Here is a 111,623-nt window from a genome sequence, read left to right as displayed (position 1 = left end):
ACCGAGTCGTCGCCGGCCGCCTCGCCGAGCGACTCGGCCGACCCGAGCGACGCGGCGACCACGCCGAGCGCCCCGGCGAGCACGCCGAGCGACGCGGCGACGACGCCGAGCATCCCGGTGAGCACGCCGAGCGCCACGGCCACCATCCCGAGCACCCCGAGCGAGCCGGGCGAGGGCGACGAGGACCCGGACTTCGAGTGCAAGGCCTCCGCGGTCGACGTGAAGCTCTCAGGCTTCCCGAACAAGATCGTCGCGGGCGATGGCTGGAAGAAGTTCAGCCTCGACGTCAAGAACAACAGCAAGGAGAAGATCGAGAACTTCGGTCTCTTCACCTTCGCCTCGTACGAGGACGACCTGATCGAGGGCGACCAGGACCGTCTGATCGAGAAGTACGCGCACTTCGAGTACTTCGACAAGTCGTCCGGTGAGTGGCAGGCGGGCGGCAACCTCTCCGGCATGAACAACGGCTTCTTCTTCGACGTGATCGACCTCAAGAAGGCCGAGAACCGCTCGATCAAGCTGCGCGTTCGCATCGACAAGGCGGCCCCTGCGGGCAAGGGCATCGCTCTTGCCGCCGGCGGTTACGACAAGGGCGACGAGTGCTTCGAGGACAGCGACTACTACGAGTTCGACGTTCTCAAGGCCGGCAGCAACGCGGGTGACGTCGACGACGCCGAGCCGAGCGGTGAGAAGCCGAAGGACGTCAAGCCGCAGGGTGGCGCCAAGGAGATCCCGGTCACCGGCAACCTGGCCGAGACCGGTTCCAGCTCCGTGCTGCCGACCTTCGGCATCGCCGGTGGCATCGCCATCGTCGCCGGTGCCGGTGTCGTCTTCGCGATGAAGCGCCGCCGCAGCGGCGACGCCACCGCGTAACACCAGGCCCACAAGCCAGAAAGCCGCTGCACTCGGAGGGGGGTGCAGCGGCTTTCGTGTGTCCGGCGAACGCGAGTCCGGCCTGGGCAGGTCCGGCCCTCGCAGATCCGGCGCCTCGCAGGTCCGGCGAACGTGAGTCCGGTGTCGGTACCTGCCGGCCCCGGTACGGACGGAGCCCGGATCACTTCTTCGGCGGGACCGCCGGAATGCCCAGGAACGGCAGCTTCAGCGCGCCGAATGCCTCCTCAGGGACCGCCGGTGACTTCGGCGCGACCGCCGCCAGCCGTTCGTACGCCGCGCCCTGTCCCGGACGCGGGTCCTCCTCGCCCTTGTTGGGCCAGAACGACATCGCCCGCTCGGCCTGCGCCGTAATGGTCAGCGACGGGTTCACACCGAGGTTCGCCGACACCGCCGCGCCGTCGACAACCGAGATGCCCGGGTGGCCGTAGAGCCGGTGGTACGGATCGATGACGCCTTCCTCGGCGGAGGCGCCGATCGGGCAGCCGCCCAGGAAGTGGGCCGTCAGCGGGGTCCCCATCAGCTCGCCGATGTTCGATCCCGCGAAGCCGTTGATCTCCTCGGCGAGCAGCGAGGCCGCGCGCGTCGCCTCGGGAATCTGGTTCGGGTTCGGTGCGCCGTGGCCCTGGCGGGCGGTGAGCAGGCCCTTCCCGATGCCGCCCGGCTTGCGGTACGTGGTCAGCGAGTTGTCCAGCGACTGCATGACGAGTCCGATGATGGTCCGCTCCGACCAGCGGCGGTTGGAGAGCGAGCGGGCCGCGAGCCAGGGGTGCCTGGCCAGATTGCCGAACCAGCCGGCGACCCGCGACCGCGCACTGTACGGAACCTGGAGGATCGTCATACTACCCATGGCGTTCGAGCCCTTGCCGTAGCGGACCGGCTCGATATGGGTGTTCTCGTCGGGGTGGACCGAGGACGTGATCGCCACTCCGCGCGTGAAGTCGACCTTGTCCACGCCGTGCCGCTTGCGGTAGCGGCGGTTGTCGGTCTGGGCGCCGACGATCGCCTCGGAGTTGGTACGGGTCAGCTCGCCGAGCCGGGCCGAGATATGTGGCAGCAGACCCTGGTCCTTCATGGTGTGCAGCAGGGTCTGGGTGCCGTACGTGCCCGCCGCCACGACCACGCGTCCGGCTCGCAGCAGCTTCGGCTCGGCCTTCTTGCGTGCGTCCGTCGGGACGGTCGTGACGTGGAAGCCGCCCTCCGGGTCCTCGCTGATCGAGGCGACCGTCGTCATCGGGTGGATGACGGCCCCGGCCTTCTCTGCCAGGTAGAGGTAGTTCTCGTTGAGGGTGTTCTTCGCGCCGTGCCGGCAGCCCGTCATGCACTCGCCGCACTCGGTGCACGCCTTGCGGGACGGACCCGCGCCGCCGAAGTACGGGTCCTCGACCGTCGAGCCGGGAGCGGCCTTCGACGTACCGTCGGCGTCCTCGCCGTCGCCGAAGAAAACACCGACCGGGGCCATGTGGAAGCTGTCGCCGACACCCATCGCCTGTGCAGTCGCCTTGAGATGCACGTCGGAGGGGGTCATCGTCGGGTTGAGCCGTACGCCCAGCATCCGCTTGGCCTGGTCGTAATAGGGCGACAGCTCCTGCTGCCAGTCCGTGATGTCCTTCCACTGCGGGTCTTCGAAGAAGGGCGTGGGCGGCACGTACAGCGTGTTGGCGTAGTTGAGCGACCCGCCGCCGACGCCCGCGCCCGCCAGCACCATCACCTTGCCGAGCAGATGCACACGCTGGATCCCGTACAGGCCGAGCGCAGGGGCCCACAGATAGTTCTTGATGTCCCAGGAGTTCTTGGGCAGGGTCTCGGGGGTGAAGCGGCGGCCCGCCTCCAGGACCCCCACCCGGTAACCCTTCTCGGTCAGCCGCAGCGCGGTGACCGAGCCGCCGAAGCCCGAGCCGACGACGATGACGTCGTAGTCGTACGCCGGGTCGGAGGCCGAGTCTGCGGCCGGCTCGGAGACCGGTTCAGGGACCAGTTCAGGGACCAGTTCGGAGACCGGTGCGGAGACCAGTTGTTCGCCACTCTCGGCGGCCTGATTCTGGGCAGGGGGTACCTGGGACATGGCTCTCCTCGTACGAAAACAGCGGAAACTAGCGCAGGCGCAAGGCCTTCATCGCCTTCAGGCTGGCGCTCATGAACGCGGCGTACTTCTCGTCGTCCATGCCGAAGGACGGCCCCAGCGGCATCAGTCGCTGCTGGGCGACGGTCTGTGCCTCGGTGTACTTGAGGATGCCCTCGGAGCCGTGCCGCCGACTGAGGCCGGAGTCCTTCATTCCGCCCATCGGGGACTGGACGCTGCCGTACGCCGGGGCGTAGCCCTCATTGATGTTGACCGTGCCGGTGCGCAGCTTCGCCGCGACCGCGTGGCCGCGCTTGCCGTCCTTGGTCCAGACGCTCGAGTTCAGCCCGTACGGAGTGGCGTTGGCCTGCTCGACGACCTTGTCCTCGTCCGTGAAGCGATAGATGGAGACGACCGGGCCGAAGGTCTCCTCGGTGCATACGGCCATCGGCGCCTCGACGCCGTCGAGGATGGTCGGCTCGTAGAACAGCGGGCCGATGTCGGGGCGCGCGACGCCGCCCGCGACGAGCGTCGCGCCCTTGGCGACGGCCTCCTCGACATGGCGGGTGACGGTCTCCAGCTGGCGCTCGCCGACGAGCGAGCCCATGTCGGCGCCGTACGCGAGGGACTTGCCGAGGCGCATCGCCTTCGTGCGCGCGGCGAAGCGCTCCACGAACGCGTCGGCGATCGACTCGTGAACGTACAGCCGCTCGATGGAGATGCACAGCTGGCCGGCGGAGGAGAAGCAGGCGCGTACCGCTCCGGCCGCGGCCTTCTCGATGTCCGCGTCCTTCAGCACCAGCATGGCGTTCTTGCCGCCGAGTTCGAGGGAGACGCCGACCAGCCGGGCCGCGGCTCCCTGGGCCACCTCGCGGCCGGTGCGGGTGGATCCGGTGAACGAGACATAGTCGGCGTGCTTGACGACCTCGGGGCCGACGACCGGTCCTTCGCCGAGGACGATCTGGAAGACGCCGGCGGGCAGGCCCGCCTCGATGAGCAGATCGCGGGCCCACAGCGCGGTGAGCGCGGTCTCGGTGTCGGGCTTCATCACGACGGCGTTGCCGGAGACGAACGCGGGCAGCGCATCGCCGACGGAGAGCTCCAACGGGTAGTTCCAGGGCGCGATCTGGCCGATGACGCCGCGCGGCTGACGCAGTTCGGTGGTCTTGGTGAGGACGGGAACGACACCGGTGTGGCGCTTGGGCTTGAGGTAGGCGGGCGCCTTGCGGCCGTAGTGGCGGGCGGCGACGGCGACGGCCTGGACCTCTTCGTGCGCGTGCAGCCGGGCCTTGCCGGTCTCCAGCTGGATGAGATCGAGGACTTCGGCCTGGCGCTCCAGGACGAGATCGTGGAAGCGCAGCAGGACGGCCGCGCGAGCACGGGCCGGCGTCGCGGCCCAGACGGGCTGGGCGGCGCGGGCGCGTTCGAAGGCCTCCGTCACGTCCTGAGGGGTGGACTCGGGCAGGTCGGCCAGCTTCTCCCCGGTGAACGGGGTGTGGTTGGCGGTACGGCCGGAGCCGACCACACCACGAGTGAGCTGGGCGACCACCTCGGGGGTGACCACATCGGCTGCGGTGCGCGCACCGGCCGGCGCGGCGGCTGTCGGGTTGGTGCCGGGGGCGGCGGCGGTGGCCTGCGAGTCCGTCATGGGGGCGAGAGTATGCCGCATCCGGAACTTTGGGTACCCGTCGGTAACGGCTTTTCACCAGCCCCTCACCATCACGCCAGCGATCGCTGGCAGATAAGGCCTGATCAGGGGCTTGTCTCGGCTTTTCCGAGCTTCAGCCGCTTCCGTACGCCCCGGAACAGATCCTGTCCAGCGGCCTCTTCCTTGCCGCCGCCGGGCATCTCGACGAGCACCGTGTAGTGCTCGCCGGCCTCGGTGACGACGTAGAACGCCAGACGGTGGACGGGGCGCGCGGTGTCGCCCTCCTGCGCGAAGTACGTCACGTCGAGCAGGGCCGCGTCGACGCCGTGGTGGTTGGCCGGCACGACGGTGCCCTTCGCCTCCGACGCCGTGAACTGGCCCGCGCGCGGGCCGCCGCCCTTCAGCCACTTCAACTCGTTCCGCGCCCACCGGACGGCCGTGCCCGTCGTCTTGTCGGCGCGCTTGAGCTCGACCCGGACGGGGTTGCCGCGCTCCTCGTAGGTGATCTCCTTGTCCTTCGCGAGTCCGGCCCCCGAGGTGACGGGTTCACGTCTGTACGTGGAAGGGACGGAGATCTCCGCGTCGAGCCGGGACTCGAGGTGGGGCCGCCAGGTCTGCCAGGCCTCCGGGGTCTCCATGGGCGGCGGTGCGGTACGGGTGGATGTGCCGGCACGCTTGCCGCTGCCGCTGCCGGTGCCGGTGTCCGGCGGGGCGGCTGCGTACGCCCAGACCCCGATACCGACGGCGACGGCTCCGGCTGTTGCGGCGAGCCCGATACGGGCGCGGGCCGGGAGCCTCGGTGGCGTCGAGGGGCCTTGTGCGGCGGGCGGGGCGGGTGCGCGGCCCCCGAGCCGTAAGGTCCCGGATTCGGCGTCGGCCTCGGCGTCGGTGTCGACCCGACCCGAGTCGTCCGTATCCGCCTGCTGCGCCGTCCGCGTCCCGGGCAGCCGGCCGGCCCCGGTCGACCCGGCCACGGGCCGGTCCACCTCGGATCCCGGCCACTCCGCCTCCGGACTGCTCTCGGTCTCAGGCGCGGCAGCCGTGGCTGCCGGCCGCAGCGTCGACGCGCTGCCAGCCGCGACCGCCGCCAGTTCCCTCTCCACCTCGTCGACGGGCGGCCGGTGTTCCGGGGCCTTCGAGAGCAGGCGGACGATCAACTCCGCCAGTGGGCCCGCCCGGACCGGCTTCGGGGCATCTGCCTGGAGGATCGCTGCGAGCGTCGACTCCAGAGTCGTACGGCGGAACGGCGACCAGCCCTCCACCGCCGCGTACAGCAGCACACCCAGCGACCACAGGTCCGCCTCCGGGCCGGCCGTGACGCCCGACATCCGCTCCGGCGCGATGAACTCGAGCGAGCCGACGAACTCACCGCTCACCGTCAGCGGCTCCTCGCCCTGGATCCGCGCGATACCGAAGTCGGTGAGCACCACCCGGCCGTGCGGACCGAGCAGCACATTCGCGGGCTTCACATCCCGGTGGACGATCCCCTTCATGTGCGCCGCGCCCAGCGCGCCCGCCACGGCCAGCCCGATCCGTGCCGCCTCGGCCGGAGGCAGCGAACCGCGCTTGAGTCGCTCGTTCAGGGATTCGCCGCGGATCAACTCCATGACGATCCACGGGAGTCCACCGTCCATCACCACATCGTGGACGGCCACGGCCGCCGGGTGCTCGACCTGGGCCGCGGCCCTGGCCTCCCGCCGCAGCCGTTCGTAGAGCCGCTGCTGGGACGGCTCGCGGGGGTCGCCGGGCAGCCGTGGCTCCTTCACCGCGCAGTCACGGCCGACGAGTTCGTCGCGCGCCTGCCAGACCGTGCCCATGCCGCCGGACCCGACACGTACGGTCAGCCGGTATCGGCCGCCGATCAGCCGGCCCTCACCGCTGCCGCTGTCACTCCCGTTGCCGTCGCCCCCGCCTGCCGGCTCCGGCTGCCCCGCCGGGCTCACAGATCCTGGATCTTCAGATGCTTGACGACCCCGTCGAAGAGCTTGGTGCCCTCCCTCGCCGCCCAGCCCTCCGCGGGCCCGGCCACCCGCAGCCGCCAGTAGACCTCGTCCGCGCCCTTGCCCGTGCCGACGACGCGTTCATGCCAGCGGTAGCGGATCGGGTCGTCGTTCGAGTCGCTGAACTGCACATAGTCGACAAGCGTGTCGAACGCCTTCCTACCCTGCTGCGTCGTGGACGAGGACCTCACCTCCTGGTCCTTGATCTCGGTGCCGTCCTTGCCGCCCTTCTCGTAGTACTGCCGCCAGACGTCGGCCTCCGGCTTGACCTCGCCCTCTACGGTCTTGGTCTCGATGCGCTCCATGTAGACCTGGAAGACACCGCTCGGATCCCAGTACGTGACGCTGTTGCCGCCGTCGCCCTCGACCCGCTCGTACTCCGCCGGAACGGCGATGTTCGCCGAGACGACCTCACGGTCCGGGCGGACCTCCCAGCCCTCCGGGATCCTGTCGCCGCCGAAGGGATCGGCGAAGATCAGGACCAGGGCGACAGCCACCGCGAGCACCCCGCCGCCGAGACCGAACTGCGCCGGCCGGTTGCCCTGCAGCACCGGCGGCACCCACCGGCTCCCACGCCGGGCCGGGCTGTCGGCGCCCTGGCCGGGGGCGCGCGCCAGAAGCCTCGTCGCATCGAGCGGGACCTGCGGCGGCCGCACCACCGACTCCAGCGTCTGCCGGATCTCCGCGGCGTCCGGCCGCATCGCCGGGTCCTTGCGCAGCAGTCGCATCACCAGCGTGCCGAAGGCCCCGGAACCGCGAGCGGGCGTCTGCGGCTCGGCGGAGAGCACCGCCTGCAGCGTCGCGGGGCTGTTGGAGCGGCGGTACGGGGACATGCCCTCGACCGCCGCGTACAGCACCACACCCAGCGACCACAGATCCGACTCGGGACCCGGGTGCTGACCCAGCACCCGCTCCGGCGCGATGAACTCCGGCGACCCGACGAAGGCCCCGGTCTCCGTCAGCCCCTGCTCGCCCTCGACCTGCGCGATGCCGAAGTCGGTCAGTACAACCCGGTCGCCGCGCCCCAGCAGGACGTTGTCCGGTTTGACATCGCGATGCAGCACGCCGGCCTCGTGGGCCGCGGAGAGCGCGCCGAGTACGGCGAGACCGATCCTGGCCGCCTCACGAACGTCGAGCGTCCCGTCCTGCAGCCGGTCGGCGAGCGACTGGCCGTGCACCAGCTCCATGACGATCCACGGTTTGGCGTCCTCGATCACCACGTCGTGCATGGTGACGACGGAAGGGTGGTCGATCCGGGCCGCGGCGCGCGCCTCACGCTGCATCCGCAGATAGACCTTGTCCCGCTCGCGCTCGTTCAAGTGGTCCGGCAGGCGTGGCTCCTTGACCGCGACGTCGCGGTCCACAACCTCGTCGCGGGCCCGCCAGACCGTGCCCATTCCGCCGTGTCCAAGGCGCGAGACGAGTCGGTAGCGACCGCCGATCAGCCGGCTCACCTCGGGATCGGTCCCGGCGCCCGAACCGACGCCGGCGCCTGAACCGGAACCCGCGCCGGAGGCATCTCCAGAGCCGGAACCGGGCAGCTCGGACGCCTGCGTGGGCTGGTACGCGCTGCTCTGCGATGGCACCTGCGCGGCGTTCGGCGGCCGGAGTCCATAGCTGGTGGGCTCGTTCACCCGTCCCCCATCGTTGGTCATGAACACATCCTGACCATAAGTGAATGTGGATACCACCGGCCCAGCGGAGCGGATGCAGACACGTAACCGTGTCCGCGCGTCATCTGTGCGGCGTGAAGGAGTCGAGCGCGGTGTCGAAGTGCCGTCGCGCCTCGTCGAGCCGGCCGACCGGCGCCGAGACCCAGACGTCGTACATCCTGCCGTTCTCGTCCCAGCAGATGTCGAATGTGTGCCGGGGCCCCTCCGCCTGGGAGAAGCCGTTCCAGCTGAACTCCCAGAGCGCCGCGGGCAGTCCGTTGTGCGTGGTCGGGGTGACCTTGCCGTCGCGGTAGCCGGGATTGGTGTTCGGCCCGTCGGCGTCCGAGCGTTGCATCGAGCCGAGCGGCCCGTCGGAAGCGGGGTTCTGCAGCCGGACGCCGATTCTGATGCCCTTGTCCGGCGCCATGAAGTAGACCCGTTTGTCGTCCTCGGAGCGGACGAAGCCCTCGGGGACGGCGAGCGCGAACCCGTCCGGGTCGGCCACCGTGACGTAACCCTTCGGCGCCACCGGCCTGTTGGCGGGAGGGGGAGCGGAGGTGGTGACGGTCACCGTGGGATCCGGCTTCGCGGCAGGGGCGGGTGACTGTGCGGTACGTACCGGAGGCGCACTGCTCGCGACCGTACGGCCCGGCGTTCCCGCCGCCTGTGCTCCGCCGCCCTGCCCGTCGTCCTGCAGCAGCACCGCGGCCGCTCCTCCCGCTCCGGCCAGCGCGGCGACCAGGACGGCGGCGAGCAGGAGCGGCGCGCGGCGGCGGGGCGCGGACGGGGACGCCGGCGCGGTGACCGGCTGCCGGGGCGCGGACGGGGGCGGCACGTCACGGCGCGTGGGTGTGTACTGCGCCGCGACGACCGGCAGCGAGCCCGTCGTGATGTACGTGCGCAGCAGCTCCTCCGCCTCCGTCGCACGGAGCCGGCGCTCCGGGTCCCGCTCGAGAAGCCCCAGGACGACGGGCAGCAGCGGGGCTGCCTGCGCGGGCGGGCGGATCTCGTCCTCGACGACGGCGTGCAGGATGCCACCCAACGAATCACGACGGAACGGCGATTCACCGCTGAGGGCCGCGCACAGCAGCACACCGAGCGACCACAGATCGGACTCGGGGCCGGCCGTGTCGCCCGACATCCGCTCCGGTGCGGTGTACTCCGGCGATCCGACGAACGACCCCGACTCGGTGATCGTCGTGGACCCGGCGAACTGCGCGATACCGAAGTCGGTGAGGACGACCCGCCCGGTGGACTCCTCCAGCAGCACGTTGGCGGGCTTGAGATCCCGGTGCAGCACCCCGAGCCCGTGCGCGGCACGCAGCGCGCCGAGCAGCGCGAGCCCCATCCGCGCCGCCTCCGCCGCATCGAGGGGACCCCGGCGCGAGATCCGTTCGGCGAGCGAGCCGCCGTCGACCAATTCCATCACGATGTACGCGAGTCCGTCGTCCACCACCACGTCATGGACGACGATGACATGCGGGTGCTTGACCCGGGCGACAGCGCGGGCCTCGCGCAGGGGTGCGGCCGCCGACGTGTACGGAGACGCCGGACGACCGGAGTTCCCGTCGTCCGGATGGAGCTCCTTGACGGCGACACGACGGCCCAGCAGCTCGTCGTCCGCACGCCACACGGTGCCCATGCCCCCGCGCCCAAGCCGGTCCAGGAGCCGGTAGCGGCCCGCGATCAGCCGCGATTCCTCGGACACGCAACTCCCTCTCGATCAGCCTGCGTCCATCATGCCGGAGGCCGCCAGCCGCGGAGCATGGTGTCGAACTGTTCGCGAGTCGTCGCCCAGTCCTCGGCCGGGCCCGACATGTAGAGCGCGTACTCCGTGCCGTCGTCCTCGTAGTACATCTGGTCGATGGCCCGCCGCTTGCCCGGAAAGTCCTTCTTCTCGGTCCAGGTGAACTCCCAGAGCGCGGAGTTCGTCTGGTCACGGAAGGTGTTGGGGCGCAGCTTCAATTTCTGGTACTTGGGCAGGCGCTTGAGGGTCTTCTCGATGTCCAGCATATGCATATACGGATTCTCGAAGTCCGGCGAAGTGTCACTGCTGATCCGGATGCGATGACGGCCGTTGTCAGGCGTGTAGTCGATCTGATCGCCGTCCGTCTGGCGTGTCCAGCCCTCCGGTACCAGCAGGCTGAAGCCCTCCGGGTCCTCGACACGGTCCCAGCCGGACGGTGCGGACGCGGGCGCTGAGGCGTCCGGGGTCGACTGGGTGCCCGTACGCTTCGAGCTGTCCTTGACGGCCCCGTACTTCATGGCGGCCAGTCCCGCACCGCCGCCGACGACGGCGGCGAGCACGACGACGATCGCCGCCATGCGCAGCCGGCCGCCGCGCCGTGGCGCCGACGCGGAAGCGGTGCTGTTGATGTCGGTGTCGGCGGGGACCGGGGCAGAGGCGCGCCGCGTCGGCGCGGCCATCCTGGCGGTCTCGGGCCGTACGTGCCGCTGGGTCGCCCGCTGAGCGGGCACCTGCGGCTGCTTCGCGGCCGGCGCCCGCCCGTCCATCGCCTGCAGCAGCATCCGTTCGGCCTCGGCGGCCGAAGGACGGGTGGCGGGGTCCTTGCGCAACAGCTCCATGATCACGGGCGTGAGCAGGCCTGCCGACTCGGGGCGGCGCGGTTCCTCTGCCACCACCGCCTGCATGGTGGCGAGCGGCGAGGAGCGGCGGAACGGCGATTCGCCCTCCACCGCCGCGTAGAGCGTCGCGCCCAGTGACCAGAGGTCGGAAGCGGGCCCCGGATCGGCGCCGCGCACCCGCTCGGGAGCCAAGTAGTCGATGGATCCGACGATTTCCCCGGTGCGGGTAATCGTCGAGTCACCCTCGATCGAGGCGATCCCGAAGTCGGTGATCAGGACCCGGCCATCGCGGCTGAGCAGTACGTTGGCGGGCTTGACGTCCCGGTGGAGCACACCGGCGGCGTGCGCGGCGCCCAGCGCGCGCAGTACGTGCAGCCCGACGCGGGCGGCCTCGAGCGCGTGGATCCGTCCGGACTCCTTGGCGGCGTCGGCCAGCGAAGGCCCGTCGACGTACTGCATGACGATCCAGGGCCGCGAGTCGTGCTCGAGCACGTCATGGACGGTGACGACTCCGGGGTGGCTGATCCGGGCGGCGGCCCGGGCCTCTTTCTGGGTGCGGGCATGCAGGACAATCCGGTCGGCCTCGGAGGCGTAGCGACCGGCCGTCAACTCCTTGACCGCGACAACCCGGTGCAGCACCTCGTCATGTGCGCGCCAGACCTTGCCCATGCCGCCGCTGCCGATCGTCTCGCTCAGCCGGTAACGCCCGGCGAGCAAGAGACCCTCGCCCGTGCTCTGACTGTGTTCCACGTCCCCCGCCCCGTTCCTTGGGATCACAGGTTACGGAGGTGAAGTACGGGCGCGGAACCTCGGATGGCTCAAGTGACCTCACTGTGATGCTTGTGACTCTGCGCAACGAGAGGCAAAACAGCCGCTAACGGGTGTACAGCAGGAGGACAGGTGTCTAACGGGTCGCGCGGTAGGCGTTCGTGGCCTCCTGGTAGGCCTCCGTCACCTTGTCCCGCTGGTTCTCCGGGCCGATCACCTGGACGACGTGGTAGCTGCCGTCGACGATCAGAGCGAGGTTGCGTACGTAGACCTCACGGCCGCTGCTGTCCTGCCAGGTGAACTGGCCCTCGGCCATGGCCTGCTGCCCCACGTCGATACGGCGCAGCCCGGTCGCCCCCGCCCAGGAGGAGTCCCGGAACGGTTGGAGCTCTCGCTCCTTGTCGCGCTGGTAGACCAGCGGATCGGTGCCGTTGGCCTTCACGGTGTCCCGGCCGGGGACGACTATCAGGGTGAAATCTCCGTCGGCGTAGCGGACTTGACCGCTGTCGTTGATGGGACGGCGCTGCCAGGTCTTGTCGACGGCGATCTGGAAGCCTTCCGGGTCCTTGCGCAGCGCGTAGCCGTACGGGAGCTTCCCGGCCGGGGCCGATGTCTGGGGCTGCTGGGCACCTCCGGGGCTGCCGTTGGAGGTCGCGGGCGGGGTGTCCGGGGCGGTACGGTCCGGGCTCGCGCCGGTGGCCGAAGGGCGGCCGCCGTTCTTCTGCTGCGGCTGGTCCTGTTGCTCCGAGCCGGACTTCGGCATGAACAGCACCGCGTACGCGACGGCGGCCACCAGGACGACCAGGACAAGCAGCAGGAGGGTGCGGCCGAGCGCCCGCGGCCCGCGCTCACCGCGTCCGCGCCGCTCGCGCCTGGACTTCGTGTGACGGTGGCGGCCGTGGACCACCTCGGCCGAGCCCGCGCGGCGCTTGCGCACCAGCTCGCCCCGGCGGCGTACGACGGGCAACCGCGTGCCGTCGACCACGCTCGACGGCAGCGGCACGACGTCCATGCCGGCCTCGGGCTCGGGCGCGGACCGGACGAGCGAACGCAGCCAGCCGCGCAGCTCCTCGAAGTCCGGGCGTTCGGTGGGGTCCTGGCGCAGCAGCGACTCGACCACGGGGCGCAGCGGACCGCACTCCTCGGCGAACGCGGGCGGCTCGGCGCAGACGAGCTGGACCAGCTCGACGGCGCTCTCCTCGGGGTACGGGGCGTGGCCCTGCACGGCGCGGTAGAGCAGCGCACCGAGCGCCCAGAGATCGGTCGAAGGGCCGACCGGGGCCGCCAACTGCCAGTTCTCGTGGACGGGTCCGGCCTGCTCGGGCGCCCACCGCTCGGTGACGGCACCGACAACCGCGATGCGCGCCTGCCGGGCGCGTTCGGCGGCCAGTGGCGTGGCGGGGCCGCGGTACGCGGGGGTGCTGCCGCTCGCGACGATCTCGTCCCAACGCCCGGTGGGGGCACCGCTGCCGGCCGCGACGGGCTGCCGCTGGGCGTCCGCGCGCAGTGCGTCCCCGCCACCGCCGTGCTCCCAACTCCCGCCGCTGCCTACGGCCGGCGCGGCGGGCCGATGGCCGGACCGGGCGCCGGGCAGCGCGGGCCCGGCCCCGTAGGGGTCGCCGCTGCCTTGCGGGGCGTGGCCACTGCCGGGCCGTGGGGCGGGCCGGGCGCCGTAAGGGCTGCCACCGGCGCGGTCGCGGTCCGAGCGGTCACGGTCGGAGCGAGGGCCGTTGTCCGGCACCGCCCGGCGGACCCCGTACGGCAGTTCGCCGTCGGCGGGCCTGCCGCCTGTGGGCATGCCGCTGCCGCCCGCGGGTACGGAGCCGGGTCCTTCACCGCCCGCGAACGGCCTGTCGTGCCACGTCCCCGCCAGCCGGGCATGGCCGGGATGACCGCGACCGTCACCCGGATACCAGCCGCCCTCGTCCTCCCCGTCGTCCTCGTCGTCGTCGATGTCGTCCACATCGATGGCCGGGCGCAGATCGCCCGGCCGCTGGGCCCACCAGTCCGGGTCGAAGCCGGTCTGCACCGGGCGGTCCAGCGGGTCGCCCGGCGCGCTGTCCTGGCGCTGGTCGCCGCCGGCGCGTGCCGCGGCCCTGGCGCCCGCGCGGTACGCGGCGATCGCGCCCGCCCTGGCGGCGCGGACATCCGGCACACCACCACCGGCCCCGCTGCCGGGCAGCGCGACCGGAGCTGCGGGCGAAGCCTCGTACGGACCGTCCTCCTCGGCGTCAGCCTCGTCGTCCGCATCCACCGAGCGGGCGGTCTCCAGCGCGGCCCGCCCCGGGGATACGGGAACTCCTGCCGCCGGCAGCGGCTCCAGCTCCGCGTCAAGCACCTCGTCCTGCTGGTCGCTCTCGTCCGGCGGCGCCGGCACCGGGGCATACCCGCAGAGCGCCTCCTCAGCCGCGCCGGACGCGAGTCCGGTCAGAACCACGCGCCCGTCGTCGCAGACGAGCACTGTGCGGACGGTGATGTTCCGGTGGGTCCAGCCGTGCGCATGCAGCACACGGAGCGCGGTGAGCACATCGGAGGCGACCTCGGCCGCCCGGTACGGGCTGAGCGGCTTCTCCGCGAGGAGCGCCGCCAGCGGCCGGGCCGCGACACGTTCGCTCACTATCCAGAGCGAGCCGCCCTCGGCGAAGACGTCGAAGACCTGGTCCAGGCGCGGGTGGTCGGGGATCTGCGCGGCCGCCTGCGCCGCGTCGATGGCCCGCCGCACCGCGGGGTCCGTGGGCCGCCGCGTCGTACGCCCCTGCGCCCTTCTCGGTACCGCGGCCCCGGCCATGCCGTCCGCGTCGAGCACCTCCGCGTCCACGACCTCCGGTAACGGCACCTGCCGCACCAGGACTTCCTGTCCGCTGTACGTGTCGAACGCGCGGGTCTCGACCAGTTCGTACGCGTCGGAGGGCAGCAGCGGCAGGCGGTAGCGGTCGGCGAGCACCCGTCCCGCATAGTCGTCCACGACGCCTCCCCACGAGCGCGCTGTCCCCCCGGCTGGTCCCGGAGGCCCGCATCAAACCGTCAATTCCGGTCTTTTGACGGCCCCTTACGACCCCTTGCGGCTGCGTACCGTCCGCGAGCTCTCACGATACGTGGCCTTGCTCAGTCCTTGGGCTTGAATGTGGCGAACGCCGTCCTGCGCAGCGTCTCGCACTCCGCGCTCTCCCACTCGCCGGCCTTGCACGTGATCATGATCGAGTAGCCGTGCGTGGCATCCACCCTGAAGCCCCTGTTGAGGACCCGTACCCGCTGACCGCCCTGATTGCGCTCGAACTGCCAGTCGGCGACGGTCGGATAGCCGTTGTACTCGACCTTGCCGATCCCGAGGTGCTTGTAACCACTGCTGCTGCCTGCGGTCCCCGGCATCGCCGCATTCCAGGCAGCGGCGGCGTCGTCCTTGGGGCTGGGGTTGAAGTCGACCTGGACGCGCGGGAATCCACTGCGGACGCTGAAAATCCCGCCGGAGTTCTGGCCCGCGATGTCGGTGAGCCTGAAGCCCTTGGGCATCGCCATCGTGAAGTGGAACTGGTCGTTGGACACCATTACGTATCCGGCCGGCAGCCCGTTCCCGCCTGTGGGGCGGTCGGTCTTGGGCTTCCCCGACGGCTGCCCGGCGCCGCCGCCGGTGTTGTCCTTGCCGGCACCCGTGCCCGTGTCCTTGCCCTTACCGGTGCCCTTGCCGGTGTCCTTGCCCTTGCCGGTGCCGCCGTTCGTGGCCCCGGCCGAAGCGGACTTGTCGCCCTTGGACTTGGGCTTGCCCTTGCCGCTCTTGTCGTCGCCCAGCGTCAGATAGAGCACGGTGGACAGCACGGCGAGCGCGGCGACGACCGCGATGATCAACAGCGTGCGGCGCGGCACCACATCGGTGAGGGGCGCCCGCATCGGGGCGGTCCGCGCGGCGGGTGCCTGCGGCGTGGGCCGCGGCTTCGGTTCCGGCTTCGCGGCCGCCGCCGCGTTCCGTACCGAGCGCAGCGCACCGCGCACCCGGTCGGCGGCGGGGTCCTTCGGCTTCGACTGCGGCGGCGCCGGGGGGACCGGCGGCAGCGCGATGGCCCGGGTGGCCTCCGGCGACGGCTCCGGCTCGGCGAACCGTTCCGGCGCCTCGGGCGCGTGCAGTACATCGATGAGCAACGCCCGTGCGCCCGCGTCGTCGAGACGCTGATCGGGGTCCTTGGCGAGCAGGCCGTAAATGACCTCCTCCAGCGGGCCCGCGTTCTTCGGCGGGTCGAGCGGCTCGGTCATCACGGCGGTCAGCGTCGCGATCGCGGAACCCTTGTCGTACGGCGGGCAGCCCTCGACGCTCGCGTACAGCAGACCTCCCAGCGACCAGAGGTCGGCGGCCGGCCCGGGCTTGTGGCCGCGGGCGCGCTCGGGAGAGATGTACGAAGGGGCGCCGACGAGCATGCCGGTCGAGGTGATCGAGGGGTCGCCCTCGACCTGTGCGATGCCGAAGTCGGTGAGCACCACGCGTCCGTCCGAGCCGATCAGCACATTGGACGGCTTCACATCGCGATGCAGGATGCCCTCGCGGTGCGCGGAACGCAGTACGTCCAGGATCGCCAGCCCGACCTCGGCGGCCCGTCGCGGCGTCAGCGTGCCGTCCTCACGCACGGCTTCGGCGAGGGACTTGCCTTCGACGAGCTCCATGACGATCCACGGGCGGTCGTCCTCGTCGACGACGTCGTAGACGGTCACCGCGCTGTTGTTGCGGATCCGGGCGATCGCCTTGGCCTCGCGCAGCGTGCGCGTGATGAGCCGGCGCTTCTCTTCCTCGTCGATGCTGTTGGGGAAGCGCAGTTCCTTCACGGCGACGGTACGGCCGAGCGTTTCGTCGACTGCCCGCCAGACCGTGCCCATGCCACCGCGCCCGAGCACGCCTCCGAGCCGGTAACGCCCGGCGAGAAGCCGCCCTTCGACCTCGCGCCCGGACTCCTTCCCGCCCGCGGCTGCCTTGGCAGCACCCTGCGCGGTGCCGGACGCTGCGGCCCCCGACCGGGCCCCGGATGCGACGGCCCCGGCTCCGGACTCGACCCCGGACCGGGCAGACCCGGCTTTGGGCCCCGCCCCGGACCCGGCCTCGGACCCGGACGCGGCCTCGGCGGACCCGGCCTCGGCACCGTGACCGGAAACCTTCTCCGCGCCCCGTCCTGAGACCTGGTCAGACCCCGGCTCCGAGCTCTGCCCGGAGCCTCCGGAACCCTTTGCGGGCTCCGCCTCCGATCCCGCGCCGGCCCCCTTCACGGGCTCCGGCTCGAGCCCGGGCCCGAGCTCTTTGCCGAGCTCCTTCTTGGAGTCCCTGGACTCCGCCTCCAGCTGCGTTCCGGAATTCTGCCCGGCGTCCCGCTGGGGCTCCTCGGCCGTGTCCCGCTGGGGCTCCCGCGACTGCTCCGCCTCCGACATGCGTCCCCTCTGCGATCCCTGATCTTCGCCCGCGCCTGCCGCTTCCCGCGCGATGCGGTAACCCGCCCTGGCAGAGCCCCCATTGTCCCCTACTCCAGGACCGGCGTATCTCCCGGGTCCGACGTCCGTCGGGACGGGTCCGGAAGCATGGGACCACCCACAATGCCACTACTCGGTGTGAAGCTCACCGCTTGGCTGGTCGTAGCCCTGCCCAGCCAAGCGGATTGCACTCCTCCGCTCCACTCGCCGCCCCGGACCGGCCTCCCCCGAGGCCGGTTTCCGCCGGTTCAGAGCCGGAAATGTGGAGCCGGTGCCGGACAGGGCCCAGAGGTCAGATCGGCACGATGTCCGGCGCCCCCAGCCGCGCCGCGTCCGCCGTCAGGTCGTCCGGCTGCCGCTGCGATTCACGCTCGGCCTCCACCCGCTTCTCGTAGTGCTCCACCTCTTTCTGGATCTGCTCGTTGTCCCAACCGAGCACCGGTGCCATCAGCTCCGCGCACTCGCGTGCACTCCGTGTCCCCCGGTCGAAGGTCTCGATCGATATCCGGGTCCGCCGCGTCAGCACGTCGTCGAGGTGCCGCGCCCCTTCGTGCGATGCGGCATAGACGATCTCGGCCCGCAGATAGTCATCCGCACTGCCCAGCGGCTCACCGAGGGCCGGATCGTCGGCGATCAGCGCCAGCAGCTCCTCGATCATCGAGCCGTACCGGTTCAACAGATGCTCCACGCGCACCACATGGAGTCCGCTCCGCGCCGCGATCCTCGCCCGCGCGTTCCACAGCGCGCCGTACCCTTCGGCGCCGACCAGTGGCACGTCCTCCGTGACGCATGCGGCCACTCGCTGGTCGAGCGCGTGCACGGCCTCGTCCACCGCGTCCTTCGCCATCACACGGTACGTCGTGTATTTGCCGCCCGCGACGACCACAAGACCCGGCACCGGATGAGCGACCGTGTGCTCGCGCGACAGTTTGCTGGTCGCGTCCGACTCCCCGGCGAGCAGCGGCCGCAGACCGGCGTACACGCCCTCGACGTCGTCCCGGGTCAGCGGCACTGCCAGCACCGAGTTGACGTGCTCCAGCAGATAGTCGATGTCCGCGCTGGATGCCGCGGGATGGGCCTTGTCGAGGTCCCAGTCGGTGTCCGTCGTCCCCACGATCCAGTGCCGGCCCCACGGGATGACGAACAGCACCGATTTCTCGGTCCGCAGGATCAGCCCGGTCGTCGAGTGGATCCGGTCCTTGGGTACCACCAGATGGATGCCCTTGGACGCGCGCACATGGAACTGCCCGCGCTCCCCGATCAGCGCCTGGGTGTCGTCCGTCCACACACCCGTGGCGTTGACAACCTGTTTGGCCCGGACCTCGTACTCCCCGCCGGCCTCCACGTCCTGCACCCGCGCCCCGACGACCCGCTCGCCCTCCCGCAGGAAGCCGATCACGCGGGCCCGGCTGGCGACTTGGGCGCCATAGCTCGCCGCCGTACGCACCAGCGTCGCCACATAGCGTGCGTCGTCCATCTGGGCGTCGTAGTACTGCAAGGCCCCGACCAGGGCGTCCTTCTTGAGACAGGGCGCGACCTGCAGTGCGTGCCGCCGGGAGAGATGACGGTGGACAGGCAGTCCGCGCCCGTGCCCCGACGACACGGACATCGCGTCGTACAGCGCGACGCCCGATCCGGCGTACAGCCGCTCCCAGCCCTTGTGCTGCAGCGGATACAGGAACGGCACCGGCTTCACCAGATGCGGCGCCAGCCGCTCCAGCAGCAGCCCGCGCTCCTTCAGTGCCTCCCGTACGAGCGCGAAGTCCAGCATCTCCAGATAGCGCAGCCCGCCGTGGATCAGTTTGCTCGATCGGCTCGACGTGCCCGATGCCCAGTCACGCGCCTCGACCAGACCGGTCGAGAGCCCGCGCGTCGCGGCGTCCAGCGCGGTCCCGGCTCCGACCACGCCCGCGCCCACTACCAGCACGTCCAGTTCACGCTCGGCCATCCCGGCGAGCGCCTCCGCGCGCTCCGCGGGTCCCAGTGTCGCTGTCCTCACTGTTGCCTCCCGTCGCCCCCGTGAGTCCCCTGCGGTCGGGCTAACAAGGTCGATTCTGTCCGCCCTGGTCGACTTCAGCCACCGGCTGTGGATAACACTCGGACAGTCACAAGCTCGCAATGCGACATATCAGTCATATTTATGCCTAGTCTGACATTGCGCACGCTCGTTCTGCCCACAGGGCTTGCGCTCTCTGTCCCCTCCGGCTACGGGAAGGACGCCAACGCCATGCCCGCAGATCTCGCCGTCATCGGACTCGGCCACCTCGGCCTGCCCCTCGCCCAGGCCGCCGTGGCCGTCGGCATCGAGACCATCGGCTACGACACCGACCCACGCCACCTCACAGAACCGGCCGCGGGACGCACCCCTGCCGACATCCGCCGGATGCTCTCGGGGGGTTTCCGGACCGTCACCGACCCGGGCGAGCTCGGCCGCGTACGCACCGCCGTCATCTGCGCCCCCACGCCTCTCGGCGCGGACGGCACCCTCGACCTCACAGCGGTCGCCGAAGCCGCCCGGGCGCTGTCGTCCCGGCTGCGCCCGCACACCACCGTGCTGCTGGAATCGGCCGTCCAGCCCGGCACCACGGAGAACTTCCTCCGCCCCATCCTCGAGGAAGGCTCCGGGCTGCGGGCCGGCCGCGACTTCCACCTCGCCTACTCCCCCAGCCGCGTCGACCCGGGCAGTCGCACGCACGGCTACGCCAACACCCCCAAGGTCATCGGCGGTCTCACCCCGGCCTGCACCGAATCGGCCGCCGCCTTCTACGGCCGGCTCACCGACAAGGTGGTCCGCGCCCGCGGACCGCGGGAGGCCGAGACCGTCAAGGTCCTCGAGACGAACTTCCGGCATGTCAACATCGCCCTGGTCAACGAGATGGCGGTGCTCTGCCACGATCTCGGCGTCGACCTGTGGGATGTCATCCGCTGCGCCGAGACCAAGCCGTTCGGCTTCCAGGCCTTCCGTCCCGGCCCCGGCGTCGGCGGCCACGGCGTCCCCCTCGACCCCAACTGCCTCCCGCAAACCGGCCGTACCCCCGGCCACCCCCTGCGGATGGTCGGCCTCGCCCAGGAGATCAACACCCGGATGCCGCAGTACGTCATCCAGCGCTGCGCCACCCTCCTCAACGAACACGGCAAATCGGCCCGCGGCGCGCGCGTGCTGCTCATGGGCATCACCTATAAGCCGGACCTCCCCGACCTCGAGAGCTCCCCGGCGGCCGAGGTCGCCCGCCGTCTGCTGGACCTCGGCGCGGCCGTCAGCTACCACGATCCGTACATCCCCGACTGGCGCGTCAGCGATCAGCCGGTGCCCCGCGCCGACTCGCTCTACGAGGCCGCCGCCAGCGCGGATCTGACGGTGCTTCTCCAGCACCACCGCACGTACGACCTCCAGGGCCTCGCGGTCAAGGCACAGCTCCTGCTGGACACAAGGGGAGCCACCCCGGTCGGCGCAGCGCACCGCCTCTGAGTCTCACAACGGCTCCATAACTGAATGCCGCGGTGTCGGACCGGACTGCTAGTCTCCGGGACCTCCGCTCGCACGGTCGTGCGACGCATTCGTCCCTGGGGGGATTTCCACATGAGCCAGCCTGTTCCACCGCCGTCCGGCAACCCGTTCGCCGGTGAAGGCGCTCCGTACGCCCCGGCTCCGCCGCCGGCCCCGGTCCGCGACAACATCGGCCTCGGCCTGGTGGCCGCCGTCGTCGCCGCCCTGGTCGCCGCGGGCGCGTACGGCGCGATCGGCGGCGCCATCGAACGCGAGATCGGCTACGCGGCCATCGGTGTCGGCTTCCTCGTCGGCTTCGCCGCCGCCAAGGTCGGCGGCCGCAACCCGGCCCTGCCCGTCATCGGCGCGGTGCTCGCGCTCGGTGCCGTGTACCTGGGCCAGCTGGTCGCCATCGCGGTCATCTTCACGAAGCTGGGCGACCTCTCCTTCACGGAGTACTTCTTCGGCCACTTCGGCGACCTGACGAAGGTGTGGAAGGAAGCGGCGGACTTCATGTCGTACGTCTTCCTCGCCGTCGGCGCGGCCGCCGCGTTCGCCGGTGCCAAGAAGGCCCACGGCTGATCCACGCAAGCGAAGGGGCCCCGCACCACCAGGTGCGGGGCCCTCCTGCGTACAGACCCGTACGAGCCGCTCAGACCCGTACGAGCCGCTCAGACCCGTACGAGCCGCTCAGACCCGTACGAGCCGCTCGGACTGTACGACCCGTGCGTGCGGCCCGGGCAGACCGTGCAATCGTCAGCGTCAGCGGCGGTGCTGCGAGTCCGCCACCGTCACCTCGACGCGCTGGAACTCCTTGAGTTCGCTGTAGCCCGTCGTCGCCATCGCCCGGCGCAGCGCGCCGAAGAAGTTCATCGAGCCGTCGGGGCTGTGCGAGGGACCGGTGAGGACCTCCTCGGTGGTGCCCACGATGCCCAGGTCCACGAGCTTGCCGCGCGGCACGTCCTCGTGGGCTGCCTCCATGCCCCAGTGGTGGCCCTTGCCCGGCGCGTCCGTCGCACGGGCCAGCGGGGAGCCGATCATCACCGAGTCCGCGCCACAGGCGATCGCCTTCGGCAGATCCCCGGACCAGCCCACGCCGCCGTCCGCGATGACATGGACGTACCGGCCGCCGGACTCGTCCATGTAGTCGCGGCGCGCCGCGGCCACATCGGCGACAGCGGTCGCCATCGGAACCTGGATGCCCAGAACGTTGCGCGTGGTGTGCGCGGCGCCGCCGCCGAAGCCGACCAGGACGCCCGCGGCGCCCGTACGCATCAGGTGCAGCGCGGCCGTGTAGGTGGCGCAGCCGCCCACGATGACCGGCACATCGAGCTCGTAGATGAACTGCTTCAGGTTCAGCGGCTCGGCGGCGCCCGAGACATGCTCGGCGGAGACCGTCGTACCGCGGATGACGAAGATGTCGACGCCCGCGTCCACCACGGCCTTCGAGAACTGCGCGGTGCGCTGCGGCGAGAGCGCGGCGGCGGTCACCACACCCGAGTCGCGCACCTCCTTGATCCGCTGCCCGATCAGCTCCTCCTTGATCGGAGCCGCGTAGATCTCCTGCAGGCGACGGGTCGCGGCGCCCTCGTCGAGCTGCGCGATCTCGTCGAGCAGCGGCTGCGGGTCCTCGTACCGGGTCCACAGGCCCTCGAGGTTGAGCACACCCAGACCGCCCAGCTCACCGATGCGGATCGCGGTCTGCGGGGAGACCACCGAGTCCATCGGAGCGGCCAGGAACGGCAGCTCGAAGCGGTAGGCGTCGATCTGCCAGGCGATCGAGACCTCCTTCGGGTCCCGCGTACGCCGGCTCGGTACGACGGCGATGTCATCGAACGCGTACGCCCGGCGGCCGCGCTTTCCGCGCCCGATCTCGATCTCAGTCACGATGTGTGGCCTCTCCTTCTACGTCTGCGCTTCCAGTATCCCCGACCACACGGGAGGGGCGGCCCCGGAACCCCGGGGCCGCCCCTCACCGCATGCGTTCAGCACACGGCTGTCATCGCCTGGTGTAGTTCGGCGCCTCGACCGTCATCTGGATGTCGTGCGGGTGGCTCTCCTTGAGCCCCGCCGACGTGATCCGTACGAACCGGCCGCGGTCCTGCAGCTCCGGCACCGTGCGCCCGCCGACGTAGAACATCGACTGCCGCAGACCGCCTGTCAGCTGGTGCACGACCGCCGAGAGCGGACCGCGGTAGGGCACCTGGCCTTCGATGCCCTCGGGCACCAGCTTCTCGTCGGAGGCCACGCCCTCCTGGAAGTAACGGTCCTTCGAGAAGGAACGCTGCTCGCCACGGGTCTGCATCGCGCCCAGCGAACCCATGCCTCGGTACGACTTGAACTGCTTGCCATTGATGAAGAGCAGCTCACCCGGCGACTCCTCGCAGCCGGCGAGCAGCGAGCCGAGCATCACCGTGTCCGCGCCCGCGACCAGCGCCTTGGCGATGTCGCCGGAGTACTGCAGACCGCCGTCGCCGATGACCGGGACGCCGGCCGCCCTGGCGGCGAGGGAGGCTTCGTAGATCGCGGTGACCTGCGGTACGCCGATACCGGCGACCACACGTGTCGTACAGATGGAGCCCGGTCCGACACCGACCTTGATGCCGTCCACACCGGCGTCGATCAGCGCCTGCGCGCCGTCGCGGGTGGCGATGTTGCCGCCGATGACATCGACACCGGCCGCATTCGACTTGATCTTGGCGACCATGTCTCCGACCAGCCGGGAGTGGCCGTGCGCGGTGTCGACGACGATGAAGTCGACGCCCGCCTCGATCAGGGCCTGGGCCCGCTCGTACGCGTCACCCGCGACACCGACGGCCGCACCGACGAGCAGCCGACCGTCCTTGTCCTTCGCGGCATTCGGGTACTTCTCGGCCTTGACGAAGTCCTTGACCGTGATCAGGCCCTTGAGCACACCGGACTCGTCGACCAGCGGAAGCTTCTCGATCTTGTGCCGGCGCAGCAGCTCCATGGCGTCCACACCGGAGATCCCGACCTTGCCCGTGACCAGCGGCATCGGAGTCATGACCTCGCGCACCTGGCGCGTACGGTCCGACTCGAATGCCATGTCGCGGTTGGTGACGATGCCGAGCAGCTTGCCCGCGCGGTCGGTCACCGGGACACCGCTGATACGGAACTTGGCGCACAGCTGGTCGGCCTCGCCGAGCGTCGCGTCCGGATTCACCGTGATCGGGTCGCTGACCATGCCGGACTCGGAGCGCTTGACCAGGTCGACCTGGTTGGCCTGGTCAGCGATGGAGAGATTGCGGTGCAGCACACCGGCGCCGCCCTGCCGGGCCATGGCGATGGCCATCCGGGCCTCGGTGACCTTGTCCATCGCCGCGGACAGCAGCGGGATCTTCACCCGTACGTTCTTCGAGATGTACGAGGAGGTGTCGATCTGGTCGGGCGCCATGTCAGAGGAGCCCGGCAGCAGCAGCACATCGTCGTAGGTCAGCCCGAGTGTCGCGAATTTATCGGGCACTCCGTCGACGTTGGTCATGACACCTTCCCCAAATGGCCTTGATCGGTGCGGATGTCCATGCTAACGGGCTCAGCAGCGGTCTCATTCCACCATCAAGATCAGCGAGCAGCTTTGTATATTCATACGTACGAGACGTGCTGCTCGGTTCAGTGCCCGGCCAACCGGTCGGTCCAGCACTCGGCCTACTGCTCGGCCAGGGCGCGCAGCCGGCTGAGCGCGCGGTGCTGTGCGACGCGCACTGCGCCGGGTGACATTCCCAGCATCTGCCCGGTCTCCTCGGCGGTCAGCCCCACAGCGACCCGCAGAACCAGCAGCTCCCGCTGGTTCTCCGGCAGATTGGCGAGCAGCCTCTTGGCCCACTCGGCATCGTCACTGAGCAGCGCGCGCTCCTCGGGACCGAGCGAGTCGTCCGGACGCTCCGGCATCTCATTGGACGGCACGGCCGTCGATCCCGGATGCCGCATGGCCGCCCGTTGCAGATCGGCGACTTTGTGGGACGCGATGGCGAAGACGAAAGCCTCGAAGGGCCGCCCGGTGTCCTTGTACCGCGGCAGCGCCATCAGCACCGCGACACAGACCTCCTGCGCAAGGTCCTCCACGAAGTGACGCGCGTCGCCCGGCAGTCGGCTCAGCCGCGCGCGGCAGAAGCGCAGCGCCAGCGGATGGACATGCGCGAGGAGGTCGTGCGTAGCCTGCTCGTCGCCATCGACGGCACGGTGAACGAGTGCACCGATCACCGTGGTCTCGTCGTCGCGCATCGGTCCATGGTGCCTTGACGGCTGAGATTCCGTGGCACTGTGTCCAATGTTGTGCACCGAAGCGTTATGAGCAGGTGCGCCGGAACTCATCTCCTGCGCCCTCCCCTCCCGCTCGACCGACTTGTCCCCGAGGAACTCCACACCTCAAGGATGCGGCATCGCGCGGGAAACGGATGCCGACGCCCGTCCGCCGTCCCGCCCACCGAGTGGCGGGCGGGATCCGTCGTACCCCCGTGGCGACCACTCGCGTGGGCCTAGCGGACCAGGCCCCAGCGGAATCCGAGCGCGACGGCGTGCGCCCGGTCCGAGGCTCCCAGCTTCTTGAAAAGCCGCCTGGCATGCGTCTTCACCGTGTCCTCGGAGAGGAAGAGCTCGCGGCCGATCTCGGCGTTCGACCGCCCGTGGCTCATTCCTTCGAGCACCTGGATCTCACGCGCGGTGAGCGTCGGCGCCGCGCCCATTTCCGCCGAACGCAACCGGCGCGGCGCCAGCCGCCAGGTCGGGTCGGCGAGCGCCTGGGTGACCGTCGCGCGCAACTCGGCGCGCGAGGCGTCCTTGTGCAGATAGCCGCGAGCACCGGCGGCGACCGCGAGCGCGACGCCGTCCAGGTCCTCGGCGACGGTCAGCATGATGATCCGGGCGCCGGGATCGGCGGAGAGCAACCGTCGGACCGTCTCGACGCCGCCCAGTCCGGGCATGCGTACGTCCATCAGAATCAGGTCCGAGCGGTCGGCGCCCCAGCGGCGGAGGACTTCCTCGCCGTTGGCCGCGGTCGTCACGCGCTCGACGCCGGGCACGGTCGCAACCGCGCGGCGGAGCGCCTCTCGGGCAAGCGGGGAGTCGTCGCAGACGAGGACGGATGTCATGGCCGCCCTCCGCAGCTGATGCGCGTCACCTTGAGCCTCCAGGCTGAGTACGTTTCGTCACCTGTGCGGTTGAACGCTCTCGGACATGTGCCCGAGCGCTTGTTGTTTCAACCGCCTCCGCACTCTCAACGACGGTCACTCGAAAGAGTTACGGGTCGGACAGCCGCCTTCGGCACTCTACGTGAGGGGCCGTGCGCAGAGGAGAGCACTGCAGGTCATCCGTCCTTTCATCGGCAAGCTATGCCCCATTTAGCGCCTTTTCTTCCCTTTTCCTGGTGTCTGTGGCTAGATTCGCAATGAGTCATATTTACATCTACTAACACCGTAGATGTACGGTCGTGGTCACGGTACGAGTGCCGGATCCGACTCGTATCGCGTTCTGATCCGACCTGTCCTGTATCCACTCAGCACGGTTTCAAGGGGACAAGCGCTATGGCAGATTTCTCCCGCCTTCCCGGACCCAACGCCGATTTGTGGGACTGGCAGCTCCTCGCAGCCTGCCGTGGGGTGGACAGCTCTCTCTTCTTCCACCCCGAGGGTGAGCGTGGTGCTGCACGGAGTGCGCGCGAGAACTCGGCGAAAGAGGTCTGCATGAGATGCCCGGTCCGCGCGGAGTGCGCGGCGCACGCGCTGGCGGTGCGGGAGCCGTACGGCGTGTGGGGCGGACTGACCGAGGACGAGCGCGAGGAGCTGATGGGGCGCGCACGGCATCGACTGATCCCGGCGACCAGCGTGGGAGGCGTACCGCGAGGCTGACCCCGTCGGTACGAAAAGTTCGAAGAAACGTTCCCGCAGCGACCCCCCGCCCTTCGTGAGCAGGGGTCGGTCAGGGCCGTCGTGACGCGGCCAGAGTCAGCTGGTCGAGCATGGCGGCGACCGCCGGGACCTGCGCCAGGTCCGGGAGCGTGAGCGCGACGATCTCTCGCTGGACCGCGGGCTCCACAGTCACGGTGCGCGCGGCCTTGGGCCGAACCGACTCCATCGCCAGCTCGGGCAGGACCGCGACACCCAGACCGGCGGCGACCAGGCCGATCACCGCCGGGTAGTCGTCGGTGGCGAAGTCGATACGCGGGGTGAAGCCCGCCTCCTCGCAGACCTCGACGAGCTGGCGGCGGCAGCGCGGGCAGCCCGCGATCCAGGGCTCGCCGGCCAGATCGCCGATGGCGACGGAGTCCGATCCGGCGAGGCGGTGCCCCTCGGGGACGAGGCCCACGAGGCGGTCGGTGAGCAGCGGCCGGGCGGTCAGGTCGTCCCACTCCGTGTCCGTCCCGCCATAACGGAAGGCGAGCGCCACATCGCAGTCGCCCTCCCGCAGCATCTCCACCGAGCGGGGCGGCTCGGCTTCGACGAGAGAGACGCGGGTGCCCGGGTGGGCCGCGCGCAGGGCGGCGAGCGCGGTCGGCACAAGCGTGGAGCTGCCACTGGAGAACGAGACCAGCCGGACACGGCCCGCCCGCAGACCGGCGATGGCGGCGATCTCCTCCTCGGCGGCGGTGAGGCCGGCGAGGATTCCCGAGGCGTGCCGCACGAGCGCCTCACCCGCCTGGGTGAGCCGCATCTCGCGACCTGTACGGATCAGCAGCGGGGTTCCCGCGGACGTCTCGAGCGCCTTCATCTGCTGGCTGACGGCGGGCTGTGTGCAGCCCAGCGTGCGCGCGGCCGCCGAGAATGAGCCGGTGGCGGCAACGGCGCGCAGGACACGGAGATGACGGGCTTCGATCACTCTTCGAATATAAGGGACCCTTGGAGGGAAGGCTATAAATTGGATGGTTCGTTTGAGGCAGGGGGTTTAGCGTGGCGTCCATGAAGCTTCTGACCGTGAATGTGGGACGGCCGAAGACCGTCGAGTACACCGACTCCGCGGGCGGCACGACCGGCATCGACAAGCGGCCGGCCGAGGGGGCCGTCCGGGTGATGGAGCCGGGCCCCAAGGGACAAGGGGCCGGCGGCGTCGTCGGGGACACGGTCTGCGATCTTCGGCACCACGGCGGGACCCACCAGGCCGTGTACGCGTTCGCGCGCGAAGATCTGGACTTCTGGGAGCGGGAGTTGGGGCGGTCGATAGCCAACGGCTCCTTCGGGGAGAACCTCACGACGAGCGGGCTCGATGTGACCGGGGCGAAGATCGGTGAGCGCTGGCGGATAGGCGACGAGGTGGTGCTGGAGGTGACAAGCGGCCGCACTCCGTGTCGTACGTTCGCGAGCTGGCTGGGTGAGAAGGGCTGGGTCAAGCGCTTCATGCGGCACGGCGCGCCCGGCGCGTATCTGCGGGTCGTCGAGCCCGGCGAGATCCGCGCGGGCGACGCGATCGAGATCGTGCACAGGCCGGATCACGAGGTGACGGTCGAGCTCTCGTTCCGGGCCGACACCACCGAGCGGGAGCTGCTGCCCCGGGTGCTCGCGGCCGGCGAGGCGCTCCACCCCGAGCTGCTGAAGGACGCCCGCGCATACGTCGCCAAGCACGGCGGGTAGGGAAAACCTCGGACAAGGCCCCTGGGCAGGCACGGAATTCCGGCTGGCAAGGGGCCTCCCCCGCGTTCCCACACGGGGGCACTAACGTGCCGCCTATGACGACTGCACTGATTACGGGAGCGACCGCGGGGATCGGGGCCGCGTTCGCCCGACGGCTCGCGGCCGAGGGACACAACCTGGTGCTGGTGGCCCGCGACACCAAGCGGCTGCACGAGCAGGCCACCGAGTTGCACGACCGGCACGGCATCGAGGCGGAGGTGCTGACCGCCGACCTGTCGCAGGATGCCGGGATCGCCGCGGTCGAGAAGCGGCTCGCCGACCGGAAGAACCCGGTGGACCTGCTGGTCAACAATGCCGGGTTCGGCAACAAGGGACGCTTCCTCGAGGTGTCCATGGCCGACGAACTGACGATGCTGAAGGTGCACTGCGAGGCAGTGCTGCGGCTGACGGCTGCGGCGGCGGAGTCGATGCGGGAGCGCGGCCGGGGCGGGGTGGTGAATGTGGCGTCGGTGGCCGCGTTCGTGCCGCGCGGGACGTACGGCGCTTCGAAGGCATGGGTCGTGCAGTTCACGCAGGGCGCCGCGCGGGATCTGGCGGGTTCGGGCGTACGCCTGATGGCGTTGTGTCCCGGATTCGTGCGGACGGAGTTCCACGAGCGGGCCGGGATGGGGACGGACAACATCCCTGGGTGGATGTGGCTGGACGCGGACAAGGTGGTCTCCACAGCCCTGGCGGACCTGGCCCGCGGGAAGTCGCTCTCGATCCCGGACCCGCGCTACAAGGCACTGATGGGTGCGGTGAAGCTGGCGCCGCGCGGGTTGCTCGGCGGGATCACGTCCAGGACAGGCCGGAAGTACGGCCCGCAGTAGGCGCGTTGCGGGAACGATCCGGCCGGCGGACAAGCACGGCCGGGGGCGCGGCAGAGATCTCGGCCAGGGTGTGGACGGGGGCAGGGTCCCTCCTGGATGCCGCGTTCAGCGTCAACATCTACGGGGCCGTACTCCCCCGCACTCGTGAAACCCTTCGGGGTGCGACCTCAAGAGATCTATGAGGAGCTCGAGTTCCACCATGGACGACGCCACTGACCATCGCTCCGGCGGAAACCACGGAGAGAACCGCGGCAAGAACCCGGGCGGGCGCCCGGCGGAGAACCCTGGTGAGAACCCGGAGGAAGGCTCCGGCAGCCGCCCGTCCCTCCTCCTGGCCATGGGCCCCGGCATCGCCGAGCGCCTGCTCGACGACCGCCACCGCGACCGTCTCACCGCGCTCGCCCGCACCGACCCGCACCTGGTCGCCCACGATCTGACCGCGCCTTCGCCACCCGTCGCGGACGCGCTCGCCACGGCCGACGTACTGCTGACGTGCTGGGGCACGACCCCGCTCACCGCCGAGGTCCTCGACGCGGCCCCGCGGCTGCGCGCAGTCGTCCACGCCGCAGGCTCCGTCAAGCACCACATCACCGAGGCCTGCTGGGAGCGCGGCATCGCGGTGACCTCGGTCGCCGCGGTCAACGCCCTGCCCGTCGCCGAGTACACGCTCGCCGCGATCCTCTTCGCCAACAAGCGCGTTCTGCGCACCCGGCGCCGCTACCGCGCGCTGCGCACCCACCACGACTGGCACCAGGAGCTCGACGGCGCGGGCAACTACGGCCGTACGGTCGGGATCGTCGGCGCGTCACGGATCGGCCGCCGGGTGATCGAGCTCCTGCGCCCGATCGACCTGCGGGTTCTGCTGTACGACCCGCACGTGGAGTCGGCCGAGGCCGCCCGCCTCGGCGTCGAGACCGTGCCGCTGGACGTGCTCTGCGCCGACAGCGACGTCGTCACGGTCCATGCTCCGCAGATCCCGGCCACTCGCCATATGATCGGCGCCCGGCAGCTGGCACTGATGCCCGACGGCGCCACTCTGGTCAACACCGCGCGCGGTTCGCTGGTCGACGAGCGGGCCCTGCTCGGCGAGCTCATCTCCGGACGCCTCGATGCCGTACTGGATGTGACGGACCCTGAAGTCCCGTCTGCCGACTCGCCCTTGTACGACCTGCCGAACGTCCTGCTCACCCCGCACATCGCAGGCTCGCTCGGCCGCGAGCTGCACCGGATGGCCGACCGGGCGCTGGACGAGGTGGAGCGGTTCGCGGCCGGGCTGCCTTTCGCGGACCCGGTCCATCCAGGAGCACTGAAACATTCCGCTTAACTCATCATTAGGCGCAATTCTCACTAAACTGGACGCATCCCACCCATTTCCGGGAGGCGCCATGAAATTCGTACAGATAGTCGACTACAAGACCGAGCAGTACGACACCATGAACCAGCTCATGGACAAGTGGGTCGACCAGACCCAGGGCAAGCGGACCGCCACTCACACCCTCACAGGCAAAGACCGCGCCGACGACTCCCACTACGTCGAGATCGTCGAATTCCAGTCGTACGAAGACGCGATGAAGAACTCCCATCTGCCGGAGACCGACCGGATCTTCCAGGAGATGGTGGCGCTGTGTGACGGGATGCCGTCGTTCACCGACCTCGATGTGGTCCGTGACGAACAGCTGAACGCGGCGGCCGCCCGCCGCTTCTTCCACGAGATCGCCGTCGGAGGCAATCTCGACGCCATCGACGAGCTGTTCGCGTCCGACTACCGGGACCACGACATCCTCAAGGAAGAGGAAACCCTCATCGGGTCGCAGATCCTCCGCAGCGATGTCAGCGGCTGGCGCGACGCCTTCGACTTCACCTTCAACCTGGACAGGCAGGTGACCGAGGGGGACGACGTCGTAACGCTGTGGACCTGGACCGGCACCCACAAGGGCGACTTCATGGGCATCGCCCCCACGGGCAAGCAGTGCACCATGACCGGCACCACGATCTTCCACTTCGAGGACGGGAAGATCCACGAAGGCTGGTGGCACTTCGACATCATGCGCCTGATGCGGCAGCTCGGCGCGCTGGGCTAGCCGGCACCGGTGTTGCCGGGGCCCCGGCAACACCCGGCCCAACGCCGAAGGCCCTCGTTCCCACCGCCGAGCGGCGGGGACGAGGGCCTTCACATGTGTCGTACGGCGTCAGTGGCTGTGACCGTGGCCGTGACCCGCCTCGGCCTCCTCCTCCGCCGGCTTCTCGACGACCAGGGTCTCGGTCGTGAGCAGCAGGGAGGCGATGGACGCGGCGTTCTCCAGCGCGGAGCGGGTGACCTTGACCGGGTCGATGACGCCGGCCTTCACCAGGTCTCCGTACTCACCGGTCGCGGCGTTGAAGCCCTGGCCGGCCTCGAGCTCGGCGACCTTGGAGGTGATGACGTAGCCCTCAAGACCGGCGTTCTCGGCGATCCAGCGCAGCGGCTCGACGACGGCGCGGCGGACGACCGCGACACCGGTGGCCTCGTCGCCCTCCTTGCCGAGGTTGCCATCGAGCACCTTGGCGGCGTGGACGAGAGCGGAGCCACCACCGGAGACGATGCCCTCCTCGACCGCGGCGCGGGTCGCGGAGATGGCGTCCTCCAGACGGTGCTTCTTCTCCTTCAGCTCCACCTCGGTGGCGGCGCCGACCTTGATCACACACACGCCGCCGGCCAGCTTCGCGAGGCGCTCCTGGAGCTTCTCGCGGTCCCAGTCGGAGTCCGTGGACTCGATCTCGGCCTTGATCTGGTTGATGCGGCCGACGACGTCCTCGTGCTTGCCGCCACCGTCGACGATGGTGGTGTCGTCCTTGGTGACGGTCACGCGGCGGGCGGTGCCCAGCACGTCCAGATCGGCCTGGTCGAGCTTGAGGCCGACCTCCTCGGCGATGACCGTTCCGCCGGTGAGGGCGGCGATGTCGCCGAGCATCGCCTTGCGACGGTCGCCGAAACCGGGGGCCTTGACGGCCACCGCGTTGAAGGTGCCGCGGATCTTGTTCACGACCAGGGTGGAGAGCGCCTCGCCCTCGACGTCCTCGGCGATGATCAGCAGCGGCTTGGAGGCACCCGCCTGGATGATCTTCTCCAGCAGCGGCAGCATGTCCTGGATCGAGGAGATCTTGCCCTGGTGGATCAGGATGTACGGGTCGTCAAGGACGGCCTCCATACGCTCCTGGTCGGTCACCATGTACGGGGACAGGTAGCCCTTGTCGAAGGCCATGCCCTCGGTGAAGTCCAGCTCCAGACCGAAGGTGTTGGACTCCTCGACGGTGATGACACCGTCCTTGCCGACCTTGTCCATCGCCTCGGCGATGAGCCCGCCGACCTGCTGGTCCTGCGCGGAGAGCGCGGCCACGGCGGCGATGTCGGCCTTGTCCTCGATCGGGCGGGCGGTCGCGAGGAGCTCGTCGCACACGGCCTTGACCGCGGCGTCGATGCCCTTCTTCAGGGCGGCCGGGGAAGCACCCGCGGCGACGTTGCGCAGGCCCTCGCGGACCAGCGCCTGGGCCAGCACGGTGGCGGTGGTGGTGCCGTCGCCCGCGATGTCGTTGGTCTTGGTCGCCACCTCCTTCACCAGCTGGGCACCGAGGTTCTCGTACGGGTCGTCGAGCTCGACCTCTCGGGCGATCGTGACACCGTCGTTGGTGATGGTGGGGGCGCCGAACTTCTTGTCGATGACGACGTTGCGGCCGCGGGGGCCGATCGTCACCTTGACCGTGTCGGCAAGCTTGTTGACGCCGCGCTCGAGGGCGCGACGGGCGTCCTCGTCGAACTTCAGGATCTTCGCCATGGGAGCTTCACTGTCCTCTCAAACGAACTGCGCCCCGGGCTCCCGGCTACAAATGTCGCGGGGGCCAGGGGCGCAGATTAAAAACTTCGGGTGAATTACTTCTCGACGATCGCGAGCACGTCGCGAGCCGAGAGGACGAGGTACTCCTCGCCGTTGTACTTCACCTCGGTGCCGCCGTACTTGCTGTACAGCACGACGTCGCCGGTCTTGACGTCGAGCGGAAGTCGCTCGCCGTTCTCGAAGCGACCCGGGCCCACGGCGAGGACGACGCCCTCCTGGGGCTTCTCCTTCGCGGTGTCCGGGATGACCAGGCCAGAGGCCGTGGTCTGCTCGGCGTCGAGCGGCTGGACCACAATGCGGTCCTCGAGCGGCTTGATGGCAACCTTGGAGCTGGCGGTCGTCACGATCCGACCTCCCCCTTCGGAGATCTCACGGGGTTAACTGTCTGGGGTGGCGACCAGGTGGATCCGTCGTCGCGGGTGCCGGACCTGCCCGTCGCTGTGTTGGCACTCTCCAGTGGGGAGTGCCAGACCTGAGACTATGACTGCGGTTAGCACTCGGTCAAGCGGAGTGCCAATCCGGCGGGGCGGTGTCGGAAAGCCGGTGCCGGAAAGCCGGTGCCGGTCCGATACGGAGAACGCGGTACGGGCGCTCTCGGTTCCGCACCCACGGCAGCAGCGCGGACCCGGCCCTCACACGTAGTCCTCCAGACGCGCCACCGCGTACCCCTGCGCCTGGATATGGCGCAGCATCCGCCCCGTCGTCCCGGTGCGCGCGAGCACGATGGCGCCGGGCCGCAGTCGTTCACCCTCCACGTACGCCCGTCCCAGCACCACGGCACGGACCCCGCAGTGGGCGGCCGCGCGAAGTGTGTCGGCGTTGTACGCGCCGCGCGGCGGACGGAGCAGCCGCTCCCGCCGGCGGCAGATCTCGTCGCGCTGACCCTCGTACGAGAGCGTGCGCAGATCGGTCCCGTCCCCCGTACGGAACGTGCTGATGGGCAACTTCAGGTCGCCGACCATCCGCGCGAACTCCGGATCTCGCTCCGCGCCGTGGTCGAAGGTGAGGAAGACGACCTTCTCGCGGGTGGGCACCCGGTCCACCACGTACGGCATCTTCGGCCTGCGCGCGGGCGGCTTCGGCGCGGCCACGAGCGGCGCGGGCAGCCCCCACCGCTTGTGCGCGGAGCCCGGCACGCCCGGGCCGGAGGGGACCTGCTGCGCGGCCTTGCGCCCGAGGCGCTCGATCGGGTCCACCGACTGCGCGCACCCCGAGGCGAGAAGCGCACCGGCCGCCAGCACTCCGGCCAGCAGCCGGTGCGCGCGTCTCATACGTAGTCCTCCAGCTTTGCCACGGCGTAACCCCTGTCGGTGATCGTCTTCATGACCGACCGAATCAATTCGGGCATGGTGCTGTCCCACTCCTCCAGGCCACGGAAGTGCGTGAGAATGATGTCGCCGGGGTGCAGATCCTGGTCCGCCTCGCGCCACTCCATGTGGTCGGGGAACGCCTCGGCGGCCCACAGCGGCACGGCCTTGACGCCGCACGACTTGGCCACGCGCAGCGTGTCCCGGTTGTAACTGCCGTACGGCGGCCGGAAGAGCGGGGGCCGCTTCCCGAACCGGTCCTCGATCTTGCTCTGCTGGTTGCAGATCTCCCGCTTCTGCTCGGCGTACGAAAGGCCGGGCAGATAGAGGTGGTTGAGGGTGTGGTTCTGCAGCGAGACCCCGCGTTCCTGCATCTGCTTGAAATAGCCGTAGTTGTTGCTGATCAGGTAGTCGCTGAGGAACGCGCTGTACGGGATGCGGAGCTCGGTCATCATCCGCAGCAGTGCGGGGTCCTTCTCCCAGCCGTCGTCGATCGTCAGGAAGACGACCTTCTCCTTGACGGGCACGGTGGTGAACACGGGCGGCAGAGACTCGCCGTCCTCGACCTCGAAGCCCTCGCGGGTGGTGATCTCCGGCTTGACGGCGGGGGGCTGGGGCGCGGCGAGCGGGACCTTCGCCAGGCCCCACTTCTTGGCGGCAACGGCTCGGGCGGCCTGGGCGCGCTTCACCTTCTCCGCGTACGCGGAGAGCGCCCCGGCCGGGCCGTGCCGCTGCCGCTGAGCCGCTTTGGCGCCGCCGGAACCACGCGGAGCGCCGGAACCGCCGGAGGACTCAGCCGCACAGGCGGAGCCGAGGGCGGCGACCAGGAGCACGGCCAGGACCGCGCGGCCCTGAATTGATGTCATTTTTCCTTTTTGTCTTACAGGCTGCATGGCGCCGCATCCTGTCAGCGCGAAGCCCTGGCAACGGCCCGACACCGCCCACCGCGGGCGCACCATCCCCCACCTGGCCCACAATGGGCCGGGTGACCGATCTCGTTCCCTTCTCGACCCTGCTCACCGACGAGGGCCAGGCGCTGCTCGCCGCTCTGCGGGACTACGACCCGGCCCAGGAACTGGCGGTCGCCTCCCGGCTGCGCCGCGAGCACCCGGTCGGGCTGGTCACGGCGGCGCTCACGCAGGCGCGGCTGCGGCAGCGTGCGGTGGCGAAGTTCGGCGCGGCGGACGCACAGCGGATGTTCTTCACCCCGAACGGCGTCGAGCAGGCGACCCGCTCCTCGGTCGCGGCGTACCGTGCCGGGCGCTTCGCGGCGCTGGGCGTACGGAGCGTGGCGGACCTCTGCAGCGGGATCGGCGGCGACGCGATCGCCCTGGCCCGGGCCGGTATCTCGGTCCTGGCGGTGGACCGCGACCCGCAGACGGCAGAGGTCGCGCGTGCGAACGCGGAGGCGCTGGGCCTGGCCGAGCTGATCGAGGTCCGCTGCGCGGACGTCACGGAGATCGACACGGGTGCCTACGACGCGGTGTTCGTGGACCCCGCCCGGCGGGGCGGCCGGGGCAGGATCTTCGACCCGGAGGCGTACTCCCCGCCCCTCTCCTGGGCCATCGGCGCGGCCCGCACCCGTCCGCACGCCGCCCTCAAGACCGCACCCGGCATCCCGCACGAGGCGGTCCCGGACGACGCCGAGGCGGAGTGGATCTCGGACGGCGGCGATGTGAAGGAGGCGGTGCTCTGGTTCGGCACACGGCCGGGCACGGTCGGTGCGACGCTGCTGCCGGGCCCGCGCTCGCTGACCGGCAGGGGCCTGCCGGACCCCGGGGTCCGCGAGGTCGGCCGTTTCCTGTACGAGCCCGACGGCGCGGTCATCCGCGCGCATCTGGTCGCCGAGGTCGCGGAGGAACTGGACGGCGGACTGCTCGATGAAACGATCGCGTACATCACGGCGGACGAGCTGCGCCAGACGCCCTACGCGACGGCGTACGAGATCACCGATGAACTTCCCTTCGGCCTGAAGAAGTTGAAGGCGCTGCTGCGGGAGCGCGAGGTCGGCAACCTGACGGTGAAGAAGCGCGGCTCGGCGATCGAGCCGGAGGAACTGCGCCGCAAGGTGAAGCCCAAGGGGCCGAACGCGGCGACCGTGTTTCTGACGAGGGTGGCGGGGGCGCCGACGATGCTGATCGGGCGGCCCGCGTAACAGGGGTCACATCCGGTGCCAGGCTTTGCAACCGCCATGCTGTCAGCGCTCGTTGTTAGGATTTCACGGGGCGCGCGACAGGGGGACAAGGGGGAAGCATGGTGGATCACGCCGATCTCGACGTATCGGACGACGACCTGACCCGGCTCGCCGGGGACCTGGACGATATGCAGCGCCACCTGGACAGCCAGGTGCGCCGGATGGACGCGATCGTCGACCGCATCGAGGCGGGCTGGAAGGGCGAGGCGGCCAAGGGCTATCGCGCCCTGCACAGGGGCGCGGCCGAGGACGCCGTACGGATCCGGGAGATCCTCGTCGTTCTTGAAGAGGCGATGCGGGCCGGCCGGGACGGCTTCAGCCAGCAGGAGCTGGAAAACCTCCGGCGGATGCGCAAGGCCCAGAGCCAGGTGGACGTGGAGCGCGAGGCGCGCGAGCTCTCCGAGGGCACCGCACCGCCCACGCCGCGCAGCAGCATTCTCGACATCTGACTGACACACACAACGGGGAACAACACATGGCTGACGACCACATAGGCGTCAACTTCGCGACCCTGCGCGAGCTCGCCGGGGACCTGGAGGACATCCTCAAGAAGCTCAACGACAAGCTCGAGACTCTCTACGACCGCACCGAGAAGGTGGTCCTGAGCTGGGAGGGCGAAGCGCGCGACGCCTTCGTCGACGAACTCGACCGGTGGGACCGGGACATGCGGGACCTCCAGGCCGCCCAGGCCTGGCTCCACGAAGTCGTCACGACCGGGCAGGCCAATTACGGCTCCGCACACCGCGCCGTCCTCCGCGGCTGGGGAGCCGCCTGATGGGCACTCCGGCCGCGCCGTCCCAGAACGGCACCATCGACGTCACACCGACCCAGCTGTACGGAGTGTCGGGCAACGTGGCCTTCCAGCAGGAGACCCTGCACAAGGGCGCCAACAGCTTCCTCGACGAGTTGGAGCGATACCCGGACGGCGGCGGCTACGGCACCGCCGCCTGGGCCTTCTCGACCGCCTACCGGAAGGTCGGCAACCGCTTCCTGGAGGTATGGGCCCGGTCCGTCCTCAGCGTGGGCGGCGCCGCGGTGGGTTTCACGACGACGGCCAACAACTATGCGGCAGCCGATGCCGCAACTCATCCGTCCGGCACCGCAACGCCCACCCACCAAGCCCCTCCCACAGTCATCGACAAACTTCCCGCATACCGGTCGGTGACCGACCTCAAGTGGGCCGATATGGATGAGGGCCAGGACGTCTGGGAAAAGGCCCTTGAAGGGCTGGAGGCGGGCGTGCTGGCGATCATGCGGCCGCTGCTGGAGCACGCCTGCCGATTCGGCAAGGCGGCCGAGATCCTGCCGCTGCCCAATCACCACCGACTGGACTCCATTTCAAAGGCATGGCTGCTTCCCGGCATCTCCGCCGGCTCGGTGGACGGAAACCTCACCTCGGCGCTCACGGGCATCACGAACCAGTCCAACACCGAGTGGTACACCGCGATGCGTACCTTCTGCAGCTCCATATGGGGTACGACCGACTGGGGAAAGTCCCGCGAGGGCCACGTCTGGTCGCACGACAAGGCCGGCAACACCGGGATGAGCCACCCGATCTTCAGCGTGCTCATCGACACATGCGACGGCGTCAGCGATGCCGTCATGGCCTACGCCAGGGCGGCCGAGGATGTCCGCAGCGACCTGCACGACATCTACTGGCGCGCCGTGCGCGACGCGCTGCCGCACGTCGACACCAAGGACGGCATCGGCATCAAGGACGTGAAGAGCGTCCTCAAGGGCATCGGCAAAATGGGCAGGAGCCTCGCCGGCGGCATTGTCCTGGAGATCGACGAAGAGGCACTGAACGCTGCGGTCGAGGCGTACAACAACCGGGTCCAGCGGCAGGTGCCCGAGCTCAACAAGTTGCTGCCCGCACTGGACGAGGCATTCCTGAGCGCGCCCACTTTCCGGGCCGAGTCCGCGCGGGCCGAGGCATTCGGGGCCCGCGCCCTGAACGATTTCAAGAAGAGCCAGCTCTACACCGTGCCCGGCGATGACGAGAGCAACCACAAGTACCCCATCGACCTGGCCAATCAAGAGGGCATCGGCAACAGTCACGTCATCGACAAGCACGTCGGGAAGACGGACGAGCAGCTCGAACAGCGACTGCGCGACCAGCAAATGATCAGGAATGGCGACATTCGGCCGAAGGCGGCATCGTCCTTCGACGACCTCGAGTCCGCACAGAAACTGACTCAGGCTGTTATGGACGACCCGGACAATGAGCGCAGGATCCAGAATTGGCTCAACGGCAACCCCGGGGAGTCCTCCAAGCGGAACGTCGGACTCACCTTCAACGACCCGACGGGTCGCACCTGGGACCGCGGCGACTCGTCGGCACACGATGCCTACAATGTCATCGTGACCTTGAAGCCGGTGCCGGGCGGGCATCCCCCGTACGTCGTGCTGACATCCATGCCGACCGACCAGGCACCTCCCCAGTAAGGACACGGAATGGCATTCGACTTCGGCGATCTCTTCGAAGATGGCCCCATTCTGCGGCTTCTCGATTTCACCGACGGGTCCACACTGGAAGACGACGTCGTACGGTTCTGCCGTACGGTACGGAACTCCGCCCAGGCCGACTGGGTGATGCCGCTCAACGCGGTGGCCGCGCTGCTTGAGCTCACGGCTGAAAAGGTGAGCACCGCCGCCCCGGAGACAATCCCGGAACGTTTCCGTCAGAAGCTGAACCAAGCCGCCGGAGACACGGCAGGCTCCGAGTATCTGCGCGTGCTGGCCGAGCTGATCCGGCCCTTCGACCGGCAGGCCATTCCGTCGGTCCGCGAACTCCCGCTGGGGTCCCTGGAAATCCGGGTCAGGTTTCCCAGGACCATTGATTTTGGACTGAGCTGGATCGCGCCCGGAGAGTACACGACCGACGAAGAGGCGATCACTGCGGGCGTGGAGAGCGAACACCCTTCCCACTGCCTCGACGTAATCCCGTTGCTGGCAGGGGAAGTTCAAGAGCTTTTGATGCTCTTCCCGAGCGACGAGGAACTCACGCACGCGGTGCGCGGTGAGATCTCCTGGGCATCTCGTCCGGTCCTTGAGGACATCATCCGGCTGGCTGCGGCGCATATGGCCCAGCCGCACTGACGATTGACGCATCGCCCCTCTCGATAGGCAGTTGACCATGCGAACCCGCAGCTCCTCCTACCCCGACCGGGAGACCTCCCAGTGGTGCACTCAGCAGGTGGTGACCCGCAATGAGCAGGTCATCCACCGCTGGCTCGCCCAGTCGACCCGGCAGCGCCTGACCATCGAGGCCTCCTGGCCGTCCCGGTCCGAGCCGACCGGGCGTGTCCTGCTGCAGGCGATGATGCTCGCCGGACGCGACGCCATCGACGTATGTGCCGCACGCGTGATCCTCAAGCGCGACTCCGCGAGCCCGCACGGCTTCACCGTGCACGCCACCTTCCCGATCTACCTCTAGAGGCATCCGTGTCCCTGAAGCCGCTCGAACACGACCGCAAGTATGGCGAGTTGGACCAGGTCATCCGCGCGTATCTGGGCCAGCCGGCTGACGACGATCCCGAGAAGCGCTCCGCCGCGCTCGACGCATATCTACGGCACACCTGGCGCACGCGCCCCTGGGCGATCGCCGTCGCCGAGCACCAGCTGCGCGAGTACGCCAACAATCCGCCGGGCCGACTGCGGCTCCGTCTGGGCGAGTTCTATCCCGTACCCGATGTCGGGCTGCCCGACTCCGCGACGCAGGCATGGCTGAAGCAGCTCGCCGACCACCTCAAGCACAGCGTCGAGACCGGCGAGGCCCCGCCGCCCGCCACCCCGCAGACCCACTGGGAGTGGCACGCCCGTTTCCCCGAGCTCGGACAGCTGCTCGGTGGCTGGTTCTCCCAGGACATGCCGGACGAGTTCGAGAGCCACGACGCCGCGCTCCAGGACTACCTCGACACCACCGACTCCGGCCTGATCGCCCAGCTCACGGGCGAACTGCACGAGCTTCTGGCGCTCCCCCTGAACGAATCCGACTACGTCCTCGCCGTGGCCGAGCTGGGCATGGAGGTAGATCCTCCCTACGCCCCCAGGGTCTGGCTGACCGAGGTCGCCGGGCGGCTCGGCTGACGACGGCCCGCTCTTCCGGCTGGTAGGCCCGGCTGCCCGCCAGGTTCAGCGGTGCGCGCCCTCGCCACGCGCTGCCGACGGCACGCCCGCCAGCAGCCGTACCGCCCAGCGGTAGTGGCTCACCGCCTTCGCGACGCCGAGCAGCCCTGTCAACCAGAGAATGAAGCCAAAGCCCACCAACATGGTGACTTCGGCGTATGTCTCCCGGCCGCGCTCCGCCGTTGCCGGGACCGCGAACGAGAGCCACAGCCCCAGCGCGCACAGCAGGAACGACGGCACCAGCCAGAACAGGCTCTCGCCGGGTGAGCGGAAGCGGACGTCTCGGGCCGGGTCGCATGCCAACGACGACCACTGGGCCAGGCGTTCGCGTACGACCTTGTCGCGCCGGATCCCGAACCCGATCACCAGCCCCGTCGGCAGCATGCCCGCCAGGCCGAGCCCGACGAAAACCGCGACGGTCATGTACGAAAGAAGGTCGATGCTCTCCTGGAATGTCTTCAGCGCCGCGCCGATCAGGCCCCACCCCGCCGCGAAGCCTGCCGCCGTCAGCCATAGCAGCAGCAGTCGGGGCACACCGATACTCAGCCGGCTCAACTCGCCCATTGCCCTGGCCCGGTCGGCGAGCAATGACTCGCGGTCGGGCCACGCCCGTATGTCTTCTGGCGGCGGCGGGGGCGGCAACGTACGTCGGGACATGCGTGCGAGCCTATCGCCTGGTCAGTCGACGAATTCCTGCGTTCGTGGTACGGCCTGCCACGCGATTGTGGACCCGGTCGGCGGGAAGGCCCGCGGGCGAGACCGAACGGGCATCCGAACTGGCATCCGAATGGGCGACGCAACAGCGGAACCTCAACCGGGCTCCCGACGCTCAGGCTTCTGAGGACGCCTCCGCCGTTCGCTTCAGCAGCAGATCCCTCTCCCGTGCGTTGCGCGTCAGCGACGCCGCCCGCTCGAACTCGGCCCGCGCCTCCGCCGGCCGGCCGAGGCGCGCCAGCAGGTCGCCGCGCACGCTCGGCAGCAAGTGGTACTCCTTCAGCGCGGGCTCCGCGGCGAGCGCGTCCACCAACTCCAGCCCCGCCTCCGGGCCGTCCGCCATCGAGACGGCGACCGCACGGTTCAGCTCCACCACGGGGGACGGGGTGAGCGCGGCGAGTCGGCCGTACAGGACGGCGATCGTGGACCAGTCCGTCTCCTCGTAACGCACCGCCTGTGCGTGGCAGGCAGCGATCGCGGCCTGCAGCGCGTACGGACCGGGGGCACCGCCCGCCGCCACGTTCGCCCGTGCCAGCGCCGCGAAACCGCGCCGGATCAGCAGCTGGTTCCAGCGGGACCGGTTCTGGTCGGCGAGCAGCACCGGCGCGCCGTCCAGGCCCGTCCTGGCGGCCGTGCGCGAGGCCTGGATCTCCAACAGTGCGACCAGGCCCTGGACTTCGGGCTCCTTGGGCACAAGGCCGGCCAGCACCCGGGCGAGCCGCAGCGCGTCCTCGCAGAGCGCCGGGCGCTGCCAGTCGTCGCCCGCGGTCGCCGAGTAGCCCTCGTTGAAGACGAGGTAGATGACTTCCAGGACCGACGAAAGGCGTTCGGCGCGCTCGGGGCCGTACGGGACCTCGAAGGGGACACCCGTCTTGGCCAGAGTGCGTTTGGCCCGGACGATGCGCTGCGCGACCGTCGGCTCCGTGGCCAGGAAGGCGCGGGCGATCTCCTCGGTGGTCAGCCCGCCGAGGAGTTTCAGAGTGAGGGCGATCCGTGCGTCCGTCGACAGCACGGGATGGCAGGCGGTAAAGATCAGCCGCAGCAGGTCGTCGTCGATGTCGTCGGGTCCCGACGGCTCGGTCGGCGGCTCCACGTCCTCCAGGGCCCGTCCGACCTCCGCCAGCTTGCGGGCGTACGTCTCCTTGCGGCGTACGAGATCGATCGCCCGGTGCTTGGCCGTGGCCATGAGCCAGGCGCCCGGTCTGTCCGGCACACCTGACTCCGGCCACTGCTCCAGCGCGGCGACCAGAGCGTCCTGCGCGAGTTCCTCGGCGAGGCCCACGTCCCTCACGATGCGAGTGACACCGGCGATGATCCGCGCCGACTCGATCCTGAATACCGCTTCCACCGCACTTGCTGCCGTCACGGCCACCCATCAGAGCAGCAGGGAGGTGGGCGGGCAAGCGGAGGGCGGCGGTCAGCCCCCGGCGATCTCGCGGAGGGCGGCGGTCAGCCCCCGGCGATCTCGCGGAGGGCGGCGGTCAGCCCCCGGCGATCTCGCGGAGGGCGGCGGTCAGCCCTCGGCGATCTCGCGGACCTCGGAGGTGACGTTCCAGTGCTCCTCGTGGATCTCCAGGAAGCGCTTGGTCCACTCGATGGCCTCGGCCTTGTCCTTGGCCTGCAGGATGGCGTAACCGCCGACGACTTCCTTGCTCTCGGTGAAGGGCCCGTCGGTGACGGTCAGCTTCCCGCCGGACCAGGTGACGCGGGTGCCCTGCGAGGTCGGGGTGAGCCCGTTGGTGTCGAGCAGGACACCCGCCTTGGTCATCTCCTCGATCAGCTTCCCCATCCGCTCCATCAGCTCGGCGCTGGGGCCCTCGGCGGGCATCTCGTTCTCGTTGACGCGGACCATGGTCAGATAGCGCGGCATGGTGACTCCTCGGGTCGGGGGAGCGGGGCCGTTCCCCGCCTCTCACCCCTGCGTCGAACGGGAGGCCGCGGGATCGACACACTCCCCGGAATTCTTCCGGGAGATTTCCGGCGCGGCCATCGGTACGCAGTGCCCGTCGGCACGGCAGCGGGACCGGACATCCCTCCCGGTCAACCGAGGCCCAGCGATTCGAAGCGCCACCGGTGCACCGGCCGCGTGATCAAATCGGCTTCGGGCTCCGGCAGTTCGGGCAGTGCCGCGCCCGTGTCGGCCACGTCCCACCAGGTGAGGACGAGGACCCTGTCCTGCGCGGCGCGGAAGGTCTCCCGGCGCAGCGGCTCGTGCGCCAGCTCCTGGGCCCGTGCCCATTCGAGCAGCTCCGCGCCCCGGCCCTGAACCGCCCGGGCCTCCCACATCAGCGCGACTGTCATGAGTGCCCGACCGTCATGAGTAGAGGTTGTCCTTGCTGATCTCGTGCACATGGTCATGCGTGTGCGTCTGTCCCGGCACATGCGGCTCCGTCACCGGCAGCGAAGAGTCCGCCGACAGCTCCCAGTCCGAGGCGGGCCGGTTGCGCGCCACCATCTCCGCCCCCAGCGCGGCCACCATCGCGCCGTTGTCCGTGCACAGCCCCGGCCGCGGCACCCGCAGCCGGATCCCCGCCCGCTCGCACCGCTCCAGGGCCAGCGCCCGCAGCCGGGAGTTGGCGGCCACACCTCCGCCGATCATCAGGTGGTCCACACCCTGGTCCTTGCAGGCGCGCACCGCCTTGCGGGTCAGCACATCGACGACCGCCTCCTGGAACGAGGCCGCCACATCCCGTACCGGCACCTCCTCGCCGGCCGCCCGCCTGGCCTCGATCCAGCGTGCCACCGAGGTCTTGAGCCCCGAGAAGGAGAAGTCGTACGCCGGGTCGCGCGAGCCGGACAGTCCGCGCGGGAAAGCGATCGCGGCCGGGTCGCCCTCCTTCGCCAGACGGTCGATCACCGGACCGCCGGGGAAGCCGAGGTTCAGCACCCGCGCGATCTTGTCGAAGGCCTCGCCCGCCGCGTCGTCGATCGTCGCGCCCATGGGCCGTACATCGCTGGTGATGTCCGGCGCGAGCAGCAGCGAGGAGTGCCCGCCGGATACCAGCAGCGCCATCGTCGGCTCGGGCAGCGGGCCGTGCTCCAGCTGGTCGACGCAGATGTGTGAGGCAAGGTGGTTCACCCCGTACAGCGGCTTGTTCAGCGCGTACGCGTACGCCTTCGCCGCCGAGACTCCGACCAGCAGCGCGCCCGCCAGGCCGGGGCCGGCCGTCACCGCGATGCCGTCGAGGTCGCGCGCCGAGACGCCCGCCTCCTTCAGCGCGCGCTCCACGGTGGGCACCATCGCCTCGAGGTGCGCGCGCGAGGCGATCTCCGGGACCACACCGCCGAAGCGGGCGTGCGCGTCCACACTCGATGCGACGGCGTCCGCGAGCAGGGTCGTACCGCGGACGATGCCGACCCCGGTCTCGTCGCAGGAGGTCTCGATGCCGAGTACGAGAGGTTCGTCAGCCATCAGTCAGTCCAGCCATCAGTGAGTCTCTGTTCCTTGTACGTGGAGTCGCATGACGAGGGCGTCGACATTGCCGGGCTGGTAGTAGCCGCGGCGGAATCCGATGGGCTCGAAGCCGAAGCGCTCGTACAGCTTCTGGGCCCTGGTGTTGTCCACACGGACTTCGAGGAGCACCTCGTCGCACTCGAAGGCGGTGGCGTGCTGCAGCAGGTCGGTGAGGAGCCGGGAGCCGAGGCCCGTGCCCCACTGGCCGCGGGCGACGGCGATGGTCTGTACGTCCGCGAGACCGCCGGCCGCGGCCAGCCCGGCGTACCCGACGATCTCCCCGTCCTCCTCGGCGACCACGTAGCGGCGGGTGGCCTGCGGGCCGCGCGCATGCGCGAGCTCGGACCAGAACATCCCCGGCGACCAGGCGTCCTCGGGAAAGAGCGCATGCTCGAGCGCGAGCACCGGCTCCAGGTCCCACCAGCGCATTTCGCGCAGCGCAGCGGTCGCTCGTGCGGTCACTTCGGCGTGACCACCTTGTAGTTCTTGGGCACCTGTGCGTCGGGCCGGCGCAGATACAGCGGCAGCGGCGGCAGGAACTCCTCGGCGGCGGCCAGCTTCTCGGCGGCCAGCGCGGCGAGCGCTCCGGCCGAGACAAGTTCGGGCCCGCGCGCGTCCGGAAAGGTGTCGGGGTAGAGCAGCGCACCGGCGCCGACGGCGGGCAGGCCAGCGACCCGCTCCGCGATATCGGCGGGCCGGTCGACGGCGGGGTCGCCCACTCGCTCGCGGGAGGAGTCGTACCGCGCCCAGTAGACCTCCTTGCGCCGCGCGTCCGTCGCAACGACAAAGGGCTCGTCGAGGCCCGACGCGTACGCCAGCCCGTCCAGCGTGCACAGCCCGTGCACCGGCACGCCGAGCGCCGAGGCGAAGGTCGTGGCGGTGACCAGGCCGACGCGCAGCCCGGTGTACGGGCCGGGTCCGACCCCGACCACCAGACCGGTGACGGCGTCGAGTTTCACCCCGGCCTCGGCGAGGACGCGGTCGACGGCGGGCAGCAGCAGCTCCCCGTGCCGGCGCGCGTCGACGCGACTGGACTCGGCGACGACGGAACTGCCGTCGTGGAGGGCGGCGGTGACGGCGGGCGTGGCGGTATCAACGGCGAGCAGGAGCACGCAAACAGCCTACGGCTCCGGAGACCGGGCACGGTGCCCCGTCGGACAGGGCGCCTGCTGCTACCGTCACCACGGATACGTACGTACGAAAGGTGGGCGGCAGGGTGGCACGGAGCAGCTCGGGACTGGTGGCCGGGCTCACAGCGGCCGCTCTGGCCGTCGTCGGCTTCCTCGCCTACCAGGCGTCGGCGACCGCCCCCGCCCGTCCGGGCACGTCGAGCAGCGCGAGCGTGGCCCCGTCCGCGCAGGCCTCCGGCGGCCCCAAGCACAAGCCCGGGAACCCGCTGACGGTGCCCGCGAAGTCGGGCATCGGTGAGCGCGTCGTGTACTCGCTGGGCGACCGGCGGGTGTGGCTGGTGGGCGAGAGGGCACAGCTGAGGCGGACCTTCCAGGTCATGCCGTCGACGGTGAGCCCGCGGCCCGGGAAGTACACGGTGAAGTCGCGGTCCGGGACCGTGCCGGGCTCGGACGGGGTCCCGATCGAACATGTGGTGCGGTTCGCGAGCGTCGGCAAGGTGCCGATCGGTTTCAGCGCGGCGCGGGACGGGTCGATGGCCAGCCCGGACCCGGAGAAGAAGACCGGTGGGGTACGGATGAAGCGGGCGGACGGCGACGCGCTGTGGGCGTTCGCGGCGATCGGCACGAAGGTCGTCGTCGTTCTGTAGCTCCCGCGGCTCGCACGGCTGCCGCGACTCGCACAGCATCCGAAGTCGCGCGGCCGGTCGTCCCGCGGCTCTCGCGGCCCTGCCGAAATATCGCCCGTATGAATTACGCGGCGTCTGAATTACGCGGCGTCGCGTCGCGTTACAGGCTCCTCGGCGAGGTGTTCCTCGCGGGGCGGTGTGGAGACCGCGCTGGCTGCCGCGCACGACGCCAGCAGATCACTCATCGACAGGGCCGACGGCTTCAGCGTCGTCGGCCGTGCCGACTGCTGCCGTGGCTGCGATCCGTGCTCGGATGCCGTCATGGACGCCTCCTGGGGCTCCGGGAGCAAGCGTGGTTAGGTAGACCTAACCAGGTCTCCGTACCATGTGACCACGCCCGGCACGGCCCGCGCAACACTTTGCCGACGTCTTGTCGGAATAACCAACCTTTCGGGCTCAGCCCGGAGGCGCGTCAGCCGGCCAGGAGTGCCAGATCCACCCGGGCCCAGCGCGCGCCGAACCCGGTCAGGGTGACCTCGCGGCGGTCGTCGTCCGTGTCGCCCACCACCCGGTGGATCAGCACACGCAGCCGGTCCTCCGTGAGCTCCTCGACCTTGCCGTCGCCCCACTCCACGACCACCACCGACTCCGGCAGCGAGACATCGAGATCGAGGTCCTCCATCTCGTCGAGGCCGCCACCCAGCCGGTACGCGTCCACATGGACCAGGGCCGGGCCGCCGGTCAGCGAGGGGTGGACGCGCGAGATGACGAAGGTCGGGGACGTGACGGCGCCGCGGACCCCGAGACCCTCCCCCAGGCCGCGGGTCAGCGTCGTCTTGCCCGCGCCGAGCTCACCGGTGAGCATCACCAGATCGCCGGGGCGCAGCAGTTTCGCGAGTCTGCGCCCCAGCTCCTGCATCTGCTCGGGAGATTCGACGGCGAGGCGGGCGGTGGTGGGGGTGGGGTTGGCGGTGGTGGTGGCGGCGGTGGTTTCAGCCGCCGGGCCGTGCGGTGCTTCCATACGGGCCAACGTTAGCCGCTGCCGGAACCGCCCCGACCCGGACCAACAGGTCCGCAAGCCGGTCCGTGACGACCTCCGGGTGCTCGAGCATCACCAGATGCCCACCGTCCGGCACGATCACCAGTTCCGAGTCCGGCAGCAGGTCCGCGATCGCCTCGCTGTGCGAGCTCGGCGTGACCAGGTCCTTGTCACCGGCCAGGACGAGTACCGGCACCTCCAGGAAGATGAGGAGCGACTCGGCCTTGTCGTGCTCCACGAACGCCGGATAGAACTCCGCGACCACATCGATCGGGGTCGACTCGATGAGCCGCTCCGCGAACCGCGCCACGGCCGGGTCCACGTCCTTGGACGAGAAGGAGTACCGCTTGATGAGGCCGGCGAAGAGATCGGCGGTGGCCCGGCGGCCCCGCTCGACCAGTTCGGCCTGCGAGCCGAGTGCCTTGAGCACCCCGGGGAGCACCCGTCGTACCGCGTTCACGCCGGCGACCGGCAGCCCGTAGTTGACCTCGCCGAGGTTTCCGCACGAGGTGCCGACGAAGGCGACGCCGACAACCCGCTCCCGTACCAGCTCAGGGAACTGTTCGGCCAGCGCCATGATCGTCATGCCGCCCATGGAGTGGCCCACCAGTACCAGCGGACCCTCGGGCGCGGCCGCGTCGATGACCGCCTTGAGGTCGCGGCCCAGCTGGTCGATGGAGACCGGCATACCGTCGGGGCCGGCCTGCGCCGCGCCGCGGGCCGAACGCCCGTGGCTGCGCTGGTCCCAGTGCACCGTACGCACCAGACCGCGCAGCGCGGCCCGCTGGAAGTGCCAGGAGTCCTGGCTCAGACAGTAGCCGTGGCTGAAGATCACGGTGACCGGCGCCGGCGCCTTGCGGCCGAAGAGCCGGCGGCGGCGCTGGCCGCCCGCCTCCGGGTCCACCTCGTCGGCCTCGTAGTAGAGCTCGGTGCCGTCGTCGGCGGGCGCCTTTCCCGGCAGGCCGCGCAGTGAGCCGTACGGCCCGGACGCGTCGAGCGCCAGCCGTGCCTTCTGGCGCATCCCGCGGCCGACCGTCATCCGCTCGATCGCCACGCCCGCCGCCGCACCGGCCGCGATCACACCTATCGCGGCGCCGGCGATGCCCGCCCGGCGCCAGTTGCCCGTCGTGGCAGCCGTCGCCGCGGCCGCCACGGCGTCCCCCGTACTGGTCTCGCTCACCGTGCCGCTCCTACTCGTCGGAGTCCTCGTTCAGATAGACGCGCGGAACCCTCGTTCCGATGCGAGTGACGATCTCGTATGCGATGGTGTCCGCCGCCTGGGCCCAGTCCTCGGCAGTCGGCTCGCCCCGCTCACCCGGTCCGAACAGCAGCGCTTCCGCGCCTTCCGCGACCGCACCGCCGTCCCGGCCGAGGTCGACCACGAACTGGTCCATCGCCACCCGGCCCGCCACCCGGCGCCACTCGCCGCCGACCAGCACCGGGCCGCGGCCCGAGGCATGGCGCGGAATGCCGTCCGCGTAGCCGAGGGGAATCAGGCCGAGGATCGTCTCGCCCCCCGTGACGTAGTGATGCCCGTAGCTGACGCCGTGCCCCGCCGGGACCTGCTTGACCAGCGCCACGGACGCGGCGAGCGTCATCACGGGCCGCAGCCCGAAGTCGGCGGGCGTGCCCAGCTCGGGGCTGGGCGAGACGCCGTACATCGCGATGCCGGTCCGTACGAGATCGAAGTGCGCTTCCGGGAGGGTCAGAGTCGCCGGGGAGTTGGCCATGTGCCGGACCTCGGGCTCGATGCCCGCCTTCTCGGCGTACTCGACCACCTCGCGGAAGACATCCAGCTGCGCGGCGATCGAGGGGTGCCCCGGCTCGTCGGCGCAGGCGAAGTGCGACCACAGGCCGGTGACCTTGACGGTGCCCTCGGCCTCGGCGGCGAGGGCCGCCGCGACCAGCTCGGGCCAGTCGGCGGGCTGACAGCCGTTGCGGCCGAGGCCGGTGTCGGCCTTGAGCTGGATACGGGCCGTGCGCCCGGCCTCCCGGGCCGCGGCGGTGACTTCGCGCAACGCCCACAGGCCGCTCACCGACATGTCGAGATCGGCCTCGATGCCTTCGCGCCAGGGGTCGCCCGGCGTCCACAGCCAGCACATCACCCGCCCTCGGATGCCGGCGGCGCGCAACGCGAGGGCCTCATGGGGCGTGGCGGTGCCGAGCCAGGTGGCACCGGCCTCCTGCGCCGCCCTGGCGCAGGGCACCATGCCGTGTCCGTACGCGTCCGACTTCACCACGGCCATCAGGGCAGCACGGGGCGCGCGGGCGCGCAGCGCGCGCACATTGGCGCGCAGGGCCGCGAGGTCGATCTCGGCGCGGGCTCGGAAAGGCGGTGTCGTGCTCATCGCGCCCAGTGTCTCAGAGCCGTACGACAACACTCGTACAACCAGGGGCGCGACAAACGGCGGCTGCGTCACACAGGCGTGTCAGACCGGTGCGTCACACCGGCGCGTCACACCGGCGCGCCCCACACCACGCCCGCAGACCACACCCGCGCGCAGTCGTGGACGTCGCGCCAGGCGGCCGGGAGCGTCGCCGCCACCTCGTACGCCGTGATCGGCACGCCGTGGGACGCCGCGTTGCGCGCCGCGAGCCCGTGCAGATACGCGGCGGCGGACCCCGCGTCCCGCGCGTCGAGCCCAGCGGCCAGCAGCGAGCCCGCGAGGCCGGAGAGCACATCGCCGCTGCCCGCCGTGGCCAGCCATGGCGTGCCCATCGGATTGACCCGGACCGGGGAGCGGCCGTTGTCCGGCGCGGCGACCAGTGTCGTCGAGCCCTTGAGCAGCACCGTCGCACCAAAACGCGCGGCCAGCTCCCGTACGGAGGCCAGCCGCGCCGACTCCACCTCCTCGCGCGGTACGCCGAGCAGCGCGGCCGCCTCCCCGGCGTGCGGGGTCAGCAGCGTGGGAGCCTCGCGGTCCCGTACCGCCGCCGCGTCCAGCAGCCGCAGCCCGTCCGCGTCGACCAGCACGGGAACGTCGGAGTCCAGGACCTCACCCACCACGTCGGCCCCGTCACCGATCCCCGGCCCGACGACCCACGCCTGCACCCGTCCCGCCTTCGCGGGCGGTCCTCTGTGCACCAGGGTCTCCGGGAAGCGGGCGATCACCGCGTCGGCCGCGGGCCCGACGTACCGCACGGCCCCGGACCCGCCGCGCAGCGCGCCCGCCACTGAGAGGACCGCCGCGCCCGGATAGCGCGCGGACCCGGCGACGACGCCGACGACGCCCCGCCGGTATTTGTCGCTCTCCGCGGCCGGCACCGGCAACAGCCGTGCCACGTCCTCGTGTTGGAGCGCCTCGAGATCGGGCACGGACGGCAGACGGTCCTCGAGCCCGATGCCGACGAGCCGGACCGTCCCGGCGTACTCCCGCGCCGGGTCGATGAGCAGCCCCGGTTTGTACGTACCGAAGGTCACCGTCGCATCCGCGTGCAGGGCCTCGCCCCGCACCTCCCCGGTGTCCGCATCGACGCCGCTCGGCAGGTCGACGGCGACCACGACGGCGTTGGATCCGCGCGCGGCCCGCACCACCGGCACCATGCCGGGACGCAGCCCGCCGCGCCCACCGATCCCGGTGATGCCGTCCATGACCAGGTCCGCGACGGCCAGCACCTCGAAGGGGTCGTCCGCGACCCGTCCGCCGGCACCGAGCAGAGCCGCGAGGCCGCCCTCGTGTGCGCGCGACCCCAGCAGTACCGCGGCGACCCCGGCCCCGCGGCGGGCCAGCCGGGCCCCCGCGTACAGCGCGTCGCCGCCGTTGTCCCCACTCCCGACGAGCAGGACGACCCGCGCCCCGTACACCCGGCCCAGCAGAGCGGCGCAGGCGGCGGCCAGTCCGGCAGCCGCGCGCTGCATGAGCGCGCCTTCCGGCAGCCGCGCCATCAGCTCCGACTCGGCGGCCCGTACGGTCTCCACGCTGTAAGCGGTACGCATACGGTCAACCCTCCGCGATCACCACGGCCGACGCCACTCCCGCGTCATGGCTCAGCGAGACGTGCCACGACCGCACACCGAGCTCCGCCGCCCGCGCCGCGACCGTCCCGCGCACCCGCAGCCTCGGCTGCCCGCTGTCCTCGACGTACACCTCGGCGTCCGTCCAGTGCAGCCCGCCGGGCGCGCCGAGCGCCTTGGCGACCGCCTCCTTGGCGGCGAACCGTGCCGCCAAGGAGGCGTAACCGCGCTGTTCACCGCTCGGCAGCAGCAACTCCCGGTCCAGGAACACCCGTCCGGCCATCCCCGGCGTACGCCGCATCGAGGCGGCGAAGCGGTCGATCTCGGCTACGTCGATCCCCACCCCGATGATCACTCCACCGTCACCGACTTGGCGAGGTTCCTCGGCTGGTCGACCTCGTTGCCGCGGGCCGTCGCCAGTTCGCACGCGAAGACCTGCAGCGGCACGGTCGCGACCAGCGGCTGCAGCAGCGTCGGGGTCGCCGGGATACGGATGAGATGGTCCGCGTACGGCTCGACCGACTCGTCCCCCTCCTCCGCGATCACGATCGTCCGCGCTCCGCGCGCCCGGATCTCCTGGATGTTCGAGACGATCTTGTCGTGCAGCACGGAGCGCCCGCGCGGCGACGGCACGACGACCACCACCGGCAGATCCTCCTCGATCAGCGCGATCGGCCCGTGCTTGAGCTCACCCGCCGCGAACCCCTCCGCGTGCATGTACGCCAGCTCCTTGAGTTTCAGCGCGCCCTCGAGCGCCACCGGATAGCCCACATGCCGCCCCAGGAACAGCACGGTGTTCTTGTCCGCGAGCGAGCGCGCCAGCGCCCGCACCGGCTCCATGGTCTCAAGGACCCGCTCGACCTCGCCCGAGATCTGGGCCAAGTCCCGGATAACGGCCTGGATTTCGTCACCCCACTTGGTGCCGCGCACCTGCCCCAGATACAGCGCCACCAGATAGCAGGCCACCAGCTGCGTCAGAAACGCCTTGGTGGACGCGACGGCGACCTCGGGCCCCGCGTGCGTGTACAGCACGGCGTCCGACTCCCTTGGGATCGTCGAGCCGTTCGTATTGCAGATGGCCAGCACCTTCGCGCCCTGCTCGCGCGCGTGCCGCAGCGCCATCAGGGTGTCCATGGTCTCGCCTGACTGCGAGATCGCGATCACCAGCGTCCGCTGGTCCAGAATCGGGTCCCGGTAGCGGAACTCGCTCGCCAGCTCGACCTCGCAGGGGATACGTGCCCAGTGCTCGATGGCGTACTTGGCGATCATCGCGGCGTGGAAGGCGGTGCCGCAGGCGACGATGACGACCTTGTCGGCCTCCCGCAGCACGGAAACCGGAATCCGCACCTCGTCGAGGCTCAGCGAGCCTTCCGCGTCGATCCGGCCGAGGAGGGTGTCGGCGACCGCCTTCGGCTGCTCGGCGATCTCCTTGAGCATGAAGTAGTCGTATCCCCCCTTCTCCGCCGCCGAGACGTCCCAGTCCACGTGGTACGACCGCACCTGAGCGGGCGCCCCGTCGAAGTCCGTCACCGTCACACTGTCCCGGCGCAGCTCCACCACCTGGTCCTGGCCCAGCTCGATGGCGGACCGCGTATGCGCGATGAAGGCGGCCACATCGGAGGCGAGGAAAGACTCACCCTCCCCGACTCCCACCACCAGCGGCGAGTTGCGCCGGGCGCCCACCACCACGTCCGGTTCGTCCGCGTGCACCGCGACCAGCGTGAAGGCACCCTCCAGTTGCCGGGACACCTGACGCATGGACTCCGCCAGGTCCCCGCACGACGAGAACGACTCGGCGAGCAGGTGCGCCACGACCTCGGTGTCCGTCTCCGAGTTCAGCTCGTGGCCGCGCGTCTCCAACTCGGCCCGCAGAGCGGCGAAGTTCTCGATGATGCCGTTGTGCACAACGGCGACGCGCCCCGCATTGTCCAGATGAGGATGGGCATTGGCGTCGGTCGGCCCGCCGTGCGTGGCCCACCGGGTGTGCCCGATACCGGTGAAGCCGCTCGGCAGCGGCCGGTCCACCAGCTCCTTCTCCAGATTGACGAGCTTGCCCGCCTTCTTCGCCGCGGCGAGACCGCCGTCGGCGAGCACCGCGACACCGGCCGAGTCGTAGCCCCGGTACTCGAGCCGCTTGAGGCCCGCGATGACCACATCAAGCGCCGACTGTCCGCCGACGTACCCCACGATTCCGCACATGTCGGCAGCCTACGGCGGCACACCCGGATTCCGGGACCGCGCGGGCCGTGCTCGCCGGGAGCGCTTCGACGTCACCACCTTCCCGGTGACGGTGACCTTCGTGCCCCGGGTGCCTTTGGCGGAAGCCGTCACCGTGAGGGCGGGGAGCTCCCTGGCGGGATCGGCCGGAGCACGCGGGCTATGTCATGGCACCGACACTCGATGACTGGTTTCCTCCGCGATGTCTCGCATCCCACGTGACCGACTCCACCCCCCACTCATCCGCCTGAGCCACGACAATGTTCAGGTGATCTCTTCGCCGCCACGAAGCGCCCACCGCCGGGCCGAACAAGCGTCGACGCCTTATGTCGACCTCACCCGCGCGGAATGGAGCGCCCTGCGCGACAGAACCCCGCTCCCCCTCACCGCCGAGGAGGTCGAAAAGCTGCGCGGACTCGGCGATGTCATCGACCTGGACGAGGTACGGGACGTCTACCTCCCGCTGTCCCGCCTGCTCAATCTGTACGTACAGGCCACGGCCGGTCTGCGCGGCGCACTCAACACCTTCCTCGGTGACGCCGGCAACGGCCACGGCGAGCAGCGCGGCACACCCTTCGTCATAGGAGTCGCGGGCTCCGTCGCGGTAGGCAAGTCCACCGTCGCCCGTGTCCTCCAGGCGATGCTGGCCCGCTGGCCGGAGCACCCGCGCGTCGAGCTGGTCACCACCGACGGCTTCCTCTATCCCATGGAGGAGCTCAAACGTCGCGGCCTGATGTCGCGGAAAGGATTCCCCGAGTCGTACGACCGCCGGGCCCTGACCCGCTTCGTCGCCGACATCAAGGCCGGCAAGGAGGAGGTCACCGCGCCGGTCTACTCCCACCTGATCTACGACATCGTGCCGGACGAGCGCCTCACGGTCCGCCGCCCCGACATCCTGATCGTCGAGGGCCTCAATGTCCTCCAGCCGGCCCTGCCCGGCCAGGACGGCCGGACCCGGGTCGGCCTCGCCGACTACTTCGACTTCAGCGTGTACGTCGACGCGCGCCCCGAAGACATCGAGACCTGGTACCTCAACCGCTTCCGCAAGCTGCGCGAGACGGCGTTCCAGAACCCCTTCTCGTACTTCAGGAAGTACACCCAGGTCTCCGAGGACGAGGCCCTGGACTACGCCCGTACGATGTGGCGCACCATCAACAAGCCCAATCTGCTCGAAAATGTGGCACCGACGCGCGGCCGCGCCACCCTGGTGCTGCGCAAGGGCCCCGACCACAAGGTCCAGCGCCTGTCCCTCCGCAAACTCTGAGCACTCCGAGGAGCCGAGCGCGTGCTGCATCTGCGGCTGATCACCCCCGCCGACCGGACCGACGAAGTCGTCCGGCTCATCGAGCGGACGGTCGGCACGACACACCTCGCGGTCGTCCCCGGCGCCGCCCGCAATCCCCAGGGCGACCTGGTGCTGTGCGATGTGGCGCGAGAGGCGGGCGACGAGCTGATCAACGGTCTGCGGGCGCTCGGCATCGACGATTCCGGCTCGATCGCCGTCGAGAACATCGAGCTGTCACTGTCCAGGCGTGCGGACAAGGCGGAGGCAGAGGCTCCGGGCGAGGGCGCGGACGCGGTGCTCTGGGAGCACCTGGTGGACGCGACACACGAGGAGTCCACGCTCAGCTTCACGTACATCACGTTCCTGGCGCTGGCGACGATGATCGCGGCCTGCGGTGTGGTGCTGGACAACGCGATCCTGATCGTGGGCGCGATGGCGGTGGGCCCGGAGTTCGGCCCGCTGGCCGGCTTCTGCACGGCACTGGTCCAGCGCGCCCCGCGGCTGGCGTGGCGCTCCTTCCTGGCACTGGTCGCGGGCTTCGCCGTGGCGATCCTGGTGACGGTGGTCTTCAGCCTCTTCATGGACTCGGTGAACCTCTTCGAGGCGGCCAAGCTGCAGGCGGAACGCCCCAATACGAACTTCATCTACCGCCCGGACTGGTTCTCGTTCGTCGTCGCGGTGCTGGCCGGCGCGGCGGGCATGCTGTCGCTGACGTCGGCGAAATCGGGCGCGCTGGTCGGCGTGGCGATCTCGGTCACCACGGTCCCGGCGGCGGCGAACGCTGCGGTGGCGTTCAGCTACCAGCAGTACAAGCAGGCGTGGGGTTCGACGGAGCAGCTGCTGCTGAATCTGCTGGGCATTGTGCTGGCCGGGACATTGACGCTGCTGCTCCAGAAGTATCTGTGGGCCAGGCAGCGGCAGCGGGCGGCGTCGAAGTCACTGCTGTAGAACGCGATATGCCGCGCGGCCCCGTGGGGACCGAGCGGCATATCGACGACTTCGACTACTCAGGCCGGCGACTTCCCGGGCCAACAACTCGCAGGTCAGCCCAGCGCGGACTTGACGACGTCGGCGAGGCGCCCGGCCACCGAGCGGGCCTGCTCGATGTCGGCGGCCTCGACCATGACGCGTACCAGCGGCTCCGTGCCCGACGGACGCAGCAGTACGCGGCCGGTGGCACCCAGCTCGTGCTCCGCCTCGGCGACGGCCGTCGCCAGCTCCGCGGACGTCTTGACGCGCGACCTGTCGACGTCCGGCACATTGATGAGCACCTGCGGCAGCCGCTGCATGACCGCTGCCAGCTCCGCCAGCGAACGGCCCGTCGCGGCGACGCGGGCCGCCAGCATCAGGCCGGTGAGCGTGCCGTCGCCGGTCGTCGCGTGGTCGAGCACGATCACGTGACCGGACTGCTCGCCGCCCAGCGCGTACCCCTCGGCCTTCATCGACTCCAGGACGTACCGGTCGCCGACCGCGGTCTGCACCAGCTGCACACCCTCGCGCTCCATCGCCAGCTTGAAGCCGAGGTTGGACATGACGGTGGCGACGACGGTGTCCCCGCGCAGCGTTCCGGCCTCGCGCATGGCGAGCGCCAGCACGGCGAGGATCTGGTCGCCGTCGACCTCCTCGCCGGCGCCGTCCACGGCGAGGCAGCGGTCCGCGTCGCCGTCGTGCGCGATGCCGAGGGCCGCGCCGTGCTCGAGGACGGCCGCCTTCAGCAGCCCGAGGTGCGTGGATCCGCACCCGTCGTTGATGTTGAGCCCGTCCGGCTCGGCGCCGATCGTGATGACCTCGGCCCCGGCCCGCGCGAACGCCTCGGGCGAGACCCGGGAGGCCGCGCCGTGCGCCTCGTCGAGGACGACCTTCAGCCCGTCGAGCCGGTTCGGCAGTACGGCGATCAGATGCGCGACGTACTTGTCGAAGCCCTCGTCGTAGTCGGTCACGCGACCGACACCGGCGCCGGTCGGCCGCTTCCACGGCTCGCCGGTGCGGTGCTGCTCGTACACGGTCTCGATACGGTCCTCGAGCTCATCGGCCAGCTTGTGCCCGCCGCGAGCGAAGAACTTGATGCCGTTGTCCGGCATGGCGTTGTGGCTCGCGGAGAGCATCACACCGAGGTCGGCGCCCAGCGCACCGGTGAGGTACGCCACGGCAGGGGTCGGCAGCACACCGACGCGCAGGACGTCCACGCCCGCGCTCGCGAGACCCGCCACGACGGCGGCCTCCAGGAACTCACCCGAAGCACGGGGGTCACGCCCGACCACCGCCGTCGGCCGATGGCCCGCGAATGTGCCCGCCTCGGCGAGCACATGCGCCGCAGCGACCGACAGGCCGAGCGCGAGCTCAGCCGTCAGATCCGCGTTGGCGACACCGCGCACACCGTCCGTGCCGAAGAGTCGTCCCACAGCTGTCCTCCGAAAATGCTCCGAAAATGCAAGCCTCTGAGCGCATAGCCCGTTATACGCCCGAGCTGGTCCATAAACGAACGCCCCGGCAGCACGGAGTGCCGCCGGGGCGAACGAAAAGCCGTACAGGCCAGCGTGCGATTTAGCGCTTGCTGTACTGCGGTGCCTTACGGGCCTTCTTGAGACCGGCCTTCTTGCGCTCGACCGCGCGGTCGTCACGGCAGAGGAAGCCGGCCTTCTTCAGCGGGGCGCGGTTGTTGTCCACGTCCGCCTCGTTCAGCGAGCGGGCCACGCCGAGGCGCAGGGCGCCGGCCTGGCCGGAGACGCCGCCACCCGAGATGCGGGCGATGACGTCGTAGCGGTTGTCGAGCTCGAGCACCTTGAAGGGCTCGTTGACTTCCTGCTGGTGCACCTTGTTGGGGAAGTAGTCCTCAAGGGTGCGACCGTTGATCTTCCACTTGCCGGTGCCCGGAACGATCCGGACGCGGGCGATGGCGTTCTTGCGACGGCCCAGGCCGGCAGCCGGCTGGGGGTCGCCGAAGCGGGACGCCAGCGACTCGCTGGTGTACTCGCCCTCGACGGGGGTCTCCGACTCGAAGGTGGTCACCTCGGCGAAGGTCTCTTCGCCCTCGGTGCCCTCGACGGCGGTCTCTGCAGTGGTCTCGGCCACGATTCTCCTCAGATCTTTCTGTACGTCTTAGGGGGTGGCCGGAACTACTGCGCGACCTGGGTGATCTCGAACGGGACCGGCTGCTGCGCAGCGTGCGGGTGCTGGTCGCCCGCGTAGATCTTCAGCTTCGAGAGCATCTGACGACCCAGGGTGTTCTTGGGGATCATGCCCTTGATGGCCTTCTCCACAGCCTTCTCCGGGCTCTTGGCAAGCAGCTCGTCGTAGCGGACGGAGCGGAGACCACCCGGGTACCCGGAGTGGCGGTACGCCATCTTCTGGGTCTTCTTGTTGCCGGAGAGGTGAACCTTCTCGGCGTTGATGATGATGACGAAGTCGCCCATGTCCATGTGGGGGGCGTAAATCGGCTTGTGCTTGCCCCGGAGGAGGTTCGCTGCCGTAGTCGCCAGACGGCCCAGGACAATGTCCTGCGCGTCGATGATGTGCCACTGGCGCGTGACATCGCCGGGCTTGGGGCTGTACGTACGCACGGTCGTAGCCTTCGCTTCTTCAGTGAGTGGGTCCTGACAGGGCCACCCGGACGATCACGACAGCCATGGCGACACCTCGGGGACGCAACCCGTGTGCCTGCCGCTGGTCATCGGCCCGGCGGACCGGCGTAAGGGCCTCTCACGTGAGAATGAACAAGCCAATACGCATAACGAACCAGAAGAATACCCGTGGTCCCCCGCCCGGGTCAAAATTCCCCATGCCGCCGGGGGCCCGTGGACCCCATATTACGCGTGGGCAGGTGTGCCGGGCACCCGTACGCCCGGTCCGCCGGGCACCGCGCCCCGGCCCCGGCGCACCCGACGTCACCGCGCCCGCTCCACCCGCCGCTCGTCCCACACCGGCTCCGCCGTCTCACGCACCACCCCGTCCGACCCGAACACCAGATACCGGTCGAAAGACTTCGCGAACCACCTGTCGTGCGTGACCGCCAGCACCGTCCCCTCGTACGCCTCCAGCCCCTCCTGCAGCGCCTCGGCCGACTCGAGGTCCAGGTTGTCCGTCGGCTCGTCCAGCAGCAGCGCCGTCGTGCCGGCCAGCTCCAGCAGCAGGATCTGGAACCGCGCCTGCTGCCCGCCCGACAGCTTTTCGAAGGGCAGGTCCCCCTGCCGCTCCAGCTCGTACCGCCGCAGGACCGACATCGCCCCTCCCCTGTCCTTCGCATGCTCCGTCCACAGGATGTCGACCAGCGTCCGCCCCAGCAGCTCCGGATGGGCGTGCGTCTGGGCGAAGTGCCCGGGCACCACCCGCGCGCCCAGCTTCCACGCCCCCGCGTGCGCCACCGAACCGTCCCCCGCCAGCAGCCGCAGGAAGTGCGACTTGCCCGAGCCGTTCGAGCCGAGCACCGCCACCCGCTCCCCGTAGAAGACCTCCAGGTCGAACGGCTTCATCAGCCCGGAAAGCTCAAGCCCGGCACAGGTCAGGGCCCGCACCCCGGTCCGCCCGCCCCGCAGCCTCATCCGGATCTCCTGCTCGCGCGGCGGCTCCGGCGGCGGTCCCGCGTCCTCGAACTTCTTGAAGCGGGTCTGCATCGCCCGGTAGCGCGACGCCATGTCGGGGCTGATCGCCGCCTGGTTCCGCAACCGCAGCACCAGCGCCTTCAGCCGCGCGTGCTCCTCGTCCCAGCGCCGCTTCAGCTCCTCGAAGCGGGCGAACCGCTCCTTGCGGGCCTCGTGGTACGTACCGAAACCGCCACCGTGCACCCACACGTCCGACCCCGCCGGACTCGGCTCCACACTCACGATCCGCTCCGCCGCCCGCGACAGCAGTTCCCGGTCGTGCGAGACGAAGAGGACCGTCTTACGGGTCTCCTTCAGCCGCTCCTCCAGCCACCGCTTGCCGGGCACGTCCAGATAGTTGTCCGGTTCGTCGAGCAGCAGCACCTCGTCAGGACCCCGCAGCAGCGCCTCGAGCACCAGCCGCTTCTGCTCGCCCCCGCTCAGCGTCTTCAGCTCGCGGAACTGCGCCTTCTCGTACGGGACGCCCAGCGCCGCCATCGTGCACATGTCCCAGACGGTCTCGGCCTCGTACCCCCGCGCCTCCGCCCAGTCGCTCAGCGCCTGCGCGTACTTCATCTGCGCGGCCTCGTCGTCGACCGTCATGATCAGATGCTCCGCGGCGTCCACCTCGGAAGCCGCTTCCCTGATCCGCGGCTGGGCCACCGACACCAGCAGATCCCGTACGGTCCGCTCGTCCCGCACCGATCCGACGAACTGCCGCATCACTCCGAGTCCGCCGCTTACCGACACCGTCCCGCCGTGCGGCTGCAGCTCCCCCGCCATCAGCCGCAGCAGGGTCGTCTTCCCGGCGCCATTGGCACCTACCAGGGCCACCACCGCGCCTTCCCCCACCCGGAACGAGGCGTCGCCGAGGAGCACCCGTCCGTCCGGTAGGTAGTACTCCAGATGCGCGGCCTCAAGATGTCCCATGCTCCGATTCTCGCCGCCGTCACCGCTCCCGCCCAACAGGTTTAGGATGCGCGGCATGAGCTTTGGGCAGGGGGGACCTCAGTGGAGCCCCGGTGGACAGAACCAGGACCCGTACGGGGGACAGAACCAGGACCCGTACGGAGGGCAGCGCCAGGACCCGTACGGGGGGCAGTTCCAGGACCCGTACAACCCCGTTCCGGCCCCACCGGACCCGTTCGGCCTGCGGGCGAGCGCGGCGGCGGACACACCGGACTGGGCCGCACTCGCCGACGCCTCCGCCACCCGCGCCCGCCGCAGGCGGTGGCTGCTGGTCGGCGGTGGCGCGCTCGCGACCGCCGCGATCGCCGGCATCGTGGCGACCGCGATCGTCTCCTCCAACAATGAGGACAAGGCCGGGGCCGGCGACAAGAACGCGAGCGAACTGCCCGCGGCTCCCGACCTGCCCAGCGACACCACCCAGCCCGAGCCGTCCTTCTCCTCGGTGGCCCCACTGCCCCCGCCGAACCCGAAGGACTTCATCTCCGACAAGAAGAAGGACACCGCGCCGCTCAGCGCCGACACCCTCTTCCCGGGCAAGAAGCTGACGATGGGCGACCGCGCCTACACCAAGGGCGCCACGGCCCGGACCGGCAACTGCGCCTCCGTCACCAGCGGCGCTCTCGGCCCGGTCCTCGAGAACAACGGCTGCGAGCAGGTCTTCCGCGCCACCTACACCGCCAATGGCATCGCGGTCACCGTCGGCGTGGCCACCTTCGAGAACGAGGCGAAGGCCAAGAAGGCCGTGCAGCAGGCCAGGGGCAGCGTCGCGCCACTGCCCGGCTCCGGCGTCCCCGCGTTCTGCAAGGGCGGCCCGGTCTGCCGGTCCACGTACAACTCCTACGGCCGGTACGCCTACTTCACCATCACCGGCTACACCAAGGCCAAGTCCGTCACCAAGGGCGACTCCAAGGCCTTCCAGATCGGTGACGACCTGGCGGAGTTCACCTTCCGTCAGATCGTCCGCCGCGGTGAGGCCCAGGCCTCAGCAGCAGCCACCGCTCCCGCCGGGCAGTGAACCGGGCAAGGTCCGCTTGTTGCGGGCCTCCCGGTTCCGGGCGGCCAGCAACTCGTCGGCGGGGTAGCCGACTTCCTCGAGCGTGAGGCCGTGCGGCCGTACGACATGGACGGCCGAGTCCCGTATGCCCGCGGCCAGCACCTTCGCGGGCCACTCCACCGGCCGGTGCCCGTCGCCCACGAACAGCAGCGCACCGACCAGCGAACGCACCATGTTGTGGCAGAAGGCGTCCGCCCGCACGGTCGCGGTGATGATCCCGGCCTCGTCCCGCTCCCACCGCAGCGTCTGCAGCGTACGAATCGTCGTGGCGCCCTCGCGCTTCTTGCAGTACGCCGCGAAGTCGTGCTCCCCGACCAGCCCGGCCGCCGCGGCGTTCATGGCCGTCACGTCCAACGGCCAGTCGTGCCACAGCACATGGCCGCGCAGCAACGGGTCCACGCCGCCGGGGTTGTCGGTCACCCGGTACGCGTACCGCCGCCAGACCGCCGAGAAGCGCGCGTTGAACCCGGCAGGCGCCTCGGCCACACTCCAGACCCGTACATCGCGCGAGAGCCGCCCGGCCAGCCGCTTCAGCAGCTTCTCCCGGTGCTCGTCCCACACGTCCAGCGGCAGATCGACATGCGCGACCTGCCCGCGCGCGTGCACGCCCGCGTCCGTGCGGCCCGCGACGGTCAGTTCGTACGTCGTGGCGGACCGCGTCACAGTACGCAGCGCGTCCTCGATCTCCCCCTGGACCGTCCGCAGGCCGCTGGGCTGCTTGGCCCAGCCGGAGAAGTCCTTGCCGTCGTACGACAGATCCAGCCTGACCCGTACGTATCCGGGCTCCACCTCATCGCTCACGCGCTGATCCTCTCAATGCGGAACGGGCCCGCACCCCCGAAGGGATACGGGCCCGTCCGACAGCCTCAGAACGCTCAGGCGTCCTTGGACTCGTCCGCCGGAGCGGCGTCCTCGACGACCTCGTCCTTCTTGAGGGCGTCTTCCTTGACCGCGCGCTTGGCAGCGGCCTCGGCCTCGGCAACGGTCGCCTTCTTCGCGATCTCACCCTCGACCAGCTCGATCACGGCCATCGGGGCGTTGTCGCCACGACGGCCACCGATCTTGGTGATACGGGTGTAGCCACCCGGGCGCTCGGCGTACCGCGGAGCGATCTCGGTGAAGAGCGTGTGCACGATGCTCTTGTCCGTGATCGTCTGCAGGACCAGGCGACGGTTGTGGATGTCGCCCTTCTTCGCCTTGGTGATCAGGCGCTCGGCGACCGGACGAAGGCGGCGGGCCTTGGCCTCGGTCGTGGTGATGCGGCCGTGCTCGAAGAGCGACTTCGCGAGGTTCGCAAGTAGCAGCTTCTCGTGCGCGGCGCTGCCGCCCAGACGGGCACCCTTGGCGGGCTTCGGCATGGTGTTTCTCCTTGTGTGCTGCACCGGCCGTATCAGGTACCGGTGTCAGTTCCCGCGAGGCGGCCGCCCAGCGGAAGTCGTAATCACGCGCGAACGGCACCTTCCGGCCCGTCCGGCGTTCGAGGACAAGTCCCCGGCCCCGGCACGGGGCACCCGGAAGTAAATCCCGGGCGCCCCCGCCGGAGGATGATCAGTACTGCTCGGTCTCCACGAAGCCCGCGTCCGCGTCGTCGTCGGCGCCGAAGGCGTCGGCGGCGGCGGTCGGGTCGAATCCGGGCGGGCTGTCCTTGAGCGCCAGGCCCATGCCGGCCAGCTTCGCCTTGACCTCGTCGATCGACTTCGCACCGAAGTTGCGGATGTCGAGCAGGTCCGCCTCGGAACGCGCCACGAGCTCACCCACGGAGTGGATGCCCTCGCGCTTGAGGCAGTTGTACGAGCGAACGGTGAGCTCGAGCTCCTCGATCGGCAGCGCAAGATCGGCGGCGAGCGCGGCGTCCGTCGGGGACGGACCCATGTCGATGCCCTCGGCGTCGATGTTGAGCTCGCGCGCCAGACCGAACAGCTCGACCAGGGTCTTACCGGCCGAAGCCATGGCGTCACGCGGACGCATGGCCTGCTTGGTCTCGACGTCGACGATCAGCTTGTCGAAGTCGGTGCGCTGCTCGACACGGGTCGCCTCGACCTTGTACGTGACCTTGAGCACCGGCGAGTAGATGGAGTCGACCGGGATACGGCCGATCTCCTGGCCCACCTGCTTGTTCTGCACGGCGGAGACATAGCCGCGACCGCGCTCGACGGTCAGCTCCATCTCCAGCTTGCCCTTGCCGTTCAGCGTGGCGAGCACCAGGTCGGGGTTGTGCACCTCGACACCGGCCGGCGGGGCGATGTCAGCAGCGGTGACCAGGCCGGGACCCTGCTTGCGCAGGTACATCACGACCGGCTCGTCGTGCTCCGAGGAGACGACCAGCTGCTTGATGTTCAGGATGAGGTCGGTGACGTCCTCCTTGACGCCCGGCACGGTGGTGAACTCGTGCAGGACACCGTCGATCCGGATGCTGGTGACAGCAGCGCCGGGGATCGAGGAGAGAAGCGTACGGCGAAGGGAGTTGCCGAGCGTGTAGCCGAAACCCGGCTCCAGCGGCTCGATGACGAACCGCGAGCGGTACTCGTCGACGACCTCTTCGGTCAGCGAGGGACGCTGAGCGATAAGCATGAGAAATGCCTCCAGTCTTGGCACCCACTATTTGATGCCAACAGAAACAAGGGTACGGGCGGTACGGCACCTAAGCGCCGTACCGCCCGCAAACCATCCCTATTCCCCCGGTGAAGGGGGCAGGGACAGGGTCAGACGCGGCGACGCTTCGGAGGGCGGCAGCCGTTGTGCGGGGTGGGGGTGACGTCCTGGATCGAACCGACCTCGAGGCCCGTGGCCTGGAGGGAGCGGATCGCGGTCTCACGGCCGGAGCCGGGACCCTTGACGAAGACGTCGACCTTGCGCATGCCGTGCTCCTGCGCGCGGCGGGCGGCCGACTCGGCGGCCATCTGCGCGGCGAAGGGGGTGGACTTGCGCGAGCCCTTGAAGCCGACGTGGCCGGCGGAGGCCCAGGAGATCACGTTGCCCGCGGGGTCGGTGATCGAAACGATGGTGTTGTTGAACGTGCTCTTGATGTGGGCGTGCCCATGAGCGACGTTCTTCTTTTCCTTGCGGCGCACCTTCTTGGCAGCGCCCTGACGACCCTTGGGGGGCATCTATTACTCCTACGGGAGGTGGTCGGTCCTACAGCGAAGACCGCTGATGAGCGTCCGGCTGAGGACTACTTCTTGCCCGGCTTCTTCTTGCCGGCGATCGCGCGACGCGGGCCCTTGCGGGTACGTGCGTTCGTGCTCGTGCGCTGACCGTGGACCGGCAGGCCACGGCGGTGCCGCAGACCCTGGTAGCAGCCGATCTCGACCTTGCGGCGAATGTCCGCCTGGACCTCGCGACGGAGGTCACCCTCGGTCTTGAGGTTGGCATCCACGTACTCGCGCAGCTTGACCAGGTCTTCCTCGGCCAGGTCACGAACGCGGGTGTTGGGGTCGACACCGGTGGCGGCGAGCGCTTCCTTGGACCGGGTGCGCCCGATACCGAAGACGTAGGTGAGGGCGATCTCAACGCGCTTTTCGCGCGGGAGGTCAACGCCGGAAAGGCGTGCCATTCATGGCTCCTGTTGATTTCGGAGGTCTTCCGCAGAGCGTTCCGTGGCCGCCGACCCGAAGAGGTGGGTGGTACGGACCAGGTCTCCGGCCTCCGCCGGAGGTATCGCCAGCCCTAGGGCCAGGCGGGCTCTGCGTATGTACTTTTTACGTGCGTCGCGCGAAGAACTGCGAGTGCAGGTGGTCGTGCGTCAGCCCTGGCGCTGCTTGTGGCGCAGGTTGTCGCAGATGACCATGACCCGGCCGTGACGGCGGATCACCTTGCACTTGTCGCAGATCTTCTTGACGCTCGGCTTGACCTTCATGGGGTGAGGTTCTCCGGGTCAGTGCCGGCACCCCACGTAATGGGGTGACAGCAAGATCTACTTGTACCGGTAGACGATCCGGCCACGCGTCAGGTCGTACGGAGACAGCTCCACGACGACCCGGTCGTCCGGAAGGATACGGATGTAATGCATCCGCATCTTGCCGGAGATGTGCGCGAGGACCTTGTGACCGTTCTGGAGTTCCACCTTGAACATGGCGTTCGGGAGGGACTCGATCACGGTGCCCTCAATTTCGATGGCACCTTGCTTCTTGGCCACGCTTCGCCTTTCGAATCGGCTACCTTGATCGACTCGCGCTACCGTATGCAGACACACGGATACACAAGAGCCGACGCATCAGTCTACGACAGGGCACTCGAAAAGACGAATCCGGCAAGTCTGCCCACCCGCGGAGATCCTTAAGCGGAGGCGAGGGGGTCGGGCGCGGCCGTGATGCCGAGCTCCGCCAGCTTGGCCCGGCCGCAGTCCGGCGCCGTCAGCACCAGCGGGCCCTCCTCGGTCAGCGCGATCGAGTGCTCCCAGTGCGAGGACCAGGTGCCGTCCGTGGTGATGACGGTCCACTCGTCCTGCAGGACCTCGGTGTGCGGGGTGCCGAGCGAGACCATCGGCTCGATCGCCAGGCAGAGACCGGGGACCAGCTTGGGGCCGCGGCCGCGCTTCTTCGAGACGTAGTTGAGCAGATGCGGGTCCATGTGCATCTCGGTGCCGATGCCGTGGCCGCCGTACTCCTCGATGATCCCGTACTTGCCGGTCGCGGGACGCGGCTGACGGCGGATGTACGTCTCGATGGCGCGGGAGACGTCGATCAGCCGGTTGCCGTTCTTCATCGCGGCGATGCCGGCCCACATCGACTCCTCGGTGACCCGGGAGAGCTCGATCAGCTCCGGTGCGTGGCCGGTGCCGACGAAGGCGGTGTACGCGGCGTCACCGTGCCAGCCGTCGATGACCGCGCCGGCGTCGATGGAGATGATGTCGCCGTCCTTGAGGACGGTCTTCTCGTCCGGGATGCCGTGGACGACAACCTCGTTGACCGAGGTGCAGATCGTCGCGGGGAACCCGCCGTACCCCAGAAAGTTGGACTTCGCACCGTGGTCGGCGATCACCTTGCGGGCGACCTCATCCAGATCCCTGGTGGTGGCGCCCGGCACCGCTGCCTCACGGGTGGCCGCGTGGATGGCCGCGACGACCAGCCCCGCCTCACGCATCTTCGCGATCTGCTCGGGGGTCTTGATCTGCACCATTGCGGCAGGCGCCTTTCTGGGTCGACTTGGCAAAGAGGCTACTCAACAATACGGCCGCGGCGCCCGTAGGACACCGCGGCCGTACGTGTGGCGGATCTGCTCAGGCCTGCGCGGCCCGGTCCACCTGAAGTGCTTCCATCGCCCGGGCCGTCACGTCCGTGACCTTGCCGAGCGCGGAGATGGTGACCACCAGGTCCTGGGCCCTGTAGTAGTCGATGATCGGCTCGGTCTGCGTGTGGTAGACCTCGAGCCGCGTGCGCACGGTCTCCTCGGAGTCGTCGTCGCGCTGGTACAGCTCGCCGCCGCACTCGTCGCAGACACCCTCGGCCTTCGGCGGGGAGTACGACACGTGGTAGACGTGCGCGCTGTTGTTGCGGCAGACACGACGGCCCGCGATCCGCTTCACGACCTCGTCCTCGGGGACCTCCAGGTCGAGCACGGCGTCCAGCTTCAGCCCCGCGCCCTTGAGGTAGTCGTCGAGCGCCTCGGCCTGGCCGACATTGCGCGGGAAGCCGTCAAGCAGGAAGCCGTTCTCGGCGTCCGGCTGCTGCAGGCGGTCCTTCGCCATCCCGACGGTGACCTCGTCGGGTACCAGCTTGCCGGCGTCCATGTACGCCTTGGCCTGCTTGCCGAGCTCCGTGCCCTGACTGATGTTGGCGCGGAAGAGGTCGCCCGTGGAGATGTGCGGGATCGACAGGTTCTTGGCAAGGAACGCAGCCTGCGTTCCCTTGCCGGCACCGGGCGGTCCGACGAGGACGATTCGCATCAGCGGAGGAACCCTTCGTAATTACGCTGCTGGAGCTGGCTCTCGATCTGCTTCACGGTCTCCAGACCCACACCCACGATGATGAGGATGCTCGTCCCGCCGAACGGGAAGTTCTGGTTCGCGCCTCCGAAGCCTGCCAACGCCATCGTCGGGACAAGAGCAATCAGACCCAGGTACAGCGAGCCCGGCCAAGTGATCCGGTTGAGCACGTAGCTCAGATACTCGGCAGTAGGGCGGCCAGCCCGGATGCCCGGGATGAAGCCACCATACTTCTTCATGTTGTCGGCGACTTCCTCGGGGTTGAACGAAATCGCCACATAGAAGAAGGCGAAGAACACGATCAGGAGGAAGTACGTGACGATGTAATACGGGTGGTCACCCTTGACGAAGTGCGTTTGGATCCAGGTCTTCCAGCCCGCTTGGGAGTTGGAGAACTGGGCGACCAGCGCCGGGATGTAGAGCAGCGACGACGCGAAGATGACGGGAATCACACCCGCCTGGTTGACCTTGAGCGGGATGTATGTGGACGTACCGCCGTACGACCGCCGCCCAATCATGCGCTTCGCGTACTGCACCGGGATACGGCGCTGAGCCTGCTCGACGAAGACCACCAGGGCGACCATCACGAAGCCGATCAGGATGACCGTGCCGAACTCGATCCAGCCCTTGGCGAGCTTGCCGGTCTGCTTGATCGCCCACAGGGCGCCCGGGAAGCCGGCGGCGATCGAGATGAACATCAGGATGGACATGCCGTTGCCGATGCCGCGGTCGGTGATGAGCTCACCGAGCCACATGACGGCCGCGGTGCCCGCGGTCATGGTCACCACCATGACGATGGTGGTGAAGATCGAGCGGTTGGGAACGATCTCGCTGGCGACCTGACAGTTCTGGAAGAGCGCACCGCTGCGGGCAGTGGCCACCAGGCCGGTGCCCTGCAGTACGGCGAGCGCCACCGTCAGGTAACGCGTGTACTGCGTGATCTTCGCCGTGCCGGCCGAACCCTCCTTCTTGAGGGCCTCCAGCCGTGGGATGACCACAGTCAGCAACTGCAGGATGATGCTCGCCGTGATGTACGGCATGATGCCGAGCGCGAAGATGGTGATCTGCAGCAGCGCCCCGCCACTGAACATGTTCACCAGGCCGAACAGGCTGTTATTGCCCTTCTGCGCCTGTTCGACACAGATCTGGACGTTCTGGTAGTTCACGCCAGGGACGGGAATGTGCGACCCGAGTCGGTACAGCACGATGATGCTGAGCGTGAAGAGCAGCTTCTTGCGCAGGTCGGGCGTCTTGAACGCCCGGGCGAACGCGGTGAGCACGGTGCCTCCTGCGACCCCCGCGCTACTGCGTCAGAGGTGACGGTATTGAGGATCGACGGATACGAATCAGGCAAACCCGCACGGTCTTGGTCGGACAGACCGAGCGGCCCGGGGGCAGAACCCCCTTTGTTTACAGCAACAGTGCACGCCACCTTACCGGCGACAGTGCTCCCCTAGGAACGACCAACCGGGGATGCCCCTTTTGGGAGGCATCCCCGGTCGGTTTTCAGCTTTCAGCCACTGAACTCGTCTCAGACGAGCTCGGTGACGGTGCCGCCGGCAGCGGCAATCTTCTCCTTGGCGGAGCCGGAGACGGCGTCAACCGTCACCTGCAGCGCCACGGAGATCTCGCCCTGGCCCAGGACCTTGACGAGGCTGTTCTTGCGCACCGCGCCCTTGGCGACCAGATCGGCCACCGTGACCTCTCCACCCTCGGGGTAGAGAGCGCCGAGCTTGTCCAGGTTCACGACCTGGTACTCGGTGCGGAACGGGTTCTTGAAGCCCTTGAGCTTCGGGAGACGCATGTGGAGGGGCATCTGCCCACCCTCGAAGCGCTCCGGAACCTGGTAACGGGCCTTGGTGCCCTTGGTACCACGACCTGCGGTCTTACCCTTGGACGCCTCGCCACGACCCACACGGGTCTTGGCGGTCTTGGCGCCCGGGGCAGGACGGAGGTTGTGGACCTTCAGCGGGTTCTGCTCCGCCATGTCAGTCGACCTCCTCAACCGTCACGAGGTGGCGGACGGTGTGCACCATTCCGCGGAACTCGGGGCGGTCATCCTTGACAACCACGTCGTGCAGGCGCTTGAGCCCGAGCGAACGAAGGGTGTCGCGGTGGTTCTGCTTGCTGCCGATGTACGACTTCGTCTGCGTGATCTTGAGGCGAGCCATTACGCACCCGCTCCCGCACGTGCACGAAGCAGAGCCGCGGGGGCGACGTCCTCGAGGGGCAGACCACGGCGAGCCGCGATCTCCTCGGGACGCTGCAGGCCCTTGAGGGCCGCCACGGTCGCGTGCACGATGTTGATCGCATTGGACGAGCCGAGCGACTTCGACAGGATGTCGTGAACGCCGGCGCACTCGAGCACGGCGCGCACCGGGCCACCGGCGATAACGCCGGTACCGGGGGAAGCCGGCTTGAGCAGGACGACGCCCGCAGCCTTCTCACCCGTGATCGGGTGAGGGATCGTGCCCTGGATACGCGGGACCTTGAAGAAGTTCTTCTTGGCCTCTTCCACGCCCTTGGCGATGGCCGCGGGAACTTCCTTGGCCTTGCCGTATCCGACACCTACGGTGCCGTCACCGTCGCCCACCACGACCAGCGCGGTGAAGCTGAAGCGGCGACCACCCTTGACAACCTTGGCGACGCGGTTGATCGCGACAACGCGCTCAACGTATGCGGTCTTCTCGGCGGCAGCGCCACCGTCGCGACCCTTCCGGTCCCGCCGCTCGCCGCCACCGGCACCGCTTCCGCGGCGCTGGGGTCCAGCCATTGGATTTACCTCTCTCTGTTACGTCCGTTAGTCCCGGAACCGGGGCTTAGAACTTCAGCCCGGCTTCGCGGGCGGCGTCAGCCAGAGCGGCAATGCGCCCGGCGTACCTGTTGCCACCGCGGTCGAACACGACGGCCTCGACACCGGCAGCCTTCGCACGCTCGGCGACAAGCGCGCCGACCTGCTGGGCCTGGGCGCTCTTGTCGCCCTCGCCACCACGGATCGAGGTGTCCAGGGTCGACGCCGACGCGAGCGTGTGGCCCGCGATGTCGTCGATGACCTGCGCAACGATGTTGCGGTTGGAGCGCGTCACGACCAGGCGCGGACGCTCCGGCGTACCGGAGACATGCTTGCGGACGCGGATGTGGCGGCGCTTGATGGCAGCGCGCTTGTACGCGTCGCCCTTGGCAATCTTTACACCGTATGCCATGGCTTACTTACCCGCCTTTCCGACCTTGCGGCGGATGACCTCGCCCGCGTACTTGACGCCCTTGGCCTTGTACGGGTCGGGCTTACGCAGCTTGCGGATGTTCGCGGCGACCTCGCCGACCTTCTGCTTGTCGATGCCCTCGACCGAGAACTTGGTCGGCGACTCGACCTTGAAGGAGATGCCCTCGGGCGCCTCCACGAGGATCGAGTGGCTGTAGCCGAGCTGGAACTCCAGGTTGGAGCCCTTCGCGGCGACGCGGTAACCGACACCGCTGATCTCGAGCGCCTTGACGTAACCCTGGGTCACGCCGGTGATCATGTTCGCCACCAGCGTGCGGGACAGGCCGTGCAGGGCCTTGTTCTGACGCTCGTCGTTCGGACGGGTGACGTTGAGAACGCCCTCCTCGCCCTTAACGATCTCGATCGGCGCGGCAACGGTGTGGGAGAGGGAACCCTTGGGGCCCTTCACGGCGACCGTACGGCCATCGATGGTGACGTCCACACCGGCGGGAACCTGGATGGGGAGCTTGCCGATTCGCGACATTAGCTTTTCCTCCGTTCCCTACTACCAGACGTAGGCGAGGACTTCCCCACCTACGCCCTTCTTGCCTGCCTGCTGGCCGGTCAGGAGACCGTGGGACGTGGAGATGATCGCCACGCCCAGGCCGCCAAGAACCTTCGGCAGGTTGGTGGACTTCGCGTACACGCGCAGACCCGGCTTGGAGATGCGCTTGATGCCGGCAATCGAACGCTCGCGGTTCGGGCCGAACTTCAGCTCCAGGACGAGGTTCTTGCCGACCTCGGCATCCTCGACCTTCCAGCCGGTGATGAAGCCCTCCTGCTGGAGGATCTCCGCGATGTGCGACTTGATCTTGCTGTGCGGCATCACGACGGAGTCGTGGTACGCCGAGTTCGCGTTACGCAGACGCGTGAGCATGTCTGCGATGGGATCAGTCATGGTCATGAATTGGCCTTCGGCCTCTCTCGCCGGGGTTTCCTGTATGCGCCATCCCTCTCCCCACTCATAGGCGGGACGGGTGCGGTGCGGGGACCTACGGCGTAGTAAGTCGGTCAGGGCGGCAGGCGCCCAACCCCACAAGCCTACGGCATGTGAGGGAGGGCTCCCGCCGACCAGATACTTACCGAGAGCCTCCGGTAATTCCCAAGTAGGGAATTACCAGGAGCTCTTGGTCACGCCCGGCAGCTCGCCACGGTGAGCCATCTCACGAAGGCACACGCGGCACAGGCCGAACTTGCGGTAGACGGAGTGGGGCCGGCCGCAGCGCTGGCAGCGGGTGTACGCGCGCACACCGAACTTCGGCTTGCGGGCGGCCTTAGCGATCAGAGCCTTCTTCGCCACGGTCAGTTCTCCTTGAACGGGAAGCCGAGGTGACGAAGCAGGGCACGACCCTCGTCGTCGTTGGTCGCCGTGGTGACCACGGTGATGTCCATGCCCCGGACCCGGTCGATCTTGTCCTGGTCGATCTCGTGGAACATGACCTGCTCCGTGAGACCGAAGGTGTAGTTGCCACGGCCGTCGAACTGCTTGGGCGACAGACCACGGAAGTCACGGATACGCGGCAGCGCGAGCGACAGCGTACGGTCCAGGAACTCCCACATGCGGTCACCGCGGAGGGTGACGTGGCAGCCGATCGGCTGACCCTCACGCAGCTTGAACTGCGCGATGGACTTCCGAGCCTTGGTGACGGCCGGCTTCTGGCCAGTGATCGTGGTGAGGTCGCGGATGGCGCCCTCGATCAGCTTGGAGTCGCGGGCGGCGTCGCCCACACCCATGTTGACCACGATCTTGACGAGACCGGGAATCTGCATGACGTTCTCGTACGAGAACTCCTCACGCAGCTTGCCCGTGATCTCCTCGCGGTACTTCGTCTTGAGACGCGGAGTGGTGGTGGTCGCCATCAGATGTCCTCACCCGTCCGCTTGGCAACGCGGATCTTGTTGCCCTCGTCGTCGAAGCGGTAACCGACGCGCGTGACGACCTTGTTGCCGTCCTTCTCCACGACGAGCTGAACGTTGCTCACGTGAATCGGAGCCTCGGTCGTCACAATGCCACCGGTCTGCGAACCGCGAGCGGTCTGGCCGGCCTTGGTGTGCTTCTTGACCCGGTTGACACCCTCGACGAGGACACGGTTCTCAACGGGGTAGGCCACGATGACCTTGCCCTGCTTGCCCTTGTCCTTACCGGTGATGACCTGAACCAGGTCGCCCTTCTTGATCTTCATGCTTACAGCACCTCCGGCGCGAGCGAGATGATCTTCATGAACTTCTTCTCGCGCAGCTCACGACCCACCGGGCCGAAGATACGGGTGCCGCGAGGGTCGCCGTCGTTCTTGAGAATGACGGCGGCGTTCTCGTCGAAGCGGATGTACGAGCCGTCCTGACGACGACGCTCCTTGACGGTGCGAACGATGACCGCCTTGATGACGTCACCCTTCTTCACGTTGCCACCGGGGATCGCGTCCTTGACGGTGGCGACGATGACGTCACCGATGCCCGCGTAGCGGCGACCGGAACCACCGAGAACACGGATGCAAAGGATCTCCTTGGCACCAGTGTTGTCGGCGACACGCAGTCGCGACTCCTGCTGGATCACGTCTATCTCCTGATCGTCTGCCGGTTCCCGGCGGGGGCCGGCTGCTTCTGAATGTCACAGCACAGCCCCCGCCGAGCCTGGCGGAACTGACTTGAAGGGTTACCCCTTCAAGTAATTACTTGGCCTTCTCGAGGATCTCGACGATGCGCCAGCGCTTGGTCGCCGACAGCGGACGCGTCTCCATGATGAGGACGCGGTCGCCGACGCCGGCAGCGTTCTGCTCGTCGTGCGCCTTGAGCTTGTTCGTACGGCGAATGACCTTGCCGTACAGCGCGTGCTTGACGCGGTCCTCGACAGCGACGACGACGGTCTTGTCCATCTTGTCGCTGACGACCAGACCCTCGCGGGTCTTGCGGAAACCGCGGTCGGTCTTGTTCTCGGTCACGTTGCTCTCGCTCATCAGGCGCTCTCCACCGTCTCGATGCCCAGCTCGCGCTCACGCATCAGGGTGTAGATCCGCGCGATGTCCTTGCGAACGGCCTTCAGCCGGCCGTGGTTCTCGAGCTGACCGGTCGCCGCCTGAAAGCGGAGGTTGAACAGCTCTTCCTTGGCCTCGCGAAGCTTGGCAACAAGCTCCTCGTCGCCCAGTTCGCGCAGCTCGGACGCCTTAGTAACGGCCGCCATCACGACTCACCTGCCTCGCGCCGCACGATCCGGCACTTCATCGGAAGCTTGTGAGCAGCGCGGGTAAGCGCCTCACGCGCAATCTTCTCGTTCGGGTAGGACAGCTCGAACATCACCCGACCGGGCTTGACGTTCGCGATCCACCACTCGGGGGAGCCCTTACCGGAACCCATGCGGGTCTCGGCAGGCTTCTTCGTCAGCGGGCGGTCCGGGTAGATGTTGATCCAGACCTTGCCGCCACGCTTGATGTGGCGGGTCATCGCGATACGAGCCGCCTCGATCTGGCGGTTGGTCACGTACGCCGGAGTGAGGGCCTGAATGCCGTACTCGCCGAACGCAACCTGCGTACCACCCTTGGACATACCGCTGCGCTTCGGGTGGTGCTGCTTGCGGTGCTTGACCCTACGGGGGATCAGCATTTCGGTCAGGCCTCCGTTCCGGTGCTCTCAGCAGCCGGAGCAGCGGCAGCGGCGGGAGCCTCGGCCTTGGGGGCCTCGGCTGCCGGCGCAGACTGCTGCGGCTTGCGACCACCGCGGCCGCCCCGCTCGCCACCACGACCGCCACGGCCACCGGCCGGACGGTCGCCGGCGCCACCACGGGCCGGGCGGTTACCCGCACGGGCCGCAGCGTTCTCGGCGCGGACCTCGGCGATGTTCTTGACGTCGCCCTTGTAGATCCAGACCTTCACACCGATACGGCCGAAGGTCGTCTTGGCCTCGAAGAAGCCGTAGTCGACGTTCGCACGGAGCGTGTGCAGGGGCACGCGGCCCTCGCGGTAGAACTCCGAGCGGGACATCTCGGCGCCGCCGAGACGGCCGCCGCACTGGATCTTGATGCCCTTGGCGCCGGCCTTCATCGTGCCCTGCATGCTCTTACGCATGGCGCGACGGAAGGAGACGCGGGAGGAGAGCTGCTCGGCGACGGCCTGGGCCACCAGCTGAGCGTCCACCTCGGGGTTCTTGACCTCGAGGATGTTCAGCTGGACCTGCTTGCCGGTCAGCTTCTCCAGCTCGCCACGGATGCGGTCGGCCTCGGCGCCACGGCGGCCGATGACGATGCCCGGGCGGGCGGTGTGGATGTCAACGCGGACGCGGTCGCGGGTGCGCTCGATCTCAACCTTCGAGATACCGGCTCGCTCCATGCCCTTCGTCATCATGCGACGAATGGCGACGTCTTCCTTGACGTAGTCCTTGTACAGCTTGTCGGCGTACCAACGGGACTTGAAGTCCGTGGTGATGCCGAGCCGGAACCCATGCGGGTTAACCTTCTGGCCCATTACCGGGTTCCTTCCTTGCTGCTGACGACCACGGTGATGTGGCTGGTCCGCTTACGGATCCGGTAGGCACGGCCCTGAGCACGCGGACGGAACCGCTTCAGGGTCGGGCCCTCGTCCACGTACGCCTCGCTGATGACCAGCGAAGAGGCGTCGGTGTGGTCGTAGTTGTGTGCAGCGTTGGCAATGGCGCTGTCAAGCACCTTGCCAACCGGCACGCTCGCGGCCTGCGGGGCGAAACGCAGGACCGCCTGAGCCTCCGTGGCATCCATGCCACGGATGAGGTCCACCACTCGGCGGGCCTTCATGGGCGTGACGCGGATGTACCGCGCCTGGGCCCTGGCTTCCATGGTTGTCCCTTCGGTGTAAGTCATAGTCAGTCACCCCGCGTTAGCGGCGCTTCGACTTCCGGTCGTCCTTGACGTGGCCGCGGAAGGTGCGAGTCGGCGAGAACTCGCCGAGCTTGTGGCCGACCATCGACTCGGTGACGAACACCGGGACGTGGATCTTGCCGTTGTGCACCGCGATCGTGTGGCCGAGCATGGCCGGGACGATCATCGAGCGACGGGACCAGGTCTTGATGACGTTCTTGGTGCCGGCTTCGTTCTGGACATCCACCTTCTTGATGAGGTGTCCGTCGACGAAGGGCCCCTTCTTGAGACTGCGCGGCATCTAAACCCGCTCCTAGCGCTTCTTGTTCGTCTTGCGGCGGCGGACGATGTACTTGCTCGATGCCTTCTTCGGCGAGCGAGTACGACCCTCCTTCTGACCCCACGGGCTGACCGGGTGGCGACCACCGGAGGTCTTGCCCTCACCACCACCGTGCGGGTGGTCAACCGGGTTCATCGCGACACCGCGGACGGTCGGGCGAACGCCCTTCCAGCGCAGACGGCCGGCCTTGCCCCAGTTGATGTTCGACTGCTCGGCGTTGCCGACCTCGCCAATGGTGGCGCGGCAGCGGGCGTCGACCAGCCGGATCTCACCGGACGGCATACGAAGGTGGGCCATCGTGCCCTCCTTCGCCAGCAGCTGCACAGAGGCACCCGCGGAACGGGCGAACTTCGCGCCGCCGCCGGGCCGCAGCTCGATGGCGTGGATGGTCGTACCGACCGGGATGTTGCGCAGCGCCAGGTTGTTGCCGGGCTTGATGTCGGCGGCCGGGCCGTTCTCGACACGGTCGCCCTGCGTCAGGCCCTTGGGCGCGATGATGTAGCGCTTCTCGCCGTCTGCGTAGTGCAGAAGCGCGATGCGCGCGGTGCGGTTCGGGTCGTACTCGATGTGAGCGACCTTGGCCGGCACGCCGTCCTTGTCGTGACGACGGAAGTCGATCACGCGGTAGGCGCGCTTGTGGCCACCGCCCTGGTGACGGACGGTCACACGACCGGTGTTGTTACGGCCGCCCTTGCTGTGCAGGGGGCGGACCAGCGACTTCTCCGGCGTGGACCGCGTGATCTCGACAAAGTCGGCGACGCTGGAGCCACGACGGCCCGGGGTCGTCGGCTTGTACTTGCGGATACCCATTTCTCAGTCCTCGTCCGATTCCGGACGACTCGACCTCCGTCAGGAGGTCGGGCCGCCGAAGATGTCGATACGGTCGCCCTCGGCAAGGGTCACGATGGCGCGCTTGGTGTTGGCGCGCTTGCCGAAACCGGTGCGGGTGCGCTTGCGCTTGCCCTGGCGGTTGATCGTGTTGACCCCGGTGACCTTGACCGAGAAGACCGCCTCGACGGCCTGCTTGATCTGGGTCTTGTTGGAGCCGGGCGCGACGATGAACGTGTACTTGTTCTCGTCGAGCAGGGCGTAGCTCTTCTCGGAAACAACCGGCTTGACGAGAACGTCGCGCGGGTCCGTGAAGGTCTTGCTGGTTACGGTCGCCTCGGACATCAGGCGTCGCTCCCTTCGGTCTCAGCGGCCTTGGGGCCAGACACGAAGGACTCGAAAGCGGCCTTGGTGAAGACCACGTCGTCCGAGACGAGCACGTCGTACGTGTTCAGCTGGCCCGGCTCCAGGAGGTGCACCTGGGGCAGGTTGCGGGCGGAGAGCCACGCGGCCTCGTCCGAGCGCTCGACAATCAGGAGCACGTTCTTGCGCTCGCTGACCTTGCCCAGCAGGGACTTGGCGGCCTTCGTGGAGATCTCGCCCTCGACCACGCCGGAAACGACGTGGATGCGGGAGTTGCGGGCCCGGTCGGTGAGGGCACCGCGCAGGGCGGCGGCCTTCATCTTCTTCGGGGTCCGCTGCGAGTAGTCACGCGGCGTGGGGCCGTGGACGACGCCACCGCCGGCGAACTGCGGCGCACGGGTCGAACCCTGACGGGCGCGGCCGGTGCCCTTCTGGCGGTAAGGCTTCTTGCCACCACCACGGACTTCGCCACGACGCTTGACCTTGTGCGTGCCCTGACGGGCAGCGGCCAGCTGCGCGACGACGACCTGGTGGATCAGCGGGATGCTGATCTTGGCGTCGAAGATCTCGGCCGGAAGCTCGACGGTCCCGGACTTGTCGCCGGAGGGCGACAGAATGTCAATGGTGCTCATAGTCCTCAGACCCCCTTGGCCGCAGTGCGGACGAGGACGAGGCCGCCGTTCGGACCAGGAACCGCGCCCTTGATGAGCAGCAGGCCCTTCTCCGCGTCAACCGCGTGGATGGTCAGGTTCTGGGTGGTGACCCGCTCGTTGCCCATGCGGCCCGCCATGCGCATGCCCTTGAAGACACGCCCAGGGGTGGCACAGCCACCGATGGAGCCGGGAGAGCGGTGCTTGCGCTGGGTACCGTGACCGGCGCCGAGGCCCTTGAAGTTGTGACGCTTCATGACACCGGCGAAGCCCTTGCCCTTGCTCTTGCCCGTGACGTCAACCTTGACGCCGGACTCGAACACCTCGGCAGTGATCTCCTGGCCGAGCGTGTACTCGCTGGCGTCGGAGGTACGGAGCTCCACCAGGTGGCGGCGCGGGGTCACGTCGGCCTTGGCGAAGTGGCCCTTGAGGGGCTTGTTCACCTTGCGCGGGTCGATCTCGCCGAAGGCGATCTGGACCGACTCGTAGCCGTCGGAGTCATTCGTACGGACCTGGGTAACGACGCAGGGCCCGGCCTTGACGACGGTCACCGGGACGACACGGTTGTTCTCGTCCCAGACCTGGGTCATGCCGAGCTTCTCGCCCAGGACGCCCTTGATCTGCTTTGCCATCTCTTCCGCGCCTCTCAGAGCTTGATCTCGATGTCAACGCCGGCCGGAAGGTCCAGGCGCATCAACGAGTCAACGGTCTTGGGCGTCGGGTCGAGAATGTCGATCAGGCGCTTGTGCGTGCGCATCTCGAAGTGCTCGCGCGAGTCCTTGTACTTGTGCGGCGACTTGATGACGCAGTACACGTTCTTCTCAGTGGGCAGCGGCACCGGGCCCGCGACCGACGCACCAGTGCGGGTCACCGTCTCGACGATCTTCTTCGCCGAGGAGTCGATGACCTCATGGTCGTAGGCCTTGAGCCGGATGCGGATCTTCTGTCCCGCCATGGCTACTAGTAGTCCTGTCTCTCGAAACGCTCTGGAACCCGAGGGCTGCGCTCATTGCAAGCGCCGTTCTCTCCGACCCACGCGGTCGGGCGTGTCGCATTCCCTCTACGAAGATCTCCCGAAGGATTTCCCAGCCAAGGGGTGCGGGCCTGAGACCGCGAGCCGGGGGAAAACTCCCACCGGGTGCCTGGTTTGCACCCCGCTGACACTTCCCGAAAGATTCCCGTACGTCCGCCTCAGCGCTGCCTTACGGCAGATGGGGCGACGAGTACTGTGGGACTCGCTTCCGGTCCTCCCGACGGGAGGCGCGCAGCATCGGCACTCAACCGAGCAACCTGGCTAGTGTGCCATATGGGGCAGAGCCCTGGCCAATCGCAGCCGGAGAGCGTACCCCACCGGCCCGCTCCGCACCCACAAGCAGCCGACGCCCAGGCAACCTTGCGTGTCGAAACGCCGTCTAGTTGAGCGCGGACCGGCTCTGACCAGCCCCTCCGCCATCATCTGAGATTAACGGTACGCAGCACGGGGGGCCCGTTTGCCCGCTGCGAGCGGAGCGGACGGAGCAGACAGATGCAGATCGCGCATGCCCTGGGGAAGGCTGCCGCGCGTTTCACCGGCCCGAGCAGACGAAATGTGCTCGCCGCCACAGCCGTTGTCGCCGTGGCGGCGGCCCTCAGCTCGTGTTCCGTGCCCGCACCGCGGCGCGCCGCTCCGACGGCCGACCCCGCGCCGGGCATGCCGATCTCCACCTCCCGGCGGGCGCAGCTGATGCAGATCCTGGCCCACCCGGACGACGATCTGTACTTCATGAACCCCGACACCCAGCGGATGCTGGACGCCGGGATTCCGCTGGTCTGCGTGTATGTCACCGCCGGCGAGGCGGACGGCGTCAACAAGGCGCCCGGCCGGCCGCAACCGACCGCCGACAAGAGGGCGTACTCCTCCGCACGCCACCAGGGGCTGCGGCAGGCGTACGCGACACTGCTCGGGCTGCCCAGGTTCACCGACTGGCAGCAGGGCGTCGCCACGCTGCGTGGCGACCGGCGCGCCGAGATAAACACTCTTGCCAACGGCTCCCGCCGGGTCGAGCTGATCTTCCTCAACCTCGCGATGCACACCACGCGCGGCGGCCGCATGGGCCTGCCCGCCCTGTGGAAGGACCGGGAGCAGAATCTCCCGACCGTCATCGCCGACGACTCCACCGTGCGCAAGCCGGGCACGTACGACTACGACCAGCTCATCGACGTACTCGTGGGGCTGCTGGACCGCTACCGGCCCACGGTCGTGCAGACCCTGGACCCCGACCCGGACATCCAGCACAGCGACGAGGCGACCCGCAAGAAGGACAGCGAGCAGCGCGGCTACTCGGACCATGCGGACCACACCGCGGTGGCCTCCTTCAGCTGGGCCGCCCTGGTGCGCTGGGTGGCCGAGGCGACCCAGGAGGGCGGCCGGGTGCCCGCCTTCGTCGCCACGTCGTTCCGCGGTTACTACAACCGCCACTGGCCCAAGAACCTGCCGGAGAGCGTGCTCAGGCACAAGGCCGCCAATCTGGTCCCGTACGGCGGCGCCCCCGACTGGAAGTGCGGCAATGCCGCGGGCTGCGGCGACTACAACGTCGGCGGCAAGCGTCCGCTGACCAACAAGAAGGGCTGGGTGCGCTCCACCCACTACCGCTACCCGGGCGCGCGCCCGGCGGTCGCCGCGCAGCCCGACGGCAGGCTCGCCGCCTACGGAGTACTGGGGCTGCGCGCGGTGCGCTGGCTCGAGAGCGAGCGCGGCAGCGGTCGCTGGGGCGACCCGGACGACCTCGGCGGTGGTCCGCTCGCGCCGACGCTCGGCGCGGCGACGCTGAAGGACGGTCGGCAGCTGCTCTTCGGGCTGCGCTTCTCGGCTCTCGGCGGCCGCGGCGGCGCCAACAGCAGGGAGATCGTGCTGCTGGAACAGCGTTCCGCGGGCGGCCCCTTCCTGCCGTGGCAGGGGCTGGGCAATCCGGAGCGCGGCGACGACCGGGGCCGGCGGATCGGCGTGCCGGTGGCGGTCACGGCCCCCGACGGCCGCGTCCATCTCTTCGTACGCAACGCGGACCAGGGCATCAGCACACGGATCCGCGACACGGAGGGCCGCTGGGACCGCTGGGAAGACCTTCAGGGCGGCGAGATTCAGGACGGACTGTCCACGGTGGTGGACGGGACCGGGCGCGTACATGTCTTCGGTGCCGGGCACGACAGCGTGCACCACTGGACACAGGACGCGCCGGGACAGCCGCTCACCCACCAGCCCGCCGGGCCGCTGCCGGTCCCCGTGGACAGTCCCACCGCGGTGGCCGGCCGGAACGGCACCGTGGAGCTGCTGTACCGCGTGGAGCGTGTCACGAAGTCCGGGGGCCCCGGGACGGCCTCCCCCGCGCTGACATCCGTACGCCCCGACGGCGTCCGCACCCCCGGCGTCCGCTTCGACGGCTACGGTCCGGTGAGCGCGGCGGCGGCCCCGCACGGACCGGTACTCCTCGGCAAGGACCTCGACGGGCAGCTCCAACTGCGGGTCGCGGGAAGGGTGTTGACCCACAGGAAGGGCACACTGCCGTCGCTGGACACACCGGCTCTGCACCTGGGCGGCTCGGGTGCCACCGTCGTGGGCCTGGGAGCGGACGCTCACCCCTGGACCTGGTCGCCCGAGGCGGGAACCGCCGGCTAGCCACGGCCTCGCGGGCGGCAACGCAACGCGAAGGGCCCCGCACCAGTGGTGCGGGGCCCTTGCTGATGCTCCGGGGAGCAACCAGGTCAGATCAGCAATTACTTGTTGATCTTGGTGACCTGGCCGGCGCCGACGGTCCGGCCACCCTCACGGATGGCGAACTTGAGGCCCTCCTCCATGGCGACGGGCTGGATCAGCTCGACGGTCATGACGGTGTTGTCGCCCGGCATGACCATCTCGGTGCCCTCGGGGAGGGTCACCACGCCGGTCACGTCCGTGGTACGGAAGTAGAACTGCGGGCGGTAGTTGTTGAAGAACGGGGTGTGACGGCCACCCTCGTCCTTCGACAGGATGTAGGCCTGGGCCTCGAAGCTGGTGTGCGGCGTAACCGAACCCGGCTTGATGATGACCTGGCCGCGCTCGACATCCTCGCGCTTGATGCCACGGAGGAGCAGACCGACGTTCTCACCGGCCTGGCCCTCGTCGAGCAGCTTGCGGAACATCTCGATGCCGGTGACCGTGGTGGTGGTCTTCTCGGTCTTGATACCGACGATGTCGACGGTCTCGTTGACCTTGAGGACGCCACGCTCGATACGACCGGTGACGACGGTGCCACGACCGGTGATCGTGAAGACGTCCTCGATCGGCATCAGGAACGGCTTGTCGACGTCACGCTCGGGCTGCGGGATGGACTCGTCAACGGCCTTCATCAGGTCGAGAACGGTCTGGCCCCACTCGGCGTCGCCCTCGAGCGCCTTGAGCGCCGAGACCTTGACGACCGGCAGGTCGTCGCCCGGGAACTCGTACTCGGAGAGGAGCTCACGCACCTCGAGCTCGACGAGCTCCAGGATCTCCTCGTCGTCCACCATGTCGGCCTTGTTCAGGGCGACAACGATGTACGGAACGCCGACCTGGCGGGCCAGGAGCACGTGCTCCTTGGTCTGCGGCATCGGGCCGTCGGTGGCGGCGACCACGAGGATGGCGCCGTCCATCTGCGCCGCACCCGTGATCATGTTCTTGATGTAGTCCGCGTGACCGGGGCAGTCGACGTGCGCGTAGTGACGCGACTCGGTCTGGTACTCGACGTGCGCGATGGAGATGGTGATACCGCGCTGGCGCTCCTCAGGAGCCTTGTCGATCTGGTCGAAGGCCGAGGCCTCGTTCAGGTCCGGGTACGCGTCATGCAGCACCTTGGTAATGGCGGCCGTGAGGGTCGTCTTACCGTGGTCAATGTGACCGATGGTGCCGATGTTGACGTGCGGCTTAGTCCGCTCGAACTTCGCCTTCGCCACTGGGTCCTCCTGTGGAGTGGTTCTGTACGCCTTGCTTCATCGGCGCCAGGTGATCTTTGCTGGGATGCCGGGGCCCGGGGGCGTCCGCCGCATTGCTCTCGCTCTGCGCCGGACGCCCGTCCAGGCACCGGTGACAAGCCTAAAGCGTGAACTCCGAAGAGTTACTCGCCCTTGGCCTTCGCGATGATCTCCTCGGCGACGTTCCGCGGAACCTCGGCGTAGGAGTCGAACTGCATCGAGTAGCTTGCGCGACCCGAGGTCTTGCTGCGGAGGTCTCCGACGTAGCCGAACATCTCCGAGAGGGGCACGAGGCCCTTCACGACGCGAGCACCGCTGCGCTCGTCCATGGCCTGGATCTGGCCACGGCGGGAGTTGAGGTCGCCGATCACATCGCCCATGTAGTCCTCGGGCGTGGTGACCTCGACGGCCATCATCGGCTCGAGGAGCACGGGGGACGCCTTGCGGGCACCCTCCTTGAACGCCTGCGAACCAGCGATCTTGAACGCGAGTTCGGAGGAGTCGACCTCGTGGTAACCACCGTCGAGAAGGGTGACGCGGACGCCCACCATCTCGTAGCCGGCCAGGATGCCGAACTGCATGGCTTCCTGCGCACCCGCGTCCACCGAAGGGATGTACTCACGGGGGATGCGGCCACCGGTGACCTTGTTCACGAACTCGTAGGTCGCGTCGCCGCCCTCGATGGGCTCCAGCGCGATCTGCACCTTCGCGAACTGACCGGTACCACCGGTCTGCTTCTTGTGCGTGTAGTCGATACGCTCGACGGCCTTGCGGATCGTCTCGCGGTACGCGACCTGCGGCTTGCCGACGTTCGCCTCGACGCGGAACTCGCGCCGCATGCGGTCGACGAGCACCTCGAGGTGAAGCTCACCCATACCACCGATGATGGTCTGGCCGGTCTCCTCGTCCGAGTGGACCTGGAAGGAGGGGTCCTCCTCCGCGAGACGCTGGATGGCAACACCCAGCTTCTCCTGGTCACCCTTGGACTTGGGCTCGATCGCGACCTGGATGACCGGCGCCGGGAAGTCCATGGACTCCAGGATCACCGCGTTCTTGTCGTCGCACAGCGTCTCACCAGTGGTGGTCTGCTTCAGGCCCATGACGGCGACGATGTCACCGGCGCCCACCGACTCGATCTCCTCACGCTTGTTCGCGTGCATACGGTAGATCTTGCCGATGCGCTCCTTCTTGCCCTTGGTGGGGTTCAGCACAGCGGTGCCGGACTCCAGGCGACCCGAGTAGACCCGGATGAAGGTGAGCTTGCCCAGGTGCGGGTCGCTCGCGATCTTGAAGGCCAGGGCGGCCAGCGGCTCGTCGTCGGACGGGCGGCGCGTGATGACCTTCTCCGGGTCCTTGACGTCGTGGCCCTCAATGCCTTCGACGTCCAGGGGGGAGGGGAGGTAGCGCACAACCGCGTCGAGCAGGGGCTGAACGCCCTTGTTCTTGAACGCGGTACCGCAGAAGACGGGGGTGACGGTGGTGCCGCCGCCCTTGCCGGACGCGATGGTGATACGACGGATCGCCTGGTAGAGCTGCTCCTCGGTGGGCTCTTCGCCCTCGAGGTACAGCTCCATCATCTGGTCGTCGTTCTCCGAGACGGCCTCGAGCAGCTTGCCGCGCCATTCCTCGGCAGCCTCGGTGTGCGTGGCCGGGATGTCGACGACGTCGTACATCTCGCCCTTGGTGGCCTCGGCGGACCAGACCAGAGCCTTCATACGAACCAGGTCGATGACGCCCTTGAAGTCCGCCTCGGCACCGATCGGCAGCTGCATCACGATCGGGGTCGCGCCGAGGCGGTCCACGATCATGTCGACACAGCGGTGGAACTCGGCACCGGTGCGGTCGAGCTTGTTGACGAAGCAGATACGCGGAACGCCGTAGCGGTCCGCCTGACGCCACACAGTCTCGGACTGCGGCTCAACGCCGGCGACACCGTCGAACACCGTGACGGCACCGTCGAGCACTCGGAGCGAACGCTCCACCTCGACCGTGAAGTCGACGTGACCCGGGGTGTCGATGATGTTGATGGTGTGATCGACGTCCTCGAGCGGCCAGTGACAGGTCGTCGCGGCGGACGTGATCGTAATGCCGCGCTCCTGCTCCTGCTCCATCCAGTCCATCGTGGCAGCGCCGTCGTGGACCTCACCGATCTTGTAGCTCACACCGGTGTAAAACAGGATGCGCTCGGTGGTCGTCGTCTTGCCCGCGTCGATGTGGGCCATGATCCCAATGTTGCGGACCTTGGCCAGGTCAAGCGAAGTGGTGGCCATAAGGCTCAATCTTCTCTCGGTCTCGATGTGGGTAGCGACTACCAGCGGTAGTGCGCGAAGGCCTTGTTGGACTCGGCCATCTTGTGCGTGTCCTCACGCTTCTTGACCGCAGCGCCGAGGCCGTTGGAGGCGTCGAGCAGCTCGTTCATGAGGCGTTCGGTCATGGTCTTCTCGCGACGGGCGCGGGAGTAACCCACGACCCAGCGGAGAGCGAGGGTGGAGGCGCGACCGGGCTTGACCTCGATCGGCACCTGGTAAGTGGCGCCACCGACACGGCGGGACTTGACCTCGAGAGACGGCTTGACGTTCTCGAGAGCGCGCTTCAGCGTGATGACCGGGTCAGCGCCGGTCTTCTCGCGGAGGCCTTCCATGGCGCCGTAGACGATCCGCTCGGCAGTGGAACGCTTGCCGTTGAGCAGGATCTTGTTGATCAGCGACGTGACAAGAGGAGAACCGTAGACCGGGTCGATGATGACCGGGCGCTTCGGGGCAGGGCCCTTACGAGGCATTCTTACTTCTCCTTCTTGGCGCCGTAGCGGCTGCGGGCCTGCTTGCGGTTCTTGACACCCTGGGTGTCGAGGGAACCGCGGATGATCTTGTAACGAACACCCGGCAGGTCCTTCACACGGCCACCACGCACGAGCACGATGGAGTGCTCCTGCAGGTTGTGTCCCTCACCCGGAATGTAGGCCGTGACCTCGATGCCGGAGGTCAGACGCACACGCGCGACCTTCCGCAGCGCCGAGTTCGGCTTCTTCGGGGTGGTCGTGAACACACGCGTGCAGACACCACGACGCTGAGGGGAACCCTCGAGCGCGGGCGTCTTGTTCTTCTCGACCTTGTCCTGCCGGCCCTTCCGGACCAGCTGCTGGATCGTAGGCACTACTTCTCCGGTTTCTGTGTGCCGTTAGTGAAGCTAACCTGGAACGTCGCCGACCCACGCGGTCGGGTGTGTCGAATGCTGCAGACTCCCCCGCAAAGGGCAGAGAGCGCAGATCACAGTGGCCATTCTTCGAACTCGCCGTGCGGTTGAGGACACGCACACGAGCCCAGGCACACCCCAGGCACAAGGACAGAGCGTACCTACCGCATCGGCTCCGGTCAAAACAAATGCACACGCGCAGGACACACCAGCCTGCAACATACTTCCCCTCGCTCCGCCGGGGATACCCCAAACCCTCGCTCCGCCGGGGATACCCCAAACCCTCGCTCCGCCGGGGATACCCCCGATCCCTCGCTCCGCCGGGGATACCCCGAACCCTAGCCCCGCTGGGGACACCCAAATCCTCGCTCCGCCGGGGACACGCCAACAGGGCGGCCATCCCGCGAAGGATGACCGCCCTGTGGCGTTGCTACTGGCCTACTGGCCTACTGGTTGTACGGACCGTAGTCGTAGTCCTCCAGCGGAACGGCCTGGCCGGAGCCGGTGCCGAACGGCGAGTAGTCGATGTCGTCGTAGCCGACGGCCGAGTACATCGCGGCCTTGGCCTCCTCGGTGGGCTCCACCCGGATGTTGCGGTAGCGGGACAGGCCCGTACCGGCCGGGATGAGCTTACCGATGATGACGTTCTCCTTGAGGCCGATCAGGGAGTCCGACTTGGCGTTGATCGCCGCGTCGGTCAGAACCCTGGTCGTCTCCTGGAAGGACGCCGCCGACAGCCACGACTCGGTGGCGAGCGAGGCCTTGGTGATACCCATCAGCTGCGGACGGCCGGAGGCCGGGTGGCCGCCTTCCGTGACCACACGACGGTTCTCGGTCTCGAACTTCGAGCGCTCCACGAGCTCGCCGGGCAGCAGCTCGGCATCGCCGGACTCGATGATCGTCACACGGCGCAGCATCTGCCGGATGATGATCTCGATGTGCTTGTCGTGGATCGACACACCCTGCGAGTTGTAGACCTTCTGGACCTCGCCGACCAGGTGGACCTGGACCGCGCGCTGACCGAGGATCCGCAGCACGTCGTGCGGGTTGGTGGCACCCACGGTGAGCTTCTGGCCCACCTCGACGTGGTCGCCCTCACCCACCAGCAGACGGGCGCGCTTCGAGATCGGGAACGGCGTCTCTTCGCTGCCGTCGTCAGGGGTGACAACGAGCTTCTTGGTCTTCTCGGTCTCCTCGATACGGACGCGGCCTGCCGCCTCCGAGATCGGGGCGACACCCTTGGGCGTACGAGCCTCGAAGAGCTCGACGACACGGGGCAGACCCTGGGTGATGTCGTCACCGGCCACACCACCGGTGTGGAAGGTACGCATCGTCAGCTGGGTACCGGGCTCACCGATGGACTGGGCGGCGATGATGCCGACCGCCTCACCGATGTCCACCAGCTTGCCGGTGGCGAGCGAACGGCCGTAGCAGTACGCACAGGTGCCGACCGCGGACTCACAGGTCAGGACCGAGCGGGTCTTGACCTCCTCGACGCCCGCGGCGACGACCGCGTCGATGAGCACATCGCCCAGGTCGACATTGGCCGGCGCGATGACCTTGCCGTCGACGACGACGTCCTCGGCGAGCATGCGGGCGTACACGGACGTCTCGACGTCCTCCGCCTTGCGCAGCACACCGTCGGCGCCGCGCTCGGCGATCCGCAGCTTGAGGCCGCGGTCGGTGCCACAGTCCTCTTCGCGGATGATGACGTCCTGCGAGACGTCCACCAGACGACGGGTCAGGTAACCCGAGTCGGCGGTACGCAGGGCGGTGTCCGCCAGACCCTTACGGGCACCGTGGGTGGAGATGAAGTACTCCAGCACGGTGAGACCCTCACGGAACGACGCCTTGATGGGCCGCGGGATGGTCTCGTTCTTGGCGTTCGACACCAGACCACGCATACCGGCGATCTGACGCATCTGCATCATGTTTCCTCGGGCACCCGAGTCAACCATCATGAAGATGGGGTTCGTCTTCGGGAAGTTCGCGTTCATCGCCTCGGCAACCTCATTGGTCGCCTTGGTCCAGATCGCGATGAGTTCCTGCGTGCGCTCGTCCTTGGTGATCAGACCGCGCTCGTACTGCTTCTGGACCTTCTCGTCCTGCGCCTCGTAGCCCGCGACGATCGCCTTCTTGGCCTCGGGGACCACGACGTCGGAGATGGCCACGGTGACACCGGAACGGGTCGCCCAGTAGAAGCCGGCCGCCTTCAGGTTGTCGAGCGTCGCCGCCACGATGACCTTGGGATAGCGCTCGGCGAGGTCGTTGACGATCTCGGAGAGCTGCTTCTTGCCCACCGAGTAGTCGACGAACGGGTAGTCCTCGGGCAGCAGCTCGTTGAAGAGCGCGCGGCCCAGGCTCGTACGCAGCCGGAAGCTGTCACCCTGCTGCCACTCGCCCGCGGCGGAGCTGCTGGTGTCGCCCTCTTCCTGCGGCGGGGTCCAGCCGCGCGGCGGGATGGTGCCCACCGGGAAGCGGATGTCGACCTTCGCCTGGAGCGAGAGCTCGCGGGCGTCGAATGCCATGATCGCCTCGGCCGTGGAACCGAAGGACCGGCCCTCGCCGATGACCTTGCGCTCTTCCTCGTCGGTCGTGAGGAAGAACAGGCCCAGCACCATGTCCTGGGTCGGCATGGTGACCGGACGGCCGTCGGCCGGCTTCAGGATGTTGTTCGAGGACAGCATCAGGATGCGGGCCTCGGCCTGCGCCTCCGCGGAGAGCGGCAGGTGCACGGCCATCTGGTCACCGTCGAAGTCCGCGTTGAACGCGGTGCAGACGAGCGGGTGGATCTGGATGGCCTTGCCCTCGACCAGCTGCGGCTCGAAGGCCTGGATGCCGAGGCGGTGCAGCGTAGGAGCACGGTTCAGCAGAACCGGGTGCTCGGCGATGACCTCTTCGAGGACGTCGTACACGACCGTGCGGCCGCGCTCGACCATCCGCTTCGCCGACTTGATGTTCTGCGCGTGGTTGAGGTCGACCAGGCGCTTCATCACGAACGGCTTGAAGAGCTCCAGCGCCATGGCCTTCGGCAGACCGCACTGGTGCAGCTTGAGCTGCGGGCCGACGACGATGACGGAACGGGCCGAGTAGTCGACTCGCTTGCCGAGCAGGTTCTGACGGAAACGCCCCTGCTTGCCCTTCAGCATGTCGCTGAGGGACTTCAGCGGGCGGTTACCGGGACCGGTCACCGGGCGACCGCGGCGGCCGTTGTCGAACAGCGCGTCGACAGCCTCCTGCAGCATCCGCTTCTCGTTGTTCACGATGATCTCGGGGGCACCGAGGTCAAGGAGACGCTTGAGACGGTTGTTGCGGTTGATCACACGGCGGTACAGGTCGTTCAGGTCGGAGGTCGCGAAGCGGCCACCGTCCAGCTGCACCATCGGACGCAGGTCCGGCGGGATGACCGGCACGCAGTCCAGCACCATGCCCTTGGGGCTGTTGCTGGTCTGCAGGAACGCGGAGACGACCTTGAGGCGCTTGAGCGCACGGGTCTTCTTCTGGCCCTTGCCGGTACGGATGATCTCGCGGAGACGCTCGGCCTCCTCCTCGAGGTCGAAGGACTCCAGGCGCTTCTGCAGCGCCGCGGCACCCATCGAGCCGTCGAAGTACGTGCCGAAGCGGTCACGCAGCTCGCGGTAGAGCAGCTCGTCGCCCTCGAGGTCCTGGACCTTGAGGTTCTTGAAGCGGCTCCACACCTCGTCGAGACGGTCGATCTCGCGCTGCGCACGGTCACGCAGCTGCTTCATCTCACGCTCGGCGCCCTCGCGCACCTTGCGGCGCACATCGGCCTTGGCACCCTCGGCCTCGAGCTCGGCCAGGTCGGTCTCGAGCTTCTTGGCGCGGGCCTCGAGGTCGGCGTCACGGCGGTTCTCGACCTGCTGGCGCTCGACGGAGACATGGGCCTCCAGCGAGGGCAGATCGCGCGTCCGGCGCTCCTCGTCCACGAACGTGATCATGTAAGCGGCGAAGTAGATGACCTTCTCAAGGTCCTTCGGCGCAAGGTCGAGCAGGTAGCCGAGGCGCGACGGGACGCCCTTGAAGTACCAGATATGGGTAACAGGCGCGGCCAGCTCAATGTGGCCCATCCGCTCACGGCGCACCTTGGCGCGGGTGACCTCGACGCCACAGCGCTCACAGATGATGCCCTTGAAGCGGACACGCTTGTACTTACCGCAGTAGCACTCCCAGTCCCGGGTCGGACCGAAGATCTTCTCGCAGAAGAGTCCGTCCTTCTCGGGCTTGAGCGTGCGGTAGTTGATGGTCTCCGGCTTCTTGACCTCGCCGTGGGACCACTGTCGGATGTCGTCCGCGGTCGCAAGGCCGATCCGCAGCTCGTCGAAGAAGTTGACGTCGAGCACTATGCGTCAATCCCTCTCAGGGGTTCGTGCCCCTCGCTGTAAGGCGAGATATCGGGCGCTAAATCATGGTCTGTACGGGTCCGGGGCAGGGTCGGGACCTCACGAGGACGTCCCGACCAGACCCGTCAGACCTCTTCGACGCTGCTCGGCTCACGCCGGGACAGGTCGATACCGAGCTCTTCCGCAGCGCGGAAGACGTCCTCGTCCGTGTCGCGCATCTCGATGGACATGCCGTCCGAGGACAGCACCTCCACGTTGAGGCAGAGCGACTGCATTTCCTTGATGAGCACCTTGAAGGACTCGGGAATGCCGGGCTCGGGGATGTTCTCGCCCTTGACGATGGCCTCGTAGACCTTCACGCGGCCGGTGACGTCGTCGGACTTGATGGTCAGAAGCTCCTGGAGGGCGTAAGCGGCGCCGTAAGCCTCCAGCGCCCACACCTCCATCTCACCGAATCGCTGGCCACCGAACTGGGCCTTACCGCCCAGCGGCTGCTGGGTGATCATCGAGTACGGGCCGGTCGAGCGGGCGTGCAGCTTGTCGTCGACCAGGTGGTGGAGCTTGAGGATGTACATGTACCCGATCGAGATCGGGTCCGGGAACGGCTCACCGGAGCGGCCGTCGAACAGGTTGGCCTTGCCGGACGGCTGCACCATCCGGTTGCCGTCGCGGTTCGGGATCGTGGACTCGAAGAGACCGGAGATCTCGTCCTCGCGGGCGCCGTCGAAGACCGGCGTTGCGACGTTGGTGCCACCGGCGACCTCATCGGCGCCGATCGCCTTCAGCCGCTCCATCCACTCCTCGTTGCCCTCGACCTTCCAGCCCTGGCTGGCGAGCCAGCCGAGGTGGATCTCGAGGACCTGTCCCGGGTTCATTCGGGACGGGACACCCAGCGGGTTGAGGATGATGTCGACCGGGGTGCCGTCCTCCAGGAACGGCATGTCCTCGATCGGCAGGATCTTCGAGATGACGCCCTTGTTGCCGTGACGGCCGGCGAGCTTGTCACCATCGGTGATCTTGCGCTTCTGCGCGACGTACACGCGAACCAGCTGGTTCACGCCCGGCGGCAGCTCGTCGCCCTCCTCGCGGTCGAAGACGCGGACGCCGATGATCTTGCCGGTCTCGCCGTGCGGCACCTTCAGCGAGGTGTCACGGACCTCACGCGCCTTCTCACCGAAGATCGCGCGGAGCAGTCGCTCCTCCGGGGTCAGCTCGGTCTCGCCCTTGGGCGTGACCTTGCCGACCAGGATGTCGCCGGCGACGACCTCGGCACCGATACGGATGATGCCGCGCTCGTCGAGGTCGGCGAGGACCTCCTCGGAGACGTTCGGGATGTCCCGGGTGATCTCCTCCGGGCCGAGCTTGGTGTCACGGGCGTCGACCTCGTGCTCCTCGATGTGGATCGAGGAGAGGACGTCGTCCTGCACGAGGCGCTGCGACAGGATGATCGCGTCCTCGTAGTTGTGACCCTCCCACGGCATGAAGGCGACCAGCAGGTTCTTGCCGAGCGCCATCTCACCCTGCTGGGTGGCCGGACCGTCGGCGAGGACCTGGCCCTCGACCACCCGGGCGCCCTCGTCCACGACAACCTTCTGGTTGACCGAGGTGCCCTGGTTGGAGCGGGAGAACTTCGCGATGCGGTACGTGGTGTACGTGCCGTCGTCGTTGGCGACGGTGATGTAGTCCGCGGAGACCTCCTGGACAACACCTTCCTTCTCCGCCTTGATGACGTCGCCGGCGTCGACCGCACAGCGGTACTCCATGCCGGTGCCGACCAGCGGCGCCTCGGACGTGATCAGCGGCACGGCCTGGCGCATCATGTTCGCGCCCATGAGGGCACGGTTGGCGTCGTCGTGCTCGAGGAACGGGATCATGGCGGTCGCGACCGACACCATCTGGCGCGGCGAGACGTCCATGTAGTCCACGTCGGAACCCGGGACGTAGTCGACCTCGCCGCCACGGCGGCGGACCAGGACACGGGCTTCGGCGAAGCGCATGTCGTCGGTCAGCGCGGCGTTGGCCTGCGCGATGACGAACCGGTCTTCCTCGTCGGCGGTCAGGTAGTCGACCTCGTCGGTCACCTGGTCGTCGACGACCTTGCGGTACGGCGTCTCGACGAAGCCGAACGCGTTGACCCGGCCGTAGGAGGCGAGCGAGCCGATCAGACCGATGTTCGGGCCTTCAGGGGTCTCGATCGGGCACATGCGGCCGTAGTGGGACGGGTGCACGTCACGGACCTCGAAGCCGGCCCGCTCACGGGAGAGACCACCCGGGCCGAGCGCCGACAGACGGCGCTTGTGGGTGAGACCCGACAGCGGGTTGTTCTGGTCCATGAACTGCGACAGCTGGCTGGTGCCGAAGAACTCCTTGATGGAGGCGACGACCGGCCGGATGTTGATCAGGGTCTGCGGCGTGATCGCCTCGACGTCCTGGGTCGTCATGCGCTCACGCACGACGCGCTCCATACGAGCCAGACCCGTACGGACCTGGTTCTGGATGAGCTCGCCGACGTTACGCAGACGACGGTTGCCGAAGTGGTCGATGTCGTCGGTCTCGACGACGATCTGGGTGCCGCTCTCGCCTACCGTCTCGGTCTCACCGGCGTGCAGCTTGACCAGGTACTTGATGGTCGCGATGACGTCGTCGGTGGTGAGCACGCCGGCGTCCAGCGGCTCATCCGCGCCGAGCTTCTTGTTCACCTTGTAGCGGCCGACCTTGGCGAGGTCGTAGCGCTTCGGGTTGAAGTAGAGGTTCTCGAGCAGCGTCTGAGCGGCCTCGCGTGTCGGGGGCTCGCCCGGACGCAGCTTGCGGTAGATGTCGAGCAGCGCGTCGTCCTGGCCCTGGGTGTGGTCCTTCTCCAGGGTGGCGCGCATGGACTCGTACTCGCCGAACTCCTCGAGGATCTGCTCGGTGGTCCAACCGAGAGCCTTGAGAAGGACGGTCACGGACTGCTTGCGCTTGCGGTCGATGCGGACACCGACCATGTCGCGCTTGTCGATCTCCATCTCGAGCCAGGCACCCCGGGACGGGATGATCTTGGCCGTGAAGATGTCCTTGTCGGACGTCTTGTCGATGTTGGAGTCGAAGTAGACACCCGGCGAGCGGACCAGCTGGGACACCACGACACGCTCGGTGCCGTTGATGACGAAGGTGCCCTTGTTGGTCATGAGCGGGAAGTCGCCCATGAAGACCGTCTGGGACTTGATCTCGCCGGTCTCGTTGTTGGTGAACTCGGCTGTGACGAAGAGCGGGGCAGCGTACGTGAAGTCGCGCTCCTTGCACTCGTCGATGGAGTTCTTCGGAGGCTCGAAGCGGTGGTCGCGGAAAGTAAGCGACATCGACCCGGAGAAGTCCTCGATCGGCGAGATCTCCTCGAAGATCTCTTCAAGACCGGACTTGGTGGGGACATCTTGTCCGCTGTCCAGAGCCGCCTCGACTCGAGCCTTCCAAGCGGCGTTCCCGAGCAGCCAGTCAAAGCTCTCGGTCTGCAGCGCGAGGAGGTTCGGAACCTCGAGGGGCTCCTTGATCTTTGCAAAGGAGATGCGCAGCGGGGCGGTGCTGGCGCCGTTGTTCGTATTCGCGGTCGAGGCGTTGCGCGAGGCGGCCAAGAGGGGGTCCTTCCGAGGGCTCGGACTCACTACGCGCGTACCGGTCCCATGCTGGGCACGGAGATAGAAATCCCAGTTCAGGGATGATTCAATCAACGGTGCTCGTGCGTGGGGATGCCCCTGGTGACGGGCAGGGGGCAGTTAACAGGCAGCGCAAAGGGTCAGTGTAGCCACTTGGCACACTGATGTCCAGTGCGGGTTTTCGAGACCCTCGTTGTTCTCAACTCCGCGGCAAGCCCTCGCGCCATGTGGCGCACATCGATACTGCCCGTTCGGTCGTCGATCCATGCCTCGGATCCGGATCGTTGTGACGACGCGTCCTGAGAATTGCGCGCTGCGTGCGGTTCGTCAAGGCCCCCCCACTCAAACTGGCTGCTGGGATCGTCACTGACCAGCGTCAGGGGCGCACGGCGAAGATCACGATACCCACACAAAACGGAAATGCACGGCAAGCCTCGCGGGAACGCCGAAGGGCGACCACCCAGATGGGTGATCGCCCTTCGCTGTGCCCCTTGCGGTCCCTCAGCGGAACCGGCTGTTGCCGGTATATGCGCCTGTCGGCGCGCGGCAGGGACTCAGAAGGTCACTTGACCTCGACGGAGGCGCCGGCGGCCTTGAGGGACTCGGCAGCCTTCTCAGCGGCCTCCTTGGCGACCTTCTCGAGGACCGGCTTCGGGGTGCCGTCGACGAGGTCCTTGGCCTCCTTCAGGCCCAGGGAGGTCAGCTCGCGCACGACCTTGATCACCTGGATCTTCTTCTCGCCGGCGCCGGTGAGGATGACGTCGAACTCGTCCTGCTCGGCCTCGGCCTCGACCGGGGCGGCAGCGGCGCCACCAGCGGCAACGGCGACCGGGGCAGCGGCGGTGACGTCGAACTTCTCCTCGAAGGCCTTCACGAACTCAGAGAGCTCGATGAGGGTCATCTCCTCGAACTGCGCAAGCAGGTCGTCCTGGGTGAGCTTCGCCATGATGGCGGTCCTTCCACTAATTCGGCAGGTGCCGGATGTATATGTCGGCGGGCGTACAGCGGCCCGCTGCGACCGGCCGCGTTATGCGGCGACGGTCAATGCGCGAGCCGAATTACTCGGCACCGCCCTGCTCGGCCTTCTTGGCACGAAGCGCCTCCGCGGTGCGGACGAACTTCGAGGGAAGCGCCTGGAAGAGCGCGGCAGCCTGGGACTGCTTGCCCTTCATGGCGCCCGCCAGCTTGGCGAGCAGAACCTCGCGGGACTCGAGGTCCGCAAGCTTCTTGATCTCATCGGCGGACAGCGCCTTACCGTCAAGGACACCGCCCTTGATGATGAGGTTGGGGTTGTCCTTGGCGAAGTCACGAAGACCCTTCGCCGACTCCACCGGGTCACCGGTGACGAAGGCAACCGCTGTCGGACCGTTGAACAGGTCGTCGAGCGTGTTGATCCCGGCCTCGTTGGCCGCAATCTTGGTCAGCGTGTTCTTCACCACGGCGTACTGGGCGTTCTCACCGAGCGAACGGCGCAGCTGCTTGAGCTGAGCCACGGTGAGACCCCGGTACTCGGTCAGCACGGCGGCGTTCGAGCTGCGGAACTGGTCCGCGAGCTCGGCTACCGCGGCAGCCTTGTCGGGCCTTGCCATAGAGCGTCGGCCTCCTTCCGGGTGATGAGGACCGCTCAGAAGGGGCTGAACAAAACGAAACGCCCCGGCGCAGGCGCACGGGGCGTAGCTCAACCGGAGTGAATCCGGGAACTGTCCACAGTCACCTGCGCAGGACGTCCGCAGTCAGCGGATCCTTCGGTCACTGCACCCTCTTGCGAGGACACAGCAACGACCAGCGGTCTTTGGCTTCTGTGGAAGAGTACGCGAAGGGTTCCGCGCCAGGCAAATCGGCGCTTACGAGGCCCCCGCCTGCCGCTTCATGAGCTTGGTGAAGTCCACGGTGTCGGAGGCCGGCGGAGCCTCGGCCGAGGCCGCGGTGCCGTAGTCGGAGTAGAAGACCGTCGAGTTGAACGCGCCGGTCTTCAGCTGACCGCTTTCGGACTTCTTCACCAGCAGATCGTTCTTGTCGACCCAGATGTCGACCTTCTCGGTCGTGACGCCTGCCTTGCTGAGCTGCTCCTTGAAGGCGCTCAGCTTGTCGGGGCTGAGCGCGGTGGTCTTCTCCGTCAGCTTCGCGACGTCGACCGTGCCGGAGTAGTGCGTGGCCAACACGCCCCGCACCTTCTCTTCGCCCACCTTCTTCACATCGCCCGAGGCGAGCAGAGCCTTCACTCCCTTGTCCGGAGTGGCGTTCTGCATCTGGTCCTTCATGACATCGCCGGAGGCGCCCATCAGCTTGGACAGATCGGCGTAGCCGTACCGGATCCAGTGCTTGCCGCCGGTCTGCGCGGCGAGGGCGTCGCCCAGGTTCGCGTAGTACGCATCGCTCAGGTAGCGGGCCTTCACGGCCCCGTCGCCACCTGCCTGCTTCATGGCGTCCGCCATGGTGCCGCCGGTGTACCGCATATCCATGGTGCCGGTCACGCCGTCGGCCCAGTCCAGGGCACCACTCATCGTCGTGGACATGGCAGAGCCCATCACCATCGTGCCGTCGACCTTGGCGGAGCTGGCTCCTTCGGTCTTCTTCTCGGCGGCGCGCAGCGCGGCGATCGGGCTGACCGCGGCCACGCCCCCGCTCCCGGCCTTCTTCCCGCCTCCGCCGCCGTTGCTGCTGCCGCCCTGGCAGCCCGCGGCTCCGGCGATCACGGCGACCGCCGCCAGCGAGACGGCCGCGCGCCTGAATCCGGACGTGCTCATAGAACCCCACCCCTTGTTTCTCAGCGAACTCCCAGCACCGTAACGCAGCCCTACGACAGCGCGTACGAATAAAGCCGGTCCCCGCACCTCGGTGAGAGGTGCGGGGACCGGCTTCGTTACGCGAGACCCGCGGCTGCCGTCAGATTCAGACGGAAGCCGGGTCCTCCTCGACGAGGAGGTTGCGGGTGCGGTTGGAGTCCAGCGGGATGCCGGGGCCCATCGTCGTGGCCAGGGTCGCCTTCTTGATGTAGCGGCCCTTCGCGGCGGACGGCTTCAGACGGAGGATCTCCTCCAGCGCCGCGGCGTAGTTCTCGACCAGCTTCGTCTCGTCGAAGGAGACCTTGCCGATGATGAAGTGCAGGTTCGAGTGCTTGTCGACGCGGAACTCGATCTTGCCGCCCTTGATGTCGTTGACAGCCTTGGTGACATCGGGGGTGACGGTGCCGGTCTTCGGGTTCGGCATCAGACCACGCGGACCGAGCACGCGGCCGAGGCGGCCGACCTTGCCCATGAGGTCCGGGGTGGCGACGACGGCGTCGAAGTCCAGACGGCCCTTCGCAACCTCGTCGATCAGTTCGTCGGAGCCGACGATGTCGGCGCCCGCGGCTTCCGCCGCCGCAGCACGGTCACCGGTCGCGAAGACCAGGACCCGGGCGGTCTTGCCGGTGCCGTGCGGAAGGTTGACGGTGCCACGGACCATCTGGTCGGCCTTGCGCGGGTCAACGCCCAGGCGGAAGGCGACCTCGACGGTGCCGTCGAACTTGGTGCCTGCGGTGTCCTTGGCGAGACGGACAGCCTCGAGCGGGGCGTAGTTGCGCTCCCGGTCGATCTTGGCGTCCGCAGCGCGGAGAGTCTTGCTGCGCTTCACTTCTGCTCCTGTGGTTTCGAGTGTGGAGTCGTGGTGCGGACCAGCGCGGGCCCTACCACTGAGGTCTACGGGGAGCTGATCAGCCCTCGACCGTGATGCCCATGGAACGGGCGGTGCCGGCGATGATCTTCGACGCGGCGTCCAGGTCGTTGGCGTTCAGGTCGGGCATCTTGACCGTGGCGATCTCGCGGACCTGGGCGCCGGTGAGCTTGGCAACCTTGGTCTTGTGCGGCTCGCCGGAGCCCTTGTCCACACCCGCGGCCTTGAGGATCAGCTTGGCGGCCGGCGGAGTCTTGGTGATGAAGGTGAAGGAGCGGTCCTCGTAGACCGTGATCTCCACCGGCACGACCATGCCACGCTGCGACTCGGTCGCGGCGTTGTAGGCCTTGCAGAACTCCATGATGTTGACGCCGTGCTGACCGAGTGCGGGGCCGACCGGCGGAGCCGGGTTGGCCGCGCCGGCCTGGATCTGGAGCTTGATAAGCCCCGTGACCTTCTTCTTCTTGGGAGGCATTGCTCTCTCCGGGTCCTAGTGAGAGTTTTCAGCGCTCCATCCAGTCGTCCGGACGGAGGCATACCGCACAACGATAACGGGTATAGCTGTGCGGCCAAAAACCGAGCAGGTCAGAGCGGCTGAGAAAGCCGTTCTGACCTGTTCGGAGGCGTATGTTCCAGCGGAACCGGTGGGACTAGTTCTTCTGGATCTGGTCGAAGCTGAGCTCGACCGGGGTCTCGCGGCCGAAGATCTCGACGAGGCCCTTGACCTTCTTCGAGTCGGCGTTGATCTCGTTGATCGTGGCCTGCAGCGTCGCGAACGGGCCGTCGGTGACGGTGACCGAGTCGCCGACCTCGAAGTCCAGCACCTGGACCTCGACCTTGCGGGACGGAGCCGGCTTGCCCTCGGCCTCGGCGGCCTCGCGGGCGGCCTTCTCCTCGGCCTCCGGGGCGAGCATCTTGACGATCTCGTCCAGGGTCAGCGGGTACGGGTCGTAGGCGTTGCCCACGAAGCCGGTGACGCCAGGGGTGTTGCGGACGACGCCCCAGGACTCGTTGGTCAGGTCCATGCGAACGAGCACATAGCCGGGAAGCTTGTTCTGGCGGACGTTCTTGCGCTCGCCGTTCTTGATCTGGACGATCTCTTCCTCGGGCACTTCGGCCTGGTAGATGAAGTCCTCGACGTTCAGCGAGACGGCACGCTGCTCCAGATTCGCCTTCACGCGCTTCTCGTACCCGGCGTACGTGTGGATGACGTACCACTCGCCGGGCAGTCCGCGAAGTTCGTCACGGAGAGCGGTAACCGCGTCGACCGGGGCCTCGGGCTCGGCCGCCTCGGCATCGGCAGCCTCTTCGGCATCGCCGTCGGCCTCGGCAGTCTCTTCGACGTCGACGTCGACGTCGGCCGCGGCGGCCTCGTCCTCTTCCACCTCGGCAAGGGCGGTGGCTTCGCCCTCGACGTGCATCGCGACCCGCTCGGCCGGCTCGCCCACGGCGTCGTCGGCAGCCTCGGCGAGGTCGACCTCGTCGGCCCCTTCGATGATGTCGAGCGCGTCGTCGTCGAGCGCGTCGATGTCGACCGTGTCCGGCGCAGCCTCGGCCGCCTCGGCCGTCGCCGCAGTCTCTTCGCCCTCCACGGGCTCGACGGCGTCGTTCAGGTTCGGGTCAGACACGGTGGCTGCTTCTTCCTGGATACAGATGGGGTGGAACATGCGAAAGAGGCGCCGCTGCCGGCGCCCTCCGCGGGATCAGCCGAAGACGTACTTGACGGCTTCCTGGAACCCATAGTCAATCACGGTCACCAGACCAATCATGACGACTACGAAGACAATCACCACTGTGGTGTACGTGGTCAGCTGGCTGCGGGTGGGCCAGACGACCTTGCGCAGCTCGGCGATGATCTGCCGGTAGAAGAGCGCGAGACGGCCCAGAGGGCCCTTCTTCCCGCGCTTGCCACCCTTGCGGGTCCTCTTCTTCGACTCCGGCGCCTCGTCATCGGCATCAGGCATGTCGATGGAGCCCACGGCGTCCGTCACGATCTTTCACCTGATTCCGGGTCGTGGCCGCGCCGCGCCCGGTGGAGCCGCACGGCGGTTCATTGAATGTACGTACATGCGCACACAACCTGGCGAAGGTGTGTGTAGCAGGGCCGGAGGGACTTGAACCCCCAACCGCTGGTTTTGGAGACCAGTGCTCTACCAATTGAGCTACGACCCTTTGTGGTTTCCCCAACCTACCCCATCCGTAGATGTGGTTGGTGAGGGCCAACGACGAGTGAGTGTACGTGGTTGCAGGCCCGGCGTCGAACAGATAGCTCCTGGCCGGTTCCTGTCCGCTACTCGAAACCCCTGTACCGGGTCCGTTTGCGGTCTGGGACGATGGCCCGTATGAGCGCTGCAACCCCTCCCACCGAGCGCCGGGTCTCCGCCCGCATCGGCGCGATCTCCGAGTCCGCGACCCTCGCCGTCGACGCCAAGGCAAAGGCCCTCAAGGCCGCCGGGCGCCCGGTGATCGGCTTCGGCGCGGGTGAGCCGGACTTCCCGACACCCGACTACATCGTCGAGGCCGCGATCGAGGCCTGCCGCAACCCGAAGTACCACCGCTACACACCGGCCGGCGGGCTCCCCGAGCTCAAGGCCGCCATCGCCGCGAAGACGCTGCGCGACTCCGGCTACGAGGTCGAGGCCTCCCAGATCCTGGTCACCAACGGTGGCAAGCAGGCGATCTACGAGGCGTTCGCGGCGATCCTGGACCCGGGCGACGAGGTCATCGTGCCGGCTCCGTACTGGACGACCTACCCCGAGTCGATCCGCCTCGCGGGCGGTGTACCGATCGACGTCGTGGCCGACGAGACCACCGGTTACCGGGTCTCCGTCGAGCAGCTGGAGGCGGCGCGCACGGAGCGTACGAAGGTCGTTCTCTTCGTCTCGCCCTCGAACCCGACGGGTGCGGTCTACAGCGAGGCCGACGCCGAGGCGATCGGCCGCTGGGCCGCCGAACACGGCCTGTGGGTTCTCACCGACGAGATCTACGAGCACCTGGTCTACGGCGACGCGAAGTTCACCTCGCTCCCCGCGATCGTCCCCGAGCTGCGCGAGAAGTGCATCGTCGTCAACGGTGTCGCCAAGACGTACGCGATGACCGGCTGGCGCGTGGGGTGGATGATCGCCCCCAAGGACGTGATCAAGGCCGCGACCAACCTGCAGTCGCACGCCACGTCGAACGTCTCCAATGTCGCGCAGGTCGCGGCGCTGGCAGCGGTCTCCGGGAACCTGGACGCGGTCGCCGAGATGCGGACCGCCTTCGACCGGCGCCGCCAGACCATCGTGCGGATGCTGAACGAGATCGACGGTGTGCTCTGCCCGACCCCCGAGGGCGCGTTCTACGCGTACCCCTCGGTGAAGGCGCTGCTGGGCAAGGAGATCCGCGGGAAGCGTCCGCAGACCTCGGTCGATCTTGCCGCGCTGATTCTGGACGAGGTCGAGGTGGCAGTGGTCCCCGGCGAGGCATTCGGTACGCCGGGCTATCTGCGGCTTTCGTACGCGCTGGGCGACGAGGACCTGGTCGAGGGTGTCTCGCGGATCCAGAAGCTGCTGGCCGAGGCGCGCGACTGAACCTCCTCCCGTGAGCGGACCGACGGGCTCCCGGCTTCGGCCGGGGGCCCGTTTCCCGTTTCCCTTCCGCGTTCCCCTTCCCGTTTCTTCGTTCGGGCAAGGACCCGATCGGGGAAAGGGGCTGCCGGACGGCGGGCAGGTGCGGCAAGATCCTTCAATGGAGCAAGTTCGTGCCCGCGGCGGAGCCGCTGAAAGAGACCTCAGGCTGCTGCCGAAAGCCCATCTGCATCTGCACTTCACCGGGTCGATGCGGCCCACCACCTTGCTCGAGCTCGCCAACAAGTACGGCGTCCATCTGCCCGATGCCCTGACGAGCGGCGAACCGCCGAAGCTACGGGCGACCGACGAGCGCGGCTGGTTCCGCTTCCAGCGGCTCTACGACATCGCGCGGTCCTGTCTGCGCTCGCCCGAGGACATCCAGCGGCTGGTGCGCGAGGCGGCCGAGGAGGACGTGCGGGACGGCTCGGGATGGCTTGAGATCCAGGTCGACCCGACCTCGTACGCCCCCATGCTGGGCGGGCTGATCCCGGCGCTGGAGGTCATCCTGGACGCGGTGGAGCGCGCCGGACGGGAGACCGGTCTCGGTATGCGGGTGCTGGTCGCCGCCAACCGTATGAAGCATCCGCTGGACGCCCGTACCCTCGCCCGCCTGGCGGTGCGGTACGCGGACCGGGGTGTCGTCGGTTTCGGCCTCTCCAACGACGAACGCCGGGGCATGGCACGGGACTTCGACCGCGCCTTCGCGATCGCCAGGGAGGGCGGTCTGCTGGCGGCGCCGCACGGCGGCGAGCTGACCGGACCCGCCTCGGTACGGGACTGCCTGGACGATCTGCGCGCCTCGCGGATCGGCCACGGTGTACGGGCCGCGGAGGACCCACGGCTGCTGCGGAAGCTGGCCGAGCGGGCGGTGACCTGCGAGGTGTGCCCCTCCTCGAATGTGGCCCTGGGGGTGTACGAGAAGCCGGCGGACGTACCGCTGCGGACGCTGTTCGACGCCGGGGTGCCGATGGCGCTCGGGGCGGACGACCCGCTGCTCTTCGGCTCACGGCTGGCCGCGCAGTACGAGCTGGCGCGCAAGCACCACGGTTTCACCGACACGGAGCTGGCGGAGCTGGCCCGGCAGTCCGTGCGCGGCTCGGCGGCACCGGAGGAGGTCAGGAACAAGCTGCTGTCCGGCATCGACGACTGGCTGACCGCCCCGCCGGTCAGCTGATTCCGCGCAGCAGAGTGCGGGCGATTCCGGCGGCGAACTCGTCGAGCGGCTGCGGAGGCTTTCCGTCGTCGGTCATGTCGTACGCGAAGGCCCGCTGGGCACAGGCACCGAGAAGCAGGGACGCGCCCGCGTAGGTGTCCGCGTCGGCGCGCACCCGGCCGGCATCCTGCTCGGCGCGCAGATAGGCGTCGAGGCCCCGGATCGGCATGTGCGGGCCCGCGCCCAGCTCGCGCAGGGCCGCGTCGTGGCGCTGCTTGAGCCGGGGTTCGGCGTAGAGCGAGGCGGCGATCGGGAAGCTCTGGGCGTAGAAGAGCGCGGCCTCGCGGGCGATCTCCGTGAGGTTCTGCTCGACGGTGCGCCGCGCCGGGTCGGCGGTCAGTCCGTCCAGCAGCGGCGTGAGCCTGGGCAGCCGCTCCCTCAGTACGGTCACGAAGAGCTCCTCCTTGCTCGCGAAGTACTTGTAGAGCGCCGCTTCCGAGCAGCCGGCCGCCTTGGCGATCTCCTTGGTGGTGGCACGGGCGAGGCCGATGGTGAGCAGGAGCTCATGCGCGGCGTCGAGGATCCGGGCGCGGGCCGGCTTCTGCATGGAACCTCCGGCAGGACCTTGACGGGTGAGTAGACACTTACCCACTCTAGGGGTGAGTGAATACTTACCCACCTTGGAGGTGCGGGCCATGAGACTCGCGGTTTTCGGCGCTACCGGCGGCATCGGGCAGGAGATCGTCACGCAGGCACTGGCGGCGGGGCACGAGGTGACCGCGGTGGTGCGCGACCCTGCACGGTTCACGGTCACGGGCCCCGGCCTGCAGGTGTTCCGCGCGGATCTGAAGGAGGGCGAGTCGCTGCGGGAGGCCGTCGCCGGGCGCGACGCGGTGCTCTCCGGTCTCGGCGCACGCAGGCGCGCGGACGCCGGGATCGCGGCGAAGCTGACGCGCTCGGTGCTCTGGGCGATGGAGGCGGAGGGGACACGTCGCCTGCTGGTGGTGAGCGCGGCCCCGCTCGGCCCGGTCCCGGAGCGCCAGCCCCTGCTGGACCGCGCGATTCTGGCGGTCGTCGGCGCGGCACTGAAGGCTGTGTACGACGACCTCCGGAACATGGAGGAGGAGTTGGCACGCAGCGCGACGGACTGGACTTCGGTACGCCCGCCGCGGCTGCTGGACAAGGCGCTGACGGGCTCGTACCGGACGGTCGTCGGCGGCAGTCCGCGCCGCGGCAGGGTGATCGGCAGGGCGGATGTGGCACACGCGATGCTGGCGATGGTCGACGATCCGGCGACGGTGAAGCAGGGAGTCGGGGTCGCGTACTAGTGGCGTACTGAGGGAGTCAGCTCTTACAGGCTGACGCCGACCGTCACCGGCTCATTGACCAGCGTCACGCCGAACGCCTCGCGCACACCCGCCACGACCTCGCGGGCGAGCGCCAGCAGGTCCTCGGTGGTGGCCTCGCCCCGGTTGGTGAGGGCGAGCGTGTGCTTGGTGGAGATCCGCGCGGGCCCGGTGCCGTATCCCTTGGTGAAGCCGGCCTTGTCGATCAGCCAGGCCGCCGAGGTCTTGGTGCGCCCCTCCCCCGCCGGGAAGGCGGGCGGCGCGGTGTCCGGGCCGAGGCGGTCGTGGACGCGTGCCAGAAAGGCCTCGTACGCGGCCTGCTCAAGGATCGGATTGGTGAAGAAGGACCCTGCGGACCAGGTGTCGTGGTCCTCGGGGTCCAGCACCATGCCCTTGCCTGCGCGCAGCTTGAGTACGGTCTCGCGGGCCGCGGCGGCCGGGACGCGGTCGCCGGCCCCGACGCCCAGGGCGCGGGCCGTCTCGGCGTACTTCAGAGGGGCCGACAGTCCGTCCGCGTCCTCCAGCTCGAAGCGGACGCGCAGCACGACGTAGCGCTCGGGGTCCTGCTTGAAGCGGCTGTGGCGGTACGAGAAGGCGCACTCCGCATTCGGGACGGTGACCTTCTCGCCGGCGCGGCGGTCGTAGGCGACGACCTCGGTGATGGTGCGGGAGACTTCCTGACCGTACGCGCCGACGTTCTGGATCGGCGTCGCACCGGCCGAGCCGGGGATACCGGCCAGGCACTCGATGCCGGCGAGCCCTGCTTCGACAGTGCGGGTGACCGCGTCCGTCCAGACCTCACCAGCCGCCAACTCCAGCTTCGTACCGGAGAGTTCGAAGCCCCGCGTGGCGATGCGGAGCGCGGTGCCGTCGAAGCCCTTGTCCCCGATGACCAGATTGCTGCCACCGCCGATGATCAGCAGCGGGATCCCTGCGGCGTCCGCCTCGCGTACGACAGCGACCACCTCGTCGTCGGTGGTGGCCGTGACGAGGCGGGTCGCGGGGCCGCCGAGCCGGAAGGTGGTCAGGGGGGCGAGGGGAGCGTCGTGGAGTTCCTGCACGGGGACAAGGGTACGGTCCGTGCCCCTCCGCTCGGACGGGGCCACGGACCGTATGCGTACTCCGGCCGTCATACGGCGATGGACTCGCGCTCCTCGGCGGCCGGGGACGCCTCCTGGGGACCGGCGTCCGCCGGGCGGCGGCGGCCGGGGATCAGCAGGGCGGTCAGTGCCGCAAGGGCCACCGCTCCCGCGCCTATCCAGAGCGCCGGGACGGTGCCGTCGGTGAAGGCGTCGGCGGACTCGTAGCCGCCCCGGGCCGCGAAGACAGCGCCGAGAACCGCGACACCGAGGGCACCGCCGACCTCACGCAGGGCGTTGTTGGCGCCCGAGGCAATGCCCTGCTCGGCGGGGCGGACGCTGGACATGACCACGCTGGCAGCGGGGGCGAAGTAGAGCGCCATGCCGATACCGCCGAGGATCAGGCCGGGAAGCTGGGCCGCGTACGAGACACCGGGTTCGAGGACCAGGGCGAAGAGCCCGAGGCCGACCGCCTGGAGGGCGAGGCCGGTGGCGACGACCGGGCGGCCGCCGATCTTGTCGGAGAGGTATCCGGCGATCGGCGCGACGATCAGCGGCATTCCGGTCCAGGGGAGCATCCGCAGGCCGGCCTCGGTGGGCGAGTAGCCGGCGACGCCCTGCAGGAACTGGCTGAGCAGGAAGATCGAACCGAACATCCCCAGGAACATCAGCAGGCTCGCGATATTGATCCCGAAGAATGCGCGGTTACGGAAGAGCCGCATGGGGAGCATGGGGTTCTTGTTGTTGAAGCCGTGGTAGACGAAGCCGGCGAGCAGTGCGGCGCCCACGATCAGGCCCGCGAGGACCGGGGTGCTGGACCAGCCGTCGGCGTTGCCGTTGACCAGCGCGTAGACGATGCCGAAGAGGCCGCCGCTGACGAGGAGGGTGCCGGGGACGTCGATCCGGGCGTGCGGGGCGTGCGACTCGTCGAGGCGCAGCCGGGCGAGCGGCAGCAGGGCCAGTCCGATCGGGACGTTCAGCCAGAAGATCCACTGCCACGAGATGTGTTCGGTGAGGCTGCCACCGATGAGGGGGCCGCTGGCGACGGCGAGACCGGTGACGGCGCTGAATATGCCGAGGGCCGCGCCGCGGCGAGCGGCGGGCACGGCCGCCGTGAGCAGGGTCAGGGTGAGCGGCATCATGACCGCGGCGCCGACGCCCTGGACGGCGCGGGCGGCGATGAGGGCGTCGATACCGGGTGCGAGCGCGGCCGCGGCGGAGGCGCCGGTGAAGATCGCGAGGCCGGCGATGAAGAGCTTCCGGCGGCCGAAGCGGTCACCGAGGGCCGCACCGAACATCAGCAGTACGGCGAAGGTGAGGGTGTACGCGCTCACCGTCCATTCGAGGTCCTCCAGCGCACCGCCGAGATCCTTGCGGATGGAGGGGAGTGCGGTGGTGACGACGAGGTTGTCGAGGGCCGCCATGAAGCCGGCGACGCTGGTGATGACAAGGGCCCAGGCGGCGCTGCCGCGGCGGGCTGCTTGCTGGTTCACTGCTCCCCCATAGGGTTAGTTATTGATTACTAACTTTCGCGGACGGGACTCCCCCACCCCCGAAGAGGCAGGACCTTGCGACCGGCTTTGCGACTAGCGCGGAACCCCGATGTCGGACATGTCGAGCCCGGACCACACCCGGTGATCCTCCGGGAAGCCCAGCGCCACCAGGACGTTGATCAGCATTCCGCAACCGAGGAAGTCGGTCACCTCGTTCACGTCCCCGGCGAAGGCGACCTGCGCCTGGTCCCAGATCTCGACCCAGGCTGCCCTGATCCGCTCACCGAACTCGTAGTCCCCCGCCACCTCGGCGGAGGCCACGGCGACATAGGTCTGCATCTGCATCAGCAGCTTGTCCCTGTCCTCGATGAGCCGCATGTACGCCGCCGCCATCGCCTCCAGCGGTGAGCTGTCGGGACGCCGCTCGAGGGCGTCGGCGAATGCCTTCGGGGTCTCCTCCAGGCAGCGGAGTGCGGCCGCGAGGAACAGCTCCCGCTTGTTCTTGAAGAGACGGAAGAGGTACGGCTGCGATACGCCGACCCGCTTGGCGATCGCCTCGGTGGAGGTGCCGTTGTAGCCGCCGCGCGCGAACTCGGTGATCGCGGCGCGGATGACGCTCTCGCGTCGCTCGTCTGCGCTCATCCTGGCCATGCGATTAAGTTAGTGTCCAATCACTAACTAAGTCAAGAGGCAGTCACAACAGCAGACGAGATACGGAGCAGCAGACGAAGTACGGGGCTACGGACGAAGTAAGGGGCACCCGCCACTGCGGGTGCCCCTTACGCGTCTCTACCGGCCTTCGTGCCTCAGGCGAGCCGGACCACGGCCCGGGACATTCCCAGCACCTTCTGCCCGGCACTCATCGCCGTCAGGTCGACGCGCACCCGGTTGTCGTCCAGCTTCACCGCGACCTTGCCGCTGACCTCGATCAGCGCGCCGTTCTCGTCGTTCGGCACGATGACGGGCCTGGTGAAGCGGACGCCGTACTCGACGACCGCGCCCGGGTCGCCGACCCAGTCCGTCACCACCCGGACCGCCTCGGCCATGGTGAACATTCCGTGCGCGATCACATCCGGAAGCCCGACCTCTGTGGCGAACTTCTCGTTCCAGTGGATCGGGTTGAAGTCCCCGGAGGCGCCCGCGTACTGCACCAGTGTGGCGCGCGTCACGGGAAAGTTCTGCGCCGGCAGCTCGGTGCCGACCTCGACGTCCGCGTAAGAGATCTTCGCCGTCATCACGCCTCCTCGGCGCCGCGCGCCACCAGCTTGGTCCACGCGGTCACGACATGCTCGCCCGACTCGTCGCGCACCTCACCGCGGATATCCACGATGTCGTTGCCGGCAAGGGACTTGATGGCCTCGATGGTCGAGGTGACCGTCAGCCGGTCCCCGGCCCGCACCGGCCGCGTGTACGCGAACTTCTGGTCGCCGTGCACCACGCGGCTGTAGTCCAGTCCCAAGTGCGGATCCTGGATAACCTGTTCCGCAGCCTTGAAAGTGATCGCGAAGGCGAAAGTCGGCGGAGCGATCACATCGGCGTGGCCGAGCGCCTTGGCGGCCTCCTGGTCGGTGTACGCGGGGTTGGTGTCACCCACCGCCTCGGCGAACTCCCGGATCTTTTCCCGGCCGACCTCGTAAGGCGGGGTGGGCGGATAGGTCCGCCCCACGAAGGACTGGTCGAGCGCCATGGACTGGCTCCCTCCTGATGGATTGACCCTGCTGGATTGACCACAACAGCTGGATTGACCACAACAAACGACACGAGGCCGCCCCCAGTGGGGACGGCCTCGTATACGAGCCTGATTCAGCGCGTTTCGCGGTGCGCCGTGTGCGAGTTGCAGCGCGGGCAGTGCTTCTTCATCTCAAGACGGTCCGGGTTGTTGCGCCGGTTCTTCTTGGTGATGTAGTTCCGCTCCTTGCACTCCACGCAGGCCAGCGTGATCTTCGGGCGGACGTCGGTGGCAGCCACGTGAGTGCTCCTTGGACGGACTAATGAACGGATGAACGCATAAAAGAGTAGCCGATCGGAGGACCGACCCCACAATCGGCTACTGTCTGTAGCGGTGACCGGACTTGAACCGGTGACACAGCGATTATGAGCCGCTTGCTCTACCGACTGAGCTACACCGCTGCGATACCGGATCACCTCACCCGAAGGTGAGGATCTCCGACATCAGAGCCCCAATACGGAATCGAACCGTAGACCTTCTCCTTACCATGGAGACGCTCTACCGACTGAGCTATTGGGGCGAGCGATGAAGACATTACACGGTCGGTCGCCGATCGCCCAAATCCGTTTCGTGGCCCGCTGCCCGGCGCCCGGCCCGGCTTCCGCCCCGCCTGTCCCGTACGCCACTGGTGGCCACATCGGTACGACTATTGCGCTCCTCCGCGAAGCGCGCTCCGAGCGCCCCTAGGCTCGTCTCACGCTGCGTGATCCTGCCCTTCGTCACGCCGCCCGAGCCCCACCGCCCCACGCAGGAGCGCGATGCCCGACAGCCAGCCGCAGCCCCCCGACGGCGCCACCGCGGACACCACTGTGCTGCTCCTGTGCGGCGCCCGGCTCACGGACGGCCGCACCGTCGACGTACGGCTCAGTGGCGGACGTATCGAGGCGGTCGGCACCGCGGGCAGTCTCACCCCGCACTCCGCCCGCGTGGACCTGCGAGGCTATTTGCTGCTGCCCGCACCGGCCGAGCCGCACGCCCATGGCGACACCGCGCTCACTGCCGACTCCCCCGGCCCCGTCTCGTACGACACCGAAGACGTTCAGCGGCGGGCCACCGAGGCCGCGCTGCTGCAGCTCGGACACGGGGCGACGGCGCTGCGCTCGCACGTACGGATCGGAGATGTGCAGGGTCTCGGCCCGCTCGAGGCGGTGCTTCAGGCGCGACGCTCGCTGCGCGGTCTGGCGGATCTGACGGCCGTCGCAGTGCCCGGGCTGCTCACGGGCGTCGCCGGGGCGGACGGTCTGGCGATACTGCGCGACGCGGTGAAGATGGGCGCCGGGGTGGTGGGCGGCTGTCCGGACGCCGATCCCGATCCGACCGGGTACGCGGAAGCGGTGCTGGAGGTCGCCGCCGAGCACGGCTGCCCCGTCGACCTGCATACCCACGGCGACGATCCGGCCCGGCTCGCACGGCTGGTGGCAATGGCGGGCGGGCTGCGGCCCGGAGTGGTGATCGGGCCGTGCGCGGGGCTCGCCCGGCTGCCGCGCGAGTCGGCGTCCAGGGTCGCCGACCAGCTCGCGGCGGCCGGCGTGACGGTGGTCTGCGTGCCTCAGGGCGGCTGCGCGGCCGTAGAACACCGGGGCAACGCACCGGTGCGGCTGCTGCGCGCGGCCGGAGTGCGGGTCGCGGCGGGCAGCGGGGCGCTGCGGGACGTCTCGAACCCGGTGGGCCGCGGGGATCCGCTCGAGGCCGCGTACCTGCTGGCCTCGCAGGGCAGGATGCGGGCCAAGGACGCGTACGGGGCCGTGGCCGGGTCCGCCCGGGAGGCGATGGGGCTGCCCGAGGTGCGGGTGGAGGCCGGTTTCCCGGCGGAGCTGCTGGCGGTGCGCGGCGAGCGGATCTCGGGCGTGCTGTCGCTCGCGTACAGCCGGATCGTCATTCACCGCGGGCGGGTGGTGGCCCGTACCAGCGCGGTGCGTGAGTACTGCGACTCGGCGGTCGCCGTCGCGCTCGAACTGCCGCGGCAGGGGCGGCCGGATACCGGTCCCTGAGCCGCGACCACGCCCCGGAACGACCGGCCGGTGCGCGGAGAGCACTCCGGTCCCTGAGCGAGCACCGCGCTTGGGACGTACCGTCGTAGTCATGCGCATTGTCATCGCTGGAGGACATGGTCAGATCGCGCTCCGTCTTGAGCGGCTGCTCTCGACGCGCGGACACGAGGTCGCGGGCATCATCCGCAAGCCGGAACAGGGCGACGACCTACGGGCAGCGGGGGCCGAACCGGTCCTCCTGGACCTGGAGTCGGCCTCGGTCGAGGAGGTCGCGGCGGTGCTGCAGGGCGCCGACGCAGCGGTGTTCGCGGCGGGCGCGGGCCCGGGCAGCGGCATCGTCCGCAAGGAGACGGTCGACCAGGGCGCCGCGATGCTCTTCGTGGACGCGGCGGAACGGGCAGGCGTAAGGCGGTTCCTTGTTGTGTCGTCGATGGGCGCGGACGCACAGCACCCGGGCGACACGGAGTTCGACGCCTATCTTCGGGCGAAGGGAGCCGCAGACGCTTACGTACGGTGCAAGTCCGGGCTCGAGTGGACGATTCTGCGGCCGGGCACCCTGACGAACGACGCGGGCACCGGTCTCGTACAGCTGAAAGCCTCGACGGGCCGCGGGACAGTGCCGCGTGACGATGTGGCAGCGGTGCTCGCGGAGCTCGTGGAGTCGCCGGCAACGGCCGGGCTGACGCTGGAACTGATCAGCGGCTCGGTGCCCGTCGCCGTCGCTGTCAAGGACGTCGCCGGAAACTGAGCGGCTGGGGGCTGTCCCGACGAATTTCCGGCCCCCGCACGGTCCTTGACGTCATGACCCGGTTCTTCCGCTTCAACGCCATCGGCATCGGCATCGGCATCTGCATGCACGGGATGTCGGAGGTCGAAGCGGCGGAAGAGGTTCGGGACTCCCGAGCCGGACCGCTGCTTCCTGCTTGATCCCGTACATGACGATGGCCCCCGATCCGCGTTTCCGCAGATCAGGGGCCATCGTCATCACGTGGCGGCGCCAGGATTCGAACCTGGGTAGGCAGAGCCGACGGATTTACAGTCCGTTCCCATTGGCCACTCGGGCACACCGCCATGGGATGTCGCCCGGATTGTCACCCGCTGTGGGGTGGTGCTCCGTGGCAACGACGTAAACGATACCTGATGCCCGGGGGTGCTTGGCGACCGGATTGATCAGCACTCGGGACGGGTGCGGGTGGCTAGGCTTGCGGGAGCGGTTCGGGCAGTTCCGGCCGCGCCTCCACGCACCCGATACAAGGAGCCACAGGACATGGCCGACTCCAGTTTCGACATCGTCTCGAAGGTCGAGCGGCAGGAGGTCGACAACGCCCTCAACCAGGCCGCGAAGGAGATCTCTCAGCGCTACGACTTCAAGAACGTCGGGGCTTCGATCGCCTGGTCCGGCGAGAAGATCCTTATGCAGGCCAATTCCGAGGAGCGGGTCACCGCCATCCTCGACGTCTTCCAGTCCAAGCTGGTCAAGCGCGGGATCTCACTCAAGGCGCTGGACGCGGGCGAGCCGCAGCTGTCCGGCAAGGAGTACAAGATCTTCGCCTCGATCGAGGAGGGCATCTCCCAGGAGAACGCCAAGAAGGTCGCGAAGATCATCCGCGATGAGGGCCCGAAGGGCGTCAAGGCGCAGGTCCAGGGCGATGAGCTGCGGGTCAGCTCGAAGAGCCGGGACGACCTGCAGGCCGTGCAGGCGCTGCTGAAGGGGCAGGACTTCGAGTTCGCG

The 111,623-nt window shown here is 68.7% G+C and carries 114 protein-coding genes and 4 tRNA genes (2 of these 118 only partly in view); 27 read left to right on the top strand and 91 right to left on the bottom strand.

All coding sequences use genetic code 11. The annotated features are described in order from the left end of the window. Positions 1–873, top strand: partial view of an LPXTG cell wall anchor domain-containing protein gene (locus OG966_RS24720; protein WP_326652016.1) — the 3' portion only. 87 nt of this gene lie to the left of the window's left edge; 873 of the gene's 960 nt are visible here — the last part of the coding sequence; the start codon falls outside the window, past its left edge; its stop codon occupies positions 871–873. A gap of 181 nt (positions 874–1,054) precedes the next feature. Here OG966_RS24720 and OG966_RS24715 read toward each other — a convergent pair whose 3' ends face one another. The 9 genes from OG966_RS24715 to OG966_RS24675 form a co-directional block, all read right to left on the bottom strand. After that, positions 1,055–2,956, bottom strand: coding sequence for a GMC family oxidoreductase (locus tag OG966_RS24715; protein WP_326652015.1), 1,902 nt, complete (start codon positions 2,954–2,956; stop codon positions 1,055–1,057). A gap of 28 nt (positions 2,957–2,984) precedes the next feature. Continuing rightward, entirely contained in the window at positions 2,985–4,601 is a 1,617-nt protein-coding gene (locus OG966_RS24710) for a succinic semialdehyde dehydrogenase (RefSeq protein WP_326652014.1), read from the bottom strand. A 104-nt stretch (positions 4,602–4,705) separates the two neighbouring features. After that, a complete protein-coding gene (locus OG966_RS24705) occupies positions 4,706–6,418 on the bottom strand; it encodes a serine/threonine-protein kinase (RefSeq protein WP_326655349.1) in 1,713 nt (570 codons plus the stop codon). A gap of 122 nt (positions 6,419–6,540) precedes the next feature. Further along, positions 6,541–8,256, bottom strand: a complete 1,716-nt coding sequence (locus OG966_RS24700; RefSeq protein WP_326652013.1) for a serine/threonine-protein kinase — start codon at positions 8,254–8,256, stop codon at positions 6,541–6,543. Between the two features lie 79 nt (positions 8,257–8,335). Continuing rightward, on the bottom strand, positions 8,336–9,961 hold the full coding sequence (locus OG966_RS24695) for a serine/threonine-protein kinase (RefSeq protein WP_326652011.1): 1,626 nt from the start codon (positions 9,959–9,961) through the stop codon (positions 8,336–8,338). 29 nt (positions 9,962–9,990) lie between these two features. Further along, positions 9,991–11,589 (bottom strand): serine/threonine-protein kinase, encoded by a 1,599-nt coding sequence (locus OG966_RS24690; protein ID WP_326652010.1) that lies wholly within the window; start codon positions 11,587–11,589, stop codon positions 9,991–9,993. Positions 11,590–11,743: 154 nt separating this feature from the next. Continuing rightward, a complete protein-coding gene (locus OG966_RS24685; RefSeq protein ID WP_326652009.1) occupies positions 11,744–14,572 on the bottom strand; it encodes a protein kinase in 2,829 nt (942 codons plus the stop codon). Between the two features lie 140 nt (positions 14,573–14,712). Further along, the gene (locus OG966_RS24680; protein WP_326652008.1) at positions 14,713–17,010 is read right to left on the bottom strand and encodes a serine/threonine-protein kinase; all 2,298 of its coding nucleotides are present in this window, start codon (positions 17,008–17,010) and stop codon (positions 14,713–14,715) included. Between the two features lie 331 nt (positions 17,011–17,341). Next, entirely contained in the window at positions 17,342–19,048 is a 1,707-nt protein-coding gene (locus OG966_RS24675) for a glycerol-3-phosphate dehydrogenase/oxidase (RefSeq protein WP_326652007.1), read from the bottom strand. A 228-nt stretch (positions 19,049–19,276) separates the two neighbouring features. On the opposite strand from OG966_RS24675, the gene OG966_RS24670 reads away from it, so the two are divergent. Continuing rightward, positions 19,277–20,518 (top strand): nucleotide sugar dehydrogenase, encoded by a 1,242-nt coding sequence (locus OG966_RS24670; protein WP_326655348.1) that lies wholly within the window; start codon positions 19,277–19,279, stop codon positions 20,516–20,518. Positions 20,519–20,629: 111 nt separating this feature from the next. After that, the gene (locus tag OG966_RS24665; RefSeq protein ID WP_326652006.1) at positions 20,630–21,118 is read left to right on the top strand and encodes a hypothetical protein; all 489 of its coding nucleotides are present in this window, start codon (positions 20,630–20,632) and stop codon (positions 21,116–21,118) included. A 180-nt stretch (positions 21,119–21,298) separates the two neighbouring features. Here OG966_RS24665 and OG966_RS24660 read toward each other — a convergent pair whose 3' ends face one another. The 4 genes from OG966_RS24660 to OG966_RS24645 all read right to left on the bottom strand — a co-directional run bounded on the left by OG966_RS24660 (position 21,299) and on the right by OG966_RS24645 (position 25,644). Then, entirely contained in the window at positions 21,299–22,423 is a 1,125-nt protein-coding gene (locus tag OG966_RS24660) for a GuaB3 family IMP dehydrogenase-related protein (protein ID WP_326652005.1), read from the bottom strand. Positions 22,424–22,535: 112 nt separating this feature from the next. Further along, a complete protein-coding gene (gene guaB / locus OG966_RS24655; RefSeq protein WP_326652004.1) occupies positions 22,536–24,038 on the bottom strand; it encodes an IMP dehydrogenase in 1,503 nt (500 codons plus the stop codon). Positions 24,039–24,202: 164 nt separating this feature from the next. Beyond that, positions 24,203–24,778, bottom strand: a complete 576-nt coding sequence (locus OG966_RS24650; RefSeq protein WP_326652003.1) for a sigma-70 family RNA polymerase sigma factor — start codon at positions 24,776–24,778, stop codon at positions 24,203–24,205. 254 nt (positions 24,779–25,032) lie between these two features. Further along, on the bottom strand, positions 25,033–25,644 hold the full coding sequence (locus OG966_RS24645; protein WP_003948568.1) for a response regulator transcription factor: 612 nt from the start codon (positions 25,642–25,644) through the stop codon (positions 25,033–25,035). A 432-nt stretch (positions 25,645–26,076) separates the two neighbouring features. Between OG966_RS24645 and OG966_RS24640 the strand changes: the two genes are divergently transcribed. Further along, positions 26,077–26,400 (top strand): WhiB family transcriptional regulator, encoded by a 324-nt coding sequence (locus tag OG966_RS24640; protein ID WP_326652002.1) that lies wholly within the window; start codon positions 26,077–26,079, stop codon positions 26,398–26,400. Between the two features lie 70 nt (positions 26,401–26,470). On the opposite strand, the gene OG966_RS24635 is transcribed toward OG966_RS24640, so the two are convergent. Beyond that, entirely contained in the window at positions 26,471–27,367 is an 897-nt protein-coding gene (locus tag OG966_RS24635; protein ID WP_326652001.1) for a LysR family transcriptional regulator, read from the bottom strand. An 80-nt stretch (positions 27,368–27,447) separates the two neighbouring features. Between OG966_RS24635 and OG966_RS24630 the strand changes: the two genes are divergently transcribed. The 4 genes from OG966_RS24630 (at position 27,448) to OG966_RS24615 (ending at position 31,066) form a co-directional block, all read left to right on the top strand. Next, positions 27,448–28,116 (top strand): MOSC domain-containing protein, encoded by a 669-nt coding sequence (locus OG966_RS24630; RefSeq protein ID WP_326652000.1) that lies wholly within the window; start codon positions 27,448–27,450, stop codon positions 28,114–28,116. A gap of 95 nt (positions 28,117–28,211) precedes the next feature. Next, entirely contained in the window at positions 28,212–28,985 is a 774-nt protein-coding gene (locus tag OG966_RS24625; RefSeq protein ID WP_326651999.1) for an SDR family NAD(P)-dependent oxidoreductase, read from the top strand. Positions 28,986–29,322: 337 nt separating this feature from the next. After that, positions 29,323–30,309: a hydroxyacid dehydrogenase gene (locus tag OG966_RS24620; protein WP_326655347.1), complete on the top strand. Its 987-nt coding sequence runs from the start codon at positions 29,323–29,325 to the stop codon at positions 30,307–30,309. Between the two features lie 61 nt (positions 30,310–30,370). Then, a complete protein-coding gene (locus OG966_RS24615) occupies positions 30,371–31,066 on the top strand; it encodes an ester cyclase (RefSeq protein WP_326651998.1) in 696 nt (231 codons plus the stop codon). A 108-nt stretch (positions 31,067–31,174) separates the two neighbouring features. Here OG966_RS24615 and groL read toward each other — a convergent pair whose 3' ends face one another. From groL to OG966_RS24595, 4 genes are all read right to left on the bottom strand, one after another. Next, the gene (gene groL / locus OG966_RS24610) at positions 31,175–32,797 is read right to left on the bottom strand and encodes a chaperonin GroEL (protein ID WP_326651997.1); all 1,623 of its coding nucleotides are present in this window, start codon (positions 32,795–32,797) and stop codon (positions 31,175–31,177) included. A 95-nt stretch (positions 32,798–32,892) separates the two neighbouring features. Next, complete coding sequence (groES, locus tag OG966_RS24605; protein ID WP_266486653.1) at positions 32,893–33,201, bottom strand: co-chaperone GroES; 309 nt, start codon at positions 33,199–33,201, stop codon at positions 32,893–32,895. A 288-nt stretch (positions 33,202–33,489) separates the two neighbouring features. Next, entirely contained in the window at positions 33,490–34,128 is a 639-nt protein-coding gene (locus OG966_RS24600; RefSeq protein ID WP_326651996.1) for a polysaccharide deacetylase family protein, read from the bottom strand. Next, positions 34,125–35,057 carry a polysaccharide deacetylase family protein gene (locus tag OG966_RS24595; protein ID WP_326651995.1) on the bottom strand — a complete coding sequence of 311 codons (933 nt, stop codon included), beginning with the start codon at positions 35,055–35,057 and terminating at the stop codon, positions 34,125–34,127. The genes OG966_RS24600 and OG966_RS24595 overlap by 4 nt, the downstream gene beginning before the upstream one ends. Positions 35,058–35,140: 83 nt before the next feature. Between OG966_RS24595 and OG966_RS24590 the strand changes: the two genes are divergently transcribed. The 7 genes from OG966_RS24590 (at position 35,141) to OG966_RS24560 (ending at position 40,447) form a co-directional block, all read left to right on the top strand. Further along, positions 35,141–36,319 carry a THUMP-like domain-containing protein gene (locus OG966_RS24590; protein ID WP_326651994.1) on the top strand — a complete coding sequence of 393 codons (1,179 nt, stop codon included), beginning with the start codon at positions 35,141–35,143 and terminating at the stop codon, positions 36,317–36,319. Between the two features lie 98 nt (positions 36,320–36,417). Further along, positions 36,418–36,807 carry a WXG100 family type VII secretion target gene (locus tag OG966_RS24585; RefSeq protein ID WP_326651993.1) on the top strand — a complete coding sequence of 130 codons (390 nt, stop codon included), beginning with the start codon at positions 36,418–36,420 and terminating at the stop codon, positions 36,805–36,807. A gap of 26 nt (positions 36,808–36,833) precedes the next feature. Then, positions 36,834–37,133 carry a WXG100 family type VII secretion target gene (locus OG966_RS24580; RefSeq protein WP_326651992.1) on the top strand — a complete coding sequence of 100 codons (300 nt, stop codon included), beginning with the start codon at positions 36,834–36,836 and terminating at the stop codon, positions 37,131–37,133. Continuing rightward, positions 37,133–38,803 carry an RNase A-like domain-containing protein gene (locus OG966_RS24575; RefSeq protein WP_326651991.1) on the top strand — a complete coding sequence of 557 codons (1,671 nt, stop codon included), beginning with the start codon at positions 37,133–37,135 and terminating at the stop codon, positions 38,801–38,803. Before OG966_RS24580 ends, OG966_RS24575 begins: the two co-directional genes overlap by 1 nt. 9 nt (positions 38,804–38,812) lie before the next feature. Continuing rightward, positions 38,813–39,457, top strand: coding sequence for a hypothetical protein (locus OG966_RS24570; protein WP_326651990.1), 645 nt, complete (start codon positions 38,813–38,815; stop codon positions 39,455–39,457). A 37-nt stretch (positions 39,458–39,494) separates the two neighbouring features. After that, positions 39,495–39,794 carry an RNase A-like domain-containing protein gene (locus OG966_RS24565; protein WP_326651989.1) on the top strand — a complete coding sequence of 100 codons (300 nt, stop codon included), beginning with the start codon at positions 39,495–39,497 and terminating at the stop codon, positions 39,792–39,794. A gap of 8 nt (positions 39,795–39,802) precedes the next feature. Further along, positions 39,803–40,447: a contact-dependent growth inhibition system immunity protein gene (locus OG966_RS24560; RefSeq protein WP_326651988.1), complete on the top strand. Its 645-nt coding sequence runs from the start codon at positions 39,803–39,805 to the stop codon at positions 40,445–40,447. A gap of 45 nt (positions 40,448–40,492) precedes the next feature. On the opposite strand, the gene OG966_RS24555 is transcribed toward OG966_RS24560, so the two are convergent. The 7 genes from OG966_RS24555 to tsaB all read right to left on the bottom strand — a co-directional run bounded on the left by OG966_RS24555 (position 40,493) and on the right by tsaB (position 45,766). Continuing rightward, the gene (locus OG966_RS24555) at positions 40,493–41,143 is read right to left on the bottom strand and encodes a hypothetical protein (RefSeq protein WP_326651986.1); all 651 of its coding nucleotides are present in this window, start codon (positions 41,141–41,143) and stop codon (positions 40,493–40,495) included. A gap of 172 nt (positions 41,144–41,315) precedes the next feature. Then, complete coding sequence (locus OG966_RS24550; RefSeq protein ID WP_326651984.1) at positions 41,316–42,566, bottom strand: RNA polymerase sigma factor; 1,251 nt, start codon at positions 42,564–42,566, stop codon at positions 41,316–41,318. A gap of 147 nt (positions 42,567–42,713) precedes the next feature. After that, positions 42,714–43,070: a YciI family protein gene (locus tag OG966_RS24545; RefSeq protein WP_326651983.1), complete on the bottom strand. Its 357-nt coding sequence runs from the start codon at positions 43,068–43,070 to the stop codon at positions 42,714–42,716. A gap of 170 nt (positions 43,071–43,240) precedes the next feature. Further along, positions 43,241–43,501 (bottom strand): hypothetical protein, encoded by a 261-nt coding sequence (locus tag OG966_RS24540; RefSeq protein WP_326651982.1) that lies wholly within the window; start codon positions 43,499–43,501, stop codon positions 43,241–43,243. A 13-nt stretch (positions 43,502–43,514) separates the two neighbouring features. After that, the gene (gene tsaD / locus OG966_RS24535; protein WP_326651980.1) at positions 43,515–44,612 is read right to left on the bottom strand and encodes a tRNA (adenosine(37)-N6)-threonylcarbamoyltransferase complex transferase subunit TsaD; all 1,098 of its coding nucleotides are present in this window, start codon (positions 44,610–44,612) and stop codon (positions 43,515–43,517) included. Between the two features lie 15 nt (positions 44,613–44,627). Beyond that, positions 44,628–45,083 carry a ribosomal protein S18-alanine N-acetyltransferase gene (gene rimI, locus OG966_RS24530; RefSeq protein ID WP_326655346.1) on the bottom strand — a complete coding sequence of 152 codons (456 nt, stop codon included), beginning with the start codon at positions 45,081–45,083 and terminating at the stop codon, positions 44,628–44,630. Positions 45,084–45,112: 29 nt separating this feature from the next. Continuing rightward, complete coding sequence (gene tsaB, locus OG966_RS24525) at positions 45,113–45,766, bottom strand: tRNA (adenosine(37)-N6)-threonylcarbamoyltransferase complex dimerization subunit type 1 TsaB (RefSeq protein WP_326651978.1); 654 nt, start codon at positions 45,764–45,766, stop codon at positions 45,113–45,115. A gap of 104 nt (positions 45,767–45,870) precedes the next feature. Between tsaB and OG966_RS24520 the strand changes: the two genes are divergently transcribed. Next, on the top strand, positions 45,871–46,431 hold the full coding sequence (locus OG966_RS24520; protein WP_326651977.1) for a L,D-transpeptidase: 561 nt from the start codon (positions 45,871–45,873) through the stop codon (positions 46,429–46,431). 119 nt (positions 46,432–46,550) lie between these two features. Here OG966_RS24520 and OG966_RS24515 read toward each other — a convergent pair whose 3' ends face one another. The 7 genes from OG966_RS24515 to glmS all read right to left on the bottom strand — a co-directional run bounded on the left by OG966_RS24515 (position 46,551) and on the right by glmS (position 53,603). Continuing rightward, complete coding sequence (locus OG966_RS24515; RefSeq protein WP_326651975.1) at positions 46,551–46,733, bottom strand: hypothetical protein; 183 nt, start codon at positions 46,731–46,733, stop codon at positions 46,551–46,553. A gap of 149 nt (positions 46,734–46,882) precedes the next feature. Beyond that, a complete protein-coding gene (gene tsaE / locus OG966_RS24510) occupies positions 46,883–47,431 on the bottom strand; it encodes a tRNA (adenosine(37)-N6)-threonylcarbamoyltransferase complex ATPase subunit type 1 TsaE (protein ID WP_326651973.1) in 549 nt (182 codons plus the stop codon). Next, positions 47,403–48,629 carry an alpha/beta fold hydrolase gene (locus tag OG966_RS24505; RefSeq protein WP_326651971.1) on the bottom strand — a complete coding sequence of 409 codons (1,227 nt, stop codon included), beginning with the start codon at positions 48,627–48,629 and terminating at the stop codon, positions 47,403–47,405. Before OG966_RS24505 ends, tsaE begins: the two co-directional genes overlap by 29 nt. Positions 48,630–48,639: 10 nt before the next feature. Next, positions 48,640–49,797, bottom strand: coding sequence for an alanine racemase (gene alr, locus OG966_RS24500; protein WP_326651969.1), 1,158 nt, complete (start codon positions 49,795–49,797; stop codon positions 48,640–48,642). A gap of 107 nt (positions 49,798–49,904) precedes the next feature. Next, positions 49,905–51,386, bottom strand: a complete 1,482-nt coding sequence (locus OG966_RS24495) for an NAD(P)H-hydrate dehydratase (protein ID WP_326651967.1) — start codon at positions 51,384–51,386, stop codon at positions 49,905–49,907. 4 nt (positions 51,387–51,390) lie between these two features. Next, complete coding sequence (locus OG966_RS24490; RefSeq protein WP_326651965.1) at positions 51,391–51,759, bottom strand: holo-ACP synthase; 369 nt, start codon at positions 51,757–51,759, stop codon at positions 51,391–51,393. Beyond that, entirely contained in the window at positions 51,756–53,603 is a 1,848-nt protein-coding gene (gene glmS / locus OG966_RS24485; RefSeq protein ID WP_326651963.1) for a glutamine--fructose-6-phosphate transaminase (isomerizing), read from the bottom strand. Before glmS ends, OG966_RS24490 begins: the two co-directional genes overlap by 4 nt. A gap of 286 nt (positions 53,604–53,889) precedes the next feature. Here glmS and coaA point away from each other — a divergent pair, with 286 nt between their 5' ends. Together coaA and OG966_RS24475 are read left to right on the top strand one after the other, a co-directional pair. Then, a complete protein-coding gene (gene coaA, locus OG966_RS24480; protein WP_326651961.1) occupies positions 53,890–54,885 on the top strand; it encodes a type I pantothenate kinase in 996 nt (331 codons plus the stop codon). A 21-nt stretch (positions 54,886–54,906) separates the two neighbouring features. Continuing rightward, complete coding sequence (locus OG966_RS24475) at positions 54,907–55,854, top strand: DUF389 domain-containing protein (RefSeq protein ID WP_326651960.1); 948 nt, start codon at positions 54,907–54,909, stop codon at positions 55,852–55,854. A 95-nt stretch (positions 55,855–55,949) separates the two neighbouring features. Here the strand turns inward: OG966_RS24475 and glmM are convergent, their stop codons facing one another. The 4 genes from glmM to OG966_RS24455 form a co-directional block, all read right to left on the bottom strand. Continuing rightward, positions 55,950–57,308 (bottom strand): phosphoglucosamine mutase, encoded by a 1,359-nt coding sequence (gene glmM / locus OG966_RS24470; RefSeq protein ID WP_326651959.1) that lies wholly within the window; start codon positions 57,306–57,308, stop codon positions 55,950–55,952. A 142-nt stretch (positions 57,309–57,450) separates the two neighbouring features. Further along, entirely contained in the window at positions 57,451–57,978 is a 528-nt protein-coding gene (gene rpsI / locus OG966_RS24465) for a 30S ribosomal protein S9 (RefSeq protein ID WP_108151542.1), read from the bottom strand. 44 nt (positions 57,979–58,022) lie between these two features. Further along, a complete protein-coding gene (gene rplM / locus OG966_RS24460) occupies positions 58,023–58,466 on the bottom strand; it encodes a 50S ribosomal protein L13 (protein WP_108151540.1) in 444 nt (147 codons plus the stop codon). A 324-nt stretch (positions 58,467–58,790) separates the two neighbouring features. Next, positions 58,791–60,413, bottom strand: a complete 1,623-nt coding sequence (locus OG966_RS24455; RefSeq protein ID WP_326651958.1) for an ABC-F family ATP-binding cassette domain-containing protein — start codon at positions 60,411–60,413, stop codon at positions 58,791–58,793. A gap of 55 nt (positions 60,414–60,468) precedes the next feature. Between OG966_RS24455 and OG966_RS24450 the strand changes: the two genes are divergently transcribed. Further along, on the top strand, positions 60,469–61,467 hold the full coding sequence (locus tag OG966_RS24450; protein ID WP_326651957.1) for a hypothetical protein: 999 nt from the start codon (positions 60,469–60,471) through the stop codon (positions 61,465–61,467). Here the strand turns inward: OG966_RS24450 and truA are convergent. The 31 genes from truA to rpsJ form a co-directional block, all read right to left on the bottom strand. Then, entirely contained in the window at positions 61,435–62,307 is an 873-nt protein-coding gene (gene truA / locus OG966_RS24445) for a tRNA pseudouridine(38-40) synthase TruA (RefSeq protein ID WP_326651956.1), read from the bottom strand. The genes OG966_RS24450 and truA overlap by 33 nt on opposite strands. 74 nt (positions 62,308–62,381) lie before the next feature. Further along, on the bottom strand, positions 62,382–62,864 hold the full coding sequence (gene rplQ, locus OG966_RS24440) for a 50S ribosomal protein L17 (RefSeq protein WP_326651955.1): 483 nt from the start codon (positions 62,862–62,864) through the stop codon (positions 62,382–62,384). Positions 62,865–63,054: 190 nt separating this feature from the next. Then, complete coding sequence (locus OG966_RS24435) at positions 63,055–64,077, bottom strand: DNA-directed RNA polymerase subunit alpha (protein ID WP_003956430.1); 1,023 nt, start codon at positions 64,075–64,077, stop codon at positions 63,055–63,057. Between the two features lie 131 nt (positions 64,078–64,208). Then, entirely contained in the window at positions 64,209–64,613 is a 405-nt protein-coding gene (gene rpsK / locus OG966_RS24430; protein WP_006376016.1) for a 30S ribosomal protein S11, read from the bottom strand. A 65-nt stretch (positions 64,614–64,678) separates the two neighbouring features. Continuing rightward, entirely contained in the window at positions 64,679–65,059 is a 381-nt protein-coding gene (gene rpsM, locus OG966_RS24425; protein WP_326651954.1) for a 30S ribosomal protein S13, read from the bottom strand. A 189-nt stretch (positions 65,060–65,248) separates the two neighbouring features. Beyond that, a complete protein-coding gene (rpmJ, locus tag OG966_RS24420; protein ID WP_003956441.1) occupies positions 65,249–65,362 on the bottom strand; it encodes a 50S ribosomal protein L36 in 114 nt (37 codons plus the stop codon). 57 nt (positions 65,363–65,419) lie between these two features. Next, the gene (gene infA, locus OG966_RS24415) at positions 65,420–65,641 is read right to left on the bottom strand and encodes a translation initiation factor IF-1 (RefSeq protein WP_003956442.1); all 222 of its coding nucleotides are present in this window, start codon (positions 65,639–65,641) and stop codon (positions 65,420–65,422) included. Between the two features lie 140 nt (positions 65,642–65,781). Next, positions 65,782–66,624, bottom strand: coding sequence for a type I methionyl aminopeptidase (gene map / locus OG966_RS24410; RefSeq protein WP_326651953.1), 843 nt, complete (start codon positions 66,622–66,624; stop codon positions 65,782–65,784). A gap of 100 nt (positions 66,625–66,724) precedes the next feature. Next, complete coding sequence (locus tag OG966_RS24405; protein WP_326651952.1) at positions 66,725–67,390, bottom strand: adenylate kinase; 666 nt, start codon at positions 67,388–67,390, stop codon at positions 66,725–66,727. Beyond that, positions 67,390–68,709: a preprotein translocase subunit SecY gene (gene secY, locus OG966_RS24400; protein ID WP_326651951.1), complete on the bottom strand. Its 1,320-nt coding sequence runs from the start codon at positions 68,707–68,709 to the stop codon at positions 67,390–67,392. The genes OG966_RS24405 and secY overlap by 1 nt, the downstream gene beginning before the upstream one ends. 251 nt (positions 68,710–68,960) lie before the next feature. After that, positions 68,961–69,416 carry a 50S ribosomal protein L15 gene (rplO, locus tag OG966_RS24395; protein WP_114037182.1) on the bottom strand — a complete coding sequence of 152 codons (456 nt, stop codon included), beginning with the start codon at positions 69,414–69,416 and terminating at the stop codon, positions 68,961–68,963. A 1-nt stretch (position 69,417) separates the two neighbouring features. Continuing rightward, positions 69,418–69,600, bottom strand: coding sequence for a 50S ribosomal protein L30 (gene rpmD / locus OG966_RS24390; RefSeq protein WP_093594204.1), 183 nt, complete (start codon positions 69,598–69,600; stop codon positions 69,418–69,420). Then, on the bottom strand, positions 69,600–70,202 hold the full coding sequence (gene rpsE, locus OG966_RS24385) for a 30S ribosomal protein S5 (RefSeq protein ID WP_160506669.1): 603 nt from the start codon (positions 70,200–70,202) through the stop codon (positions 69,600–69,602). The genes rpmD and rpsE overlap by 1 nt, the downstream gene beginning before the upstream one ends. A gap of 46 nt (positions 70,203–70,248) precedes the next feature. After that, on the bottom strand, positions 70,249–70,632 hold the full coding sequence (rplR, locus tag OG966_RS24380) for a 50S ribosomal protein L18 (protein WP_093799540.1): 384 nt from the start codon (positions 70,630–70,632) through the stop codon (positions 70,249–70,251). A 3-nt stretch (positions 70,633–70,635) separates the two neighbouring features. Further along, entirely contained in the window at positions 70,636–71,175 is a 540-nt protein-coding gene (gene rplF / locus OG966_RS24375) for a 50S ribosomal protein L6 (RefSeq protein ID WP_108151519.1), read from the bottom strand. Between the two features lie 21 nt (positions 71,176–71,196). Further along, entirely contained in the window at positions 71,197–71,595 is a 399-nt protein-coding gene (gene rpsH / locus OG966_RS24370) for a 30S ribosomal protein S8 (RefSeq protein WP_003966947.1), read from the bottom strand. Positions 71,596–71,805: 210 nt separating this feature from the next. Next, positions 71,806–71,991, bottom strand: a complete 186-nt coding sequence (locus tag OG966_RS24365; RefSeq protein WP_003956452.1) for a type Z 30S ribosomal protein S14 — start codon at positions 71,989–71,991, stop codon at positions 71,806–71,808. A gap of 2 nt (positions 71,992–71,993) precedes the next feature. Further along, the gene (gene rplE / locus OG966_RS24360) at positions 71,994–72,551 is read right to left on the bottom strand and encodes a 50S ribosomal protein L5 (protein ID WP_326651949.1); all 558 of its coding nucleotides are present in this window, start codon (positions 72,549–72,551) and stop codon (positions 71,994–71,996) included. Then, on the bottom strand, positions 72,551–72,874 hold the full coding sequence (gene rplX / locus OG966_RS24355) for a 50S ribosomal protein L24 (protein WP_326651948.1): 324 nt from the start codon (positions 72,872–72,874) through the stop codon (positions 72,551–72,553). The genes rplE and rplX overlap by 1 nt, the downstream gene beginning before the upstream one ends. 2 nt (positions 72,875–72,876) lie before the next feature. Then, positions 72,877–73,245 carry a 50S ribosomal protein L14 gene (gene rplN, locus OG966_RS24350; RefSeq protein WP_023539336.1) on the bottom strand — a complete coding sequence of 123 codons (369 nt, stop codon included), beginning with the start codon at positions 73,243–73,245 and terminating at the stop codon, positions 72,877–72,879. A 115-nt stretch (positions 73,246–73,360) separates the two neighbouring features. Further along, positions 73,361–73,645 carry a 30S ribosomal protein S17 gene (gene rpsQ, locus OG966_RS24345; RefSeq protein WP_326651947.1) on the bottom strand — a complete coding sequence of 95 codons (285 nt, stop codon included), beginning with the start codon at positions 73,643–73,645 and terminating at the stop codon, positions 73,361–73,363. Then, a complete protein-coding gene (gene rpmC / locus OG966_RS24340; RefSeq protein ID WP_040024284.1) occupies positions 73,645–73,869 on the bottom strand; it encodes a 50S ribosomal protein L29 in 225 nt (74 codons plus the stop codon). The genes rpsQ and rpmC overlap by 1 nt, the downstream gene beginning before the upstream one ends. Further along, the gene (rplP, locus tag OG966_RS24335) at positions 73,869–74,288 is read right to left on the bottom strand and encodes a 50S ribosomal protein L16 (protein WP_014047785.1); all 420 of its coding nucleotides are present in this window, start codon (positions 74,286–74,288) and stop codon (positions 73,869–73,871) included. Before rplP ends, rpmC begins: the two co-directional genes overlap by 1 nt. Positions 74,289–74,293: 5 nt before the next feature. Next, a complete protein-coding gene (gene rpsC / locus OG966_RS24330) occupies positions 74,294–75,145 on the bottom strand; it encodes a 30S ribosomal protein S3 (RefSeq protein WP_307661679.1) in 852 nt (283 codons plus the stop codon). Then, the gene (gene rplV, locus OG966_RS24325; protein WP_004571827.1) at positions 75,145–75,492 is read right to left on the bottom strand and encodes a 50S ribosomal protein L22; all 348 of its coding nucleotides are present in this window, start codon (positions 75,490–75,492) and stop codon (positions 75,145–75,147) included. Before rplV ends, rpsC begins: the two co-directional genes overlap by 1 nt. Before the next feature lie 40 nt (positions 75,493–75,532). Beyond that, positions 75,533–75,814, bottom strand: a complete 282-nt coding sequence (rpsS, locus tag OG966_RS24320; RefSeq protein WP_003966956.1) for a 30S ribosomal protein S19 — start codon at positions 75,812–75,814, stop codon at positions 75,533–75,535. 12 nt (positions 75,815–75,826) lie between these two features. Continuing rightward, positions 75,827–76,663, bottom strand: coding sequence for a 50S ribosomal protein L2 (rplB, locus tag OG966_RS24315; protein ID WP_108151510.1), 837 nt, complete (start codon positions 76,661–76,663; stop codon positions 75,827–75,829). Between the two features lie 39 nt (positions 76,664–76,702). Beyond that, positions 76,703–77,026 (bottom strand): 50S ribosomal protein L23, encoded by a 324-nt coding sequence (gene rplW / locus OG966_RS24310; protein ID WP_326651946.1) that lies wholly within the window; start codon positions 77,024–77,026, stop codon positions 76,703–76,705. Beyond that, a complete protein-coding gene (gene rplD, locus OG966_RS24305; protein WP_326651945.1) occupies positions 77,026–77,676 on the bottom strand; it encodes a 50S ribosomal protein L4 in 651 nt (216 codons plus the stop codon). Before rplD ends, rplW begins: the two co-directional genes overlap by 1 nt. A 5-nt stretch (positions 77,677–77,681) precedes the next feature. Next, positions 77,682–78,326, bottom strand: a complete 645-nt coding sequence (gene rplC / locus OG966_RS24300) for a 50S ribosomal protein L3 (RefSeq protein WP_326651944.1) — start codon at positions 78,324–78,326, stop codon at positions 77,682–77,684. Positions 78,327–78,340: 14 nt separating this feature from the next. Next, entirely contained in the window at positions 78,341–78,649 is a 309-nt protein-coding gene (gene rpsJ / locus OG966_RS24295) for a 30S ribosomal protein S10 (protein ID WP_003948644.1), read from the bottom strand. A 570-nt stretch (positions 78,650–79,219) separates the two neighbouring features. On the opposite strand from rpsJ, the gene OG966_RS24290 reads away from it, so the two are divergent. Continuing rightward, entirely contained in the window at positions 79,220–81,346 is a 2,127-nt protein-coding gene (locus OG966_RS24290) for a PIG-L family deacetylase (protein WP_326651943.1), read from the top strand. A gap of 98 nt (positions 81,347–81,444) precedes the next feature. Here the strand turns inward: OG966_RS24290 and tuf are convergent, their stop codons facing one another. The 14 genes from tuf to OG966_RS24220 all read right to left on the bottom strand — a co-directional run bounded on the left by tuf (position 81,445) and on the right by OG966_RS24220 (position 99,664). Continuing rightward, positions 81,445–82,638, bottom strand: coding sequence for an elongation factor Tu (gene tuf, locus OG966_RS24285; protein ID WP_030351429.1), 1,194 nt, complete (start codon positions 82,636–82,638; stop codon positions 81,445–81,447). A 161-nt stretch (positions 82,639–82,799) separates the two neighbouring features. Further along, the gene (gene fusA / locus OG966_RS24280; RefSeq protein ID WP_326651941.1) at positions 82,800–84,926 is read right to left on the bottom strand and encodes an elongation factor G; all 2,127 of its coding nucleotides are present in this window, start codon (positions 84,924–84,926) and stop codon (positions 82,800–82,802) included. 38 nt (positions 84,927–84,964) lie between these two features. Further along, positions 84,965–85,435 (bottom strand): 30S ribosomal protein S7, encoded by a 471-nt coding sequence (rpsG, locus tag OG966_RS24275; RefSeq protein ID WP_262006819.1) that lies wholly within the window; start codon positions 85,433–85,435, stop codon positions 84,965–84,967. 2 nt (positions 85,436–85,437) lie between these two features. Next, the gene (rpsL, locus tag OG966_RS24270; RefSeq protein WP_003948652.1) at positions 85,438–85,809 is read right to left on the bottom strand and encodes a 30S ribosomal protein S12; all 372 of its coding nucleotides are present in this window, start codon (positions 85,807–85,809) and stop codon (positions 85,438–85,440) included. A 485-nt stretch (positions 85,810–86,294) separates the two neighbouring features. Beyond that, entirely contained in the window at positions 86,295–90,209 is a 3,915-nt protein-coding gene (locus OG966_RS24265; protein WP_326651938.1) for a DNA-directed RNA polymerase subunit beta', read from the bottom strand. 125 nt (positions 90,210–90,334) lie between these two features. Next, complete coding sequence (gene rpoB / locus OG966_RS24260; protein WP_326651937.1) at positions 90,335–93,817, bottom strand: DNA-directed RNA polymerase subunit beta; 3,483 nt, start codon at positions 93,815–93,817, stop codon at positions 90,335–90,337. A 583-nt stretch (positions 93,818–94,400) separates the two neighbouring features. Next, positions 94,401–94,784: a 50S ribosomal protein L7/L12 gene (gene rplL / locus OG966_RS24255; RefSeq protein ID WP_326651936.1), complete on the bottom strand. Its 384-nt coding sequence runs from the start codon at positions 94,782–94,784 to the stop codon at positions 94,401–94,403. Positions 94,785–94,896: 112 nt separating this feature from the next. Then, positions 94,897–95,427: a 50S ribosomal protein L10 gene (rplJ, locus tag OG966_RS24250; protein ID WP_326651935.1), complete on the bottom strand. Its 531-nt coding sequence runs from the start codon at positions 95,425–95,427 to the stop codon at positions 94,897–94,899. 255 nt (positions 95,428–95,682) lie between these two features. Next, positions 95,683–96,585, bottom strand: coding sequence for a hypothetical protein (locus OG966_RS24245; RefSeq protein ID WP_326651934.1), 903 nt, complete (start codon positions 96,583–96,585; stop codon positions 95,683–95,685). A gap of 145 nt (positions 96,586–96,730) precedes the next feature. Next, on the bottom strand, positions 96,731–97,453 hold the full coding sequence (gene rplA, locus OG966_RS24240) for a 50S ribosomal protein L1 (protein ID WP_326651933.1): 723 nt from the start codon (positions 97,451–97,453) through the stop codon (positions 96,731–96,733). Positions 97,454–97,532: 79 nt separating this feature from the next. Continuing rightward, positions 97,533–97,967 (bottom strand): 50S ribosomal protein L11, encoded by a 435-nt coding sequence (gene rplK / locus OG966_RS24235; protein WP_307661693.1) that lies wholly within the window; start codon positions 97,965–97,967, stop codon positions 97,533–97,535. Positions 97,968–98,142: 175 nt separating this feature from the next. Then, complete coding sequence (gene nusG / locus OG966_RS24230) at positions 98,143–99,120, bottom strand: transcription termination/antitermination protein NusG (protein WP_326651932.1); 978 nt, start codon at positions 99,118–99,120, stop codon at positions 98,143–98,145. Positions 99,121–99,195: 75 nt separating this feature from the next. Next, positions 99,196–99,483, bottom strand: coding sequence for a preprotein translocase subunit SecE (secE, locus tag OG966_RS24225; protein ID WP_326651931.1), 288 nt, complete (start codon positions 99,481–99,483; stop codon positions 99,196–99,198). Between the two features lie 108 nt (positions 99,484–99,591). After that, positions 99,592–99,664: transfer RNA gene (locus OG966_RS24220), tRNA-Trp, on the bottom strand. Between the two features lie 170 nt (positions 99,665–99,834). Here OG966_RS24220 and OG966_RS24215 point away from each other — a divergent pair. Continuing rightward, positions 99,835–101,061, top strand: a complete 1,227-nt coding sequence (locus OG966_RS24215) for a pyridoxal phosphate-dependent aminotransferase (RefSeq protein WP_326651930.1) — start codon at positions 99,835–99,837, stop codon at positions 101,059–101,061. Between the two features lie 157 nt (positions 101,062–101,218). Next, complete coding sequence (locus OG966_RS24210; RefSeq protein WP_326651929.1) at positions 101,219–102,274, top strand: adenosine deaminase; 1,056 nt, start codon at positions 101,219–101,221, stop codon at positions 102,272–102,274. On the opposite strand, the gene OG966_RS24205 is transcribed toward OG966_RS24210, so the two are convergent. Beyond that, positions 102,267–102,860 carry a TetR/AcrR family transcriptional regulator gene (locus OG966_RS24205; protein ID WP_326651928.1) on the bottom strand — a complete coding sequence of 198 codons (594 nt, stop codon included), beginning with the start codon at positions 102,858–102,860 and terminating at the stop codon, positions 102,267–102,269. The genes OG966_RS24210 and OG966_RS24205 overlap by 8 nt on opposite strands. 88 nt (positions 102,861–102,948) lie before the next feature. Between OG966_RS24205 and OG966_RS24200 the strand changes: the two genes are divergently transcribed. Next, complete coding sequence (locus OG966_RS24200) at positions 102,949–103,581, top strand: NAD(P)-dependent oxidoreductase (RefSeq protein ID WP_326651927.1); 633 nt, start codon at positions 102,949–102,951, stop codon at positions 103,579–103,581. 23 nt (positions 103,582–103,604) lie between these two features. On the opposite strand, the gene OG966_RS24195 is transcribed toward OG966_RS24200, so the two are convergent. The 8 genes from OG966_RS24195 to OG966_RS24160 all read right to left on the bottom strand — a co-directional run bounded on the left by OG966_RS24195 (position 103,605) and on the right by OG966_RS24160 (position 108,420). Further along, positions 103,605–104,660 (bottom strand): UDP-N-acetylmuramate dehydrogenase, encoded by a 1,056-nt coding sequence (locus OG966_RS24195; protein WP_326651926.1) that lies wholly within the window; start codon positions 104,658–104,660, stop codon positions 103,605–103,607. A 68-nt stretch (positions 104,661–104,728) separates the two neighbouring features. Beyond that, the gene (locus tag OG966_RS24190; protein ID WP_326651924.1) at positions 104,729–106,171 is read right to left on the bottom strand and encodes a DHA2 family efflux MFS transporter permease subunit; all 1,443 of its coding nucleotides are present in this window, start codon (positions 106,169–106,171) and stop codon (positions 104,729–104,731) included. A 93-nt stretch (positions 106,172–106,264) separates the two neighbouring features. Beyond that, positions 106,265–106,822, bottom strand: coding sequence for a TetR/AcrR family transcriptional regulator (locus tag OG966_RS24185; RefSeq protein WP_326651922.1), 558 nt, complete (start codon positions 106,820–106,822; stop codon positions 106,265–106,267). 155 nt (positions 106,823–106,977) lie between these two features. Continuing rightward, positions 106,978–107,406 carry a MaoC family dehydratase gene (locus tag OG966_RS24180; protein WP_326651920.1) on the bottom strand — a complete coding sequence of 143 codons (429 nt, stop codon included), beginning with the start codon at positions 107,404–107,406 and terminating at the stop codon, positions 106,978–106,980. Beyond that, positions 107,406–107,858, bottom strand: coding sequence for a MaoC family dehydratase N-terminal domain-containing protein (locus OG966_RS24175; RefSeq protein ID WP_326651919.1), 453 nt, complete (start codon positions 107,856–107,858; stop codon positions 107,406–107,408). The genes OG966_RS24180 and OG966_RS24175 overlap by 1 nt, the downstream gene beginning before the upstream one ends. Before the next feature lie 116 nt (positions 107,859–107,974). Next, positions 107,975–108,139, bottom strand: a complete 165-nt coding sequence (gene rpmG / locus OG966_RS24170; protein ID WP_003956487.1) for a 50S ribosomal protein L33 — start codon at positions 108,137–108,139, stop codon at positions 107,975–107,977. A gap of 89 nt (positions 108,140–108,228) precedes the next feature. Next, a tRNA-Met gene (locus OG966_RS24165) sits at positions 108,229–108,301 on the bottom strand. A gap of 46 nt (positions 108,302–108,347) precedes the next feature. Further along, positions 108,348–108,420: transfer RNA gene (locus tag OG966_RS24160), tRNA-Thr, on the bottom strand. 238 nt (positions 108,421–108,658) lie between these two features. Here OG966_RS24160 and OG966_RS24155 point away from each other — a divergent pair. The 3 genes from OG966_RS24155 (at position 108,659) to OG966_RS24145 (ending at position 110,818) form a co-directional block, all read left to right on the top strand. After that, positions 108,659–109,891, top strand: a complete 1,233-nt coding sequence (locus OG966_RS24155; protein ID WP_326651918.1) for an amidohydrolase family protein — start codon at positions 108,659–108,661, stop codon at positions 109,889–109,891. A gap of 91 nt (positions 109,892–109,982) precedes the next feature. Then, positions 109,983–110,639 carry an SDR family oxidoreductase gene (locus OG966_RS24150; protein ID WP_326651917.1) on the top strand — a complete coding sequence of 219 codons (657 nt, stop codon included), beginning with the start codon at positions 109,983–109,985 and terminating at the stop codon, positions 110,637–110,639. Between the two features lie 53 nt (positions 110,640–110,692). Continuing rightward, a complete protein-coding gene (locus OG966_RS24145; RefSeq protein ID WP_326651915.1) occupies positions 110,693–110,818 on the top strand; it encodes a hypothetical protein in 126 nt (41 codons plus the stop codon). Between the two features lie 62 nt (positions 110,819–110,880). On the opposite strand, the gene OG966_RS24140 is transcribed toward OG966_RS24145, so the two are convergent. Then, positions 110,881–110,962 (bottom strand) — tRNA-Tyr (locus tag OG966_RS24140). 196 nt (positions 110,963–111,158) lie between these two features. Here OG966_RS24140 and OG966_RS24135 point away from each other — a divergent pair. Continuing rightward, positions 111,159–111,623, top strand: partial view of a YajQ family cyclic di-GMP-binding protein gene (locus OG966_RS24135; protein WP_326651914.1) — the 5' portion only. Its footprint extends 24 nt past the window's final position; the window shows 465 of its 489 coding nt (coding positions 1–465); the start codon lies at positions 111,159–111,161; its stop codon lies beyond the right edge, outside the window.

The sequence above is a fragment of the Streptomyces sp. NBC_01750 genome (assembly GCF_035918095.1).
Taxonomy (GTDB): Bacteria; Actinomycetota; Actinomycetes; order Streptomycetales; family Streptomycetaceae; genus Streptomyces.
This window is presented reverse-complemented; position numbering and strand designations above follow the sequence as displayed.

Bases quoted from the DNA above. Each gene is read 5' to 3' on its own strand.
- OG966_RS24715 (WP_326652015.1), bottom strand. From the start codon at position 2,956: ATGTCCCAGGTACCCCCTGCCCAGAATCAGGCCGCCGAGAGTGGCGAA.
- OG966_RS24710 (WP_326652014.1), bottom strand. From the start codon at position 4,601: ATGACGGACTCGCAGGCCACCGCCGCCGCCCCCGGCACCAACCCGACA.
- OG966_RS24705 (WP_326655349.1), bottom strand. From the start codon at position 6,418: ATGGGCACGGTCTGGCAGGCGCGCGACGAACTCGTCGGCCGTGACTGC.
- OG966_RS24700 (WP_326652013.1), bottom strand. From the start codon at position 8,256: ATGACCAACGATGGGGGACGGGTGAACGAGCCCACCAGCTATGGACTC.
- OG966_RS24680 (WP_326652008.1), bottom strand. From the start codon at position 17,010: ATGTCGGAGGCGGAGCAGTCGCGGGAGCCCCAGCGGGACACGGCCGAG.
- OG966_RS24670 (WP_326655348.1), top strand. From the start codon at position 19,277: ATGCCCGCAGATCTCGCCGTCATCGGACTCGGCCACCTCGGCCTGCCC.
- OG966_RS24665 (WP_326652006.1), top strand. From the start codon at position 20,630: ATGAGCCAGCCTGTTCCACCGCCGTCCGGCAACCCGTTCGCCGGTGAA.
- guaB (WP_326652004.1), bottom strand. From the start codon at position 24,038: ATGACCAACGTCGACGGAGTGCCCGATAAATTCGCGACACTCGGGCTG.
- OG966_RS24650 (WP_326652003.1), bottom strand. From the start codon at position 24,778: ATGCGCGACGACGAGACCACGGTGATCGGTGCACTCGTTCACCGTGCC.
- OG966_RS24645 (WP_003948568.1), bottom strand. From the start codon at position 25,644: ATGACATCCGTCCTCGTCTGCGACGACTCCCCGCTTGCCCGAGAGGCG.
- OG966_RS24640 (WP_326652002.1), top strand. From the start codon at position 26,077: ATGGCAGATTTCTCCCGCCTTCCCGGACCCAACGCCGATTTGTGGGAC.
- OG966_RS24630 (WP_326652000.1), top strand. From the start codon at position 27,448: ATGAAGCTTCTGACCGTGAATGTGGGACGGCCGAAGACCGTCGAGTAC.
- OG966_RS24625 (WP_326651999.1), top strand. From the start codon at position 28,212: ATGACGACTGCACTGATTACGGGAGCGACCGCGGGGATCGGGGCCGCG.
- OG966_RS24620 (WP_326655347.1), top strand. From the start codon at position 29,323: ATGGGCCCCGGCATCGCCGAGCGCCTGCTCGACGACCGCCACCGCGAC.
- OG966_RS24615 (WP_326651998.1), top strand. From the start codon at position 30,371: ATGAAATTCGTACAGATAGTCGACTACAAGACCGAGCAGTACGACACC.
- groL (WP_326651997.1), bottom strand. From the start codon at position 32,797: ATGGCGAAGATCCTGAAGTTCGACGAGGACGCCCGTCGCGCCCTCGAG.
- OG966_RS24600 (WP_326651996.1), bottom strand. From the start codon at position 34,128: ATGAGACGCGCGCACCGGCTGCTGGCCGGAGTGCTGGCGGCCGGTGCG.
- OG966_RS24595 (WP_326651995.1), bottom strand. From the start codon at position 35,057: ATGCAGCCTGTAAGACAAAAAGGAAAAATGACATCAATTCAGGGCCGC.
- OG966_RS24590 (WP_326651994.1), top strand. From the start codon at position 35,141: ATGGGCCGGGTGACCGATCTCGTTCCCTTCTCGACCCTGCTCACCGAC.
- OG966_RS24585 (WP_326651993.1), top strand. From the start codon at position 36,418: ATGGTGGATCACGCCGATCTCGACGTATCGGACGACGACCTGACCCGG.
- OG966_RS24580 (WP_326651992.1), top strand. From the start codon at position 36,834: ATGGCTGACGACCACATAGGCGTCAACTTCGCGACCCTGCGCGAGCTC.
- OG966_RS24575 (WP_326651991.1), top strand. From the start codon at position 37,133: ATGGGCACTCCGGCCGCGCCGTCCCAGAACGGCACCATCGACGTCACA.
- OG966_RS24570 (WP_326651990.1), top strand. From the start codon at position 38,813: ATGGCATTCGACTTCGGCGATCTCTTCGAAGATGGCCCCATTCTGCGG.
- OG966_RS24565 (WP_326651989.1), top strand. From the start codon at position 39,495: ATGCGAACCCGCAGCTCCTCCTACCCCGACCGGGAGACCTCCCAGTGG.
- OG966_RS24555 (WP_326651986.1), bottom strand. From the start codon at position 41,143: ATGTCCCGACGTACGTTGCCGCCCCCGCCGCCGCCAGAAGACATACGG.
- OG966_RS24545 (WP_326651983.1), bottom strand. From the start codon at position 43,070: ATGCCGCGCTATCTGACCATGGTCCGCGTCAACGAGAACGAGATGCCC.
- OG966_RS24540 (WP_326651982.1), bottom strand. From the start codon at position 43,501: ATGACAGTCGCGCTGATGTGGGAGGCCCGGGCGGTTCAGGGCCGGGGC.
- tsaD (WP_326651980.1), bottom strand. From the start codon at position 44,612: ATGGCTGACGAACCTCTCGTACTCGGCATCGAGACCTCCTGCGACGAG.
- rimI (WP_326655346.1), bottom strand. From the start codon at position 45,083: ATGCGCTGGTGGGACCTGGAGCCGGTGCTCGCGCTCGAGCATGCGCTC.
- OG966_RS24515 (WP_326651975.1), bottom strand. From the start codon at position 46,733: ATGACGGCATCCGAGCACGGATCGCAGCCACGGCAGCAGTCGGCACGG.
- tsaE (WP_326651973.1), bottom strand. From the start codon at position 47,431: ATGGAAGCACCGCACGGCCCGGCGGCTGAAACCACCGCCGCCACCACC.
- alr (WP_326651969.1), bottom strand. From the start codon at position 49,797: ATGAGCACGACACCGCCTTTCCGAGCCCGCGCCGAGATCGACCTCGCG.
- OG966_RS24495 (WP_326651967.1), bottom strand. From the start codon at position 51,386: ATGCGTACCGCTTACAGCGTGGAGACCGTACGGGCCGCCGAGTCGGAG.
- glmS (WP_326651963.1), bottom strand. From the start codon at position 53,603: ATGTGCGGAATCGTGGGGTACGTCGGCGGACAGTCGGCGCTTGATGTG.
- OG966_RS24455 (WP_326651958.1), bottom strand. From the start codon at position 60,413: ATGGGACATCTTGAGGCCGCGCATCTGGAGTACTACCTACCGGACGGA.
- OG966_RS24450 (WP_326651957.1), top strand. From the start codon at position 60,469: ATGAGCTTTGGGCAGGGGGGACCTCAGTGGAGCCCCGGTGGACAGAAC.
- rplQ (WP_326651955.1), bottom strand. From the start codon at position 62,864: ATGCCGAAGCCCGCCAAGGGTGCCCGTCTGGGCGGCAGCGCCGCGCAC.
- OG966_RS24435 (WP_003956430.1), bottom strand. From the start codon at position 64,077: ATGCTTATCGCTCAGCGTCCCTCGCTGACCGAAGAGGTCGTCGACGAG.
- rpsK (WP_006376016.1), bottom strand. From the start codon at position 64,613: ATGCCCCCCAAGGGTCGTCAGGGCGCTGCCAAGAAGGTGCGCCGCAAG.
- rpsM (WP_326651954.1), bottom strand. From the start codon at position 65,059: ATGGCACGCCTTTCCGGCGTTGACCTCCCGCGCGAAAAGCGCGTTGAG.
- rpmJ (WP_003956441.1), bottom strand. From the start codon at position 65,362: ATGAAGGTCAAGCCGAGCGTCAAGAAGATCTGCGACAAGTGCAAGGTG.
- map (WP_326651953.1), bottom strand. From the start codon at position 66,624: ATGGTGCAGATCAAGACCCCCGAGCAGATCGCGAAGATGCGTGAGGCG.
- OG966_RS24405 (WP_326651952.1), bottom strand. From the start codon at position 67,390: ATGCGAATCGTCCTCGTCGGACCGCCCGGTGCCGGCAAGGGAACGCAG.
- rplO (WP_114037182.1), bottom strand. From the start codon at position 69,416: ATGGCGGAGCAGAACCCGCTGAAGGTCCACAACCTCCGTCCTGCCCCG.
- rpmD (WP_093594204.1), bottom strand. From the start codon at position 69,600: ATGGCTCGCCTCAAGATCACGCAGACGAAGTCGTACATCGGCAGCAAG.
- rpsE (WP_160506669.1), bottom strand. From the start codon at position 70,202: ATGGCTGGACCCCAGCGCCGCGGAAGCGGTGCCGGTGGCGGCGAGCGG.
- rplR (WP_093799540.1), bottom strand. From the start codon at position 70,632: ATGGCATACGGTGTAAAGATTGCCAAGGGCGACGCGTACAAGCGCGCT.
- rplF (WP_108151519.1), bottom strand. From the start codon at position 71,175: ATGTCGCGAATCGGCAAGCTCCCCATCCAGGTTCCCGCCGGTGTGGAC.
- rpsH (WP_003966947.1), bottom strand. From the start codon at position 71,595: ATGACCATGACTGATCCCATCGCAGACATGCTCACGCGTCTGCGTAAC.
- rplE (WP_326651949.1), bottom strand. From the start codon at position 72,551: ATGGCGACCACCACCACTCCGCGTCTCAAGACGAAGTACCGCGAGGAG.
- rplX (WP_326651948.1), bottom strand. From the start codon at position 72,874: ATGAAGATCAAGAAGGGCGACCTGGTTCAGGTCATCACCGGTAAGGAC.
- rpsQ (WP_326651947.1), bottom strand. From the start codon at position 73,645: ATGAGCGAGAGCAACGTGACCGAGAACAAGACCGACCGCGGTTTCCGC.
- rpmC (WP_040024284.1), bottom strand. From the start codon at position 73,869: ATGGCGGCCGTTACTAAGGCGTCCGAGCTGCGCGAACTGGGCGACGAG.
- rplP (WP_014047785.1), bottom strand. From the start codon at position 74,288: ATGCTGATCCCCCGTAGGGTCAAGCACCGCAAGCAGCACCACCCGAAG.
- rpsC (WP_307661679.1), bottom strand. From the start codon at position 75,145: ATGGGCCAGAAGGTTAACCCGCATGGGTTCCGGCTCGGCATCACCACG.
- rplV (WP_004571827.1), bottom strand. From the start codon at position 75,492: ATGGAAGCCAGGGCCCAGGCGCGGTACATCCGCGTCACGCCCATGAAG.
- rpsS (WP_003966956.1), bottom strand. From the start codon at position 75,814: ATGCCGCGCAGTCTCAAGAAGGGGCCCTTCGTCGACGGACACCTCATC.
- rplB (WP_108151510.1), bottom strand. From the start codon at position 76,663: ATGGGTATCCGCAAGTACAAGCCGACGACCCCGGGCCGTCGTGGCTCC.
- rplW (WP_326651946.1), bottom strand. From the start codon at position 77,026: ATGTCCGAGGCGACCGTAACCAGCAAGACCTTCACGGACCCGCGCGAC.
- rplD (WP_326651945.1), bottom strand. From the start codon at position 77,676: ATGAGCACCATTGACATTCTGTCGCCCTCCGGCGACAAGTCCGGGACC.
- rplC (WP_326651944.1), bottom strand. From the start codon at position 78,326: ATGGCAAAGCAGATCAAGGGCGTCCTGGGCGAGAAGCTCGGCATGACC.
- rpsJ (WP_003948644.1), bottom strand. From the start codon at position 78,649: ATGGCGGGACAGAAGATCCGCATCCGGCTCAAGGCCTACGACCATGAG.
- OG966_RS24290 (WP_326651943.1), top strand. From the start codon at position 79,220: ATGCAGATCGCGCATGCCCTGGGGAAGGCTGCCGCGCGTTTCACCGGC.
- fusA (WP_326651941.1), bottom strand. From the start codon at position 84,926: ATGGCCACCACTTCGCTTGACCTGGCCAAGGTCCGCAACATTGGGATC.
- rpsG (WP_262006819.1), bottom strand. From the start codon at position 85,435: ATGCCTCGTAAGGGCCCTGCCCCGAAGCGCCCGGTCATCATCGACCCG.
- rplL (WP_326651936.1), bottom strand. From the start codon at position 94,784: ATGGCGAAGCTCACCCAGGACGACCTGCTTGCGCAGTTCGAGGAGATG.
- rplJ (WP_326651935.1), bottom strand. From the start codon at position 95,427: ATGGCAAGGCCCGACAAGGCTGCCGCGGTAGCCGAGCTCGCGGACCAG.
- OG966_RS24245 (WP_326651934.1), bottom strand. From the start codon at position 96,585: ATGAGCACGTCCGGATTCAGGCGCGCGGCCGTCTCGCTGGCGGCGGTC.
- rplK (WP_307661693.1), bottom strand. From the start codon at position 97,967: ATGCCTCCCAAGAAGAAGAAGGTCACGGGGCTTATCAAGCTCCAGATC.
- OG966_RS24215 (WP_326651930.1), top strand. From the start codon at position 99,835: ATGAGCGCTGCAACCCCTCCCACCGAGCGCCGGGTCTCCGCCCGCATC.
- OG966_RS24210 (WP_326651929.1), top strand. From the start codon at position 101,219: ATGGAGCAAGTTCGTGCCCGCGGCGGAGCCGCTGAAAGAGACCTCAGG.
- OG966_RS24205 (WP_326651928.1), bottom strand. From the start codon at position 102,860: ATGCAGAAGCCGGCCCGCGCCCGGATCCTCGACGCCGCGCATGAGCTC.
- OG966_RS24200 (WP_326651927.1), top strand. From the start codon at position 102,949: ATGAGACTCGCGGTTTTCGGCGCTACCGGCGGCATCGGGCAGGAGATC.
- OG966_RS24185 (WP_326651922.1), bottom strand. From the start codon at position 106,822: ATGGCCAGGATGAGCGCAGACGAGCGACGCGAGAGCGTCATCCGCGCC.
- OG966_RS24180 (WP_326651920.1), bottom strand. From the start codon at position 107,406: ATGACGGCGAAGATCTCTTACGCGGACGTCGAGGTCGGCACCGAGCTG.
- OG966_RS24175 (WP_326651919.1), bottom strand. From the start codon at position 107,858: ATGGCGCTCGACCAGTCCTTCGTGGGGCGGACCTATCCGCCCACCCCG.
- OG966_RS24155 (WP_326651918.1), top strand. From the start codon at position 108,659: ATGCCCGACAGCCAGCCGCAGCCCCCCGACGGCGCCACCGCGGACACC.
- OG966_RS24150 (WP_326651917.1), top strand. From the start codon at position 109,983: ATGCGCATTGTCATCGCTGGAGGACATGGTCAGATCGCGCTCCGTCTT.
- OG966_RS24145 (WP_326651915.1), top strand. From the start codon at position 110,693: ATGACCCGGTTCTTCCGCTTCAACGCCATCGGCATCGGCATCGGCATC.